General features: G+C 70.0%; 109 protein-coding genes (2 of these 109 running past the window's edge). 75 read left to right on the top strand and 34 right to left on the bottom strand.

Going from position 1 to position 112,539, the window contains the following annotated elements:
- Positions 1-1,747: the 3' portion of a TRAP transporter permease gene (locus tag J3S89_RS06615; protein ID WP_217926673.1), read on the top strand. 284 nt of this gene lie to the left of the window's left edge; only the last 1,747 of its 2,031 coding nucleotides appear in the window; the start codon falls outside the window, past its left edge; the stop codon is at positions 1,745-1,747.
- A gap of 4 nt (positions 1,748-1,751) precedes the next feature.
- Here J3S89_RS06615 and J3S89_RS06620 read toward each other — a convergent pair whose 3' ends face one another.
- Positions 1,752-2,324, bottom strand: coding sequence for a ferritin family protein (locus tag J3S89_RS06620; RefSeq protein ID WP_217926674.1), 573 nt, complete (start codon positions 2,322-2,324; stop codon positions 1,752-1,754).
- Between the two features lie 338 nt (positions 2,325-2,662).
- Here J3S89_RS06620 and J3S89_RS06625 point away from each other — a divergent pair, with 338 nt between their 5' ends.
- The 3 genes from J3S89_RS06625 to J3S89_RS06635 all read left to right on the top strand — a co-directional run bounded on the left by J3S89_RS06625 (position 2,663) and on the right by J3S89_RS06635 (position 8,873).
- Positions 2,663-4,612: an autotransporter assembly complex protein TamA gene (locus J3S89_RS06625; RefSeq protein WP_217926675.1), complete on the top strand. Its 1,950-nt coding sequence runs from the start codon at positions 2,663-2,665 to the stop codon at positions 4,610-4,612.
- Positions 4,612-8,034, top strand: coding sequence for a translocation/assembly module TamB domain-containing protein (locus J3S89_RS06630; protein WP_217926676.1), 3,423 nt, complete (start codon positions 4,612-4,614; stop codon positions 8,032-8,034). Before J3S89_RS06625 ends, J3S89_RS06630 begins: the two co-directional genes overlap by 1 nt.
- Before the next feature lie 101 nt (positions 8,035-8,135).
- On the top strand, positions 8,136-8,873 hold the full coding sequence (locus tag J3S89_RS06635; RefSeq protein WP_217926677.1) for a UTRA domain-containing protein: 738 nt from the start codon (positions 8,136-8,138) through the stop codon (positions 8,871-8,873).
- 225 nt (positions 8,874-9,098) lie between these two features.
- Here J3S89_RS06635 and J3S89_RS06640 read toward each other — a convergent pair whose 3' ends face one another.
- The 6 genes from J3S89_RS06640 to J3S89_RS06665 form a co-directional block, all read right to left on the bottom strand.
- Positions 9,099-10,151, bottom strand: a complete 1,053-nt coding sequence (locus tag J3S89_RS06640; RefSeq protein WP_217926678.1) for an aromatic ring-hydroxylating dioxygenase subunit alpha — start codon at positions 10,149-10,151, stop codon at positions 9,099-9,101.
- 26 nt (positions 10,152-10,177) lie between these two features.
- Complete coding sequence (locus J3S89_RS06645) at positions 10,178-10,972, bottom strand: amino acid ABC transporter ATP-binding protein (protein ID WP_217926679.1); 795 nt, start codon at positions 10,970-10,972, stop codon at positions 10,178-10,180.
- Entirely contained in the window at positions 10,969-11,637 is a 669-nt protein-coding gene (locus tag J3S89_RS06650) for an amino acid ABC transporter permease (protein ID WP_217926680.1), read from the bottom strand. Before J3S89_RS06650 ends, J3S89_RS06645 begins: the two co-directional genes overlap by 4 nt.
- Complete coding sequence (locus J3S89_RS06655) at positions 11,634-12,275, bottom strand: amino acid ABC transporter permease (protein ID WP_217926681.1); 642 nt, start codon at positions 12,273-12,275, stop codon at positions 11,634-11,636. Before J3S89_RS06655 ends, J3S89_RS06650 begins: the two co-directional genes overlap by 4 nt.
- Before the next feature lie 110 nt (positions 12,276-12,385).
- The gene (locus J3S89_RS06660) at positions 12,386-13,222 is read right to left on the bottom strand and encodes a transporter substrate-binding domain-containing protein (RefSeq protein WP_217926682.1); all 837 of its coding nucleotides are present in this window, start codon (positions 13,220-13,222) and stop codon (positions 12,386-12,388) included.
- A 172-nt stretch (positions 13,223-13,394) separates the two neighbouring features.
- On the bottom strand, positions 13,395-14,762 hold the full coding sequence (locus J3S89_RS06665; RefSeq protein WP_217926683.1) for a formimidoylglutamate deiminase: 1,368 nt from the start codon (positions 14,760-14,762) through the stop codon (positions 13,395-13,397).
- Positions 14,763-14,900: 138 nt separating this feature from the next.
- Here J3S89_RS06665 and hutI point away from each other — a divergent pair, with 138 nt between their 5' ends.
- The 7 genes from hutI (at position 14,901) to J3S89_RS06700 (ending at position 23,174) form a co-directional block, all read left to right on the top strand.
- Positions 14,901-16,109: an imidazolonepropionase gene (gene hutI / locus J3S89_RS06670; RefSeq protein ID WP_217926684.1), complete on the top strand. Its 1,209-nt coding sequence runs from the start codon at positions 14,901-14,903 to the stop codon at positions 16,107-16,109.
- A complete protein-coding gene (gene hutH / locus J3S89_RS06675) occupies positions 16,106-17,665 on the top strand; it encodes a histidine ammonia-lyase (protein WP_217926685.1) in 1,560 nt (519 codons plus the stop codon). The genes hutI and hutH overlap by 4 nt, the downstream gene beginning before the upstream one ends.
- The gene (hutG, locus tag J3S89_RS06680) at positions 17,662-18,486 is read left to right on the top strand and encodes an N-formylglutamate deformylase (RefSeq protein ID WP_217926686.1); all 825 of its coding nucleotides are present in this window, start codon (positions 17,662-17,664) and stop codon (positions 18,484-18,486) included. Before hutH ends, hutG begins: the two co-directional genes overlap by 4 nt.
- Before the next feature lie 11 nt (positions 18,487-18,497).
- Complete coding sequence (hutU, locus tag J3S89_RS06685) at positions 18,498-20,165, top strand: urocanate hydratase (protein WP_217926687.1); 1,668 nt, start codon at positions 18,498-18,500, stop codon at positions 20,163-20,165.
- Entirely contained in the window at positions 20,162-21,346 is a 1,185-nt protein-coding gene (locus J3S89_RS06690; protein ID WP_217926688.1) for a CaiB/BaiF CoA transferase family protein, read from the top strand. Before hutU ends, J3S89_RS06690 begins: the two co-directional genes overlap by 4 nt.
- On the top strand, positions 21,343-22,470 hold the full coding sequence (locus J3S89_RS06695; protein WP_217926689.1) for an acyl-CoA dehydrogenase family protein: 1,128 nt from the start codon (positions 21,343-21,345) through the stop codon (positions 22,468-22,470). Before J3S89_RS06690 ends, J3S89_RS06695 begins: the two co-directional genes overlap by 4 nt.
- Positions 22,471-22,583: 113 nt before the next feature.
- Positions 22,584-23,174, top strand: coding sequence for a HutD/Ves family protein (locus J3S89_RS06700; RefSeq protein ID WP_217926690.1), 591 nt, complete (start codon positions 22,584-22,586; stop codon positions 23,172-23,174).
- Between the two features lie 7 nt (positions 23,175-23,181).
- Here J3S89_RS06700 and speB read toward each other — a convergent pair whose 3' ends face one another.
- Positions 23,182-24,243, bottom strand: a complete 1,062-nt coding sequence (gene speB / locus J3S89_RS06705) for an agmatinase (protein WP_217926691.1) — start codon at positions 24,241-24,243, stop codon at positions 23,182-23,184.
- A 224-nt stretch (positions 24,244-24,467) separates the two neighbouring features.
- Here speB and J3S89_RS06710 point away from each other — a divergent pair, with 224 nt between their 5' ends.
- The 12 genes from J3S89_RS06710 to J3S89_RS06765 all read left to right on the top strand — a co-directional run bounded on the left by J3S89_RS06710 (position 24,468) and on the right by J3S89_RS06765 (position 35,974).
- Positions 24,468-24,809, top strand: coding sequence for a hydrogenase maturation nickel metallochaperone HypA/HybF (locus J3S89_RS06710; RefSeq protein WP_217926692.1), 342 nt, complete (start codon positions 24,468-24,470; stop codon positions 24,807-24,809).
- A 454-nt stretch (positions 24,810-25,263) separates the two neighbouring features.
- Positions 25,264-25,746 (top strand): 4Fe-4S dicluster domain-containing protein, encoded by a 483-nt coding sequence (locus J3S89_RS06715; protein ID WP_217926693.1) that lies wholly within the window; start codon positions 25,264-25,266, stop codon positions 25,744-25,746.
- Positions 25,743-27,548: an aldehyde ferredoxin oxidoreductase family protein gene (locus J3S89_RS06720; RefSeq protein WP_217926694.1), complete on the top strand. Its 1,806-nt coding sequence runs from the start codon at positions 25,743-25,745 to the stop codon at positions 27,546-27,548. The genes J3S89_RS06715 and J3S89_RS06720 overlap by 4 nt, the downstream gene beginning before the upstream one ends.
- A gap of 64 nt (positions 27,549-27,612) precedes the next feature.
- Entirely contained in the window at positions 27,613-27,885 is a 273-nt protein-coding gene (locus J3S89_RS06725; RefSeq protein WP_217926695.1) for a MoaD family protein, read from the top strand.
- 13 nt (positions 27,886-27,898) lie between these two features.
- Positions 27,899-29,755 carry an NADH-quinone oxidoreductase subunit 5 family protein gene (locus tag J3S89_RS06730; protein WP_217926696.1) on the top strand — a complete coding sequence of 619 codons (1,857 nt, stop codon included), beginning with the start codon at positions 27,899-27,901 and terminating at the stop codon, positions 29,753-29,755.
- An 18-nt stretch (positions 29,756-29,773) separates the two neighbouring features.
- A complete protein-coding gene (locus tag J3S89_RS06735) occupies positions 29,774-30,976 on the top strand; it encodes a proton-conducting transporter transmembrane domain-containing protein (protein WP_217926697.1) in 1,203 nt (400 codons plus the stop codon).
- A complete protein-coding gene (locus tag J3S89_RS06740) occupies positions 30,973-31,473 on the top strand; it encodes an NADH-quinone oxidoreductase subunit B family protein (RefSeq protein WP_217926698.1) in 501 nt (166 codons plus the stop codon). Before J3S89_RS06735 ends, J3S89_RS06740 begins: the two co-directional genes overlap by 4 nt.
- Complete coding sequence (locus J3S89_RS06745) at positions 31,470-32,378, top strand: respiratory chain complex I subunit 1 family protein (RefSeq protein ID WP_217926699.1); 909 nt, start codon at positions 31,470-31,472, stop codon at positions 32,376-32,378. The genes J3S89_RS06740 and J3S89_RS06745 overlap by 4 nt, the downstream gene beginning before the upstream one ends.
- Positions 32,379-32,388: 10 nt before the next feature.
- The gene (locus J3S89_RS06750; protein ID WP_217926700.1) at positions 32,389-32,940 is read left to right on the top strand and encodes a 4Fe-4S dicluster domain-containing protein; all 552 of its coding nucleotides are present in this window, start codon (positions 32,389-32,391) and stop codon (positions 32,938-32,940) included.
- Positions 32,937-33,386 carry an NADH-quinone oxidoreductase subunit C gene (locus tag J3S89_RS06755; RefSeq protein WP_217926701.1) on the top strand — a complete coding sequence of 150 codons (450 nt, stop codon included), beginning with the start codon at positions 32,937-32,939 and terminating at the stop codon, positions 33,384-33,386. Before J3S89_RS06750 ends, J3S89_RS06755 begins: the two co-directional genes overlap by 4 nt.
- Positions 33,387-33,393: 7 nt before the next feature.
- The gene (locus J3S89_RS06760; protein WP_217926702.1) at positions 33,394-34,473 is read left to right on the top strand and encodes a hydrogenase large subunit; all 1,080 of its coding nucleotides are present in this window, start codon (positions 33,394-33,396) and stop codon (positions 34,471-34,473) included.
- A 286-nt stretch (positions 34,474-34,759) separates the two neighbouring features.
- Positions 34,760-35,974 carry a multidrug effflux MFS transporter gene (locus J3S89_RS06765; RefSeq protein WP_217926703.1) on the top strand — a complete coding sequence of 405 codons (1,215 nt, stop codon included), beginning with the start codon at positions 34,760-34,762 and terminating at the stop codon, positions 35,972-35,974.
- A 59-nt stretch (positions 35,975-36,033) separates the two neighbouring features.
- On the opposite strand, the gene J3S89_RS06770 is transcribed toward J3S89_RS06765, so the two are convergent.
- From J3S89_RS06770 to J3S89_RS06790, 5 genes are all read right to left on the bottom strand, one after another.
- Entirely contained in the window at positions 36,034-37,731 is a 1,698-nt protein-coding gene (locus J3S89_RS06770) for a thiamine pyrophosphate-binding protein (RefSeq protein WP_217926704.1), read from the bottom strand.
- A 242-nt stretch (positions 37,732-37,973) separates the two neighbouring features.
- On the bottom strand, positions 37,974-38,915 hold the full coding sequence (locus J3S89_RS06775; protein WP_217926705.1) for a hypothetical protein: 942 nt from the start codon (positions 38,913-38,915) through the stop codon (positions 37,974-37,976).
- A 5-nt stretch (positions 38,916-38,920) separates the two neighbouring features.
- Entirely contained in the window at positions 38,921-40,231 is a 1,311-nt protein-coding gene (locus J3S89_RS06780) for a TRAP transporter large permease (RefSeq protein ID WP_217926706.1), read from the bottom strand.
- 3 nt (positions 40,232-40,234) lie between these two features.
- Positions 40,235-40,768: a TRAP transporter small permease gene (locus tag J3S89_RS06785; protein ID WP_217926707.1), complete on the bottom strand. Its 534-nt coding sequence runs from the start codon at positions 40,766-40,768 to the stop codon at positions 40,235-40,237.
- Positions 40,769-40,852: 84 nt separating this feature from the next.
- Positions 40,853-41,827 carry a TRAP transporter substrate-binding protein gene (locus J3S89_RS06790; RefSeq protein WP_217926708.1) on the bottom strand — a complete coding sequence of 325 codons (975 nt, stop codon included), beginning with the start codon at positions 41,825-41,827 and terminating at the stop codon, positions 40,853-40,855.
- Positions 41,828-42,153: 326 nt separating this feature from the next.
- On the opposite strand from J3S89_RS06790, the gene J3S89_RS06795 reads away from it, so the two are divergent.
- The 6 genes from J3S89_RS06795 (at position 42,154) to gyrB (ending at position 51,851) form a co-directional block, all read left to right on the top strand.
- On the top strand, positions 42,154-43,428 hold the full coding sequence (locus J3S89_RS06795; protein ID WP_217926709.1) for an NAD(P)/FAD-dependent oxidoreductase: 1,275 nt from the start codon (positions 42,154-42,156) through the stop codon (positions 43,426-43,428).
- Positions 43,428-44,168 carry an aspartate/glutamate racemase family protein gene (locus J3S89_RS06800; protein WP_217926710.1) on the top strand — a complete coding sequence of 247 codons (741 nt, stop codon included), beginning with the start codon at positions 43,428-43,430 and terminating at the stop codon, positions 44,166-44,168. Before J3S89_RS06795 ends, J3S89_RS06800 begins: the two co-directional genes overlap by 1 nt.
- 20 nt (positions 44,169-44,188) lie before the next feature.
- Positions 44,189-44,878: a GntR family transcriptional regulator gene (locus tag J3S89_RS06805; RefSeq protein ID WP_217926711.1), complete on the top strand. Its 690-nt coding sequence runs from the start codon at positions 44,189-44,191 to the stop codon at positions 44,876-44,878.
- A 17-nt stretch (positions 44,879-44,895) separates the two neighbouring features.
- Positions 44,896-48,534: a hydantoinase B/oxoprolinase family protein gene (locus J3S89_RS06810; RefSeq protein WP_217926712.1), complete on the top strand. Its 3,639-nt coding sequence runs from the start codon at positions 44,896-44,898 to the stop codon at positions 48,532-48,534.
- A gap of 78 nt (positions 48,535-48,612) precedes the next feature.
- Positions 48,613-49,230, top strand: a complete 618-nt coding sequence (locus tag J3S89_RS06815) for a LysE family translocator (protein ID WP_217926713.1) — start codon at positions 48,613-48,615, stop codon at positions 49,228-49,230.
- Positions 49,231-49,412: 182 nt separating this feature from the next.
- Positions 49,413-51,851 (top strand): DNA topoisomerase (ATP-hydrolyzing) subunit B, encoded by a 2,439-nt coding sequence (gyrB, locus tag J3S89_RS06820; protein WP_217926714.1) that lies wholly within the window; start codon positions 49,413-49,415, stop codon positions 51,849-51,851.
- Between the two features lie 76 nt (positions 51,852-51,927).
- On the opposite strand, the gene J3S89_RS06825 is transcribed toward gyrB, so the two are convergent.
- Positions 51,928-52,758 (bottom strand): sugar phosphate isomerase/epimerase family protein, encoded by an 831-nt coding sequence (locus tag J3S89_RS06825; protein WP_217926715.1) that lies wholly within the window; start codon positions 52,756-52,758, stop codon positions 51,928-51,930.
- Between the two features lie 239 nt (positions 52,759-52,997).
- Here J3S89_RS06825 and phnC point away from each other — a divergent pair, with 239 nt between their 5' ends.
- From phnC to phnE (J3S89_RS06845), 4 genes are all read left to right on the top strand, one after another.
- Positions 52,998-53,825 carry a phosphonate ABC transporter ATP-binding protein gene (phnC, locus tag J3S89_RS06830; RefSeq protein WP_217926716.1) on the top strand — a complete coding sequence of 276 codons (828 nt, stop codon included), beginning with the start codon at positions 52,998-53,000 and terminating at the stop codon, positions 53,823-53,825.
- A 63-nt stretch (positions 53,826-53,888) separates the two neighbouring features.
- Positions 53,889-54,803, top strand: a complete 915-nt coding sequence (phnD, locus tag J3S89_RS06835; RefSeq protein WP_217926717.1) for a phosphonate ABC transporter substrate-binding protein — start codon at positions 53,889-53,891, stop codon at positions 54,801-54,803.
- Positions 54,804-54,903: 100 nt separating this feature from the next.
- Complete coding sequence (phnE, locus tag J3S89_RS06840) at positions 54,904-55,800, top strand: phosphonate ABC transporter, permease protein PhnE (protein WP_217926718.1); 897 nt, start codon at positions 54,904-54,906, stop codon at positions 55,798-55,800.
- A complete protein-coding gene (phnE, locus tag J3S89_RS06845) occupies positions 55,797-56,714 on the top strand; it encodes a phosphonate ABC transporter, permease protein PhnE (RefSeq protein WP_217926719.1) in 918 nt (305 codons plus the stop codon). The genes phnE (J3S89_RS06840) and phnE (J3S89_RS06845) overlap by 4 nt, the downstream gene beginning before the upstream one ends.
- Here the strand turns inward: phnE (J3S89_RS06845) and phnF are convergent, their stop codons facing one another.
- Positions 56,715-57,509, bottom strand: a complete 795-nt coding sequence (gene phnF, locus J3S89_RS06850) for a phosphonate metabolism transcriptional regulator PhnF (RefSeq protein WP_217926720.1) — start codon at positions 57,507-57,509, stop codon at positions 56,715-56,717. It abuts the gene before it with no gap.
- A gap of 136 nt (positions 57,510-57,645) precedes the next feature.
- On the opposite strand from phnF, the gene phnG reads away from it, so the two are divergent.
- The 24 genes from phnG (at position 57,646) to J3S89_RS06970 (ending at position 78,772) form a co-directional block, all read left to right on the top strand.
- The gene (phnG, locus tag J3S89_RS06855) at positions 57,646-58,110 is read left to right on the top strand and encodes a phosphonate C-P lyase system protein PhnG (protein WP_217926721.1); all 465 of its coding nucleotides are present in this window, start codon (positions 57,646-57,648) and stop codon (positions 58,108-58,110) included.
- Positions 58,110-58,715, top strand: coding sequence for a phosphonate C-P lyase system protein PhnH (gene phnH, locus J3S89_RS06860; protein ID WP_217926722.1), 606 nt, complete (start codon positions 58,110-58,112; stop codon positions 58,713-58,715). The genes phnG and phnH overlap by 1 nt, the downstream gene beginning before the upstream one ends.
- A complete protein-coding gene (locus J3S89_RS06865; protein ID WP_217926723.1) occupies positions 58,715-59,848 on the top strand; it encodes a carbon-phosphorus lyase complex subunit in 1,134 nt (377 codons plus the stop codon). The genes phnH and J3S89_RS06865 overlap by 1 nt, the downstream gene beginning before the upstream one ends.
- Positions 59,845-60,807, top strand: a complete 963-nt coding sequence (locus J3S89_RS06870) for an alpha-D-ribose 1-methylphosphonate 5-phosphate C-P-lyase PhnJ (protein ID WP_217926724.1) — start codon at positions 59,845-59,847, stop codon at positions 60,805-60,807. Before J3S89_RS06865 ends, J3S89_RS06870 begins: the two co-directional genes overlap by 4 nt.
- A gap of 199 nt (positions 60,808-61,006) precedes the next feature.
- The gene (gene phnK / locus J3S89_RS06875) at positions 61,007-61,801 is read left to right on the top strand and encodes a phosphonate C-P lyase system protein PhnK (protein ID WP_420801349.1); all 795 of its coding nucleotides are present in this window, start codon (positions 61,007-61,009) and stop codon (positions 61,799-61,801) included.
- Positions 61,802-61,809: 8 nt separating this feature from the next.
- Positions 61,810-62,526 (top strand): phosphonate C-P lyase system protein PhnL, encoded by a 717-nt coding sequence (gene phnL, locus J3S89_RS06880; protein WP_217926725.1) that lies wholly within the window; start codon positions 61,810-61,812, stop codon positions 62,524-62,526.
- A complete protein-coding gene (locus J3S89_RS06885) occupies positions 62,523-63,152 on the top strand; it encodes a DapH/DapD/GlmU-related protein (RefSeq protein ID WP_217926726.1) in 630 nt (209 codons plus the stop codon). Before phnL ends, J3S89_RS06885 begins: the two co-directional genes overlap by 4 nt.
- Entirely contained in the window at positions 63,149-64,339 is a 1,191-nt protein-coding gene (locus tag J3S89_RS06890) for an alpha-D-ribose 1-methylphosphonate 5-triphosphate diphosphatase (RefSeq protein ID WP_217926727.1), read from the top strand. Before J3S89_RS06885 ends, J3S89_RS06890 begins: the two co-directional genes overlap by 4 nt.
- Positions 64,339-64,941 carry a phosphonate metabolism protein/1,5-bisphosphokinase (PRPP-forming) PhnN gene (phnN, locus tag J3S89_RS06895; protein WP_217926728.1) on the top strand — a complete coding sequence of 201 codons (603 nt, stop codon included), beginning with the start codon at positions 64,339-64,341 and terminating at the stop codon, positions 64,939-64,941. Before J3S89_RS06890 ends, phnN begins: the two co-directional genes overlap by 1 nt.
- 39 nt (positions 64,942-64,980) lie before the next feature.
- Positions 64,981-65,670, top strand: a complete 690-nt coding sequence (locus J3S89_RS06900) for a DUF1045 domain-containing protein (protein ID WP_217926729.1) — start codon at positions 64,981-64,983, stop codon at positions 65,668-65,670.
- Positions 65,671-65,862: 192 nt separating this feature from the next.
- Positions 65,863-66,558: a thioredoxin domain-containing protein gene (locus tag J3S89_RS06905; protein WP_217926730.1), complete on the top strand. Its 696-nt coding sequence runs from the start codon at positions 65,863-65,865 to the stop codon at positions 66,556-66,558.
- Entirely contained in the window at positions 66,549-68,348 is a 1,800-nt protein-coding gene (locus J3S89_RS06910) for a sensor histidine kinase (RefSeq protein ID WP_217926731.1), read from the top strand. The genes J3S89_RS06905 and J3S89_RS06910 overlap by 10 nt, the downstream gene beginning before the upstream one ends.
- Positions 68,341-68,955 (top strand): response regulator transcription factor, encoded by a 615-nt coding sequence (locus J3S89_RS23500; RefSeq protein ID WP_217926732.1) that lies wholly within the window; start codon positions 68,341-68,343, stop codon positions 68,953-68,955. Before J3S89_RS06910 ends, J3S89_RS23500 begins: the two co-directional genes overlap by 8 nt.
- Before the next feature lie 251 nt (positions 68,956-69,206).
- Positions 69,207-70,604: a sulfite dehydrogenase gene (gene soxC / locus J3S89_RS06920; RefSeq protein ID WP_217926733.1), complete on the top strand. Its 1,398-nt coding sequence runs from the start codon at positions 69,207-69,209 to the stop codon at positions 70,602-70,604.
- Complete coding sequence (locus J3S89_RS06925; protein ID WP_217926734.1) at positions 70,588-71,643, top strand: c-type cytochrome; 1,056 nt, start codon at positions 70,588-70,590, stop codon at positions 71,641-71,643. The genes soxC and J3S89_RS06925 overlap by 17 nt, the downstream gene beginning before the upstream one ends.
- Positions 71,644-71,681: 38 nt before the next feature.
- Positions 71,682-72,152 carry a thiosulfate oxidation carrier protein SoxY gene (gene soxY, locus J3S89_RS06930; RefSeq protein WP_217926735.1) on the top strand — a complete coding sequence of 157 codons (471 nt, stop codon included), beginning with the start codon at positions 71,682-71,684 and terminating at the stop codon, positions 72,150-72,152.
- A gap of 26 nt (positions 72,153-72,178) precedes the next feature.
- Entirely contained in the window at positions 72,179-72,490 is a 312-nt protein-coding gene (gene soxZ, locus J3S89_RS06935) for a thiosulfate oxidation carrier complex protein SoxZ (RefSeq protein ID WP_217926736.1), read from the top strand.
- Between the two features lie 57 nt (positions 72,491-72,547).
- Complete coding sequence (gene soxA / locus J3S89_RS06940; protein WP_217926737.1) at positions 72,548-73,363, top strand: sulfur oxidation c-type cytochrome SoxA; 816 nt, start codon at positions 72,548-72,550, stop codon at positions 73,361-73,363.
- Positions 73,364-73,374: 11 nt separating this feature from the next.
- Complete coding sequence (gene soxX, locus J3S89_RS06945) at positions 73,375-74,019, top strand: sulfur oxidation c-type cytochrome SoxX (RefSeq protein ID WP_217926738.1); 645 nt, start codon at positions 73,375-73,377, stop codon at positions 74,017-74,019.
- Between the two features lie 113 nt (positions 74,020-74,132).
- A complete protein-coding gene (soxB, locus tag J3S89_RS06950; protein ID WP_217926739.1) occupies positions 74,133-75,851 on the top strand; it encodes a thiosulfohydrolase SoxB in 1,719 nt (572 codons plus the stop codon).
- A gap of 26 nt (positions 75,852-75,877) precedes the next feature.
- Complete coding sequence (locus J3S89_RS06955) at positions 75,878-76,306, top strand: DsrE family protein (RefSeq protein ID WP_217926740.1); 429 nt, start codon at positions 75,878-75,880, stop codon at positions 76,304-76,306.
- 11 nt (positions 76,307-76,317) lie between these two features.
- On the top strand, positions 76,318-77,391 hold the full coding sequence (locus tag J3S89_RS06960) for a YeeE/YedE family protein (protein WP_217926741.1): 1,074 nt from the start codon (positions 76,318-76,320) through the stop codon (positions 77,389-77,391).
- Positions 77,381-77,725: a hypothetical protein gene (locus J3S89_RS06965; RefSeq protein ID WP_217926742.1), complete on the top strand. Its 345-nt coding sequence runs from the start codon at positions 77,381-77,383 to the stop codon at positions 77,723-77,725. Before J3S89_RS06960 ends, J3S89_RS06965 begins: the two co-directional genes overlap by 11 nt.
- Positions 77,726-77,752: 27 nt before the next feature.
- The gene (locus tag J3S89_RS06970; RefSeq protein WP_217926743.1) at positions 77,753-78,772 is read left to right on the top strand and encodes an MBL fold metallo-hydrolase; all 1,020 of its coding nucleotides are present in this window, start codon (positions 77,753-77,755) and stop codon (positions 78,770-78,772) included.
- Positions 78,773-78,844: 72 nt separating this feature from the next.
- Here J3S89_RS06970 and J3S89_RS06975 read toward each other — a convergent pair whose 3' ends face one another.
- The gene (locus J3S89_RS06975) at positions 78,845-78,991 is read right to left on the bottom strand and encodes a hypothetical protein (protein ID WP_217926744.1); all 147 of its coding nucleotides are present in this window, start codon (positions 78,989-78,991) and stop codon (positions 78,845-78,847) included.
- A gap of 232 nt (positions 78,992-79,223) precedes the next feature.
- Here J3S89_RS06975 and J3S89_RS06980 point away from each other — a divergent pair, with 232 nt between their 5' ends.
- From J3S89_RS06980 to J3S89_RS06995, 4 genes are all read left to right on the top strand, one after another.
- Positions 79,224-79,673, top strand: coding sequence for a PRC-barrel domain-containing protein (locus J3S89_RS06980; protein WP_217926745.1), 450 nt, complete (start codon positions 79,224-79,226; stop codon positions 79,671-79,673).
- A gap of 66 nt (positions 79,674-79,739) precedes the next feature.
- A complete protein-coding gene (locus J3S89_RS06985) occupies positions 79,740-79,931 on the top strand; it encodes a CsbD family protein (protein ID WP_217926746.1) in 192 nt (63 codons plus the stop codon).
- Positions 79,932-80,101: 170 nt separating this feature from the next.
- Positions 80,102-80,980, top strand: coding sequence for a formate/nitrite transporter family protein (locus tag J3S89_RS06990; RefSeq protein WP_217926747.1), 879 nt, complete (start codon positions 80,102-80,104; stop codon positions 80,978-80,980).
- 108 nt (positions 80,981-81,088) lie between these two features.
- Positions 81,089-81,313: a hypothetical protein gene (locus J3S89_RS06995; protein WP_217926748.1), complete on the top strand. Its 225-nt coding sequence runs from the start codon at positions 81,089-81,091 to the stop codon at positions 81,311-81,313.
- Positions 81,314-81,378: 65 nt separating this feature from the next.
- Here J3S89_RS06995 and J3S89_RS07000 read toward each other — a convergent pair whose 3' ends face one another.
- Together J3S89_RS07000 and J3S89_RS07005 are read right to left on the bottom strand one after the other, a co-directional pair.
- Entirely contained in the window at positions 81,379-82,752 is a 1,374-nt protein-coding gene (locus J3S89_RS07000; RefSeq protein WP_217926749.1) for a sensor histidine kinase, read from the bottom strand.
- A 38-nt stretch (positions 82,753-82,790) separates the two neighbouring features.
- Entirely contained in the window at positions 82,791-83,591 is an 801-nt protein-coding gene (locus tag J3S89_RS07005) for a response regulator (RefSeq protein WP_217926750.1), read from the bottom strand.
- Between the two features lie 223 nt (positions 83,592-83,814).
- Between J3S89_RS07005 and J3S89_RS07010 the strand changes: the two genes are divergently transcribed.
- Positions 83,815-84,015, top strand: a complete 201-nt coding sequence (locus J3S89_RS07010) for a NepR family anti-sigma factor (RefSeq protein WP_217926751.1) — start codon at positions 83,815-83,817, stop codon at positions 84,013-84,015.
- Positions 84,012-84,563 carry a sigma-70 family RNA polymerase sigma factor gene (locus tag J3S89_RS07015; protein WP_217926752.1) on the top strand — a complete coding sequence of 184 codons (552 nt, stop codon included), beginning with the start codon at positions 84,012-84,014 and terminating at the stop codon, positions 84,561-84,563. Before J3S89_RS07010 ends, J3S89_RS07015 begins: the two co-directional genes overlap by 4 nt.
- Positions 84,564-84,640: 77 nt before the next feature.
- Here the strand turns inward: J3S89_RS07015 and J3S89_RS07020 are convergent, their stop codons facing one another.
- Positions 84,641-85,684: an AI-2E family transporter gene (locus J3S89_RS07020; RefSeq protein WP_217926753.1), complete on the bottom strand. Its 1,044-nt coding sequence runs from the start codon at positions 85,682-85,684 to the stop codon at positions 84,641-84,643.
- A 343-nt stretch (positions 85,685-86,027) separates the two neighbouring features.
- Between J3S89_RS07020 and J3S89_RS07025 the strand changes: the two genes are divergently transcribed.
- From J3S89_RS07025 to J3S89_RS07035, 3 genes are all read left to right on the top strand, one after another.
- Complete coding sequence (locus J3S89_RS07025) at positions 86,028-86,417, top strand: hypothetical protein (protein ID WP_217926754.1); 390 nt, start codon at positions 86,028-86,030, stop codon at positions 86,415-86,417.
- A complete protein-coding gene (locus J3S89_RS07030) occupies positions 86,414-86,806 on the top strand; it encodes a hypothetical protein (protein WP_217926755.1) in 393 nt (130 codons plus the stop codon). Before J3S89_RS07025 ends, J3S89_RS07030 begins: the two co-directional genes overlap by 4 nt.
- A gap of 98 nt (positions 86,807-86,904) precedes the next feature.
- Positions 86,905-87,168: a hypothetical protein gene (locus tag J3S89_RS07035; RefSeq protein ID WP_217926756.1), complete on the top strand. Its 264-nt coding sequence runs from the start codon at positions 86,905-86,907 to the stop codon at positions 87,166-87,168.
- Between the two features lie 252 nt (positions 87,169-87,420).
- On the opposite strand, the gene J3S89_RS07040 is transcribed toward J3S89_RS07035, so the two are convergent.
- The 6 genes from J3S89_RS07040 to J3S89_RS07065 all read right to left on the bottom strand — a co-directional run bounded on the left by J3S89_RS07040 (position 87,421) and on the right by J3S89_RS07065 (position 91,322).
- Positions 87,421-88,467, bottom strand: a complete 1,047-nt coding sequence (locus J3S89_RS07040) for a sensor histidine kinase (protein WP_217926845.1) — start codon at positions 88,465-88,467, stop codon at positions 87,421-87,423.
- Between the two features lie 31 nt (positions 88,468-88,498).
- Positions 88,499-88,912 carry a response regulator gene (locus J3S89_RS07045; RefSeq protein WP_217926846.1) on the bottom strand — a complete coding sequence of 138 codons (414 nt, stop codon included), beginning with the start codon at positions 88,910-88,912 and terminating at the stop codon, positions 88,499-88,501.
- A 29-nt stretch (positions 88,913-88,941) separates the two neighbouring features.
- Positions 88,942-90,450 (bottom strand): sensor histidine kinase, encoded by a 1,509-nt coding sequence (locus tag J3S89_RS07050; RefSeq protein WP_217926757.1) that lies wholly within the window; start codon positions 90,448-90,450, stop codon positions 88,942-88,944.
- Positions 90,447-90,851, bottom strand: coding sequence for a low affinity iron permease family protein (locus J3S89_RS07055; protein ID WP_217926758.1), 405 nt, complete (start codon positions 90,849-90,851; stop codon positions 90,447-90,449). Before J3S89_RS07055 ends, J3S89_RS07050 begins: the two co-directional genes overlap by 4 nt.
- An 8-nt stretch (positions 90,852-90,859) precedes the next feature.
- A complete protein-coding gene (locus J3S89_RS07060; protein ID WP_217926759.1) occupies positions 90,860-91,042 on the bottom strand; it encodes a hypothetical protein in 183 nt (60 codons plus the stop codon).
- A gap of 115 nt (positions 91,043-91,157) precedes the next feature.
- Positions 91,158-91,322, bottom strand: coding sequence for a DUF1328 domain-containing protein (locus tag J3S89_RS07065; RefSeq protein WP_217926760.1), 165 nt, complete (start codon positions 91,320-91,322; stop codon positions 91,158-91,160).
- Between the two features lie 245 nt (positions 91,323-91,567).
- Between J3S89_RS07065 and J3S89_RS07070 the strand changes: the two genes are divergently transcribed.
- From J3S89_RS07070 to J3S89_RS07080, 3 genes are all read left to right on the top strand, one after another.
- The gene (locus J3S89_RS07070) at positions 91,568-92,065 is read left to right on the top strand and encodes a Dps family protein (protein ID WP_217926761.1); all 498 of its coding nucleotides are present in this window, start codon (positions 91,568-91,570) and stop codon (positions 92,063-92,065) included.
- Positions 92,066-92,308: 243 nt separating this feature from the next.
- Positions 92,309-92,617: a glycine zipper domain-containing protein gene (locus J3S89_RS07075; protein ID WP_230489240.1), complete on the top strand. Its 309-nt coding sequence runs from the start codon at positions 92,309-92,311 to the stop codon at positions 92,615-92,617.
- A gap of 190 nt (positions 92,618-92,807) precedes the next feature.
- On the top strand, positions 92,808-93,866 hold the full coding sequence (locus tag J3S89_RS07080) for a zinc-binding metallopeptidase family protein (RefSeq protein ID WP_217926762.1): 1,059 nt from the start codon (positions 92,808-92,810) through the stop codon (positions 93,864-93,866).
- Between the two features lie 43 nt (positions 93,867-93,909).
- Here J3S89_RS07080 and J3S89_RS07085 read toward each other — a convergent pair whose 3' ends face one another.
- Complete coding sequence (locus J3S89_RS07085; protein WP_217926763.1) at positions 93,910-95,283, bottom strand: sensor histidine kinase; 1,374 nt, start codon at positions 95,281-95,283, stop codon at positions 93,910-93,912.
- Entirely contained in the window at positions 95,283-95,999 is a 717-nt protein-coding gene (locus J3S89_RS07090) for a response regulator (protein ID WP_217926764.1), read from the bottom strand. Before J3S89_RS07090 ends, J3S89_RS07085 begins: the two co-directional genes overlap by 1 nt.
- Before the next feature lie 195 nt (positions 96,000-96,194).
- Between J3S89_RS07090 and J3S89_RS07095 the strand changes: the two genes are divergently transcribed.
- The 5 genes from J3S89_RS07095 to J3S89_RS07115 all read left to right on the top strand — a co-directional run bounded on the left by J3S89_RS07095 (position 96,195) and on the right by J3S89_RS07115 (position 100,447).
- Positions 96,195-96,467, top strand: coding sequence for a cysteine rich repeat-containing protein (locus J3S89_RS07095; protein WP_217926765.1), 273 nt, complete (start codon positions 96,195-96,197; stop codon positions 96,465-96,467).
- 67 nt (positions 96,468-96,534) lie between these two features.
- Entirely contained in the window at positions 96,535-97,758 is a 1,224-nt protein-coding gene (locus J3S89_RS07100; protein WP_217926766.1) for an efflux RND transporter periplasmic adaptor subunit, read from the top strand.
- Positions 97,755-98,918 (top strand): ABC transporter permease, encoded by a 1,164-nt coding sequence (locus J3S89_RS07105; RefSeq protein ID WP_217926767.1) that lies wholly within the window; start codon positions 97,755-97,757, stop codon positions 98,916-98,918. The genes J3S89_RS07100 and J3S89_RS07105 overlap by 4 nt, the downstream gene beginning before the upstream one ends.
- Entirely contained in the window at positions 98,915-99,619 is a 705-nt protein-coding gene (locus J3S89_RS07110; RefSeq protein WP_217926768.1) for an ABC transporter ATP-binding protein, read from the top strand. The genes J3S89_RS07105 and J3S89_RS07110 overlap by 4 nt, the downstream gene beginning before the upstream one ends.
- Before the next feature lie 123 nt (positions 99,620-99,742).
- Positions 99,743-100,447 carry an SH3 domain-containing protein gene (locus J3S89_RS07115; protein ID WP_217926769.1) on the top strand — a complete coding sequence of 235 codons (705 nt, stop codon included), beginning with the start codon at positions 99,743-99,745 and terminating at the stop codon, positions 100,445-100,447.
- A 79-nt stretch (positions 100,448-100,526) separates the two neighbouring features.
- Here J3S89_RS07115 and J3S89_RS07120 read toward each other — a convergent pair whose 3' ends face one another.
- The 7 genes from J3S89_RS07120 to J3S89_RS07150 all read right to left on the bottom strand — a co-directional run bounded on the left by J3S89_RS07120 (position 100,527) and on the right by J3S89_RS07150 (position 112,282).
- A complete protein-coding gene (locus J3S89_RS07120) occupies positions 100,527-102,992 on the bottom strand; it encodes an ATP-binding protein (RefSeq protein ID WP_230489246.1) in 2,466 nt (821 codons plus the stop codon).
- 234 nt (positions 102,993-103,226) lie between these two features.
- The gene (locus J3S89_RS07125; RefSeq protein WP_217926771.1) at positions 103,227-103,778 is read right to left on the bottom strand and encodes a TMEM165/GDT1 family protein; all 552 of its coding nucleotides are present in this window, start codon (positions 103,776-103,778) and stop codon (positions 103,227-103,229) included.
- 124 nt (positions 103,779-103,902) lie between these two features.
- Positions 103,903-104,406 (bottom strand): acetone carboxylase subunit gamma, encoded by a 504-nt coding sequence (locus J3S89_RS07130; protein WP_217926772.1) that lies wholly within the window; start codon positions 104,404-104,406, stop codon positions 103,903-103,905.
- 42 nt (positions 104,407-104,448) lie between these two features.
- Positions 104,449-106,782 (bottom strand): hydantoinase B/oxoprolinase family protein, encoded by a 2,334-nt coding sequence (locus J3S89_RS07135; protein ID WP_217926773.1) that lies wholly within the window; start codon positions 106,780-106,782, stop codon positions 104,449-104,451.
- Between the two features lie 14 nt (positions 106,783-106,796).
- Positions 106,797-108,944 carry a hydantoinase/oxoprolinase family protein gene (locus J3S89_RS07140; protein ID WP_338019816.1) on the bottom strand — a complete coding sequence of 716 codons (2,148 nt, stop codon included), beginning with the start codon at positions 108,942-108,944 and terminating at the stop codon, positions 106,797-106,799.
- Between the two features lie 249 nt (positions 108,945-109,193).
- Positions 109,194-111,167, bottom strand: coding sequence for a sigma-54-dependent Fis family transcriptional regulator (locus J3S89_RS07145; protein ID WP_217926774.1), 1,974 nt, complete (start codon positions 111,165-111,167; stop codon positions 109,194-109,196).
- 347 nt (positions 111,168-111,514) lie between these two features.
- Positions 111,515-112,282: an IclR family transcriptional regulator gene (locus J3S89_RS07150; protein ID WP_217926775.1), complete on the bottom strand. Its 768-nt coding sequence runs from the start codon at positions 112,280-112,282 to the stop codon at positions 111,515-111,517.
- A 130-nt stretch (positions 112,283-112,412) separates the two neighbouring features.
- Between J3S89_RS07150 and J3S89_RS07155 the strand changes: the two genes are divergently transcribed.
- On the top strand, positions 112,413-112,539 hold the beginning of the coding sequence (locus J3S89_RS07155) for an ABC transporter substrate-binding protein (protein ID WP_217926776.1). The gene runs 1,025 nt beyond the window's last position; 127 of the gene's 1,152 nt are visible here — the first part of the coding sequence; the start codon lies at positions 112,413-112,415; its stop codon lies off the right edge, out of view.

Consider the following 112,539-nt stretch of genomic DNA (forward strand, 5'->3'; position numbering starts at 1 on the left):
TCCGCTGTGGGACTGGGCGCTCTTCGCCCTCTCCGTCGTCGCCGTGCTGCACGTGCCGATGATCCCGCTCGACGACCTCGCCTTCCGCGTCGGCAATCCGACCCGCGACGACGTGATCTTCGGCGGCGCCCTGGTGGTGCTGCTGCTCGAGGCGACCCGGCGTACCGTCGGCTGGCCGCTGCCGGTGATCGCCATCACCTTCATGGCCTATGCCCTGTTCGGCCGCTCGATGCCGGGCATCCTGGTCCATCCCGGCGCGACGCCCGCCCAGCTGATCAATCACCTCTATCTCACCACCCAGGGCATCTACGGCATCGCCCTCGGCGTGGTCGCGACCTACGTCTTCCACTTCGTGCTCTTCGGCGTCTTCGCCACCCGGATCGGCCTCGGCCAGCTCTTCCTCGACTGCGCCGCCTGGATCGCCGGCCGCTATGCCGGCGGCCCCGCCAAGGTGTCGATCTTCGGCTCCGCCCTCTTCGGCATGATCTCCGGCTCGTCCGTCGCCAACGCGGTGACCGTCGGCTCGTTGACGATCCCGATGATGGTGCGCCTCGGCTACAAGAAACACTTCGCCGCCGCCGTCGAATCGACCGCCTCCACCGGCGGCCAGATCACCCCGCCGATCATGGGCGCCGCCGCCTTCCTGATGATCGAGTTCCTCGATCTGCCCTATACGACGATCATCCTGGCGGCGATCGTCCCCGCCTTCATGCATTTCCTCGGGGTCTTCATCCAGGTTCATTTCGAGGCCAAGCGCGACGGTCTGCGCGGGCTCGAGCCGCACGAGATGCCCGACCTCAAGGCCGCCTTCGCCCGCGACTGGCCGACGGTGATCCCGCTCGTCGGCCTGCTCTACATGCTGTTCTCCGGCTACACGCCCTATCTCGCCGCCTTCACCGGCATCACGCTCGCGGTGCTGATCGGGCTCTTCAACCCGAAGCGCCGCATGAAGCCGATCGAGATCTTCGAGGGCCTGCGCGACGGCGCCAAATACGCGCTCGCGGTCGGCGTCGCCTCGGCGACCGTCGGCATCGTCGTGGGCGTGGTGACCCTGACCGGCGTCGGCTTCAAGATCTCCTTCATCGTCACCTCCTCGGCGATGGACCTCGCCCAGCACGTCACCACCTGGCTGCCGGTCTGGATCATGTCGGTGAAGACGCTGACGCTGCTCTTCACCCTGGTGCTCACCGCCTTCGTCTGCATCCTGATGGGTTGCGGCATTCCGACCACCGCCACCTACATCATCATGGTGACCGTGGCGGCGCCGGCGCTCGGCCTGCTCGGGGTCGAGCCGATCGTCGCCCATTTCTTCGTGTTCTATTTCGGGGTTCTCGCCGACATCACGCCACCCGTGGCGATCGCCGCCTATGCGGCGGCGGGCATGGCCGGGGCCGATCCGTTCCGCACCGGCAACACCGCCTTCCGCCTCGCCCTCGGCAAGGCGCTGGTGCCCTTCGTCTTCGTGTTCTCGCCGTCGATGCTCCTGGTCACCAAGAGCTTCTCCTGGCCCGACATGATCCTCGGGACCACCGGCTGCATCCTCGGCATCGTGTTCCTGTCGGCCGCCTTCTCGAAATATCTGATCACCCACACCCGCGCCTGGGAGCGGCTCGTCCTGGCCCTCGCGGCCCTGCTCCTGATCGCGCCGGAGGTGTGGTCGTCGCTCGCCGGTCTCGCCCTCGTCGCCCCGGTCGTCGCCGGGCAGTGGCTGCGCCGCGAGACGCCGCCGCCCGCCCTGGCGGTGTGAGCGATCAGGCGCTCGCCCGCGGCTCGTCGCGGTGGGTGCCCCAGCGCCGGAACGCCGGCAGATGGCGGCCGCGCGAGGCCTCCATCAACACCGTGAAGACCGTGACGATCTCGGGGTGATCGGCGACCTTCGGCAACAGATCGTCCTCGTAGAGGGCGACGTTGTCGATCTCGGCGGTCACCGCGACCTCCGCCGCGCAGGCGATCGTAGCGGGAACCATCGCCCGCATCGCCTCCGAGCCGAGATGCGCGTTGGCCGGCACGGGCACGCCGTGCGCGGTCAGGATCGCCGCCGGCGCCGCCGCGTGGCGCCGCTCCGTCTCGACGATGCGGGCGAAGGGCAAGGCGCCCGGAAACCGCTCCGGCACCGCCGCGTAATAGGCCTCGGCACGATGTTCGTCGTCGAGCGCGGCCAGGACCGCCGCGCGCGCCTCCGCCGAGTGCGGCCGTTCGCCGCGAACCGCCAGGGTCGAGAGGCACGCGCCCCCGCCCTCGCCCCCGCGATGTCGATGCCCGCGACCGTGACTACCGCCGCCGCATCCCGGTCCCCGTCCCGCCGTCCGGTTCGTCGCCGCCATGACCTCGCCCTTTCTCCGCGCACCTCGGCCCGCCCCCACGCCCCGCCGACCCGGGGAACCCTGCCCGCGCCGGGGCGTTCACCCCCTCGAAAGAGTAGCGCGCGCACAGTGTCGGCCGATGGGACAGAGGATAGGGACTTAAGTTACATTGTAAATATAACTTGCCAACGAGCCGCCGTGCGCGCTCCCGCCCGCGAGGTCGCGCCGCCGCGTCGGTTCGCGCCCGCGGGCGAGCGATGCTATGATGCCGGTCGGTCGATCCGATCGGCGGGCGTCGAAGCCGCCGAGCGAAGCGTCGGGTCGGTCCATCGAAGAAGAGGGAAGGGAGCTTCGCACGCATGCGGAATCGGTCGACCACCGATCGCGGAAGAGGAAGGATCGCCGCCACGGCCTCCGTCCCGCTCGCGCTGGCGATCGCGCTGATCGTGACCGCCGCGCGTCCGGCCGACGCCTTCGATCTCTTCGGCGTCCATCTCTGGGGCGAGAAGGCCGAGCCCGAGGATCTCTCCGCCGAGAGCCGGCCCTATTCCGTCGCGGTCACCGTCACCGGCGGCGAAAGCGACGTCGACAAGGCCGTGCGCGAGGCCTCCGCCCTCGCCTCCGGCGTCGACGGCCGTCCGCCGCCCTCCTCGGCCGCCTTCCTCGCCAAGGCACGCGGCGACTATGCCCGCATCGTCGCCGGCCTGCGCAATCTCGGCCGCTACGGACCCGAGATCGCGATCGAGGTCCAGGGCCGCCGGGTCGAGGACATCCCACTCGACGCCACCCTGCCGCGCCCGGTCCCGGTGACGATCCGCGTCACCCCCGGCCCGCGCTTCACCTTCGGCCGCATCACGCTCGAGAACCGCCCTCCGCTCGACGCCGCGGCGCTCGACGATCCACGTCTCGTCACGCCCGAGCGCGCCGGCCTGATCGAAGGCGAGACCGCCCGCGCCGACGCCGTCCTCGCCGCCGAGCGCGCCCTGGTCGACGGCTGGAGGCGGCTCGGCCACCCCAAGGCGAAAGCGACCGAACGCCACCTCGTCGCCCATCACGACCGCTCCACCCTCGACGTCGCGCTCGGCGTCGACCCCGGCCCCGAGGCCCGCTTCGGCCCGGTCCGAGTGAGCGGCACCGAGCTGATGGACCCCGACTTCGTCGCCGCCCGCGCCGGCATTCCCGAAGGTGAACGCTGGGATCCGATGGCGGTGAAACGCGCCGAGAAGCGCCTGCGCAAGCTCGACGTCTTCTCCTCGACCCGGCTGGTCGAGGACGAGGCCGTCGCCCCCGACGGCACCCTCGGCCTCGAGGCCAAGGTCGCCGAGCGCCCGCTCCACGTCTTCGGCTTCGGCGCCTCCTATTCGACCGTCGACGGCGCCGGCCTCGAGGGCTGGTGGCAGCATCGCAACCTGTTCGGCCACGGCGACCGCCTGCGCTTCGACGCCCGCGTCTCCGGCATCGACACCACCGATCCGCGCGATCTCACCTGGAAGGGCGGCGTCTCTTTCCTGCGCCCCGGCGTCTTCACCCCGATGACCGACCTGACGGCGGCGCTCGAGGCCTCGCGCGAGGTGCTCGACCCCTATACCCAGGAGACGATCCGCGCCCGCATCGGCCTCGCCCACGAATTCGCGCCCGAACTCACCGCGAAGGTCGCGGCGAACGTCGAGGTCGACCGTGTCGAGGACGGCTGGGGCCGCCGCGACCTCACCCTGATCAGCCTGCCGGCCGAAGTCCTCTGGGATCACACCGACGATGCCCTCGCCCCGACCGAGGGGTTCCGCGTCAAGGGCGCGGCCGAGCCGTTCCACGAATTCCGCCTCGGCGCCTCCGGGGCGATCCTGCGCATCGACACCTCCGCCTATGTGCCGCTCGACGCCGATCGCCGCTTCGTCCTCGCCGGCCGCGCCGCGCTCGCCTCGATCGTCGGCGCCGACGCCGACCGCATGCCGGCCGACCGCCTGTTCTTCGCCGGCGGCGGGTCGTCGGTGCGCGGCTTCGCCTATCGCAGCCTCGGCCCGAGGAACGCGGCCGGCAGTGTGGTCGGCGGCCTGTCGCTCGTCGAGGCCTCGCTCGAGATGCGAATGAAGGTCACCGACACGATCGGTGTCGTCCCCTTCGTCGATATGGGCGCCGCCGGCCGGAACGCCTCGCCGAACTTCGACGAGGCCCCGCGCTTCGGCGCCGGTGTCGGCCTGCGCTACCACACCGGCCTCGGCGCCATCCGCTTCGACGTCGCGACGCCGATCGCGCCGAAGCCGGGCGATCCGAAATTCGCCCTCTACATCGGCCTCGGGGAGAGCTTCTGATGCGTCACCGCCTCCTCGCCGGATGCCTTCTCGTCCTGTTTCTCGCCGCGTCGTTCCTCGCCCTCGGCCCGAACGTGCGCGCCGACGAGACCTCCGATCGCTCCTGGCTCGTCGGTTGGGTCGAGACCACCATCTCCACCCCCGACCGCCAGATCCGCCTCGGCCGCATCGACGGCGCGCTCTCCTCCGACGTCCGCCTCGACGCCATCACCATCGCCGATCGCGGCGGCGTCTGGCTGACCATCCGCGACGTCCATCTGGTCTGGAGCCGCGCCGATCTCCTGCGCGGCAAACTCTCCGTCGCCTCGCTCGAGGCCGCCGCGATCGAAGTCGCCCGCAAGCCCGAGAGCGCCGCCGACACCGAGACCACCGCGACCGAACCGGCCGCCGCCTTCGCGCTCCCCGATCTCCCCGTCGCCGTCGACGTCGGCCGCATCTCCGTCCCCACGGTCCGCCTCTCCGCCGACGTCGCCGGCCGCCCGACGGTCCTCTCGATCGCCGGGCGCGGCCGCCTCGCCGACGGCAATCTCGACGTCGACCTCTCGGCCACCCGGATCGAGCCCCAGGGTGGCGCCTTCACTTTGAAGACCACCTATGGCGCGAGCGATCGCCGCCTCGTCCTCGACCTCTCGCTCGCCGAACCGAAGGGCGGCTTCCTCTCTACCCTGCTGGCGCTGCCGGGCGAGCCGCCGATCGATTTCTCGATCAAGGGCGCCGCGCCGATCGACGCCTTCGCCGCCGACATCGCCCTTTCCGCCGACGGCAAGCCGCTGCTGGCCGGCACCGCCGTGACCCGGCTCGAGGGCGAGGATCGCACCTTCGCCGTCGACGTCGCCGGCTCGCTCGAGGACCTCGTCGGCCGGGGCGGCCGGCTCACCGGCGGCGGCAGCGAGCTTCATCTCTTCGCCCGCCGCGCCGCCGACGGCGCCGTGCGCCTCGACCGCGCGCAGCTGAAGACCGGCGCCGCCGCCTTCGACGCGAGCGGGGCCTGGACGCCGCGCGACACCGGCTCGACCCTCGCTCTCGACCGCCTCGCCGTCGGCTGGAAGACCGCCACCCTCGACCTCGCCCGCCCGACCGTGATCACCCTCGCCGACGGTCGCATCGACATCCCCGCGACCACGTTGCGCCTCGGCCGGAGCGATCGCCGCGCCTTCGGCACCATCGACGTCGCCGGCAGCGCCGCGACCGACCTCGCGCTGAAGGTGACGGCGCGCGATCTCCCGGTCGGCGTGAGCGCGCTCTTCGTCCCCGACCTCGGCGCCGACGGCGCCGTCGCCGTCGACCTCGCCGTCGGCGGCACCCGCAAGGCGCCGAGGATCGACTGGCGCGTCACCGGCCGCGACCTCACCCTCGCCGCCACCCGCACCGCCCGCCTCCCCGCCGCGACGCTGACCGCCTCCGGCCTGCTCGAGGCGAAACGCACCACGCTCGACGCCCGCGTCGGCCTCGGCAGCGGCGCCACGCTCACCGCGCGCGGCGCCCTGCCCTTCGCCGGCACGCGGGCGGAACGCGACGGCCTGCGTCTCGACGTGACGGCCGAGCGCCTGCCGCTCGCCTTCGCCGCCGCCGTCGCCCCCGGCATCGGCGGGCGCGGCACGCTCTCCGGCACCGCCGTCGTGACTGGCGCCCTCGACGCGCCGACCGTCGTGTGGAAACTCGCCGGCGACCGCCTCGGCGTCGCCGCCGTCCCCGGCCTCGCCGCCGGCCTCGCCGCGAACGGCCGCCTCGATCCGACCGGCACCACGCTCGCCGCCACCCTCACCGATCGCGATCGCCTGCGCCTCGTCGCCGAGGGCCGTGTCCCCTTCGGCGACGGCGCGCTGGCGCTCTCGATCGACGGCAGCGCCGCCGCCGCTCTCGCCGAAGCGGCCTCCCCCGGCCTCGGCGCGCGCGGCCGCGTCACGCTCGCCGCCACCGTCGCCGGAACCCTCGCCGCGCCGACCGCGACTTGGAAGGTCACCGGCAGCGGCCTCGGCGTCGCCGCGACGCCCGGCCTCGCCGCGGCGCTCACCGCCGACGGCCGCCTCGATCGCGACGGCACCACGCTGACCGCGAGCCTGACCGATCGCGACCGCCTGCGCCTCGCCGCCGACGGACGCGTTCCCTTCACCGGCGGCGACCTCGCCCTGAAGGTGGTCGGCAACACCTCGCTCGCCCTCGCCGACGCCGCCTTGCGCGAACGCGGCACCCGCGTCGGCGGCCGCGCGACCCTCGACGTCGCGGTCTCCGGCCCCCTCGCCGCGCCGCGCGCCTCCGGCACGGTCTCCGTCGCCGACGGCACCGTCACCGACCCCGAGACCACCCTGCGGCTCACCGCGATCTCCGCCCTCGCCCGTCTCGACGGCGACCGGGTCACGCTGGAGCGGTTCCAGGCGACCACCGGCAAGTCGGGCCGCATCGCCGCGCGCGGCACCGTCGGCCTCGGCGCCGGCCTGCCGGCCGATCTCTCCGTCACCCTCGACGCCGCCCGCCTCGCCGTGGGCGACACCCTGCGCACCGAGATCGGCGGGTCGCTGCGCCTCACTGGTCCCTTGGCGACCGGGCCGACGCTCAGCGGCCGGCTCGCCCTCGGCCGCACCGAGATCACCATCCCCGAACGCTTCGCCGCCAATGCCGCGAGCCTCGGCGTCAAGGACCTCGCCGTCCCGCCCGAGGTGCGCCGCACGCTGGCTCTGGCGAAGCCGAAGGCCCGCAAGACCGGATCGAAGGGCACGGCGGCGTGGCGCGCCGGCCTCGATCTCACCATCGACGCCCCGTCGCGGCTCTTCGTGCGCGGCCGCGGCATCGACGCCGAACTCGGCGGCACCCTGCGCGTCACCGGCACCACCGACGCCGTCGTCCCGGTCGGCGCCTTCGAGCTCCGGCGCGGCGCCCTCGACGTGATCGGCCGTCACATCGCCCTCGACAAGGGCACGGTGACGCTGACCGGCGATCTCGACCCGACCATCGACTTCCGCGCCACCTCGTCGAGCCGCTCGGTGTCGGTGGTCGCCGAGGTCACCGGCCGCGCCTCCGACCCCGCCCTCGTCCTGACCTCGACGCCGCAATTGCCGCAGGACGAGGTCCTGGCGCAATTCCTGTTCGGGCGCGGCGTCGCCGACCTCACCGGCTTCCAGCTGGTGCAACTGGCGAGCGCCGCCGCCCAGCTCGCCGGCGGCCCCTCCGCCCCCGACCTGCTCGGCTCGATCCGCAAATCGACCGGCCTCGACACGCTCGGCACCACCACCGATTCCAAGGGCAACGCCGGCCTCCAGGCGGGCCGTTACATCGGCGACCGCATCTTCCTCGGCGTCACCGCCGGCGCCGCCGGATCGACCGACGCGACCGTCGATCTCGACGTCACCCGCAACCTCAAACTGCGCGGCCAGACCGGCACCGAGGGCTCCAAGGCCGGCTTCGTCTTCGAGAAGGAATATTGAGCCCGACACCCCGGCCGCATCGCCTTTCTCATGTCTAGACAAAAGGCGAAGCGGCGGTCTAGGCTCATCCCGACAGTGGCCGATCGGGAGGGCGCCCCACCATGCTGGACGACCTGGAGCCGCTCGACGGCCAAGGCCCGCTGTGGCAGCAGATCCGTCGCGCCCTGATCAAGCCGATCGCCGACGGCCGCTGGCCGCCCGACACCAAGATTCCCAAGGAGGTCGACCTGATCGAGCGCTGGGGCTCGGCGCGAATGACGGTGCATCGCGCGCTGCGCAGCCTCGCCGCCGAGGGGCTGGTGGTGCGGAAGCGCCGTTTCGGCACGGTGGTGGCGGCGCGCCCGCCGGAGCGCCCGGTGCTGGAGATCTGGGACATCGGCGCCGAGGTCGCCCGGTTCGGCGGGGTCTATTCCTTCGAGGTCCTGGCCCGCGCGCGGATCACCGCCGACGACCCGCGCGCCGCCCCGCTCGAGGCCGAGGACGGCACCGCGATCGAATGGCTGATGGTCCGTCACTTCGCCGACGGCGAGCCGCTGCAGATCGAGGAGCGGGTGATCAGTCTCGCCGTCGCCCCCGAGGCCGCCGACGAGCCCTTCGACGAGGTCCCGCCCGGCACCTGGCTGGTCGCCCACGTGCCCTGGACCGACGCCGAACACGTCATCTCCGCCGAGGGCGCCTCGCCGGAGGTAGCCCGCCTGCTCGACATCGCCCCGGCGACCGCCTGTCTGGTGGTCGAGCGCCGCACCTGGGACCACGGCGCCCCCGTCACCCGCGCCCGCCTCGTCCACCCCGGCGACAAACGGCGCTTGGTCGGACGCTTTCATTCGGGCACGGACTGAGGTCGCTGCAGCGGCACGGTGCCGTGCGGAGGTCCTTCATCCTGAGGTGCGAGCGACGCGAGCCTCGAAGGACGAAGGACCGAGAGGCAGGGCCGGTAACGGCTTCGCGCCTCGAAAGGACCGTACCTCCCGGCCCGTCGTGCTTCGAGGCTCGGCTTCGCCGGGCGCCTCGGCATGAAGCGCCTCCACCCGCGCCGAATGGGTCGGAACTTCGTACGGTGAGTCTCACTCCGCGGCGTCGGACCGCGTGCCTGCCGTCGCGGCCTTCTCCGCCGCGATCAGTTCGGCGAGCTTGCGCCGGAACCTGAGCGGGCCGGCGTCGAGCGGCAGGTTGATGTTGGGCGAATGCATCTCGTCCATGCCGATCTGCACCGCCTCCAGGATCACCTTGTCCTCGAGAAAGGCCGCCTTCACCGACGCCTCGAACATCGCGTCGACGGCGGTGTCGCCCGGCGCGAAATTGCGCATCTGGAACCAGAAATAGCGCGTCCGCTTCTCGTCGATCGGCGTCATGAAGTTGTAGCTGTCCATCAGGAACGCATCGTCGTGCAGCGGCTTGTCCGGCCCCCCGGTGCCGGCCGGCACGAAGATCGCCTTGATGATGGCATGGCTCGGATGGCGCACCTCGTAGTGCTGCTCGCGGTCGCAGAGGCCCGAGAACTTGGTGAAGGGCGCGTAGAACGGCGCGATCTCCACCCCGTACATCCAGCGCGAGGCGATCACCCCGTCCTCGGTCGGGCGGGCGCGCACCGGCACCTCCTCGCAGGCCTCGTTGCCGAAGGAGGTGACGTGGACCCAGGCGACGTGCGAGGGATCGAGCAGGTTGTCGGTGATGAAGCGATAGTCGCAGTCGACCTCCATCGACCCCGGCCGGGTGCAGCCCCATTCCGGGTCTTCCCAGGTCGGGACCGGGAAGATCGTCGCCGGATCGGCCTTGGCCGGATCGCCGGTCCACACCCAGGTCAGCCCCCAGCGATCCTCGACCGGATAGGCCCGGACATGGACGTTGCCGGCGAGATTGGGCGTCGCCGGCACCCGGATGCAGGCGCCGGAACAATCGAACTTGAGGCCGTGATAGCCGCATTCGATGGCGTCGCCGACCACCTTGCCCTTCGACAGCGGCAGCTTGCGATGCGGGCAGGCGTCCTCGAGCGCCACCGGCGACCCGTCTTCACGGCGGAACAGCACGACGTGACGGCCGAGCATGGTCACCCGGCGCGGGGCCCGGTCGATTTCGGAGGCGATGGCGGCGACGTACCAAGCGTTCTCGAGAAACATCGGACCCTCCTTCGCGACGGTCGGGATCACAAGAGTCCCGCCGCGCCCCGATCGAGATAGGTGTCGAGGAACTGATCGATGCGCGGATGGCGCGGCTTGCCGAACACCTCGCCCGGCGTCCCCTCCACCAGGATCTTGCCCTGGTCGAGGAAGACGATCTTGTGGCCGACGGAAGCGGCGAAGCCGATCTCGTGGGTGACCACCACCATGGTCATGCCGCCCTCGGCGAGCTTGCGCATGACGTTGAGCACCTCGCCGGTCAGTTCCGGATCGAGCGAGGACGTCGGTTCGTCGAACAGCATGATCTTCGGCTCGAGCGCCAGGGCGCGGGCGATCGCCACGCGCTGCTGCTGGCCGCCGGAGAGCTCGGAGGGATAGTGGGTCGCCCGTTCGGCGAGGCCGACCTCGGCGAGGCGCGCCCGCGCCCGCTCCTCGGCCTCCGCCTTCGACATCCCACGCGCCGTCACCAGCGCCTCCATGACATTGCCGAGCGCGGTCATGTGCGGCCACAGATTGAACTGCTGGAACACCATGCCGATCTTCGAGCGGACGCCGCGAATGTCGTTCGGCGGCAGCCGCATGCGGTCGCCGTCGGGGCCGAGGGCGAAGCCGAGCGGCGCCCCGTCGATCTCGATGAAGCCGTCGGTCGCCTCCTCCAGGAAGGCGATGCAGCGCAGCAACGTCGACTTGCCCGAGCCCGAGGGGCCGAGCAGGCAGGTGACCTCGCCGCGCGCCGCCTCGAGATCGATGCCGGTCAGAACCTCGGTCTTGCCGAAGCGCTTGACGAGACCCTGGACGCGAATGGCCGGTGCGTTGGTCATGAATGGCTGAACCGATATCTGGAGAAGCGGGCCTCGGCGAGGCGGCCGGCGCGGCCGCACAGATCGGTGAGGCCCCAGTAGAGGAGCGCGACGATGGTGAAGCTCTCCACGAAGGCATAATGCGCGGTGCCGATCGCCGAGACCTCGAGGGTCAGTTCCGGCACCGAGATGATCGAGAGGACCGCGGTCTCCTTCAGCATCAGGATGGTCATGTTGACCATCGCCGGCAACACCAGCATCGTCATCTCCGGCAGCACGATCCGGCGCAGCGTCTGCGCCCGGGTGAAGCCGGCGCAGTCGGCCGCCTCGAGATGGCCCTTGGGGATCGCCTCGAAGCCGGTGCGGAAGATCTCCGAATAATAGGCGGCGGCATAGACCGAGAGGCCGAACAGCCCGGCCGGGATGTTGTCGAGCGAGAGCCCGATGAACGGCCCGCCGTAATAGAGCAGGAAGATCTGCACCAGGAACGGCGTGCCCCGGATCACCTCGACGAAGGCGCGCAGCAGCCAGCCGACCGGCGTCGGCCCCCAGCGCCGGGCGACGGCGATGGCGAAACCGCCGATCGAGCCGAACACCACCGCGCCGGCCCACACCCCGAGCGTCACGCCGAAGGCGCGCGCGATGTTGGGGACGTTCTCGAGGACGAGGGCGAAATCGAAGGTCATGCATGCCCCCGCGCGACGCGCCGCTCGAGCACGGTTCCGACTCCGGCGATCACCGCGTTGATGGCGAGATAGATCACCCCGGCCGAGGCGTAGAGCGGCAACGGCAGGAAGGTCGAGGCGGCGAGATCCTGGGTCATGCGGGTGAGTTCGATCACGCCGACCACCGACACCAGCGACGAGGCCTTGAGGATCATGATGATCTCGGAGACGAGCGACGGCAGCGTCAGCCGCACCGCGATCGGCAGGCGGATCCTCCGGAAGGTGGCGAAGGCGCCGAGCCCGCACATGTCGGCCGCTTCCATCAGCCCCTTCGGCACCGCGCCGAAGCCGCCGCGCAGAATCTCCGCCTGATAGGCGGCCGTGCACAGCGCCATGCCGGCGACCGCCGCCACCTCGCTCGGCACGTCGAGGCCGATCTGCGGCAAGAGGTGATAGATCAGGAGCAGCTGGACCAAGAGCGGCGTGCCGCGAAAGAAGCTGACGAAGAGCCGTCCGGCGCCGCGCGCCAGCGTGTTCGACGACATCGTCCCGGCGCACACCACCGTCGCCAGGAGGAAGCCGAGCACGATCGACACGACGGAGACGACGATCGTCGTCACCGAGGCCTGGAGCAGCAGCAGGAAGAGATCCCAGGACATGGCGGGGGTCGCGTCTCACCGGCCCGATGGCCGCGATGAACTCATGACGAGCGAGGCCGAGCCTCACGAGAGAAGACGCCCGGCGTCGCCGCCGGGCGCCGAACGAGCGATCACAGCGCCGGGTCGGTGACTTCCGCCGGCGTGTCGAAGGTGGTGCCGAACCACTTCTCCTGGATCTTGGCCATGCGGCCGTCGGCCTTGATCTTGGCCATGGCCTCGGCCACCGCCTTGTTCAGGCTGGCGTAGGCGGCGTCCTTGCGCTCCGGGAAGCCGAAATAGGCCTTCACGCCGAAGGCGGGCTTGACCACTTCGAACACGCCCTTCCGCTGCGAGGCGAGGTAGGCGATGTTCGGCAGCGAGTTGGCGACGGCGACGACGCGGCCGGCAGCGAGATCGGCATAGGCCTCGTTGAAGGAGGGATATTCCTTCGCATCGACCGGCTTCGGCAGCGTCGCGCCGAACTTCTGGAGCTGGGCGAGCTGGGCCGTCGCCTTGCCGGAACCGACCGCCTTGCCGGCGATGTCCTCGGGCTTCATGATCGAGGTGTCGCCCGCCTTCTTCAGGAGCGCGACGGTCGCCTCGGCGATCGGCGGCGAGAAGGCGTAGCGCTCGAGGCGCGCCTTGGTGATGGTGGCGGGACCGGCGACGATGTCGAACTTGCCGCTCTCGAGACCCGGCAGCACGCCGTCCCAGGGCAGCGCGATCCACTCGATCTTGACACCCATCTCCTTGCCGATCTCGGCGAAGAGGTCGACGTTGAGGCCGACGTGCTTGCCGGCGTCGATGAAGTCGAACGGCGCGAAGGCGGTCTCGGTGCCGACCTTGAGCACCCCGGCCTTCTTGACGTCGTCGAGGACGTCGGCCGCGGCGATACCGCCGGCGAGCGCCGAGACCGACACGGCGGCGCCGAGCGCCAGGGTCCAGTTGATGAGCGTACGCCTGTTCATGGGAACGACTCTCCCTTCGGGGTTCGGTGTCCTGCGAGACGAGGCCGAGGGCCTTTGTCTATACATAATGCTCGCCACGGCGGGGACGGATGTCAACAGCCCTTTCGAACGGCATCTCTCATCCCTGCATAAAATTCAGGCATAAGCAATTCTTCGTAGAACGGGCAGGCCCTCAACCCGCGATCTTGGCGAGCAGGGCGCGCCACCCGGCCTCGACCCGATCGCGCGCGACGTGACGCCCGTCGACCACCACCCGCCGCCCGCCGGCCCAGACCTCGCGCACCGGGTTTTCGGCGGTGGCGAAGATCCAGGCGTCGAGCAGCGCGTCGTCACCGCGACCGGCGAGCGCGACGTGATCGGGATCGAGCGCCACGAAATCGGCGCGCGCCCCCACCACCAGACCGCTCGCGGCCTCGCCCAGCGCCCGCGCGCCGCCCGCCACCGCCGCGTCGAACAGGCTCCGCCCGGTCGAGCGCGGCGGCCGCGCCATGCGGTTGCGCGCCCGGTCGCGCAGACGCTGCGACTGCTCGAGGAGACGTAATTCCTGCGGCAACGAGATCAGCACGTTGGAATCGCTGCCGACGCCCCAGGCCCCGCCGGCCGCGTCGTGGTCGACCGCCGGAAAGATCCCGTCGCCGAGATCCGCCTCGGTGATCGGACAGAGCCCGACCACCGCGCCCGAGGCCGCCATCGCCGCCACCTCGTTCGGCTCGACGTGAGTCGCGTGGATCAGGCACCAGTCGCGATCGACCGCGACCGTGTCGAAGAGATGCTCGACCGGCCGCCGCCCGGTCGCCACCAGACAGTCCGCGACCTCGGCCACCTGTTCGGCGATGTGGACATGGATCGGCCCGCCGCGATGGCGCTCCGCGAGCGCCCTCAGTTCCACGTCGTTCACCGCGCGCAGCGAATGCGGCGCGATGCCGATCCGCCCGCCCTCGAGGGTCGCGACCGCCCGGCCCGCCGCCTCGTGCAGGCGCGCGTAACTCTCGAGATCGCAGACGAAGCGCCGCTGCCCCTCGCCGGTCGGCCGATCGCCGAAACCGCCATGGGCATAGAACACCGGCAACAACGTCAACCCGATGCCGGTCGTCTCGGCCGCCCGCACCACCGCCGCCGACATCTCCGCCGGGTCGTCGTAAGAGCCGCCGTCGGGACGATGATGGACGTAATGAAACTCGGCGACGCCGGTGAACCCGCTCTCCAGCATCTCGACCTGGGCCAGCGCCGCCAGCACCGCGAGATCGTCCGGCGAGATCGTCCGCGCGAAACGGTACATCTCCTCCCGCCAGGTCCAGAAGTGATCGTCCGCCCCGGCGCCGCGCCGCTCGGTCAGCCCGGCGAAACCGCGCTGGAAGGCGTGACTGTGGAGATTGCCGGTGCCGGGGACCACCGCGCCCGCGATCCGCGTCGCCGGCGCCCGCCGCTCCGGCGCGGTCGAGGCGTCGACGGCGGTGATCCGCCCACGGTCCCACGCGACGAAGACGTCGCGGCGCCACCCCTCCGGCGTCAGCGCCAACTCCAACAGGGCCTCACCCATCGCGCTCCCTCACGTCGTCGATCGAGGTCGTTCAAATATGTATAGGCATATTGACAGGAGCCTCGACCGATCGCAAGCTGAACATGGAACGGGAGCGCCGTCGATCGAAGGCGGCCCCTCCCGCCCGAGGATGCGACCATGACCGCGACGATCGACAGGCTCTGGACCCACGCCCGCCTCGCCACGATGGCGGCGGATCGCCCCGGCATCGGCCGGATCGACGACGGTGTAGTCGCCGCCCGCGACGGCCGCATCGTCTTCGCCGGCCCACGCGCCGATCTGCCCGCCGGGCTCACCGTCGCCGAGACGATCGATTGCGGCGGTCGCTGGATCACCCCCGGCCTGATCGACGCCCACACCCATCTCGTCTTCGCCGGCAATCGCGCCGACGAATTCGAGGCGCGGCTCGCCGGCGCCACTTATGCCGAGATCGCCGCGAAGGGCGGCGGCATCGCCGCGACCGTCCGCGCCACCCGCGCCGCCACCGTGGACGACCTGATCGCCACCGCCCTGCCCCGTCTCGATCGCCTCCTCGCCGACGGCGTCACCACGGTCGAGATCAAATCCGGCTACGGCCTCGACCTCGAATCCGAGGCGCGCATGCTGCGCGCCGCGCGCCGATTGGGAGAGATCCGCGACGTCCGCGTCGTCACCACCTTCCTCGGCGCCCATGCGCTGCCGCCCGAAACCACCGATCGCGACGCCCACATCGACCGCGTCGTGGCGATGATCGCGCCGCTCGCCGCCGAGGGCCTGATCGACGCCGTCGATGCCTTCTGTGAGGGCATCGCCTTCTCGCCCGCCCAAGTCGCCCGCGTCTTCGAGGCCGCCCGCACCCATGGGATCCGGGTCAAGCTCCACGCCGATCAGCTCTCCGACCTCGGCGCCGCCGCGCTCGCCGCCCGGTTCGACGCGCTCTCCGCCGATCATCTCGAATGGACCGACGAAGCCGGCGTCGCCGCCATGGCCGCCTCCGGCACCGTCGCGATGCTGCTGCCCGGCGCCTTCTATTTCCTGCGCGAGACGCGCCGCCCGCCGATCGAGGCCTTCCGCCGCGCGGGCGTCGCCATGGCGGTCTCGACCGACTGCAATCCCGGCACCTCGCCGATGACCTCGCTGCTGCTCGCCATGAACATGGCCGCGACCTGTTTCTCGATGACCGTCGAGGAATGCCTCCTCGGCACCACCCGCCATGCCGCCCGCGCCCTCGGCCGCGAGGCCGAGATCGGCACGCTGGAGGCGGGCAAGGCCTGCGATCTGGCGATCTGGTCGATCGAGACCCCCGCCGAACTCGTCCAGGGCCTCGGCGCCCTGCCCCTTCACGCCCGCATTCGGAGCGCTCGATGACCGACCCCGTGATCCTCACCCCCGGCGCCGTCACGCTCGACCAGTGGGCGGCGATCGCCCGTGGCGCCCCCGCCCGTCTCGACCCGGCCGCCTTCCCGGCGATCGAGCGGGGCGCCGCCGCCGTCGCCGCGATCCTGGCCAAGGGCGCGCCGGTCTACGGCATCAACACCGGCTTCGGCAAACTGGCTTCCGTCCGCATCGACGACGCCGACCTCGCCAAGCTCCAGCACAATCTGGTGATCTCCCACGCCTCCGGCGTCGGCGAGCCGCTGGCGCCCGCGATCACCCGCCTGATGATGGCGCTGAAGCTCGCCAATCTCGGCCAGGGCGCCTCGGGCGTACGCCCCGCCACCGCCCGCCTGCTCGAGGCGATGCTGATGAAGGGCGTGGTGCCGGTCGTGCCGGCTCAGGGCTCGGTCGGCGCGTCGGGCGATCTCGCGCCCCTCGCCCACATGACCGCCGCGATGATCGGCGTCGGCGAAGCGATCGTCGCCGGCGAGCGTCTGCCGGCGACGCAAGCCCTCGCCCGCGCCGGTCTGGCGCCGATCGAACTCGGCCCCAAGGAGGGCCTCGCCCTCCTCAACGGCACCCAGTTCTCGACCGCCAACGCCCTCTACGCCCTCTTCACGGCGGAACGGCTGCTGCGCACCGGCCTCGTCGCCGGCGCGCTGACCACCGACGCCGCCAAGGGCTCCGACGGGCCCTTCGATCCGCGTATCCACGCGCTGCGCCGGCACCCGGGCCAGATCGAGACGGCGGCGGCGCTGCGCGCCCTGATGGCGGGCTCGGCGATCCGCGCCAGCCACACCACCGGCGACGACCGCATCCAGGACCCCTATTGCCTGCGCTGCCAGCCCCAGGTGATGGGCGCCGCCCTCGACATCCTGAGGAACGTCGCGGTGACCCTCGGCCGCGAGGCCGACGGCGTCACCGACAATCCGCTGATCTTCGTCGACCCGGAAGGCGACGCCCACGAGGCGATCTCCGGCGGCAATTTCCACGCCGAGCCGGTCGCCTTCGCCGCCGACATCGTCGCGTTGGCGCTGTGCGAGATCGGCTCGCTCGCCGAGCGCCGCATCTCGCTCCTGGTCGACCCGGTCTTGTCGCGGTTGCCGGCCTTCCTCACCCCGCGCCCCGGCCTCAACTCCGGCTTCATGATCCCGCAGGTGACCGCCGCCGCGCTGGTCTCGGAGAACAAGCAGCAGGCCCATCCGGCCAGCGTCGATTCGATCCCGACCTCGGCCAATCAGGAAGACCACGTCTCCATGGCCGCCCACGGCGCCTACCGGCTCCACCGCATGGCCCGCAACGTCGCCAACGTCCTGGCGATCGAACTCCTCGCCGCCGCGCAGGGCTGCGACTTCCACGGGCCCCTCGCCTCGTCGGAGGCGCTCGAGCGCGTCCGGGCCGCGATCCGCGCGCGCGTGCCCGCCCTCGACGACGATCGCTTCTTCGCCCCCGACATCGCATGCGTCGCCGACATGGTGCTCGCCGGCGCCTTCGAGGAGGCCGTCGCCCCGCTCGCCCTCCCTCGCGTCACGGAGGCCGCCCGATGAACACCCGTCCCGATTGGCTGGTCGTCGAGGAACGCGACGCGCCGTTGATCCTGAGCTTCCCCCACACCGGCACCGGCCTGCCCGGCGAGTATGAGAGCCGCTTCCGCTCGCCCTGGCTCGCCCGCCGCGACGCCGATTGGCACGTCGAGGCGCTCTATGCCTTCGCCGCCGGCCTCGGCGCGAGTTTCGTGCGCACCACCGTCTCGCGCTCGGTGATCGACCCGAACCGCGATCCCTCCGGCGTCTCGCTCTATCCCGGACAGGCGACGACCGGCCTCTGCCCGACCGAAACCTTCGACGGCGAACCGCTCTACCGCGACGGCGAAGACCCCGGCGCCGACGAGATCGCCGCCCGCCGCACGGCCCATTTCGAGCCCTATCACGACGCCCTCGCCGGCCAGATCGCACGCCTGCGGGCGATCCACCCGAAGGTCGTCGTCTACGACTGCCATTCGATCCGCTCGCGCATCCCGCGTCTCTTCGAGGGCGACCTGCCGCAGTTCAACATCGGCACCAACGCCGGCAGGTCCTGCGACCCGGCGTTGACCGCCGCGATCGAGGGCCCCTGCGCCGCCTCGGGTCTCGGCCATGTGGTCGACGGCCGCTTCAAGGGGGGCTGGATCACGAGGCACTACGGCCGTCCCGAGACGGGCGTCCACGCGATCCAGATGGAACTCGCCATGCGCGGCTACCTGCGCGAACCCGCGACGATCGACGCGAGCAACTGGCCCGTCGCCTTCGACCCCTCCTTCGCCGCCCCCGTCACCACCGTTCTCACCCGCGCCCTCGAGGGCGCGCTCCGCTTCGCCCTGACCGCCTGAGGCCACGCCCCATGACCCGCATCGACAACGACCGCATCGTCCGCGCCCCGACCGGCTCCGACATCTCCACCCAGTCGTGGCTGACCGAAGCCGCCATGCGCATGTTGATGAACAATCTCGACCCCGACGTCGCCGAGCGCCCGTCGGAACTGGTCGTCTACGGCGGCATCGGCCGCGCCGCCCGCGATTGGGAGAGCTTCGACAAGATCGTCGCCACCCTGAAGCGGCTGAAGGACGACGAGACCCTGCTGGTCCAGTCCGGCAAGCCGGTCGGCGTCTTCCGCACCCATGCCGACGCCCCGCGCGTGCTCATCGCCAATTCCAACCTCGTCCCCCATTGGGCGACCTGGGACAAGTTCCACGAGCTCGATCGCAAGGGCCTGATGATGTACGGCCAGATGACCGCCGGGTCGTGGATCTACATCGGCGCCCAGGGCATCGTGCAGGGGACCTACGAGACCTTCGTGGAGGCCGGCCGCCGTCACTTCGGCGGTTCGACCAAGGGCAAGTGGATCCTGACCGGCGGCCTCGGCGGCATGGGCGGCGCCCAACCGCTCGCCGCCACCATGGCCGGCTATTCCTGCATCGCCGTCGAGTGCCAGCCGAGCCGGATCGATTTCCGCCTGCGCACCGGCTATGTCGACGTCAAGGCCGACACCATCGACGAGGCGATGGCGCTGCTCGAGACGTCGTTGAAAGAGGGCAAGCCGACCTCGATCGCGCTGCTCGGCAACACCGCCGAGATCCTGCCCGAGATGCGCCGTCGCGGCATCCGCCCCGATCTCGTCACCGACCAGACCTCGGCGCATGATCCGATCAACGGCTATCTCCCCGCCGGCTGGAGCCTCGACACTTGGTTCGACAGGCGCGAGCGCGATCCGAAGGCGGTCGAGAAGGCCGCCCGCGCCTCGATGGCGGTCCATGTCCAGGCCATGCTCGACTGGTGGCACGAGGGCGTGCCGACCGTCGACTACGGCAACAACATCCGCCAGATGGCCTTCGAGGAGGGCGTCACCGACGCCTTCGACTTCCCCGGCTTCGTGCCGGCCTATATCCGCCCGCTGTTCTGCCGTGGCGTCGGCCCGTTCCGCTGGGCGGCGCTCTCCGGCGACCCCGAGGACATCTACAAGACCGACCAGAAGGTGAAGGAGCTGATCCCCAACGATCCCCACCTCCACAACTGGCTCGACATGGCGCGCGAGCGCATCCGCTTCCAGGGCCTGCCCGCCCGCATCTGCTGGGTCGGCCTCGGCGATCGCCATCGTCTCGGCCTCGCCTTCAATGAAATGGTCGCCAAGGGCGAATTGAAGGCGCCGATCGTCATCGGCCGCGATCACCTCGACAGCGGTTCGGTCGCCTCGCCCAACCGCGAGACCGAGGCGATGATGGACGGGTCGGATGCCGTCTCCGACTGGCCGCTCCTCAACGCGCTCTTGAACTGCGCCTCGGGCGCCACCTGGGTCTCGCTCCATCACGGCGGCGGCGTCGGCATGGGCTTCTCCCAGCACGCCGGCATGGTCATCGTCGCCGACGGGACGGAAGCGGCGGCGAAGCGTCTCGGCCGCGTGCTGTGGAACGACCCGGCCACCGGCGTCATGCGCCACGCCGACGCCGGCTACGAGATCGCCCGCGACTGGGCGAAGGAAAAGGGCCTCGACCTGCCGGGCATCCTCGGATGAGCGAGACGACGCCCCTCCTCGGCGGACGTCCGCTCGACGGCGTCCGTGTCCTCGACTTCACCCGCGTCCTGTCGGGGCCCTACGCCACCTCGCTCCTCGCCGATCTCGGCGCGGAGGTGATCAAGGTCGAGAGCCCCGGCGGCGACGACTATCGCCACGTCGGCCCGTTCCACGCCGACGGCTCCTCGGCGATCTTCGAGGCGGTCAACCGCGGCAAACGCGGCCTCGTCCTCGATCTCGCCCGTCCCGACCATCGCGCGATCGCCCGCGATCTCGCCGTCGGCGCCGACGTGGTGGTGGAGAACTTCCGCCCCGGCGTCGCCGACAAGCTCGGCATCGGCTGGGCGGACCTCTCCCTCCTCCAGCCGCGTCTGATCCATGCCTCGATCTCCGGCTTCGGCCAGGAGGGGTCGGACGCCCGCCGCCCCGCCTACGACATCGTCGTCCAGGCGATGAGCGGGCTGATGCACGTCACCGGCGACCCCGAGGGGCCGCCGACGCTGGTCGGCGAATCGATCGCCGACGTCGTCTCCGGCCTCTTCGCCGCGCTCGGCATCGTCGCCGCTCTCGCCGAACGCGACCGCACCGGGCGCGGCCGCCGGATCGACGTCTCCATGTTCGATTCGCTGATGGCGCTGCAGCCGCTCGTCGTCGCGCGTTGCCTCGCCACCGGCATCGCGCCGATGCGGGTCGGCAATCGCCACCCCCTCTCCGCCCCCTTTGGCGCCTATGCGGCGAAGGACGGGAGCTTCGTGGTCGCGGTGCTGAACGAGAAGCTCTTCGCCGCCCTCTGCGCGGTGATGGACCGGCCCGACTGCGCCGCCGATCCGCGCTTCGCGACCGACCCCGACCGTCTCGCGAACGAGCCGCTCCTGCGCGTCGCGATCGAGGATTGGGCCGACGATTTGAGCGCCGCCGAGGCGGTCGCCCGGCTCGTCGCCGCCGGAGTTCCCGCCGCCGAGGTCGCCGACACCGCCACCGCGCTCGACGGCGCCGAGGCGCGCGGCCGCCCGATCACTCAGACCGTCGCCCATCCGAGCCTCGGCTCCCTCACCGTGCCGGAACAGCCGATCCGTTTCTCCGGCGCCCCGCGCGGGGTCTCCGCCCCCGCCCCCCGCCTCGGCGAGCACGGCGCCGCCGTCCTCGAAGACCCCTTCCGCGCCTGGAGCCCCCGCCGATGAGCCGCGCCCATGCCGATGCCGAGATCCTCGCCGGCGTCGAGACCTTCGCCCGCGAGGTGCTCGCCCCCAAGGCCGCCGAGATCGACGAGACCGCCGTCTTCGCCGGCCTCCATCTCCCCGCCCTCGCCGAGATGGGGCTGATGGGCCTCAACCTGCCGGCCGAGCACGGCGGCCTCGGCGTCGACGCCTGGACCCTGTTCGAGGCGATCGCCGCCGTCGCCGGCGCCTGCGGCTCCACCGCCTCGATGGTCACCGCCCATTGGCTGGCGACCGATTCGATCCTCCACGGCGGCTCGCCGGAGCAGAAGGCGGCGTGGCTGCCGCGCGCCGCTTCCGGCGAGATCCTCGGCGCCTTCGGCCTGACCGAACCCGGCGCCGGTTCGAACCCCGCCGACATGACCACCCGCGCCATCCGCGAGGGCGACGGCTGGCGCCTGCGCGGCACCAAGCACTTCATCTCCAATGCCGGCGCCGCCGACTTCATCGTCGTCTACGCCAAGACCGATCCGGCCGCCGGCGCGCGCGGCATCTCCGCCTTCCTGGTCGAACCGTCGCGGGGCGGCGTGATCATCGGTGGGCCGGAGCGCACCATGGGCCTCAAGGGCGGTCACGTCTTCGAGGTGGTGCTCGACTGTTTCGTCCCCGACGACCGGCGCCTCGGTCCGGAGGGCTCCGGCTTCCGCACCGCCCTGAAGACCCTCGACGCCGGCCGGCTCGACATCGCCGCCTGCGCGATCGGCGTCGCCGAGGCCGCCTTCGCCGCCGCCAAGGCCTGGGCCGGAACCCGCATCGTCGACGGCCATCCGATCGCCGAATTCCAGGGCCTCCAGTGGATGATCGCCGACATGGCGGTCGACCTCGCCGCCGCGCGCGGCCTCGCCGATGCCGCCACCGGCAAACGCGCCGCCGGCGCGCGCTATTCGACCGAGGCCGCCATGGCCAAGCTCCATGCCTCGGAAATGGCCGGACGCGTCACCGACGCCGCCCTCCAGATCCACGGCGGCTACGGCTACACCCGCGACTTTCCCCTGGAGCGCTGGGTCCGCGACGTCCGCATCCTGCGCATCTACGAGGGCTCCTCGGAGGTCCAGCGCAACATCGTCGCCCGCTTGGTGCTGGGCTGAGCGCCCCGCCCCTCGCGAAAATCGCCGAGACCCCTCTGGACAAATTCGCGCCATGACGCAGATTTGAGCAGAGGGCGTCACGGCGGCGACCCGGCCGGAGAGGATGATCGCCCATGAACGTGCTGCGCTTCGCCGACCGCGTCGCCTCCCGTTGGAAGAACGGCGGCGGCATCACCTGGGAATATGCGGTGCACCCGCCGGGCGCCGGCCTCGACGACTTCTTCTGGCGCATCAGCCGGGCCCGCGTCGTCGGTCACGGCGCCTTCTCGGTCTTCCCCGGCATCGACCGCAGCCTGACGGTGGTCGACGGCGACGCCATCGACCTCCTGATGACCGATCGCCGCGTCCGCCTCGATCGCACCACTCCGCCCTATCGCTTTCCCGCCGATCAGCCGATCGAATGCCGCGTCCCGACCGGCCCGATCGAGGATCTCAACGTCATGACCCGGCGCGGCCACTGGACCCATCGCGTCGCCCGCCACGCCGTCACCGGCACGACCCGGATCGACCTCGACGGCGACGTCGGCCTCGTCGTCGCCCTCGCCCGCCTGCGGATCGAGACCGAGACCGGCGAGGCCGGCGATCTCGAACCGGGCGACGCCGCCCTGTTCGAGACCGCGACCACGGTCGCGCTCTCGCCGCGCCAGGGCACGGGCGAGGCGATCGGCATCCGGCTCGACCACGTCGCCCACCCCTGGGCCTGACGGATCGTCAGACCGCCGGCTTCGCCCCGATCGAGGGCGAAAAGACCATCAGCGACAGGATCTCGAACAGAACCTGCGCCGCCGCATGGGCGGTGTTGGTGGTGGCGTCGTATTGCGGCGCCACTTCCACCACGTCGCCGCCGACGAGGTTCAGCCCCTTCAGCCCGCGCAGGAACTCGAGCACCTCGCGTGTCGTCAGCCCGCCGACCTCCGGCGTGCCGGTGCCGGGCGCGAACACCGCGTCGAGACAGTCGACGTCGAAGGAGACGTAGACCGGCGCGTCGCCGACCACGTCCCGCGCCTTCTCGATCAGCGCGGGGATGCCGAGCGCCGGCACCTCCTCGGCGTGAACCACGGTCATGCCGCTGTCGTAGGAGAACTCCCAGATGTATTCGGACGCGCCGCGAATACCGATCTGGATGGTCTTGCTCGGATCGACCACGCCCTCGAGCACCGCCTCGCGGAACGGCCCGCCGTGATGGAACTTGGAGAAGTCGAAGGGACCGCCGGTGTCGCAATGAGCGTCGAGATGGATCAGCGCTACCGGCCGATCCTTGCCGAGCGCCTTGAGGATCGGCAGGCTCACCGAATGGTCGCCGCCGACGCCGAGCGGCACCACCCCGGCCGCCACCATCCGGGCGACATAGGCCTCGATGTCCTGGTGGCACATCTCGAGGCTGTAGCGCGACCGGAAGACGATGTCGCCGACGTCGGCGACGCGCAGGTCCTTGGTCGGCATGCACTTCAGAAAATGCTCGTAGGGCCCGATCCGCTCGATCGTGCGCACCGCGCGGGGTCCGAACCGGGCGCCCGGCCGATTGGTGACCCCGAGATCCATCGGCACCCCGTAGAGCGCCACCTGGAGATCGCCGAAGTCGGGCGCGACCTGATCGATCGGCCGATGCGGCGCGGCGAGGAAGGTCGGCACGCCGATATAGGGCGCGGCCCGGGTGCCGTCGGGATCGATGAAGGCGGCGGCGATGCGGGCCCGTTCGGGATCGTGAATGACGCCGCCCGAGGCGTCTCCGTATTTGGCGCGCAGGCGGGCGAGTTCATCGGCATCGAACATGTCGGAGGTCTCCGGTGGCCGGATCGGCGGGACGATGTCGCATCGCACGTCGCGGACGCGCCGCCGTCAAGTCCGCCGGTCGCGCGGGAGCCCTGCACCGAGCCTCCGAGATCGCCCCACCCCGTGACGGCGGCCTCCGCGCCGAGCGCCCACGTGACAGCGGCGCGCGCCGGGAGTAGGTCTCGAACGGCCCCGGCCGCCGCGCCGAACTCCGGACACGCGTGATGCACGAACTCTCGCTCTGCCGTTCCATCGCCGATCTCGTCGTCGACGCCGCCACGCGAGCCGAAGCGGAGAGCGTGACGCGCATCACGCTGGAAATCGGCCTGGGCGCGCCGGTCGAAATCGAAGCGATCCGCTTCTGCATGCCGCTCTGCCTGGAAGATACTGTCGCCGCCGGCGCTGAACTGGTGATCGAACGGCCTCTTCTCGAGATCCGCTGCGGCGCCTGCGGCACGACTCACGCCGCCACGACCGCGCGCGCGCCCTGCCCGAGCTGCGGCGCCCTCGCGGGCACGATCCTCTCCGGTCGCCAAATGCGTGTGGTCTCGATCGAGGCGCGCTGATCCCGGCCAGTTCGGCCTCCTCCCTTCGGAGGAGCGAATACTTCGTGATACTACGTTGTGCTTGGAAGATCATAGAGAAGACTCCCGTCAGGGAACCTCTGCGGCCCGCCCTCACAAGATGTTGAGTGCACGCCGAATTTTTGAAAAAACCTTGTTTTTCGCGGCGGATGCCAACGAGCCATGCCGCCGCAGCGCATCAAAATGCCGCTTGGTGCATTTTCGCATGGCTTGCCTGCAAAACTAATCGCAGAACGAATTCGCCTTTGGAATTAGAATACATCCCAATAAACGAGGATCCGATCACCGAGCAGTCATCTCACTCACCGCCGATTTCTTGTACGAAAGTACAGATTTGAAGCACTGTATGAGATGAAATCCTCAAAAAGAAGAAAATTCGAATTTTCTGCTTGGTGATTACAAAAAGGCAAACCCGGTCACGACGAGAGGTGACACGATGGGCATGATGCTGACGATCCACCCGGAAAAATGCACCGGGTGTCGAAATTGCGAGTTGGCCTGCGCGCTGGAGCACGGAGGCGACTTCCGTATCAAGGCCTCGCGCATCCATGTCTATGCATGGGAGCGCGAGGCGTTTTCGGTCCCGATGATGTGCCAGCAATGCAGCGACGCGTCCTGCGTCACGGTCTGCATGCCCAAGGCCATGCATCGCAACCCGGCGACCGGGCTGGTCGAGTACGACGCCTCCAAGTGCATCGGCTGCAAGATGTGCGTTCAGGCCTGTGCCTTCGGCAATGCCGCCTGGGACGCGCTGACCGCGTCGATCCTCAAATGCGACACCTGTGACGGCGATCCGGCCTGCGCCAAGATCTGCCCGACCGGCGCGCTGGAATGGACCGACGACGATCTCGCCGTGCAGGCGCGCAAGAAATCCTTCGCCACCAAGATCAAGAACGCTTTCTCGGAGGCTCAGTCATGAACGGCTGGATGGGCAAGATCCTCCGGGTCGACCTCGGCTCGGGCAAGATCTCGACGGAACGGTTGGATCCGAAGACGGCACGCGACTATCTCGGTGCGCGAGGTCTCGGCACCAAGATCATGTGGGACGAGGTCGATCCGAACGTCGATCCGCTGTCTCCCGAAAACAAGCTGATCTTCGCGCCGGGTCCCTTCTCCGGCACCTTCGCGCCCTCCTCGGGCCGCTACGACGTCGTCACCAAGGGACCGCTGACCGGCACCATCGCCGCGTCGAATTCCGGCGGCTCCTTCGGCGCCGAGTTGAAGTTCGCCGGCTGGGACGCGGTGATCCTCGAGGGCAAGGCGGCCAAGCCGACCTGGCTGTCGATCGTCGACGACGTCGTCGAGCTGCGCGACGCCTCGCGTCTGTGGGGCAAGGACGTACCCGAGACGACCGAGGCGCTCTACGCCGAGGCGAGCGAGGATTCCAAGGTCGCCTGCATCGGCCCGGCCGGTGAGAGGATGGTGCTCTTCGCCTCGATCATGAACGAGATGCAGCGCGCCGCCGGCCGCACCGGCGTCGGCGCGGTGATGGGCTCGAAGAACCTCAAGGCCATCGTGGTCCGCGGTTCCAAGGGCGTGAAGGTCGCCGACAAGGACGCCTTCGTCGCCGCCTGCGGCGAGGCCTCGCGCAAGATCAAGGAACATCCGGTCGGCGGCACGGGCCTGCGCCTCTACGGCACCAACGTCCTGGTCAACATCCTCAACTCGATCGGCGGCCTGCCCACCAACAACTTCCAGACCGGCCATTTCGCCAATGCCGACATGGTCGGTGGCGAGACCCTCGCCGCCAATCAGCTGCAACGCCCGCGCGGCTGCTTCGCCTGCATCATCTCCTGCGGACGCGGCACCAAGGTCACGAACCCGAAGTACAAGGGCGAGGGCGAAGGTCCCGAATACGAGACCGCCTGGGGCTTCGGCCCGGATTGCGGCATCGACGATCTCGATGCGGTGATCAAGGCCAACTACATCTGCAACGAACTCGGCCTCGACACGATCTCCATGGGCGGCACCGTCGCCTGCGCCGTCGAGATGTTCGACAAGGGCATCATCACCCTCGAGGACACCGAGGGTCTCGACCTGCGCTCCGGCAATGCCGAGGCCATGGTCGAGGCGGTCCGCCTCACCGGCATCGGCGAGGGCTTCGGCAAGAAGCTGGCGCTCGGTTCCTACCGGCTCGCCTCGCTCTACGGCCATCCCGAGATGTCGATGACCGCCAAGAAGCAGGAGATGCCGGCCTACGAACCGCGCGCGGTTCAGGGCATCGGCCTCAACTACGCCACCAACAATCGCGGCGGCTGTCATGTCCGCGGTTACACGATCAGCCCCGAAGTGCTCGGCGTTCCCGTCAAATACGACAAGGACGCGACCGAGGGCAAACCGGAACTGGTCGCCATGTTCCAGAACCTCACCGGCGCGATCGACTCGTCGGGGGCCTGCCTCTTCACCACCTTCGGCATCGGCGCCGACGACTACGCCGCCATGCTGACCGCGCTGACCGGCGTGAAATACACCGGCGACGACTTCGTGAAGTGCGGCGAGCGCGTCTGGAACCTCGAGCGTCTGTGGAACAACCGCTCCGGCTTCACCGCCGCCGACGACGCGATCCCGGAACGGCTCACCACCGTGCCGATGCCGACCGGCCCCTCCAAGGGCGCGGTCAGCCACGTCAAGGAGATGATGCCCCACTACTACGCGGTGCGCGGCTGGGACGCCGAGGGCCGGCCGACGCCCGAAAAGCTCGCCGAGCTCGAACTCGCCTGAGCCCGATCCCTCCGATCGGACGTGGGATCCCCCACGCCCGATCGGCTCATCCCGGGAGAACACGATGAAGGTCCGTTATTTCGCCCTGCTGCGCGAAGCCACGCACAAGCGGGAGGAGGAATGGACCCGCCCCGCTCCCGACGTCCGTACCCTCGTCAACGACCTCGTCGCCCTCTACGGCGAACCCTTCGCCAAATGGGTGATGAAGGACGGCGACCTCTACGGCTTCACCGCGATCCTGCTCGACGGCAAGGACGTGCGCGGCCGCGGAGGTCTCGACTGTTCGCTCGAGGGTGTCGCCGAAGTCGACATCTTCCCTCCGCTCGCCGGAGGTTGAAGGAGCCCGTTCCATGGACCCGGTCACCCTGCCCGTGCTCGCCCTACTCGCCGGCGCCGGCTTGCAACTCGTTCTGGCGCCCTGGCTGTCGCCGCTCGCCAAGGGGCGGCTCGCCGCCCTCGCCGCCGCGCTCGCCTTCGCCGCCGCGCTGGCGCTCCTGCCCGCGACCATGCACGGCGACGTGCTCACGGCCACGCTCACCCCGGTCTGGGACGCCGACACCGCGGTCACTTTCCGCGTCGACGGCCTCGCCGCGCTCTTCACCCTGATGGGCACCGCCGCCGGCACCGCGATCCTGATCTTCTCGATCCGCTACATGGCCGACGAGCCGCAGGGGCTCACCCGTTTCTACACGATCATGCTGGTCTTCGTGGCCGGCCTTCTGGTGCTCGGCTCCGCCGCCGATCTCCTGATCGCCTATGTCGCCTGGGAAGTGATCGGGCTCTGCTCCTACACCCTGGTCGGCTTCTGGTATCGCCAGAAGGCGGCCGTCGACGGCGCCCGCAAGGTGTTGGTCATCACCCATCTCGCCGGCTACGGCTTCCTGGTGGCGATCGTCCTCCTCCAGCTGCGCACCGGCACCCTCGACTGGGCCGATCCGAAGCTCGCGGCCGGCTTCACCACCGGCGTCGCGGCGCTGATGATCGTCTCGGCGATGGCCAAGTCGGTGATGTTCCCGCTCCACACCTGGATCCCCGAGGCGATGAACGCCCCGACCCCGGTCTCGGCGCTGCTGCATTCCGCCTGTTACGTCAAGGCCGGCGTCTATCTGATCGCCCGCATGTATTCGATCGGCCCGTGGACCCCCGAGCTCGGCGGCCCGCTGGCGATCGTCGCGAGCGTGACCATCCTGGTCGGCGTGATCTTCGCCCTCAAGCAGACCGATCTGAAGCGCCTGCTCGCCTTCCACACCGTCAGCCAGCTCGGCTACATCGTCGGCGGTCTCGCCATCGGCACCGCCTGGGGCATCGCCGCCGGCCTCTTCTACACGCTGAGCCACGCCCTCTTCAAAGGCACGCTCTTCATGGTCGCCGGCTCCGTCCAGCACGCCACCGGCACCCGTGACCTGACCCGCCTCGGCGGCCTCTCCTCGGTCATGCCCTGGACCACCAAGATCTGGATCGTCGCCGCCGCGGCCATCGCCGGCGTGCCGCTCACCAACGGCTTCGTCGCCAAGTGGCTGCTGTTCGGCGCCGCGCTCGACAAGGGCTGGCTGTTCCTGCTCGCCGCCGGCTGGATCGGCTCGATCCTCACCGCCTTCTCCTTCCTCAAGGCCACAGTCAACGTCTTCTACGGCGCCATGCCGGTCGAACTGGCCCGCGCCCAGGCCCGTCACGAGCTGCACGAGGCCTCGCCCAGCATGCTGATCGGCATGGGTCTCATGGCCGCCGGCTGCGTCGTCTTCGGTCTCGCCCCGCAGCTGATGATGGACGCGATCGTCGCCCCCGCCGTCGCCGGCCTCGGCTTCACCCCCGACGTCGCCACCTCCTGGGGCGGCATCGCCACCGGACGCGGCGCCATCGGCCTCACCGTCGGCGCCACCCTGGTCGCCGCCGCGCTGGCCATGGGCTGGATCGTCTGGCGGCTCGCCGACGCCCCGACGCGCGCCACCGTCGCGGTCTTCACCGGCGGCGAACCGCTGCCGGCCGGCGACCGCCCCGGCGCCGTCGACTTCGCCGGCATGGCCGAGGACGCCTTCCATCCGGTCTACGGCGTCGACCCCGATCCGCTCTGGCTCGGCATCTGGTCGCGCGCCGGCCGGGTCGCGACGGGAACGCGGAACGCGTTCGCTCCTCTCCTCGAACGTCGTCCCGCGCTCCTGATCCTCCTCGCCACCCTGGCCGTGGCCGCAACGCTCGCGCTCGGTTGAGCCTCGAAGGACACCGTCATGGTCTCGCCCACGCTCACCCTTCCCCCCTTCGCCCTGCCGCTCGCGGTGGGCCTCGCCGGCGCCCTTCTCGCCGTCGCCCTCGGCGGCCGGAACAAGGCATGGTGGGGGGCGGCGATCCTCCTGGTCGCCACCGCCGTCGCCGCCCGTCTCGTCGGTCATTCCGCGCTCGGCGCCACCCTCGGCGCGGCGAGTGAACTCGCCGCCCTCGCCCTCGTCGCCGCCTCCGGCACGAGGGACGCCCCCGCCGCCACCCGCACCTTCGCCCTCGCCCTGGTGCCGGCGATCGTCGCCGTCGGCGCCGGCCTGACCCTGATCCGGCTCGGCCATCTCCGCCCGGCCGCGCCTTGGGACACCATCGCCGTCGGCCTCCTGATGCTCGGCTTCGCGCTCAAGTTGGCGCTGGTGCCGCTCTATTTCTGGCTGCCGGTCGTCGCCCGCGCGGTTCCCGCCGTCTCGCTGGTGCTGATCGTCGGCGTCGTCGACACCGGCGTCCTCGCCGATCTCGCCGAACTCGCGCAGGTCGCGCCCTGGATCCTCGCCGATCACCTCGCGCCCTGGACGGTGCTGGCGGCGGCCTCGCTCCTCGGCGGCGTCGCCCTGGCGATCGCCGAGACCGACCTCAAGACCATCCTCGTCTTCACCGGCGTCGCCGATGCCGGGCTGATCCTGCTCGGTCTCCTCACCGTCGATCCGGTCTCCCAGACCGGCGCGAGCCTCGGCCTCGTCGGCAAGGCGCTGGCCGACACCGCGCTCTTCGGCGCCGTCGCCTGTGGCGAGGCCGCCCTCGGCCGGCCGCTCTCGATCGCCACGACCCGCGGCCTCGCCGGTCGCCTGCCGGTGGCGAGCGCGGTCTTCATGGTCGGCGCCGGCGCCCTCGTCGGCCTGCCCCCCTCGCTCGGCTTCTCCGCCCATTGGCGCCTCTTCCGCACCGCCGAGGTGGTCGGTGGGCCGGTGATGGTCACCCTGGTCTTCGTCGCCGTCGCCGCTCTCCTTCTGGTGATGGTGCGCGCCCTCCACCGCGTCTGGCTCGGCCCCGCCGAGACCGAGACGCCCGCCCCGCCCGCGCCCGTCGCCGCCCGCGTCGTGCTGATCGTCACCGCGCTCGCGATCGTCGCTTCCGGCCTCGTTCCGCGGATCTTCGAGGTGCCCACCGAAATGCCGTCCCACGCTCTCGCTCTCGTCGAAGGAACCGCGCCATGAGCCTTCTCGATCGCGTCCTGTCGATCGCGCGTCGCAAGTCGCCTTGGGTCTGCCGGATCAACGCCGGGTCCTGCAACGGTTGCGACATCGAGGTGACGCCGCTGCTCACCCCGCGCTACGACGCCGAGCAGATCGGCGTCCAGGTCCACGGAACCCCGAAACACTGCGACATCCTGCTGGTCTCCGGCACGCTCACCGTGCGCTCCCGCGCCGCCGTCCTGTCGATGTGGGATCAGATGCCCTCGCCGAAGGCGGTCGTGGCGATCGGCTCGTGCCCGTCGAGCGGCAACGTCTTCGCCGAGAGCCCGATGGTGCTCGGCTGCTCGCTCGACACGATCGTGCCGGTCGACGTCTGGGTGCCCGGCTGCCCGCCGCGCCCCCAGCAGATCCTCGACGGAATCGTCGAGGCCGCCCGCCTCCTCGGCGAGGGCGCGACCCGTGACCAGCTCGCCGCCCGCGACGCCGCGCGGCCCGAACTCGAGAAGGTGGCGTCATGACCCCGTTTCTCGCCTACGCCCTCGCCTTCCTGGTCTGGCCGGGCCTCCTCGTCGCCGCCCCGCTCGCTTGGTTCGAACTGTGGCTGATGCGCAAGGCGTTGGCCAAACTCCAGGGCCGCAGGGGTCCGCCCCTGTTCCAGCCCTTCTTCGACTGGGTCAAGCTGATGGGCAAGCGCACCGTCATCCCCGAGGGCGTGCCGCGCGCCGCCTTCGTCGCTCTGCCGGTGATCGCGCTCGCCTCGATCGCCGCCGCGCTCGTCGTGATGCCGGTGCCCGGCAATCCGGCGCCTCGGCTCCCCGGCGACGTCGTGCTGCTGCTCTATCTGCTCGAGGTCCCGGTGCTGTGCGAGGTGCTCGCCGGCTACGTCGGCCGCTCGGTCTACGGCGAGGTCGGCGCCATGCGCGAAGCGCTGATGTCGCTCGCCTACAATCTGCCCTTCCTCGCCTCGGTCATCGCCATGGCGGAATGGGCCGGCAGTTTCGATCTGCGCACCCTCGCCGCCGCCCCCTTCGGCCTCGTCCACGTCGTCGCCGGTGCCGCCTTCCTGCTCGCCCTGCCGGCGCGGCTGAAGTCGAACCCTTTCTCCATCGCCAACGCCGAGCACGAGATCGTCGCCGGCGGCCTGATCGAATATTCCGGCCCGCTGCTCGGCCTGTTCGAACTCGCCCACGCGCTGGAGATCGTCGTCCTGACCGAACTCTTCGTGATCTTGTTCGTGCCGATGCCGGCCGCCCCGCTCGCCGCCCTGGTGGTGTGGGTCGCCGTCGGTCTGGCGCTGTTGATGGGCCTCACCCTGCTCGCCGCCACCACGGCGCGGCTGCGGCTCGCCCAGGCCTTCCGGTTCTACTGGGTGTGGGGCGGCGCGATGTCGGTCGCCGCGCTCGCCGCCGGCCTCGCCCGCTGAGGAGGATGCCATGAGCATGTTGCAGACCGTCCTCGCCAATCTCTTCGCCCCGTCGCGCACCCGCGCGCCGGGCGACCAACCCCCCGTCCCCGCCGGCTTGCGCGGCTTCCTCGCCCATGACGCGGCGCTGTGCACCGGCTGCGGCACCTGCGCCCACGTCTGCGCGCCCGCCGCCATCGCGGTCACCCGCGAGAACGAGCGCACCCTCGCCTGGACCTGGGGCTCCGGCTCCTGCTCCTTCTGCGGCCTGTGCGAGATCTGGTGTCCGACCCATGCCATCACCATGAAGGACGAGGTCGCCGGCGCCGCCCTGAACGGCCGTCAGGTCGGCCTGCGCGACGAGATCGCGCTGATCCCCTGCCCGCGTTGCGGCCGGCCGCATGTTCCGCTCCCCGCCTCGGTCCAGTCGGACATGTTGGGCGGCGCCCTGTCCGGCACCGCGCTCGCGGAGAAGGATCTCTGCGAGGATTGCCGCCGCCGCATGACCAGCGAACGCATCCGCGACGGGTTCCTCGGACCGAAGGTCTGCGGCACCCCCGCGATCGAGGAGGCCAAGCCGTGACCCACACCGACCTCCTCGCCCGCCTCGCCGATCTGCCCGGCGTCGAACGGGTCGCCGACGGCGCCAACGGCATCCGCGCCGACGCCCCCTTCCTCGACGTCGACGCGCTCGCCGACGCCTTGCCGGCGCTCGGTCTGCGCCTCGGCACCATCACCGGCATTCCGCTCGGCCCCGACGGCGAGACGGCGATCATCTACCATTTCGTCGCCCACGACCGGATCGTCGACGTCGCCACCGTCACCCGCAACAACGCCATCGCCTCGCTGGCACCGCGCCTGCGCCCCGCCTCCTGGGCCGAACGCGAGATCCACGATCTCTTCGACGTGGATTTCCTCGGCCACCCGAACCTCGCCCCCCTGATGCGACCCGAGGGCTACGCCACCGGCATGATGCGCGCGCCGATGTGCGCCGCGCGCCGCCCGGCGCCGCCGTCCAATCCGGAGTGAACCCGCCATGGCCTTCACCATTCCCGTCGGTCCCTACCATCCCGCCCTCGAGGAGCCGTTCAAGGTCAGCGCGACCTGCGACGGCGAGATCATGCGTTCCGCCGAGATCCAGGTCGGCTTCTCCTTCCGCGGCATCGAGCTGCTCGCCCAGAAGCGCAACTGGACCGAGGCGATCACCCTGGTCGAGCGGGTCTGCGGCATCTGCTCCAACACCCACGCCATGACCTTCTGCATGGCGGCCGAGAAGATCGCCGGCATCACCGTGCCGAAGCGGGCGCAATACGTCCGCACCATCGTCGCCGAACTCGAACGCCTCCATTCCCACCTCCTGTGGGCCGGCGTCGGCGCCGAGGACATCGGCTTCCACTCGCTGTTCATGGAGGTCTATCAGGCCCGCGAGAAGGTCATGGACCTGCTCGAGGCGATCACCGGCAACCGCGTCAACTACGGCATGAACCGCATCGGCGGCATCAATCGCGACATCCCCGACCCGGCGATCCATCGCGGCGCCCTCGATGCGCTGAAGGGCGCGCTGACCGACGTCGTCGTCCCCGCCTTCACCCAGAACCCGACCGCCCGCGCCCGCCTGATCGGCATCGGCCCGCTCTCCCGCGAACAGGCGATCGAATGGGCCGTGGTCGGCCCGGTGGCGCGGGCCTCCGGTGTCGACATGGACGTCCGTCGCGACGAGCCCTATCTCGTCTACGACGAACTCGACTTCCGCCCGTCGCTGCGCAACGACTGCGACGTCTTCGCCCGCGTCGTCGTCCGCGTCGAGGAGATGCTGGAGAGCATCCGCCTGATCGAGGCGGCGCTCGAGAAGATGCCGGCGGGACCGATCGCCGCGACCGAGGGCTGGGCCGAGATCCCGCCCGGCGAGACCACGGTGCGCATCGAGGCGCCGCGCGGCGAGGTGCTCTATCACGTCGTCTCCGACGGCGGCGAGACCCCCGCCCGCGTCAAGATCCGCACACCCTCCTTCGTCAACATCCCGGCGATCGAGGCGATGGTGCCGGGCCAGCAGCTCGCCGACCTCGCCATCATCCAGGCCTCGGTCGATCCCTGCATCTCCTGCACCGATCGCTGATATCGAGTTCACGACGTTTCGATCTCTTCGAAACGTCGTGAACGAAGGCGAGCCCGACCGGGTGTCGGCCGGTCAGGCCGTGGCGCTCAAGAAGTTCGGACGAGTCCGAATTTCATGAGCCGAGTATGAGAGTGATCCGTGGACGGCCGGCGCCCTCGCCCCGCGCCCCGTCGCGAAGCGCCCGCCCGCGCATGCGCCCCATGCGTGGACGGGCGTTGACCCCGAGGGCGCTCCGGGGTCCATGGTCCGACCGCTCGGCCTTCCGGCCCGCGCCTCGGAGACCGCCATGGAACGCCCCGCCCCGGCCGCGAAGCCGTCGATCTCGCGCCTGCGCCTCGCTCTGGTGCTGGGCTCGCTCGCCGCCTTCGGCCCCTTCTCGATCGACATGTATCTGTCGGGCTTTCCCGCCATCGCGACCGATCTCGGCACCGATGTCGGCTCGGTCCAGTTCACCCTGTCGATCTTCTTCTTCGGCATGGCCGCCGGGCAGTTGATCTATGGGCCCCTCGCCGACCGGCTCGGCCGCCGTGGCCCCCTTCTCTTCGGCGCGGCGCTCTTCACGCTTTCGTCGGCGCTGATCGCCTTCGCCCCCGACGTCGCCACCATGACGGTGCTGCGCCTCGCCCAGGCGCTCGGCGGCTGCGCCGGCATGATCATCGGCCGCGCCGTGGTCCGCGATCTCTTCGATCTGAAGGACGCCGCCTCCTTCATCACCCAGTTGATGCTGGTGCAGGGCCTCGCCCCGGTGATCGCGCCTCTGCTCGGCGCCTGGATCCTGACCGCCTTCGGCTGGCGCGCGGTCTTCGTCGTGCTGGCGGTGATGGGCGCCGGATCGTTCCTCGCCGTCCGCTTCGGCCTGCCCGAGACGCTGCCGGCCGAGCATCGCCGCCGCGAGCCGATCGCCGATCTCGGCCGGGTCTTCGTCGATCTCTTGCGCAATCGCGCCTTCCTGGCGCCGACGCTGGCCGTCGCCACCGCCTTCTCGGCCCTCTTCTCCTATCTGAGTGCCTCGCCGCACGTGTTGATGACCGTCCACGGCGTCTCGCAACAGACCTACGGCTGGCTGTTCGGCCTCACTGCCTCGGGCATGATCGTCGTCGCCCAGGCGAACCGCGTGTTCCTGCGCCTCGCCACGCCGAAGACGGTGTTTCGCCTCACCATCGCCGTCGCCTTCGCCGAGGCGCTCTGGCTGAACCTCGTCGCCGACACGAGCTCGCTGGTGGTCTTCATGATCCCGTTGGCGCTCGGCCTGACCCTGATCCCGCTGATCGGCGCCAACGGCACCGCGCTCGCCATGGCGGCGAGCGGCCGCCACGCCGGATCCGCTTCCTCGATCCTCGGCGCCCTGCAATTCGGCCTCGGCACCGCCGTCAGCGCCGCGCTCGGCCTCTTCCACGACGCCACCGCCCGGCCGCTGACGCTGGCGATCCTCGCCGCCACCGGCCTCGCCGCCGTTGTGATGACCCTCGACGCTCTCGCCGAACGCCCGCGGCCCCGGTGACATGCTCGGAGTGACCCTCGGACCCGACGGGAATCACCGGCCGGAATCCGGGCCTCCCGTCACCCCATCCACTGGCTGACCGGCGCCGCCGCGTCCTGCAGCGGCTGGCTGATCACGTCGATCACCACCGGCCCGTCGTGGGCGATCGCCGCGCGCAGGGTCTCGCCCAGCGCCGCCGGATCCTCGACCCGGTGGGCGGTGACCCCATAGGCCCGCGCGATCGCGGCATGATCGGTGCGGGTGAAGTCGACCGAGAAATAGCGCGCGTCGTAGCCCGCCTTCTGGCTCGCCTTGATCCAGCCGAACACCGCGTTGGAGACGACGATCATCACGATCGGCACCTTCAGCCGGGCGATCGTCTCGAGTTCGCCGACGGTGAAGCCGAAGCTGCCGTCGCCCATGATCGCCACCACCTTGGCCTCGGGACGGCCGATCGCCGCCCCCGTCGCCGCCGACATCGACCAGCCGAGCGCGCCGTGGGCACGGTTGGTGAGGAAGTGCCGGCCGGCGCGCGGCAGTTCGAAATAGGCCGAGACATAGGGACACGGCGTGCCCGGATCGGCGACCACGATCGCATCCGCCGGCAGCGCGGCGCGCAACTCGCGGATCAGGCGCTCCGGCCGGATCGGCCGTTCGTCGCCGTCGGCGATCGCGTGGAACGCCGACCACTTCGCCTCCTTCGCGAGGGCGACCGAGGCGCGCCCCTCCCCGGAGCGCTCGCCGCGCCCCTTCAGCCGATCCGCGACCGCGACCCCGAGCGCCTCGAGCCCGAGCCGGGCGTCGCCGACCAGCGCCACGTCGGTGCGGTAGTTGACCGCGATCACGGCGGGGTCGACGTCGAGATGGACGACGATCGCTCCCGGCCCGGGATGGCGCCAATGTTCCGTCGAGGTCGAGCCGGCCCGGCAGCCGACGATCACCACCAGATCGGCCGCGTCGATCACCGCGCGCGTGGCGAGCACGCCGCCGTTGGAGCCGACCACGCCGGCGGCGAGCGGATGGGTCTCCGCGATCGCGCCCTTGCCCGAGACGGTGGTCGCCACCGGCGCGTCGAGCGCCTCCGCCAACGCGGCGAGCGCATCCATGGCCCCGGCCGCGAGCACGCCGCCGCCGACCAGGAACACCGGCCGCCGCGCCGCGACCATCAACGCCGCCGCCCGTTCCACCTCGTCCGGCGCCGGCACCGAGCGCCAGGCCGGCCAGGTCCCGTGTTCGGGCTGGCCCCAGATCTCCGCCTCCGGCACCGCTCCGGTCTGGACGTCGAAGGGAAGGCCGATGTGCGCCGAGCCCGGCTTGCCCGTGGTCATCGCGCGAAACGCCGCCCTGAGCGCCTTGGGCACGTCGGCGGAGCGATCGAGCACCGTGTTCCACTTGGTCAGCGGCCGATAGAGGCTCTGCTGGTCGAGCTCGGTCAGCGGGAAGCGACCGCGCGAGGCGACCGACACGTCCGAGGTGATGCCGAGGATCGGCACCGAGGATTCGTTCGCCTCGACGATGCCCGGCAGGAGATAGGTCGCGCCACCGCCGCTCGGCCCCTCGCACACGCCGACCTTGCCGGTGACCCGGGCGTAACCATCGGCCATGTAGGCGGCGGAACGCTCGTCGCGGGTGAGCACGTGGCGGATGCCGCGCCCGTCGCGATACATCGCGTCGTAGAGCGGCAGACTGGTGTCGCCGCACAGACCGAAGACGGTGCGAACCCCGTGGAGTTCGAGCATCCGCAACAGCGCTTCGGCCCCGCTCGCCTCGTTGCTCATGATGTGCCCCTCGCCCTTCGTCGGTTGTTATTCAGACCTGTATTCAGGCTAGGACGCGCCGCCGCCGCTGTCAACGAGGCCGGCGGAAACCCGTCCTCGACGACACGGTCGCTCGAAGAGAGCTTTCGAAAGGAACGCGTCTTCCCTTCTCCCCATGCGGGAAAAGGTGCCCGAAGGGCGGACGAGGGGTTCGCCGGGCGTCCACGCCCGGCGCGGCCGGCATCGCCGAACGGCCCACGCCCTCAGCCGTCGCTCTCCTGCCCCGCCCAGCGGTGAAACCCGGCGAGAAGCAGCGGCGTCAGATACATCGGCAGCTGATAGCAACCGACGAACAACATGATCGGATCGGTCACCGCCGCCGGCAGCGCGGTCAGGAGCAGCACGAAGTTGCGGTTGCCGGTGGCGATGCCGATCGCCGGGGCGGCACTCCGCCGGCCGAGCCGGCGACAGACCAGCCCACCGGCGATCTGGAAGCCGAAATTGGCGAGGAAGGCGGCGACCGCGCTCGCGCCCGCCGCCCGAGGATCGACCCGGATCGCCGTCCCGACCGCCTCCATCAGGCCGATCACCAGAACCGTCATCACCAGCGCCGACGCGCCGTCGATCGCCGCCACCCGCTCGCGCGTCGGATGGGGCGCGACGAAGGCGCGGATCGAGAAGCCGACCACCGCCGCCACCGCGATCAGACCGGCGAGCCGGAGCGCCGCCGGCACCACCGCGAGTGGATCGCCGAGCGCGCCGGAGGCGAGGAACACCGGCACCACGGTGAGCGGCAGGAGACCCGTCGCCACCACCAGCAGGCGGAGCGCCGGCGCCGGATCGCCGCCGACGAGAATGGTGAGATTGGGCACGCCGGCGACCGGCGCCGTCGCCGTCATGATCACCAGCGCCAGGGCGAGCGGCCCGGAGAGCCCGAACCCGTGCTCGATCCCGATCACCACGAGCGGCATCCCCACCTGCAGGATCGCCACCACCAGGAGGGTCCGAGCGAGGGCGTCGAACGCGCCCCAGGCGGCGCGCACGCCGATGCGATAGGCCGAGAAGGCGAGCAGGATCGCCACCAGCCAGCCGATGTGCGGCCGGATCGCCCCTGCCGCCGCCGGCGAGGCGAGACCGATCACCAGCCCCGCCACCAGCACCAGCCGGCCGTGACGGGCGATCGCTCCGAGCGCGGACCCGATCACGCCGATCAACCCGGCGCCAGGGTCAGATGATCGGGCAGCCAGGTCGCGAGATCCGGCACCAGGATCATCACGAAGACCATGGCGACCATGATCAGGAACATCGGGAAGGCGGCCTTGGCGACGAAGCCCATCTGATGGCCGGTCATACCCTGCATGACGAAGAGGTTGAACCCGACCGGCGGAGTGATCTGCGCCATCTCGACGACGAGCACGATGAAGACGCCGAACCAGATCACGTCGATACCGACCGAGCGGATCATCGGCTCGATGATCGAGATCGTCAGCACCACCGAGGAGATCCCGTCGAGGAAGCAGCCGAGGACGATGTAGAAGACCAGCAGCGCCATCAGCAGCTGGAACTTGCTGAGGCCGAGCGAGCCGATCCATTCCGCGAGCAGGCGCGGCAGGCCGGTGAAGCCCATCGCCATCGACAGGAAGGCGGCGCCGCACAGAATGAGCGCGATCATCGCCGAGGTCCGCGTCGCCCCCATCAGGCTGGCGAGGAAGGACTTGGCGTCGAGCGAGCCCTGGAGGGCGGCGAGCGTCAGGGACCCGAGCACACCGATCGCCGCCGCCTCCGTCGCCGTGGCGAGACCGGCGTACATCGACCCGATCACCGCGATGATCAGCAGGATCACCGGCACGAGGAAGCGCGAGGCCGCGACCTTCTCGGCGAAGGAGATCTTCGGCTCCGGCGTCGGCGCGTAGTCCTTCGCGAGCTTCGCCCAGATCACCAGATAGGCCATGAACATCGCCGCCAGGACGAGGCCCGGCAGAATGCCGGCCATGAACAGCTTGGTGATCGATTCGTTGATGGTGACGCCGTAGACGATCAGCGTCAGCGACGGCGGGATCATCAGCCCCAGCGTCGCCGCGCCGGCGAGCGTGCCGATCACCATGCGCTCGGGATAGCCGCGCTTCTTCAGCTCCGGCACGGTCATCTTGCCGACCGTGGTCAGCGTCGCCGCCGAGGAGCCGGAGACCGCCGCGAAGATGGTGCAGCCGACGATGTTGGTGTGGAGGAGCCCGCCCGGCAGCCGCGCCATCCACGGCGCCAGCCCCTTGAACATGTCCTCCGACAGCCGCGTCCGGAACAGGATCTCGCCCATCCAGATGAAGAGCGGCAAGGCGGTGAGCGACCACGACGAGGCCGACGACCACATCGCGGTGATCATCGCGTCGCCGACCGGCCGCGCCGTGAAGAGCGCCATCCCGACGAAGGCGACGCCGACCAGCGCCAACCCGACCCACACCCCCGTGCCGAGCAGGAAGAACAGGACGACGAGGAACAGTCCGGCGAATTCGACCTGTTCCATGCCTCACTCCAGCGGGATCTGGTCGGAGGTCTCGGCCCGCACGCCGTGACGGCCGGTGGCGACGAGACGCACCCAATTGTCGAGGAAGGCGAGCGCCAGCAGGATCGCCCCGGCCGCCATCGCGGTCTGCGGGATCCACAGGGGCGTCGCGTCGAGCCCCTGGCTGAGATCGCCGAGCTTGCGCGACCACCACACCGTCTTGCAGGCGTACCAGGCGATGTAGGTCGCGATCACCGAACCGACGCCGAAGGCCCAGATCTCCGCCCAGCGCCCGCCGCGACGCCCGAGCAGCGAATGCAGCATGGTCACGCGGATGTGGTAGCCGTGGTTGAGCGCCGCCGCGAAGGCGAGGAACGACGAGGCCGCCATCAGATAGCCGGCATAGTCGGTCGAGCCGCGCAGCGACTGCCCCGACCAGCGGGCGATCATCTGCGCGACGATGATCGCGAAGACCCCGAACAACGACAGCGCCGCGAGCGCCGCCGCCGTCTTGTAGAGTCCGTCGAGGACGAAACGAAACACCCGGGCGATCGCCATCCGGTGCCTTTCACGCAAACGAGACGACGGGACCCGCGCGGAGCGAGAGACGCCCCGCCCGCGCGATGCCCGATCGCGTCGCGATCACTTCGAATAAGCGTCGACGATCGCCTTGCCGGCGGCGCCGGCCTTGGCTTCCCATTCGCCGGTCATGGTCTTGCCGTAGCCGTCGAGCTCGCTCTTGAGCTGGGCGCCGGGGGCGGAGACCGTCATCTTGTTGGCGGCGAGGGCGTCGATGTACTTCTGCGTCAGCGCCTTGGCCTGGGCGAGGCCGGAGGCCGCCGCCGTGTCGCCGCAGGTCTTCACCGCCGCCTTCTCGCTCGCGGAGAGCTTGTCGAAGGAATCCTTGTTGGCGAAGATCACGTTGCGCGGCAGCCACGCGTCGACGGTGTAGAAGTGGGTCATGTATTCCCACGCCTTGACGTCGAAGCCGGTCGAACCCGACGAGATGAAGCTGTCGGCGACGCCGGTCGCCAGCGCCTGGGAGAGGTCGGCCGCCTCGATCTGCACCGGGATCATGCCCGAGAGCTCGGCGATGCGCGCCGTCGCGACCGAATAGGAGCGGAACTTCACGCCCTTCAGATCGGCGACCGAATTGACCGCCTTCTTGGTGTAGAGCCCCTGCGGCGGCCACGGCACGGCATAGACGTAGACGAGGTTCTGGCTGGCGAGCAGCTTCTCCAGCTCCGGCAGCGCCGCCTTCCAGAGCTTCTCGGACGCCTCGAAGCTCGACGCCAGGAAGGGGATGGAATCGACACCGAAGAGCGGGTTCTCGTTGGCATGCGCCGAGATCAGGCGCTCGCCGATCGGCGCCTGTCCGGTCTGGACCGCGCGCTTGATGTCGTTGCCCTTGAAGAGGGCGCCGTTGGGGTGGACGGTGATGTCGAACTTGCCCGCGGTCGCGCCCTTGACGCAGGCGGCGAAGGCGACCGCCGTCTCGGTGTGGTAGTTCGACGCCGGATAGGCGGTCGGCATGTCCCACCCCTCGGCGCGCGCGGCGCCCGCCGCCAGGACCTGAGCCGCGGCCACCACCGCGAAACCGACCGTCGATGCCTTCATCACGACCACTCCTTCGAAACCAGGGGACGTCTCATGCGGGCGCGTTCGATCTCGCGCCGAAGGCTGCCCGCGTCGAATGCTTCGTTTCACCGCGATTTCGAGAAAAAGACTTTCCCGATCGGCTGTATACCGATCATGATGCAAATGGACCGACCGTCAAGACGAATTATCGCTCTCCCCTGCCTCGATCCTGCGCAAGGCCTGGGCACGCCTCTTCTCGCCGCACGCGGCATCCCCGATCCGCCCGCGGCGGGGATTGCATCGCCGCGAGAATGGATGTCATCTGATGGGAATGCAGGTCTGAATACGAAGTGGAGAACGCCGTCATGGCGGAACGGGTCGTCGTCGTCGGAGCCGGAGCGGTGGGCGCCGCGATCGCCCTCGAGGCGCAGGCGCGCGGCCTCGCGGTCACGCTGGTGGAGCCCGGCCCGCCCGGCGGCGATCAGGCCGCGAGTTTCGGCAACGCCGCCTGGATCTCGCTGCAGTCGGTGATCCCGCCGTCCGAACCCGGCGTCTGGAAGAAGATCCCCGGCTATCTCCTCGACCCGCTCGGTCCCCTGGCGATCCGCCCGCTGCACATGCCCGGCATCGCGCCCTGGCTCCTGCGCTACATGGCCGCCGGCTGGACGCCGGCGCGGATCGCCGCGATCGCCCGCATCCTGCGCCCGCTCCTCGCCGAGGCGCCCGACCTCCACCGCGCCCTGGCGCGGGACGCCGGCGTCCCCGAACTGATCGCCGGGGGCGGCCTGATGCACGTCTGGAAGGATCGCGCCGGCTTCGAGGCCGAGGCGACCACCTGGGGCGTGCGCCGCGCCGTCGGCATCGAATGGGACGAAGTCGAAGGTGAGGCCCTGCGCGCCCTCCAGCCCGATCTTTCGCCCGACTATCGCTTCGCCGTCCGGGTCGGCGACAGCGCCCATTGCCGCGATCCCGGCGGCTACGTCGCCGCCCTCGTCGCCCACGCCGAACGGCGCGGCGCCGGTGTGGTGAAGGCCCGCGCCGTCGACTTCACCTTCTCCGGCGGACGCTTGACCGGCGTCGTCACCGAGGCCGGCACCATCCCGGCCGAACGCGCGGTGATCGCCGCCGGCATCCGCTCCACCGATCTCGCCGTCCGGCTCGGCCTGCGCGTGCCGATGGAGAGCGAGCGCGGCTATCACGTTCAGTTCGAGGGGCTCGACCTCGGCCCGGTCCCGCCGGTGATGATCCAGGACCGCAAGGTCGCGATCACCCGCCTCGCCACCGGCCTGCGCGTCGCCGGTCAGGTCGAGCTCGCCGGCGTCGACGCGCGCGCGAACTGGCGCCGCGCCGAGGTCCTGAAGACCCATCTCCTCGCCGTCTTCCCCGGCCTCGCCGAGGCGATCCGCTCCGCCCGCGCCGTGCCCTGGCTCGGCCATCGCCCGAGCACCCCGGACGGGCGCCCGGTGATCGGCCGCTCGCCCCACCCCGACGTGCTCGTCGCCTATGGCCACGGCCACATCGGTCTCGCCAGCGCTCCGAGGACCGGCCGCATCGTCGCCGATCTCCTCGTCGGACGCGCGCCGGAGATCGCGCTCGACGGCTTCTCGCCCGCCCGCTTCGACGGTTTCGGAGGCATCTGATGACCACCCCCGCACCCGTCGGCCCGATCGCCCGCGGCGGCAAGGCGCTCTACGGCGCCCCCCTCGGCATCCTCATGCTCGAGGCGCGCTTTCCGCGCATCTTCGGCGACATGGGCAATGCCGCGACCTGGCCCTTCCCGGTGCTCTACCGGGTGGTGCGCGGCGCGAGCCCGGAGAAGGTGGTGCTGAAGGGCGCGGCCGGCCTCTTGCCCGATTTCGTCGAGGCGGCGCGCGATCTCGTCTCGCTCGGCGCCGAGGCGATCACCACCAATTGCGGCTTCCTCGCCCTGTTCCAGAAGGAGCTGGCCGAAGCCGTCGGCGTTCCGGTCGCCACCTCCTCGCTCATGCAGATCCCCTGGGTCCAGGCGACCCTGCCGCCGGGCAGGCGCGTCGGCGTCGTCACCGTCTCGGCGGCGACCCTGACGCCCGCCCATCTCGAGGCCGTCGGCGTGCCGCTCGACACGCCGGTCGCCGGCACCGAGGGCGGCTGCGAGTTCTTCCGCGTGCTCATCACCGCCGAGAAGGACGACATGGACGTCGGTCTGGCCGAAGCCGACATTCTCGCCGCCGGGCGCGATCTCGTCGCCCGCCACCCGGAGGTCGGCGCGATCGTGCTCGAATGCACCAACATGCCACCCTATGCGGCGGCGCTGGCCGCCGAGCTGGGCCTTCCCGTCTACGACGTCTATTCGATGATCACCTGGTTTCACGCAGGACTGCGGCCGCGCGTGTTCCGATGAACCGGCCTCGGGAGGGGACGATGGACGAGACACCCGACAGCATCGTCGACCGCGTCTACGAAGAGCTCAAGGCGATGACCGTCGCCTACGGCTTCCGCCCCGGCGAGCGCATCAACGAGGGCCGCATCGCCACCCGGCTCGGGGTCTCGCGCACGCCGCTGCGCGAGGCGCTCAACCGCCTGAAGACGGAAGGGTTCCTGCGCTTCACCCCCGGCAAGGGCTTCTTCTGCCGCGAGCTCGACCCGCGCGAGATCTTCCAGCTCTACGAACTGCGCAAGGCGCTCGAACTCGCCGCCGTCCCGCTCGCCGTCGCCCGCGCCCGCGACGAGGAGATCGCCGATCTCGCCGCCTTTCTCGACGCCACCGGCCCGGAGGACGGCGACCGCAGCATGGCCGAACTGACCGATCTCGACGAGACGTTCCACCATCGCCTGATCGCGCTCGCCCGCAACGACGAGATGGCCCGCGTCCTCGACAACGTCAACGCCCGCATCCGCTTCGTGCGCTGGATCGACATGGGCGCCGGCGGCCGCCCGGCGACGCAGGGCGAACACCGCGCCGTGGTCGCCGCGCTCGCCGCCCGCGACGCCGCCGCCGCCATCGCCGTGCTCGAGACCCACATCGATCGCCGGCTCGACCAGATCACCGCCGCGATCCGCGAAGGCCTCGCCCAGATCTATCTGCAACCCCATCTCGACGCCGCCCCGTGAGACGATCCGAGGACGCCATGACCGAGCCGACGACACCGACCGCCTGGGATTTCTGGATCGACCGCGGCGGCACCTTCACCGACGTGATCGGCCGTGCCCCCGATCGTACCCTCCACGCCCGCAAGGTGCTGTCGGAAAATCCCGGCGCCTATGCCGACGCCGCCACCCACGGCATTCGCCTGATCCTCGGCCTCGAGGCCGGCGCCCCGATCCCGGCCGGCCTCGTCCGCGAGGTGCGCATGGGCACCACCGTCGCCACCAACGCGCTGCTCGAGCGCAAGGGCGAGCGCCTGGCGCTGGTCACCACGCGCGGCTTCCGCGACGCCCTGGCGATCGGCTACCAGGAACGCAAGAAGATCTTCGCCACCGAGATCGTCAAACCCGAGGCGCTCTACGAGACCGTCGTCGAGATCGACGAGCGGGTGCTCGCCGACGGCACGCTCGAGACCGCCCTCGACGAGACCGCCACCCGCGCCGCCCTCGAGCGTCTCCGCGCCGAGGGCTACGACGCGATCGCCATCGTCTTCCTCCACGCCTGGCGCTTCGACGCCCACGAGAAGACCGCCGCGCGGATCGCCCGCGAGATCGGCTTTTCCCAGGTCTCGGTCTCGCACGAGGTCTCGCCGCTGATCAAACTGGTCGGGCGTGGCGACACCACCGTGGTCGACGCCTATCTCTCGCCGGTGCTCGCGGCCTACGTCGCCCGCGTCGCCGCCGACCTCGACGCCGAGCGCGCCGGGGTCCGGCTGATGTTCATGATGTCCTCCGGCGGCCTCACCGCCGCCGACCTCTTCCAGGGCAAGGACGCGATCCTCTCCGGTCCCGCCGGCGGCGTGGTGGGTCTCGCCGCGACCGGCGCCTCGGCCGGCTTCGAGCGCGTCATCGGCTTCGACATGGGCGGCACCTCCACCGACGTCGCCCATTTCGACGGCGAATACGAACGCGCCTTCGAGACGGAAGTCGCCGGCGTCCGCGTCCGCGCGCCGATGATGCGGATCCACACCGTCGCCGCCGGCGGTGGCTCGATCCTCCATTTCGACGGCGAGCGCTTCCGCGTCGGCCCCGATTCCGCCGGCGCCGATCCCGGCCCCGCCTGCTATCGACGCGGCGGGCCGCTCGCCGTCACCGACGCCAACGTCATGGTCGGCAAGCTCTCGCCGGAGTTCTTCCCCGCGATCTTCGGCCCTGCCCAGAACCAGCCCCTCGACGTCGAGGTGGTCACCCGGAAATTCACCGCGATGGCCGAGGCGATCGGCGACGGGCGCACCGCCGCCGACGTCGCCGACGGTTTCATCCGCATCGCCGTCGCCAACATGGTCGAGGCGATCAAGAAGATCTCGGTCCAGCGCGGCCACGACGTCACCCGCTACGCGCTCAACTGTTTCGGCGGCGCCGGCGGCCAGCACGCCTGCCTCGTCGCCGACGCGCTCGGCATGACCTCGATCCTGATCCACCCCCTCTCGGGCCTGCTCTCCGCCTACGGCATGGGCCTCGCCGACATCCGCTCGACCCGGCAGAAGACCCTGTCGATCCCGCTCGACGCCGCCGCGCCCACGGCGGTGACGGCGCTCGCCGAGGCGCTGCGCCGCGACGCCCTCGCCGACCTCCTCGGCCAGGGCATCCCCGAGGCGGCGATCGAGACCCGCGTCCGCGCCCATCTCCGCCTCGCCGGCACCGACACGACCATCGCCGTCGACACCCGCGTCCCCGGCCCCGACGATCCCGCGCGCCTGCGCGAGGCCTTCGAGAGCGCCCATCGCCGCCGCTTCGGCTTCGTCGCCGAGGGCCGCGACGTGGTGGTGGAATCGGTCGAGGTCGAAGTGATCGGTGGCGGCGCCGGGTCGACCGAGCCGAGCTTCGCGACCGAACCCGCCGCCGAGGCCGAGGCCGCCCGCCGCACCACCTTCCACTCCGGCGGCCGCGCCCACGACGCCCGCGTGGTGATGCGCGCCGCACTCCGTCCCGGTCTCGTCGTCACCGGCCCGGCGATCGTCGTCGAGCCCAACCAGACCATCGTCGTCGAACCCGGCTGGCGCGCCGAGGCGACCGCCCGCGACCACGTCGTCCTGACCCGCGTCACGCCGCTCGAACGCCGCGAGGCGGTCGGAACCGCCGCCGATCCGGTCATGCTGGAGATCTTCAACAATCTCTTCATGTCGATCGCCGAGCAGATGGGCGTGACGCTCCAGAACACCGCCTCCTCGGTCAACATCAAGGAACGGCTCGACTTCTCCTGCGCCATCTTCGACGCGAGCGGCAATCTCGTCGCCAACGCGCCGCACATGCCGGTCCACCTCGGTTCGATGGACGCCTCGGTCGCCACCGTCATCCGCGAGACCGCCGAGATCCGGCCCGGCGACGTCTTCCTCCTGAACGCCCCCTACAACGGCGGCACCCACCTGCCCGATCTCACCGTCTGCACCCCCGTCTTCGACGAGGCCGGCGCGGCGATCCGCTTCTGGGTGGCGAGCCGAGGCCATCACGCCGACGTCGGCGGCGTCTCGCCCGGCTCTATGTCGCCCGAGGCGACCACCATCGAGGAGGAGGGCGTCTATATCGACGACTTCCTGCTGGTCGATCGCGGCCGCTTCCGCGAGGCGGAACTCGAGGCCCTCTTCACCGGCGCCACCTGGCCGGCGCGCAACGTTCCCCAGAACGTCGCCGACCTGAAGGCCCAGGTCGCCGCCAACGAGAAGGGCGTGATCGAGCTCGCCCGCATGATCGACATGTTCGGCGTCGACGTGGTCGAGGCCTACATGGGCCACGTCCAGGACAACGCGGCCGAGAGCGTGCGCCGCGCCCTCGACCGCCTCGCCGACGGCGCCTTCGTCCACGAGATGGACCAGGGCTGCCGCATCGCCGTCAAGGTGACGGTCGACCGCGCCGCCCGCGAGGTCACCGTCGACTTCACCGGCACCTCGCCGCAGCGGCCCGACAACTTCAACGCCCCCGCCCCGGTCACCCGCGCCGCCGTGCTCTACGCCTTCCGCGTGCTGGTCGATCAGGACATCCCGATGAACGCCGGCTGCCTCAGACCCATCCACATCGTCGTGCCCGAAGGCACGATGCTGTCGCCGCAATGGCCGGCGGCGGTGGTCGCCGGCAACGTCGAGGTGAGCCAAGTGGTCACCGACTGCCTCTTCGCCGCCCTCGGCGCCATGGGCTCGGCGCAAGGAACGATGAACAACCTGACCTTCGGCAACGCGCGCCACCAATATTACGAGACCATCGCCTCCGGCGCGCCGGCCGGACCGGGCTGGAACGGCGCCCCCGCCGTCCAGACCCACATGACCAATTCGCGCCTGACCGATCCGGAAATCCTCGAGACCCGCTTCCCGGTGATCCTCGAGGATTTCCACATTCGCCGAGGCTCGGGCGGACGCGGTCGCTGGTCGGCCGGCGACGGAACCTCGCGCACGCTGCGCGCCCGCGAGCGGCTCGACTTCGCGATCCTCTCCGGCCATCGTCGGGTCCCGCCCTTCGGCCTGCGCGGCGGCGAGCCAGGCAGCCTCGGCATCAACCGGGTCCGCCGCAACGACGGCTCGATCGAGACGCTCCCCGGCGCCGCCCACACCGTCCTCGAGGCGGGCGAGGCCTTCACCGTGATCACCCCGACCGGCGGCGGCTGGGGCCGGCCCGACGACCCACCCGCGTGAGGCGCGGGGCCGCGCCTCGCCGCCCTTGCCAAAACCGTCCGCTCCGAGCAGGATCCCGCTCCCATTCCGGAGCGTCCCATGGAACCGACCACCCTTCTCGCCTTCACCGTCGCCCTCACCATCGCCGCGATGGTGCCGGGACCGGGGATGACGGCGCTCGTCGCCCGCGCGCTGGCGGTCGGCTTCTGGGGCACCGTGCCGATGATCTTCGGCATGATCGCCGGCGATCTGGTGTTCCTCAGCTGTGCCGCCCTCGGCATGGCAGCCCTCGCCGCGACCTTCGCCACCGTCTTCACCGTGGTGAAGTTCGCCGGCGCCGCCTATCTCCTGTGGCTCGGTTGGCAGCTCTGGACCGCGCCGGCCCACACGGACGCCGTTGCCGCCACACGTGCGCCGTCGCACTCGCCCGGACGGGTCTTCCTCGGCGGACTGACGCTGACGCTCGGCAATCCCAAGACGATCATCTTCTACATGGCGCTGCTGCCGACCGTGGTCGACCTCACCTCGCTCACCCCTCTCGGCTTCGTCGAGCTGGTGGCGATCGTCTTCGTCGACCTCACCGTGGTCGGCGCGGCCTATGCCGCCCTCGCCGCCCGCGCCCGCGACTTCTTCCGCGACGCCTCCGCCCGTCGCATCCTCGACCGCACCGCCGGCGCGATGATGGCCGGGGCCGCGGTCGCCGTCGCCACCCGCTGAGATCGCCCACGGCGGAAGATGCGCCGAATCGCCCGCCCGCCACGCCGCCGACGCGAATTCGCCCACATCTCATGTCTTTGTATTTCAATCGGTTTCGATCGCCGCTTCGGCGCGTTTGAACCCGGCGTGACGACCCTGTATGAAGACGGCGCGAAACGTCGACCGAAAGTGACCCCGAACCCATGAGCGACATCCACGACGACGGCCGGTCGAAGACCGGCGCGGACGAATACGGCGCCGACAGCATCAAGGTGCTGAAGGGCCTGGATGCGGTGCGCAAGCGCCCGGGCATGTACATCGGCGACACCGACGACGGCTCGGGTCTGCACCACATGGTCTACGAGGTGGTCGACAACGCCATCGACGAGACGCTCGCCGGCTGGGCGACCGAAGTCTACGTCTGCCTCAACGGCGACGGTTCGGTGACGGTGCGCGACGACGGCCGCGGCATCCCCACCGCCATCCACACCGAGGAAGGCGTCTCGGCGGCACAGGTCATCATGACCCAGCTCCATGCCGGCGGTAAGTTCGACCAGAATTCCTACAAGGTCTCCGGCGGCCTGCACGGCGTCGGCGTCTCGGTGGTCAACGCGCTCTCGGTGACCCTCGACCTGCGCATCTGGCGCGAGGACAAGGAACACTTCATGCGCTTCCGCCACGGCGTCCCCGACGAGGACCTCGTCGTGGTCGGCCCGGCGCCCGGACGGCGCGGCACCGAGGTGACCTTCACCCCGAGCGCCGAGACCTTCACCCACATCGAGTTCGATTTCGCCACGCTCGAGCATCGCCTGCGCGAGCTCGCCTTCCTCAACTCCGGCGTCAACATCACCCTCGAGGATCGTCGCGGCGTCGAGGCGCGCGTCGAGAAGCTGCATTACGAGGGCGGCCTGATCGAGTTCGTGCGCTATCTCGACCGCGCCAAGAAGCCGGTCCTGCCCGCGCCGCTCTACATGAAGTCGGAGCGCGACGGGATCACGGTGGAATGCGCGCTGTGGTGGAACGACAGCTACCACGAGCAGACGCTCTGCTTCACCAACAACATCCCTCAGCGCGACGGCGGCACCCATCTCGCCGGCTTCCGCGCCGCCCTGACCCGTCAGGTCACCGGCTATGCGGACTCCTCCGGCCTGATGAAGAAGGAGAAGGTGTCGCTCTCCGGCGAGGACTGCCGCGAGGGCCTCACCTGCGTCCTCTCGGTCAAGGTGCCCGATCCGAAGTTCTCGTCGCAGACCAAGGACAAGCTGGTCTCCTCGGAGGTCCGACCCGTGGTCGAGAACCTGATCAACGAGGCGCTCTCCACCTGGTTCGAGGAGAACCCGACCGAGGCCCGCACCGTGGTCGGCAAGGTGATCGAGGCCGCCGCCGCCCGCGACGCCGCCCGCCGCGCCCGCGAACTGACCCGCCGCAAGGGCGTCCTCGACGTCGCCTCGCTGCCCGGCAAGCTCGCCGACTGCGCCGAGAAGGATCCCGCCAAGTCGGAACTCTTCATCGTCGAGGGTGACTCGGCCGGTGGTTCCGCCAAGCAGGGCCGCAACCGCGAGACCCAGGCGGTGTTGCCGCTGCGCGGCAAGATCCTCAACGTCGAACGCGCCCGTTTCGACAAGATGCTGTCGTCGGAGATGATCGGCACGTTGATCACCGCCCTCGGCACCGGCATCGGCGCCGACGAGTTCAACGTCGACAAGATCCGCTATCACAAGATCATCATCATGACCGACGCCGACGTCGACGGCGCGCATATCCGCACGCTTCTGTTGACGTTCTTCTATCGGCAGATGCCGCAGCTGATCGAGCGCGGCTATCTCTACATCGCCCAGCCACCGCTCTACAAGGTGACGCGCGGCAAGTCGGAACAGTACCTCAAGGACCAGAAGACCTTCGAGGACTATCTGATCGATCAGGGCCTCGACGAGACCCGTCTGGTGCTGGCCAACGGCGAGGAACTCGCCGGTCTCGACCTGCGCGCCCTGGTCGAGGAGGCCCGCCAGATCCGCATCCTCGTCGACAATCTCCACCATCGCTACACGCCGACCGTGATCGAACAGGCCGCCATCTGCGGCGCCCTCTCCAAGACCCTGCTCGACGAACCCGAGCGGGCCGCGGCCGCCGCGCAGGCGCTGGCCGCCCGTCTGAACGTGCTCGCCGACGCCTATGAACAGGGCTGGGTCGGCTCGCTCGGCGAGGACGGCGGCATCGTCGTCGCCCGTACCCTGCGCGGCGTGCTCGAGACCCGCACCCTCGACGCCGGCCTGATCGCCTCGCTCGACGCCCGCAAGCTCGACGCCCATTCGCCGCGCCTCAACGAGATCTTCTCGTCGTCCGCCCATCTGCGCCGCAAGGACACGACCACCATCGTCCACGGCCCCGGCGAACTGCTCGACGCGATCTTCGCGCAGGGCCGCAAGGGCATCGCCATGCAGCGCTACAAGGGCCTCGGCGAGATGAACCCCGAGCAGTTGTGGGAGACCACCCTCGACCCCAACATCCGCTCGCTGCTCCAGGTGAAGGTGCGCGAGGCTGACGACGCCGACGGCATCTTCAACCGCCTGATGGGCGACGAGGTCGAGCCGCGCCGCGACTTCATCACCGAGAACGCGCTCACCGCGAATCTCGACGCCTGACGGCGACGATCGTTTGCGACGAAGAGGGCGGCCGATCCTCCGATCGGCCGCCCTCTTCGTTTCGGTGCCCCGTCGCTCACTCGGCCAGTCCGAGCCCGACCAGATGGTCGACGCCCTTCATCAGGTTCGCCTGATCCTTGACCTCGACCAGAAGACGCGGCGTGTCGCACCAGTCGGCGAAGGCCTTGAACACCGACGGCCAGCGGATCGTCCCCTCGCCCGGCAGCCAATGACGATCGGCATGGCCGTCGGCGTCCTGGACGTGGACATGGGCGAGCATCTCGCCCGCCGCGCGGACGTAATAGTCGACCGGCGGCGCGCCGGTGGAATGATGGGCGTAATGGGCGTGGCCGACGTCGATCGACACCCGCACCGCCGCGCTGTCGAAGGATCGCGCCAGCGCGACCCGATCATGCGGATCCTTGTCCTCGATGTTCTCGATCACCAGGACGCAGCCGATCTCTTCCGCCCGCGTCACCACCGGAGCGAGGGTCGCGTGAGCGCGCTCGACGATGCCCTCGCGGCCGCGCCTGTTGTAGTCGAGATTGTTGGCGTCCCAGGTCGTGTAGGGCGAATGGATCACCATCTGCGTCGCCCCGATCGCCTCGACCGCGTCGAGCCCCTGCATCAGCCGCCGGGTCACCACCGCGCGGACGTCGGGATCCTCGCTGTCGATGGAGAAGCCCCAGAACGGTCCGTGGATGCCGAGCCGGCCGGTGTAGCCGTCGAGCACCCGCCGCGTCCGCGCCGCCCGATCGCGCCAGTCGCCGTCGAGCACCGAGGCCTCGAAGAATTCCTGGAGCTCCAAGTCGCGCTGACGCTCGAACAGCCAGTCGCGATGCCGTTCGACCATGTCGAGCGAGAGCGCCGCGCCGATGAGCGGCAGCGGGCGGGAGGGAAGAGTCATGGGCGCGGAACCTTTCCGGAGAGAGCGTCGAAGCCTCTCCCTTCCCTCTTTTCCGTCTCGAGACGATGACGCGCCGCGCCGAGAGCGACGGCCCTCGCCGCCGCGATCACGGCCTTCGCGGCATCGTCATAAAACCGTAGCCCCCGCCCGCTAAGCCCTCGTCATCGACTTCTTCCCTCGGACCCGTCGGCGCGAGCCGATGACCCGGGCACGTGACGCGTGCCCGGCAGGAGACGGCCATGCTCACGATCGAGCGCCTGACCCGCCGCTTCGGTGACTTCGTCGCCGTCGACGGCGTCGACCTCGAGATCCCCACCGGCCAGATGGTCGGTGTCATCGGCCGTTCCGGCGCCGGCAAATCGACCCTGCTGCGCATGATCGACCGCCTGATCGAACCGAGCGCCGGCTCGATCCGTTTCGAGGGCCGCGACGTCACCGCGCTGAAGGGCGCGTCGCTGCGTCATTGGCGCCGCGACTGCGCCATGGTGTTCCAACAGTTCGCCCTGGTCGACCGCCTCGACGTGCTCACCAACGTGATGATGGGCCGGCTCGACCACATGCCGGAATGGCGCTCGCTGATGAAACTGTGGTCGGGCGACGACAAGGCGATCGCACTGTCCGCGCTCGAGCTCTTCGACATCGGCGACCTCGCCGCCAATCGCGCAGGCAGCCTCTCCGGCGGCCAGCAGCAGCGCGTGGCGATCGCCCGCGCCCTGGTGCAGGAGCCGCGCGTGATTCTCGCCGACGAACCGATCGCCTCGCTCGATCCGCGCAACACCCGCCTCGTCATGGACGCGCTGCTTCGGGTGAACCGCGATTTCGGCATCACCGTCCTGACCAATCTTCACTCGATCGATCTCGCCAAACGCTACTGCGACCGGCTGATCGGCATGAAGGCGGGCCGCGTCGTCTTCGACGGCACGCCCCGCGACCTCACCGACGCCGCGGTGCGCGAACTCTACGGGCTCGAGGCCGCCGACGTCGTCGAGATCCCGGCGGCCGGCGACCCCACGCCCGACCAGATCAAGGCGGCCTGGGACGCCGCCCATGCCCGCGAGCCGGTCTGAGGACGCCATCCAGACATCCGGGCGGCCGGGCGGCCGCCGGACCATCCCAAGAGGAGCACTCCCATGTTCGACCGTCGTTCCGTCCTCGGCCTGATGGCCGGCGCCGCCGCCTTCTCCATCCCCGGCGCCCGCGCCGCCGACGACTGGAAGGCCAAGTATCCCGAGCTGATCTTCGGCAAGATCCCGGACGAGAACGCCTCCGGCGTCACCGACCGCTATCAGCCTCTGATGGACTTCCTCTCCAAGGAACTGGGCGTGAAGGTCACGCTCCGCATCGCCCAGGACTATGCGGCGGTCATCGAGGGCCAGCGCGCCGGTCAGATCCACATCGGCTATTACGGCCCGGCTTCCTATGCCCGCGCCACCATGGTCGGCGCCAAGATCGAGCCCGTCGCCATCGAGGTGAACTCGGACGGCACCAAGGGCTACTACTCCGTCTTCTACGTGAAGAAGGACAGCCCCTATCAGAAGATCGAGGACCTCAAGGGCAAGAACCTCGGCCTCGTCGATCCGAACTCGACCTCCGGCTTCAACGTGCCGCGCTACTCGCTCGACAAGATGGGCATCAACCCGGAGGAGTTCTTCGCCAAGGTGGTCAACACCGGCAGCCATGAGAACGCGATCATCGCGCTCCAGCAGGGCACCGTCGACGTCGCCGCCAACTGGTGGAACGACGAGAACGAGTCGAACCTGATGCGCATGCAGCGCAAGAACATGGCGAAGTACGACGACTTCCGCATCATCTTCAAGTCCGAGCAGATCGTGAACTCGCCGATCGCCATGCTCTCCGACATGCCGGCCGACGCCAAGAAGGCGATCGCCGCCGCGATCCTCGCCTTCCCGGTCAAGGAGCCGGAAGCCTTCAAGAAGCAGACCGACGGCAAGCAGCTGCCCTGGCAGCCGATCACCCACGAGGCCTATCTGCCGATCGTGGCGCTGAACAAGTTCGTCGACAACCTGCGCAAGAAGAAGAGCTGATCCCGACCCGTCCGACGGTCCGCCGCCTCGCGCGGACCGTCGGGCGCCCCTTCGCGGACCCGCGCCCCTCGGCGCGGGCCCTCCGATCCGGACGAGAGAGATGCCGACGACCATCCCCCGCCTCGCCGACGACCGGCTCGAGCCGCTCGCGCGCGCCTATGCCGACGCCGAGCAGGACCGCCGCCGCAAGACCCTGACCGGGTTCGCCGTGCTCCTCGTCCTCGTCGTCCTCGCCGCCCTCGTCGCCGACGTCGATCTGCCGAAGTTCTTCGGCCATCTCGACGCGATCGGCAGCTACGTCGACCGTCTCGCCCGTTTCGACAGCGGCGACCACATCGGCGAGATCGTCCTCACTCATCCAGGCGAATGGATGTGGGGCCTGAAGCGCTGGTTCCGGCTGCTCTTCGAGACCCTGCTGATGGCCTATGCCGGGACGCTCCTCGGCGCCGTCGGCGGCTTCGTCCTGTGCTTCTTCGCCGCGCGCAATCTCGCCCGCTCCGAGACGACGCGTTGGCTCGCCGCGCGCTGGCTCGAGTTCTGCCGCACGGTTCCCGACCTCGTCTTCGCGCTGATCTTCGTCTACGCCTTCGGCCTCGGCGCCATGCCGGGCGTGCTCGCCATCGCCGTCCATACGACCGGCGCGCTCGGCAAGCTCTTCACCGAGGTCGTCGAGAACGTCGACATGAAGCCGGTCGAGGGCACCACCGCCGCCGGCGGATCCTGGGTCCAGACCATCCGCTTCGCGGTGCTGCCGCAGATCCTGTCGAATTTCGCCAGCTACGCCCTGCTGCGCTTCGAGGTCAACGTGCGCGGCGCCGCGGTGATGGGCTTCGTCGGCGCCGGCGGCATCGGCCTCGATCTGATGGAGGCGATCCGCAAGTTCTATTACGCCGACGTCTCGGCCATGCTGGTCCTGATCATCGCCGCCGTCATGCTGATCGACTACGGCACCGAGGCGCTCCGCCATCGCCTGATCGGCCGGGAGACCGCACGATGACCGAAACGACCCTCGGCGCCGGGGCGCTCGCCGGCACCCGCCGCATCCGCTCCGCGCTCGGCCCCGCCGCGCTCGCCAATCGCCCCGCGCTCGAGAAACGCCACCCCGAGATCTTCGCGGGATCTCGCGCCCGCCGCTTCGGCGCGGTGGCGATCGCGGTCGCGCTGGTGGGTCTCCTGCTCCTCGCCTTCTGGCGGCTCGACTTCTCCCTCGGGCGCATCGGCACCGGCATCGGCCAGCTGATCCACTTCACGACGCTGATGGTGCCGCCCTCGCCGGGCACGGTCGGTCGCTTCTGGCTGTTCATGAACGGCCTCGGCGAAACGCTTGCGATCGCGCTTCTCGGCACGCTCGGCGCCGCCGTTCTCGCCTTCCCCTTCGGCTTCCTCGCCGCCCGCAACGTCGTGCCGGTGCGCGTCTTCCAATTGCTGACGCGCCGCTTCCTCGACACGGTGCGCGGCGTCGATACGCTGATCTGGGCACTGATCTGGATCAACGTCGTCGGCCTCGGCCCCTTCGCCGGCGTGCTCGCCATCATGACCTCGGATTTCGGCTCCTTCGGCAAGCTCTTCTCCGAGGCGATCGAGACCGTCGACGCCAAGCCCGTCGAGGGCGTCACCTCCGCCGGCGGCTCGCCGCTCGCGCGTCTGCGCTTCGGCATTCTGCCGCAGATCCTGCCGGTCATCGCCGGGCAGGTGCTCTATTACTTCGAGAGCAACACCCGCTCGGCGACCATCATCGGCATCGTCGGCGCCGGCGGCATCGGCCTGCATCTCTCCGAGGCGATCCGCACCCTCGAATGGCAGCAGGTCTCGCTCCTGGTGCTGATGATCCTGGCGACGGTCGCGGTGATCGACCAGATCTCGGCGCGGATCCGCTTCGCCGTCATCGGCGAGCGCCGGCTCGAGACCTGATCACGCGCCGACCGTGACCCGGACCCGGTCGCCGGCGAAGCGCGCCCGCGCCCATTGGATCGGCCGCCCCGCGAGATCGGCGTTGACGCAGTCGATCTCGATCACCGGGCGCCCGATCGCGATCTCGAGGCGGGCAGCGTCGACCTCGTCGGCGATCCGCGCCCCGATCCGCGTCTCCGCCCGCACATAGTCCTCGACCCCGCCGGCGCGAAAGGCGGCGGTGAAGGAGGCGGTGGCGCGATAGATCTCGGCGACGTCGGGAAAACGCTCCGCCGGCACCGCCGACGCCGCCCATGAGATCGGCACCCCGTCGGCGCGCCGCACCGTCTCGAGCCGCACGATCTCCGCGCCGGGATCGAGCCGCAGCGCCTCGGCGATGCCGGGACCGGCGGTCTCGCGCCACGCCCCCAGGAGATCGCCCGAGGGCTCGCGTGCCTGCGCCACCACGATGTCGGAAAAGCGGGTGCGCGTGCCGATCGGATAGGTCAGCGGCGCCCGCTCCACATAGGTGCCCGAGCCCTGGACCGCCCGCACCAGCCCGCGCTCGGCGAGATCGCGCAGCGCCTGACGCACCGTGTGGCGATTGACCGCGAAACGCAGCGCCAGCTCCGCCTCGGTCGGCAGACGCGATCCCGCCGGCCATTCGCCGGAGGCGATCGTCCCCTCGACGATCTCCGCCACCTGCCGCCACATCGCGACCCCGCGCCCACGCGCCAGAACCGCGCCGGATTGTACCGCGCCGGCCTGCACCGCACCGGCCTGCACCGCCCCCGTCGGGGCTTCGTCCGCCGTCATCGCGTCCTCTCCCTGTCCGACCCGTCATCGCATGTTCGCGCGGATCGGCGAAGCCGAATTTCACTGGACACCGTCACAGAAGTATAATCATCTAGATCTATATACAAATCAGACCGACGAAACAGAGAGGCCCCCGATGACCGGGACGTCCGCCGAGACCGATCCGCACAAGGCCGCGCGCCGCGACGTGATGACCGTGGTCGCCGCCGCGACCGCCCAGGAACTGAGCCGCGTCCGCGCCCTCGCGCCCGCCGAGGCCGTCGACCTGCGCGCCCCCGAGACCGGGCTCGTCATGGTGCGCGGCCGCATGGGCGGCACCGGCGCCCCCTTCAATCTCGGCGAGGCGACGGTGACCCGTGCCGCCGTGCGGCTGCCCTCCGGCGCCGTCGGCTTCGGCCATCTGCTCGGTCGCGACCGCCACCGCGCCCGCGACGCCGCCCTGGTCGACGCGCTCTGGGTCGAGGGCACCCGCCGCGACGCCCTCGAAGCCGAGATCCTGGCGCCGATCCGCCGCCGGCTCGAGGGCGACCACGCCCGGCTCGAGGCGGAAACCGCCGCGACCCGCGTCGACTTCTTCACCCTGGTGCGCGGAGACGATTGATGAACGCCCACTCCCCGACGCTCGCCGCCGGCTTCGTCGACCCCGTCCACGAGGCCCAGACCTGTTTCCGCGCCGTGCTCGACGCCCTCGCCGAGCCCGGCACGGCGCGCGCCGTCGCCGGCATCACCGAGCCGCCCGCCCCCCTCTCGGCCGTCGCGGCGAGCGTGATCGCCACGCTCGCCGACTTCGAGACGACGATCTGGCGCGACGCCGCGCTCGCCACCCCCGCCGTCGACGCCTGGATCGCCTTCCACACCGGCGCCCGGCTGGTCGAGGACCCGCGCGAGGCGACCTTCGCGCTGATCGCCGACGCCGCGAACGCCCCCGCCTGGGACGCCTTCGCACTCGGGACCGATCTCGATCCCTCGACCTCGACCACCGTAATCCTCCAGGTCGACGGCTTCGACGCCGGTGCCCGCTACCACCTCGCCGGCCCGGGCATCGAGACGACCCGCGACGTCGCCGTCGCCGGCGCTCCCGCCGATCTCGCCGCGCGCGGCCGCGCCAACCGCGACCTCTTCCCGCGTGGCGTCGACCTCGTCCTCGCCGGACCGACGGCGATCGTCGGCCTTCCCCGCACCACCCGTCTCGAGGAGATCGGCTGATGTATGTCTCCGTGAAGGGCGGCGAAGCGGCGATCCGCCGTGCCCACCGCCTCCTCGCCGACCGCCGTCGCGGCGCCCGCGACGTCGCCGAGATCGTTCCCGACCAGATCCGCGAGCAACTCTCCCTCGCCGTCGACCGGGTGATGAACGAGGGCGCGCTGCACGACCGCGACCTCGCCGCCCTCGCCGTCAAACAGGCGCGCGGCGATCTGATCGAGGCCGCGTTCCTGGTCCGCGCCTATCGCACCACCCTGCCGCGCTTCGGCGCGTCGCGCCCGATCGACACCGGCGCCATGGCGGTCGAACGCCGCATCTCCGCCACCTACAAGGACCTGCCCGGCGGCCAGATCCTGGGCCCGACCTTCGACTACACCCACCGCCTGATCGACTTCGCGCTGGCGAGCGAGGGCGAGACGCCGGCCCCCGAACGGCTCGACGCCCCCTCCGGCGACGGTCCCGCCGCCGAGATCCCGCGCGTCACCGAGCTGCTGGCGATGGAAGGCCTGATCGAGGCGGAGCCCGAGAGCGACGACGAGACCGCCGTCGGCGACCTCACCCGCGCGCCGCTGCGCATCCCCGCCGGCCGCGACCTGCGCCTCCAGCAACTGGCGCGCGGCGACGAGGGCTTCCTGCTGGCGCTCGGCTATTCGACCCAGCGCGGCTACGGCTCGACCCATCCCTTCGCCGGCGAGATCCGCATCGGCGCGGTCGAGGTCGACTTCGAGGCCCCGGAACTCGGTTTCGCCGTGCCGCTCGGCGCGATCACCGTCTCCGAATGCCAGATGATCAACCAGTTCGCCGGTTCCTCCAAGGTCGCCCCGACCTTCACCCGGGGCTACGGTCTCGCCTTCGGCCAGGTCGAGCGCAAGGTGATGGCGATGGCGCTGGTCGATCGGGCGCTCCGCACCGAGGAACTCGGCGGCGCCGTCACCGCCCCGGCCCAGGATCAGGAATTCGTCCTCTCCCACGCCGACAACGTCCAGGCGACCGGCTTCGTCGAACACCTGAAACTGCCCCATTACGTCGACTTCCAGGCCGAACTCGCCCTGGTGCGCGCCATGCGCGCCGAGCACGAGGCCCGCATCGAGGCCGAGTTCCTGGACGAAGACGGGCTTGAGGAGGCCGCCGAATGAACGCCCCGCTTTCTCCGCAGACCGCACCGGCCGCGACCGGCTACAATTTCGCCTATCTCGACGAACAGACCAAGCGGATGATCCGCCGCGCCCTTCTGAAGGCGGTGGCGATCCCCGGTCATCAGGTCCCGTTCGCCGCCCGCGACATGCCGATGCCCTATGGGTGGGGCACCGGCGGCATCCAGGTGACGGCGGCGATCCTGGGATCCGGCGACGTCCTCAAGGTGATCGACCAGGGCGCCGACGACACCACCAACGCGGTCTCGATCCGCGCCTTCTTCCAGAAGACCGCGAATGTCGCCGTGACCACACGGACCGCCGAGGCGACGGTGATCCAGACCCGTCACCGCATCCCGGAAAAGCCCCTGAAGGCCGGTCAGACCCTGGTCTTCCAGGTGCCGATCCCCGAGCCCTTGCGCTTCCTCGAGCCGCGCGAGACCGAGACCCGGGTGATGCACGCGCTCGCCGACTACGGCCTGATGCACGTCAAGCTCTACGAGGACATCGCCAAACACGGCCACATCGCCAAGACCTATGCCTATCCGGTCGAGGTCGAGGGCCGCTACGTGATGGATCCCTCGCCGATCCCCAAGTTCGACAATCCGAAACTCTCGATGAGCCCGGCGCTGCAGCTCTTCGGCGCCGGCCGCGAGAAGCGGATCTACGCGCTGCCGCCCTTCACCCGGGTGAAGAGCCTCGACTTCGAGGATCATCCCTTCGAACCGACCCGTTTCGAGGCGCCCTGCGCGCTCTGCGGCGCCACCGACAGCTATCTCGACGAGGTCGTGACCGACGACCGGGGCACCCGCATGTTCGTCTGTTCCGACACCGACCATTGCGAGGAACGCCGCGCCGACGGCCATCGCGGCCTCCTCGCCGGCGACGACCTCGTCGACACGATCACGCGCGAGGCGGATGTGGAGCGCGACGACGGCGCCCCGATCGTCCCCCTCCCCTGAGGGGAGGGGACAGGGGTGGGGTCGTGAGCCCGACCGAACCTCCGGCGCCCGAGAGGCGTCGTGAGGATCGCTCGATGCCCCATCCGATCCTCTGAACCCCACCCCGGCCCTCCCCTCGGGGGAGGGTGCGGTCCCGAGCCGGCGGCGGTCCGTCCGACCGACGTCTCGCAATCCGATCGACGAACACCGAGGCCGTCCGATGCCGATGCCGATCCCCATCTCCACCCCCCCGCTGCTCGAGGCCCGCGGCCTGACCAAGTTCTACGGCGACCGCCTCGGCTGCCGCGACGTCTCCTTCGACATCCGCGAGGGCGAGGTCCTGGCGATCGTCGGCGAGAGCGGTTCCGGCAAATCGACCCTGCTGTCGCTCCTCTCCGGCCAATTGCCCGCCTCCGCCGGCGAGGTTCTCTACCGCACCCGCGCCGGCGAGATCCGCGACCTCGCCGCGCTCTCCGAGGCCGAACGCCGCTTCCTCTTCCGCACCGACTGGGGCTTCGTCCATCAGGACGCCGCGCGCGGTCTGCGCATGGGGGTCTCGGCCGGCGGCAACGTCGGCGAACGGCTGATGGCGGTCGGCGCCCGCAGCTACGGCGCCATCCGCGCGAAGGCCGAGGACTGGCTCGACCGCGTCGAGATCGACCCGACCCGCATCGACGAACCCCCGACCGCCTATTCCGGCGGCATGCGCCAGCGTCTCCAGATCGCCCGCAATCTCGTCACCGCGCCGCGCCTCGTCTTCATGGACGAACCGACCGGCGGCCTCGACGTCTCGGTCCAGGCGCGCCTCCTCGATCTCGTCCGCCGCCTCGTCGCCGACATGGGCCTCGCGGTGATCGTCGTCACCCACGACCTCGCCGTCGCCCGCCTGCTGTCGCACCGGATCATGGTGATGAAACAGGGCCGGGTGATCGAGGAGGGTCTGACCGACCGCGTCCTCGACGACCCGCGCGCCGCCTACACCCAGCTCCTCGTCTCCTCGATCCTGCAACCGTGAGGCCCGCCATGACCCACTCCGATCCGGTCCTCTCGGTCGAAGGCGTCGCCAAGTCCTTCGTCATGCACCTGCGCGGCGGCCTGACCATTCCGGTGGTCGGCGACGTCGCCTTCACCGTCGCGGCCGGCGAATGCGTCGTCCTCGGCGGCCCCTCCGGCGCCGGCAAGTCGTCGATCCTCAAGATGGTCTGGGGCAATTACGGCATCGATCGCGGCGCCATCCGCGTCCGCTCGGCCGACCGCCTCGTCGATGTCGCCACCGCCACCCCGCGCGAGATCTTGGGCCTGCGCCGCACCACCATGGGCTACGTCAGCCAGTTCCTGCGCGCCGTCCCGCGCGTCGCGACCCTCGACGTGGTGATGGAACCCGCCCTCGCCCAGGGCCTCGCCGAGACGGAGGCGCGCGCCCGAGCGCAAGGGTTGCTCACCCGCCTCAACGTGCCGGAACGACTGTGGACCCTGCCGCCGGCGACCTTCTCCGGCGGCGAGCAGCAGCGCGTCAACATCGCCCGCGGCCTGATCGCCGACGTCGACCTCCTCCTCCTCGACGAGCCGACCGCCTCGCTCGACGCCGCCAACCGCGCCGTGGTGGTCGATCTGATCGAGGCCAAGAAGGCGGCCGGCGTCGCCATGCTCGGCATCTTCCACGACGGCGACGTCCGCGACCGGGTCGCGACCCGCATCGTCGACGTCTCCGCCTTCGCCGTTCGGGAGATCGCCGCATGACCACGCCCCAGCCGAAGATCCCGCGCGAGGGAAAGAACGGCGTCGACGTCGCCTTGCGCGAGGCCGAGATCGGCACGCACGTGGAGCTGGGAGACCGCGTCTATGTCGAATATTCGACCATCGGCGACTATTCCTACGTGATGCACGACAGCTCGATCGCCGACTCCACCATCGGCCGCTTCACCGCCATCGCCGCGAGCGCCCGCATCGGCCCGCCGAACCATCCGCTCGACCGCGCCACCATCCACCGGCTCAGCTACACGCCGGAATATTATTGGCCCGCTCAGGAACGTGACCACGCCTTCTTCGCCGCCCGCCGCGCCGCCCGCGTGACGATCGGCAACGACGTCTGGATCGGCCACGGCGTCACCGTGCTCGCCGGCGTCACGGTCGGCGACGGCGCCGTGATCGCCGCCGGCGCGGTCGTCGCCAAGGACGTCGCCCCCTATGAGATCGTCGGTGGCGTCCCGGCCCGCTTCATCAAGCGGCGGATGTCCGAGGATGCCGCCGCCCGCATGATCCGCGTCGCCTGGTGGGACTGGTCACACGACCGTCTCGAAGCCGCCGTAAACAACTTCCGCGACCTTTCGATCGACGCCTTCCTCGAGAGATACGAGCAGCCATGAACGCCCTCGAAACGCCCACCACCGCTCTGGTCGCCCAGGAGGCCGTCGCCTCGATCGCGCTCGCCTCGCGCCGCGTCGTCCTCGCCGACCGTGTCGTCCCCGGCACCGTCGTCGTCGAGAACGGCCTGATCGTCGCGATCGAAGAGGATCGGATCCTCCCCGAGGCGCTCGACTGCGGCGACGATCTCCTCGTCCCCGGCTTGGTCGAACTCCACACCGACCACATCGAACCCCATTACAGCCCCCGCCCGAAGGTGTTCTGGGAACCCTTCTCCGCCGTTTTCGCCTATGACGCGCAGATCGCCGGCGCCGGCATCACCACCGTCTTCGACAGCCTGCGCGCCGGCACCGACGGCGACCGCCATTCGCTCGGCGCCGGCCTCTTCCGGCTCGGCGACGCCATCGAGAAGGCCAAGGGCACCGGGCTCCTGCGCGCCGATCACCACACCCATCTCCGATGCGAGATCTGCTCGGTCGACGTCATCGAGCAGGCGCAGGACTATCTCGCCCGCTTCGACGTGCGCCTGATGTCGCTGATGGACCACACCCCCGGTCAGCGCCAGTTCCGCAACGAGGAGAAACTGCGCGACTATTATCGCGGCAAGTCGCCGGGCAAGTCCGACGCCGATCTCGACGCCTTCTTCGAGCACCGCAAGGATCTCCACCGCCGCTTCGCCGCCGGCTATCGCCGCACCCTGGTCGACCTCGCCCACGAGCGCGCCATCGCGCTGGCGAGCCACGACGACACGCTCGAGGTCCACGTCGCCGAATCCCTCGCCGACGGCGTCACCGTGGCCGAGTTCCCGACGACGGTGGAGGCCGCCGCCGCCAGCCACGCCGCCGGTCTCGCCGTGCTGATGGGCGCCCCCAACGTCGTGCGCGGCGGCTCGCATTCCGGCAACGTCTCGGCGATCGAACTGGCCGAGGCCGGGGTCCTCGACATCCTCTCCTCGGACTACGTGCCGGTGAGCCTGATCGAGGGCGCCTTCGCCATCGCCGACGTCGCCGCCGTCGGCGGTCTCGCCGGCGCGATCCGCACCGTCACCAAGAACCCCGCCGAGGCGACCGGCCTCGGCGATCGCGGCGAGATCGTCGTCGGCAAGCGCGCCGACCTCGTCCGCATCGCCCAGGTCGAGGGCCATCCGGTGGTGCGCGAGGTGTTCCGGCTGGGGCGGCGGGTGTCGTGATGACCGATCGCTCCGAAGGCACCCTGCTGACGCGCGGCGCCGATCCGACCACCGAAGACCTGCCCGGCCGGGTGGTTCTGGTGGTCGGGCCGTCCGGCTCCGGCAAGGACACGCTGATCGAGGCGGCGCGCGTCACCCTCGCCTGGGACGCCCGCTACGTCTTCCCGCGCCGCATCGTCACCCGCCCCGCCTCCGAGGCCGAGGACAACGTCGAGGCCGACGAACGCGCCTTCCTCGACGTGCGTGCGCGCGGCGGCTTCTCGCTGTCGTGGAACGCCCACGGCCACTGGTACGGCATCCCCGCCACCATCGAGGCCGACCTCGCCCGAGGCGCCACCGTGGTGATCAACGTCTCGCGCACGGTGCTCGCCGAGGCGCGGCGGCGCTGGCCCGACGTCACCGTGGTCGAGATCGTCGCCCCGCGCGAGGTGCTCGCCCGCCGCATCGCCGCGCGGGCGCGCCCGAGCGACGGCGCCGGCGACACCCGTCTCGCCCGCCGTTTCGAACCCGGCGACGGCCCCTCGGCCGACCGCACCATCGACAACGGCAGCGATCTCGACACCGCCGTCTCCGCCTTCCTCGACGCCGTCGTCGTCGCCTGAACGCGCTCGGCCGCCGGGCCGGAGCCACCGTGAGCCGCCATGAGCCGTCCCCGTTACGCCGTCTATTTCCTGCCCGCGCCCGAAACCGCCCTGTGGCGCGCCGCGAGCGCGATCATCGGCCGCGATGCCGTCACCGGCGCGCGCCCACCCTTTCCCGAAGGCGCCCCCTGCGACGCGGCGGATTGGGAGGCGCTGACCGAGGACCCGCGCCGTTACGGCTTCCACGCCACCCTGAAGGCGCCGTTCGAACTCGCCGACGGCACCGACGAGGCCGGCCTCCGCGCCGCCGCCGACGCCTTCGCCGAAGCGCGATCCCCCTTCGCCGCGACGCTCGCCGTCGCCCTCCTCGGCGATTTCGTCGCCCTGCGCCCGCGCGCCGAGGCCACCGCGATCGATCGTCTCGCCGCCGATTGCGTCACCGCCTTCGAACCGTTCCGCGCGCCCCTCGATGCCGCCGAGCGCCGCCGCCGCCTCGGATCGACCCCGAGCGAGGCGCGGATCGAGAAGGTCGATCGCTGGGGCTACGCCCATGTCTTCGACGACTTCCGCTTCCACATGACCCTGACCGGCCCCGTGCCCGCGCCGCGCCGCGACGCCGTCCGCGACGCTCTCGCCGCGCGTCTCGACGCCCTCGCCGAGACCGTCGCGGTCGACGCGATCACCCTCGCCGTCCAGCCGAGCCGCGGCGAGCCGTTCCGCGTCCTGTCGCGCCACCCCTTCCAGAAATGACGCCCGCATACATCTTGTGACCCTTGCGGACGGCTCTCCCACCCCCGTTCCGGGCCCTGTCCACGTGGGCGATGGCGACGGGCGAGACCCGATCGGAGACCGCCTTTCGCCGCCCCTTCTTTCGAACCGATTGAAAGAAATCGGCGGAAGAACGATAGTCCCAGCCGTTTTCGACCGCTGCGGGACATCGCCTTGGGGACCACCTTTCATCGACGCGCGCTGATCGCCCATCTGGCCGCCGGAGGATTGCTCGCCGCGACGGCGCGCGCCTTCGCGGCCGCGCCGCCGCCCGCGGTGCCGGGGCTCGCCGCGTCGGACGGTTCGCCGATCCGCAACTTCGCGCTGCCCTCGCGCGCGCCCTTCGCCGACGTGCCCGGCCTGCAGCGCTTCGGCGCCGCCGAGGCCGACGTCGTCGTCCACGAGATCTTCGACTACAACTGTGCCTTCTGCCGCACGGCGGCGCCGGCCCTCGACGAGGTGCTGGCGGGCGACGATCGTCTCGCCCTGGTGCTCGTCCACGATCCGATCCTGTCGCCGGCCTCCGCCGCCGTCGCCGCCCTGCAACAGACCGCCTTCCGCCGTTTCGGCGCGGACGCGGCGCATGGGTTCCATCGCGCGCTCCTCGGCTCGCGCGGCTTCGTCGACGCCCCCCGGGCGAAGCAGGTCGCCGCCGCGCTCGGCCTCGATCTCGACGGCCCCGACGACGGCCACCCCGCCCGCGCCGAGACCGATCTCGCCGCGCAACGCCGCCGCACCGCCGATCTCGGCCTGAAGATCACGCCCTCCTTCGTCGTCGGCGACACCGCCTTCATCGGCTGGCCGGGCCCGGTCACCCTGCGCGCCATGATCGCCGCCGAACGGTCCTGCGGACGGCTGCGATGCGATTGATCGAAACGGCTCGATCGGCGCGCCGGACCGTCGTGGTCCTCGCGGCGATGCTCGCTCTCCTCCTCGCCGCGATCGGTTTCGGCCCGTCCGCCGGGGCGGCCGAGGACACGCGCCCGGTCGTGCGCGTCGGCGTCCTCGCCTATCGCGGCGCCGAGGTGGCAGCCGCCAACTGGGCGCCGACCTTCGCGCATCTCTCCAAGACGCTGCCGCAATACCGATTCGAGATGGTGACGGGGAGCACCGCCTTTCTGACGGCGGCCGTCGCCGCCAATCGGCTGAACTTCCTCATCACCAATCCCGGCCATTTCCTCGAGCTGCGCATCGATTACGCCGCGACCGCGCTGGCGACCGAGCAGGACATGAACGGCAGCTATTCCGACGAATCGGTCGGCGCCACCATCCTCGTCCCGGCCGATCTCGCCGACGTCCAGATCGTCACCGACCTGCGCAAACGCCGCATCGCCGCCGTCGCGCGCGACGCCTTCGGCTTCCGCGCCGCCTGGCTCGAACTGCTGGAGCGCGGCGTCGACCCGTTCAGGCAGACCGATCTCCTCTTCGTCGGCTATCCCGTCGAGGGCGTGATCGACGCGCTGCGCTCCGGCCGCGCCGAGGCCGGCATCGTCCGCTCCTGCCTCCTCGAGCAGTTGATCGCCGACGGCACCGCCCGGCCCGACGAATTCCGGGTGATCGGCCGCAAGCCCTCGGGCACCCTGCCCTGTCAGGTCTCCACCCGCCTCTATCCCGGCTGGCCCTTCGTCAAGGTCGCCCAGACGGCGCCCGCCCTCGCCGCCGAGATCGCCCGCGCGCTCCTCGTCATGCAGCCCGCCGGTGGCGAGGTGGTGTGGACCGATCCGGTCGATTATCGCCTCGTCCAGGACCTCTATCGCGGGCTCAAGGTCGGGCCCTATGCCCTCTTCACGCCTCTGGGCCTGCGCGACTTCCTTTGGGAACACCGCTGGTGGGGCATGGTCGCCGCGACGATCGCGGCGTGGTGGATCTTCCACGTCTTCCGCGTCGCCCATCTCCTGCGCCGCCGCACCCGCGAGCTGCAACGCGCCCACGAACAGGCGCGCGTCAAGGGCGAGCGCATGGAACACACCGTCCGCCTGTCGCTGATGGGCGAAATGGCGAGCTCCCTCGCCCACGAGATCAACCAGCCGCTCGCCGCGATCCTCAGCTACGCGCGCGGCTGCGAGCGCCGCCTCGACGCCGGCATCGACCCCGAGGGCGTGCTCGAAGGCGTGCGCCGCATCGCCGTCCAGGCCGAACGCGCCGGGTCGATCGTCAAACGGATGCGCGACTTCGTCCGCAAGCATCCCTCGCAGCAATTGCCCCTCGATCCCTCCCGCGTCTTCGCCGACGCCATCGATCTCTTCGAGCCGACCGCGCGCGGCCGCGACGTCCGCCTCGAGGTCGACATCCCCTCGACCTTGCCCCGGGTCATGGCCGATCGCCTGCAGATCGAGGAAGTGGTGTTGAACCTCCTCCAGAACGCCACCGAGGCCGTGTCCGGGGTCGCCGACGCGCGCATCGCCGTGAAGGCCGAGGCGATGGATCACGTCGTCCGCCTGAGCGTCACCGACAACGGCTCGGGCGTCGCGCCGGGGGCGATCGACCTCCTGTTCGAGGCCTTCTTCACCACCAAACCGGAGGGACTCGGTCTCGGCCTGTCGCTCAGCCGCACCATCGTCGAGGCCCACGGCGGCCGTCTCGACGTCGACATCGACACCCCCGGCGCGACCACGTTCTGGTTCCAACTGCCGCTCATCGAGGAGATCGCGCGTGTCTGAAACCGCCCCGACGATCTACATCGTCGACGACGACCCCGCCGTCCGCGATTCGGTCGCCTTCCTCGTCTCCTCGGTCGGCTATCGTTGGGTCGCCTGCACCTCGGCGCAGGCCTTCCTCGACGTGCTCGACGACGAGACCCCGGCCTGCGTCGTCCTCGACGTGCGCCTGCCCGGCCTCTCCGGTCTCGAACTGCAGACCGAGCTGCTGCGGCGCGGTTCCAGCGTCGGCGTGATCTTCGTCTCCGGCCACGGCGACATCCCGAAGGCGGTCCGGGCGATGCGCCACGGCGCCCTCGATTTCCTCGAGAAGCCCTTCGACGATCAGGTCCTGCTCGACCGCATCGGCGAGGCGCTCGCCGCCAGCGCCGAGACGATCCGGCGGCGCTCGCGCCAGACCACGCTCGAACGCCGCCTCTCCTGCCTGACCGAACGCGAGCGCGAGGTACTCGCCCTGGTCATCGCCGGCAAGACCAGCAAGGCCATCGCCCTCGATCTCGACATCTCCGTGAAGACCGTCGAGAACCATCGCCACAACCTGATGACCAAGGCCGGCGCCACTTCGGTCGCCCAACTCATCGCCTGGGCTTCGGAGCCGCCGCCCGGCTGACCGCCCTCGGGGCGACATGGGTGAAAACCCCCAGTCACCCCCGGCACCGTCCCCGATAGGATCTTCCGCCCATCGCCTTAACCTGAACGACGACGAAGATCCGGGCGACCGAACAGCCTGGACGCGTGAGGGGAAGGAAACGAACGATCGAGGGCGCGTGGTCCATGCCGGACCGCGTGACCGTCGTCGCATGCCGCCCCCTCACGCCGAGCCTCGGACATCCGAGGCGAAAGAGCGATCGAGGAGGGGCGATGACGAGACCGACGCGGACCATCGAGGAATCCACATTCGAAGGAGGCGGCGCGCGTCTCAGGCGGGCGCCGGAGGATTTCCTGTCGCCCGGCGAGATCGCCGAGGTCTCCAGCGGACGCCGTGGCTTCCTGCGCGGATCGTTCCTCGCCGCAGCCGCGGCCATGGCGGGCGGAAGCGTGGCCGGGGCCGGACGCGCCCTCGCCGCCGATGCCGCCGCCGGCGACGACGCCATTCTGAAATTGCCGCCGTGGTCGACCTCGCTCGGCCAGCCTGTCGCCGCCACCCCCTACGGGATGCCGTCGAAATACGAGACGGCGATGCAGCGCCGCCAGAGCCCGGGCCTGACCCAGGTCGCCGGCTCCAGCGTCTCCTTCATGCCGCTCCAGGGCATGTTCGGCATCATCACGCCCTCGGGCCTCCATTTCGAGCGCCATCACCAGGGCTGGCACGACATCGACCCGTCGCGCCATCGCTTCATGGTCAACGGCTCGACCCCCGACTTCGTGAAGAAGCCCAAGGTCTACACGCTCGACGATCTGATGCGGATGCCGTCGGTGTCGCGCATGCACTTCATCGAATGCGGCGCCAACACCGGCATGGAATGGGGCAACGTCGCGGTTCCGACCGTCCAGTACACCCACGGCATGCTGTCCTGCTCGGAGTTCACCGGCGTTCCGCTGATCACCCTGCTCGAGGACTGCGGCGCCGACCTGAAGAAGGGCAAGTTCGTCCTCGCCGAGGGCGCCGACGGCTCGTCGATGACCCGCACCATCCCGATGGAACTGGTCCTCTCCGGCGAGGTGATCGTCGCCTACGGCCAGAACGGCGAGATGCTGCGCCCCGAGAACGGCTATCCGTTGCGCCTCGTGGTCCCCGGCGTCCAGGGCGTCTCCTGGGTCAAATGGCTGCGCCGCGTCGAAGTCGGCGATGCGCCTTGGGCCACCAAGGACGAGGCCGACCACTACATCGACCTGATGCCCGACGGCCAGCACCGCCAGTATTCCTCGATCCAGGAGGCGAAGTCGGTCATCACCTCGCCCTCGGGCGGCCAGACCCTGCTCGACAAGGGCCATTACAACGTCACCGGCCTCGCCTGGTCGGGACGCGGCAAGATCAAGCGCGTCGACGTCTCCTTCGACGGCGGCATGAATTGGGTCGAGGCCCAGTTGCAGACCCCGGTTCTCTCCAAGTGCCTGACCCGCTTCAACGTCGGTTGGAACTGGGACGGCCGCCCGGCGATCCTGCAGTCGCGCGCCATCGACGAGACCGGCTTCGTCCAGCCCGGCTACCGCCAGCTGCGCGAGGTGCGCGGCACCCGCTCGATCTATCACAACAACGCCATCCAGTCCTGGAAGGTCGCGATGAACGGGGACGTGAGCAATGTTCAAGTTCTCTGACCGCCCCCGCCTGTTCTTCACCGCGCTCGCCTTCGCCGTCGTCGGCGGCGCCGGCGCGAGCTTCGCCCTCGACGACTTCTCCGGCGTCGGCCGTACCGCCACCCCGGCCGAGCTGAAGGCCTGGGACATCGACGTCCGCCCCGACTTCCTCGGCCTGCCCAAGGGCTCCGGCAGCGTCGATCAGGGCATGGACATCTGGGAGGGCAAGTGCGCCGTCTGCCACGGCACCTTCGGCGAGAGCAACAAGGTGTTCACGCCGTTGGTCGGCGGCGTCGAGAAGGAAGACCTGAAGACCGGCCACGTCGCCGCTCTCATGCGCAAGGACTTCCCGGCCCGCACCACCTTCATGAAGGTGCCGACCGTCTCGACGCTCTTCGACTACATCCGCCGCGCCATGCCGTGGAACGCGCCGAAATCGCTCGGCGACGACGAGGTCTACGCAGTGCTGGCCTATCTGCTCAATCTCTCGGACATCGTGCCGAGCGACTTCGTGCTGAACGATCAGACCATCCGCGACGTCCAGAAGATCATGCCCAATCGCAACGGCATGACCTTCGACCACGCCATGTGGCCGGGCAAGGCGCTCTCCGGCAAGGACGTCAAGCCGGACACGCACGCCGTCGCCTGCATGAAGGACTGCAAGACGGCGCCCGAGATCGCCTCGTCGCTGCCCGACTACGCGCTCGCCTCGCACGGCAACCTCGCCGACCAGAACCGCCGCGTCGGTCAGGTCCGCGGTCAGGTCACCGCCGCCTCCGAGGCCGCGGCGACGAGCGGCAAGCCGTCCGCGGCGGCGCTCGCCGAAGCGTCGGGCTGCCTCGGCTGCCATGCGGTGTCGAGCCGGCTGGTCGGCCCGAGCTATCTCGAGGTCGCCGACAAGTACAAGGGCAAGGACGTCTCCGCCCAGATCTTCGCCAAGGTTCGCGCCGGCGGCGAAGGGGTCTGGGGCGACATCGCCATGCCCCCTCAGGAAGAGATCAAGGACGAGGACCTGAAGACCCTCGTCGCCTGGATCCTCGACGGAGCTCCCACCAAGTGACGCGCCGAAGCGCGCAACCAAGCGGAGGAATGAAAGACATGACGTTCGAACCCCTGAGCCGACGGCGGCTCCTCACCCGCGCCGGAGCCCTCGGGCTCCTGGCGACGATCGGCACCCTGGTGACGCCGCGCCTCGTGCTGGCGGCCTGGAACAAGGCCGCCTTCGAGAGCAAGACCCTGCCCGAGACCTACAAGCTGATGGGTGCCGAGGGCGCGACCGAGAGCGGCGACGTCCAGATCCTCGCCTCCGACATCGCCGAGAACGGCGCGGTGGTGCCGGTCCAGGCGGTCAGCAAGCTTCCCGACACGACGCAGATCTCGTTCCTCGTCGAGAAGAACCCGAACATGCTCGCCGCCCTCTTCGACATCGGCCCCGACATGGTCCCCGACGTCACCACCCGCATCAAGATGGGCCAGACCTCGAACGTCGTCGTTCTGGTCAAGGCCGGCGGCAAGTACTTCACCGCGACCAAGGAAATCAAGGTCACGCTCGGCGGCTGCGGCGGCTGAGCCCCTCGCGATTTCAGGAGGAACACATGGGCAATCCGATGAAGATCCGCGCCGCGAGCAAGGACGGGATCACCGAAGTCAAGGTTCTGATGAGCCACGAGATGGAGACCGGCTTCCGCAAGGATGCCTCCGGCGCGCCGATCCCGGCGTGGTTCATCTCCGAGGTGACCGCCAAGCTCGGCGACAAGGTGGTGATGGAAGCGCAGTGGGGACCCTCGGTCTCCAAGAACCCCTTCCTCGCCTTCAAGATCAAGGGCGGCAAGGCCGGCGACAAGGTCACCATCACCTGGGTCGACAGCAAGGGCGACACCCGCACCGACACGGCGACGGTGACCTGATCACCGCCGCCGATCCGACGTCCATGACCAAGAAGAAGACCGGGGGGAGATGAGACCATGAAACGATGGCATGCCATCGGCATCGCGACCGCGTTGGCGGTCGTCGGTGCGTCGACCGGCGTCGTGTCGGCCGAAACCGACAAGTCGATCGAGAGCATCGAGCAGTACCGCGAGGCCCTGCGCGACGGCAATCCGGCGGAATTGTTCGAGGCGCAGGGCGAGGAGCTCTGGAAGACGCCGGCCGGCCCGAAGAACGTGTCGCTCGAGGGCTGCGATCTCGGCCTCGGCGCCGGCGTGGTGCAGGGGGCCTACGCCCATCTGCCGCGCTTCTTCAAGGACACCGGCAAGGTCCAGGACGTCGAATCCCGCGTCCTCACCTGCATGTCGACGCTCCAGGGCATCGACGTGAAGCCCTTGATCGACGCCAAGTTCAACACCCCCGAGAAGGACAGACTCGAGGCGATCGCGACCTACGTCTCGGGCCAGTCCAAGGGCGTGAAGGTCGAGGTCTCCCTGGTGCATCCGGAAGAGCGCAAGGCCTTCGAGCTCGGCAAGCGGATGTTCTACTACCAGGGCGGCCCGCACGACTTCTCCTGCTCGACCTGTCACGGGCAGGAAGGCGTGCGCATCCGTCTCCAGGAACTGCCGAACATCCCGACCCACAAGGGAGCCGCCGCCGGCTGGACCTCCTGGCCGGCCTATCGCGTCTCCGCCGGGCAGATGTGGGGCATGCAGTGGCGCCTCGCCGACTGCTTCCGCCAGCAGCGCTTCCCCGAGCCGATCTACGGGTCCGACGTCACCGTCGCCCTCTCCATGTACATGGCCGCCACCGCCAACGGCGCGACCATGGACACCCCCGGCATCAAGCGTTGAGGAGGCGGGACATGTCGACCACCGTGAAATCCCTGTCCGCCGTCGCGCTTCTCCTCGTCCTCGGCACGGCCTCGGCCGGCGCCGGCGAAGGCCCGTGGGGACCGGGCGCCGACGACGCGTCCTTCAAGGCGATGTTGAAGAGCGGCTTCCGCTCCAAGGGCATCGCCACGCTCGCCCGTCTCGACCAGGACGAGACCCAGGCCTTCTGCTCCGATCCCGACAACGTCTCGGGCAAGACCGGGGAGAAGAAGCGCGCCGAGATCGAGGCCGCCAATCTGGCGACCGTCAAGTGGCCGAGCGACGGCGTCTGGCTCGGCGACTACAAGGAAGGCGAGAAGGTCGCCCAGAGCGGGCGCGGCCTCACCTCGACCGACAAGGCCGACATGGTCAACGGCGGCAATTGCTACAATTGCCATCAGCTCTCGCCGAAGGAGATCTCCTACGGCACCATCGGCCCGAGCCTCTATCAGTATGGCAAGCTGCGCGGCGACACCGACGAGGTGAAGCGCACCACCTGGGCCAAGATCTGGAACTCCAAGGCCTCCAACGCCTGTTCCAACATGCCCCGGGCCGGCCACATGGGGATCGTCACCGAGAAGCAGATCAAGGACCTGATGGCCCTCCTGCTCGATCCCGCCTCGCCGGTCAATCAATGAGGCCGAACCCGACCGGACACCCTCCGGTCGGGTCCCGTTCGGCGCGACGATCGGCCGGGCCGATCCCGTCGACCGCACCAGAGTCCAGATCCGCAACATCGAGGCGAAGCGCCATGAATCGTCGTGACTTTCTCCAGCTTCTCGCGGCGGCGGGCGCCTCGGGCATGGCGCTTCCCACCGACATCGCGCGCGCCGAAAAGGCCGCCGACCGTCTCTACGACGCCCCCGCCTTCGGCAACGTGTCGCTCCTCCACATCACCGACTGCCACGCCCAGCTGAAGCCGATCTGGTTCCGCGAGCCGAGCGTCAATCTCGGCGTCGGCGCGATGAAGGGCCGCGCCCCCCACGTCGTCGGCAAGGCCTTCCTCGCCGAATTCGGCATCGCCGCCGACACGCCCGAGGCCCATGCGCTGACCTGTCTCGACTTCGAGCGCTTCGCGCCGATCTACGGCAAGGTCGGCGGCTTCGCTCATCTCGCCACCCTGGTGAAGCGGATCCGCGCGACCCGTCCCGGCGCGCTCCTCCTCGACGGCGGCGACACCTGGCAGGGCTCCGGCACCGCGCTCTGGACCAAGGGCCAGGACATGGTCGACGCCGCCAAGCTCCTCGGCATCGACATCATGACGCTCCATTGGGAGTGCACCTACGGTCAGGACCGCGTCAAGGAGGTCGCCGAGGGCGACTTCGCCGGTCACATCGAGATCGTGGCGCAGAACATCAAGACCGCCGACTTCGGCGATCCGGTCTTCAAGCCCTACACGATGCGCGACGTCAACGGGGTCAAGGTGGCCGTGGTCGGTCAGGCCTTCCCCTACACGCCGATCGCCAATCCCCGTTGGATGGTGGCCGACTGGACCTTCGGGATCCAGGAGGAGAACATGCAGAAGACGGTCGACGACGCCCGCGCCGAGGGCGCCAAGGTCGTGATCGTCATCTCCCACAACGGCATGGACGTCGACCTGAAGATGGCCTCGCGGGTCTCCGGCATCGATGCCATTCTCGGCGGCCACACCCACGACGGCATGCCCAAGCCCACCATCGTCTCGAACCCGGGCGGCAAGACGCTGGTCACCAACGCCGGCTCCAACGGCAAGTTCCTCGGCGTGCTCGATCTCGACGTCAAGGACGGCAAGGTCTCCGACTTCCGCTATCGCCTGCTGCCGGTCTTCGCCAATCTGCTCACCGCCGACGCCGACATGGACGTGCTCATCACCAAGGTGCGGGCGCCCTACGAGGCCAAGCTCGCCGAGAAGCTGGCGGTGAGCGAGGGTCTCCTCTATCGCCGCGGCAACTTCAACGGCTCCTTCGATCAGGTCATCGTCGACGCGCTGATCGCCGAGAAGGACGCCGAGATCGCCTTCTCGCCCGGCTTCCGCTGGGGCACGACGGTGCTTCCCGGCGAGGCGATCACCATGGAGAACGTGCTCGATCAGACCGCGATCACCTATCCGACGACCACGCTGACCAACATGACCGGCGCGCAGATCAAGGAAGTGCTCGAGGACGTCTGCGACAACCTCTTCAACGCCGACCCCTATTATCAACAGGGCGGCGACATGGTCCGCGTCGGTGGCATGAGCTACGTCTGCGACCCGACCGCGACCATCGGCAAGCGCATCGACGACATGCGCCTCGGCGGCGAGCCGATCGAGGCCGGCAAGACCTACAAGGTGGCGGGCTGGGCGCCGGTGTCGGAGGCCGCCCGCGACGCCGGCGGCGAGCCGATCTGGGATCTCGTCGCCCGCCATCTGAGATCGCAGAAGACGGTGAAGCCGCCCCATCTCGATCTGCCGACGCTGCGCAACATGGACGGCAATCCCGGCGCGCTCTGAACGACGCCGACAAGGGGAGGAAATCGATGACCAGGCTCGCTTCGCTGCGGCATCTCCTGATGCTGATCTTCCTGTGCTTCGCCGCGCCCGCCTTCGCCGGCGACGCGGTCGTCTATCACATCGACGACGCCCAGGTTCAGGGCCTCAAGGGCCTGCGCAACATCCGCAACCACCTCGACGTCGCCCCCGACACCAAGATCGTCGTGGTCACCCACGCCGACGGCGTCGATCTGCTGATGGAAGGCGCCAAGGACCTGAAGAACAACGTCGAATATGCCCCGCTCATCGCCGCGCTGAAGGCCAGCGGCGTGACCTTCGAGGTCTGTGAGATCACCATGAAGCGGCGCAAGCTGACCAAGAACCAGTTCGTCATGGACGCCGACTTCACGCCTTCCGGCGTGGTCCGCCTGACCCAACTCCAGTTCCGCGACCACTACGCCTACATCAAGCCCTAGAAGGCATCGCCATGCTCGAGCGCCTGATAGACCTCCTCGGCGATCAATGGGCGCTCGCGCTCGGCGGCGGCGTGATCGGCGTGCTGTTCGGCGCGCTCGCCCAACGCTCCCGCTTCTGCCTGCGCGCGGCGACCCTCGAGGTGGCCCACGGTTACCTCGGCGGACGTCTGGCGATCTGGCTCTTCACCTTTTCGACCGCCCTGATCGTCACCCAGTTGCTCATCGTCGGCGGTCTCTTCGACACCGGCACCGTCCGCCAGCTGAACAACACCGGCTCGCTCTCCGGGGCGATCATCGGCGGTCTGATGTTCGGGTGCGGCATGACGCTGACGCGCGCCTGCGCCAGCCGCATGCTGGTCCTCTCCGCGACCGGCAATCTGCGCGCCCTCCTCTCCGGCCTCGTCTTCGCCGTGGTCGCCCAAGCGGCGCGCGACGGCGCCCTGTCGCCGTTCAGGAGCTGGGTCAACGCCTTGTGGACGATCGACGGCAACTCGCGCGATCTCCTCGGCCTGACCGGCGTCGGCCATGTCGGCGGCGCCCTGTTCGGTGCCCTGTGGCTCGCCCTCGGCCTCACCATCGCGATCCGCAACCGGGTGCCGTGGTTCTATTGGGTCGGCGCGGCGGGGGTCGGGGGAACCGTCGCACTGGCGTGGTGGTTCAACTTCACCATGGCGGCCACCTCCTTCGAACTGGTGCCGGTGCATGCGCTGAGCTTCACCTCGCCCTCGGCCGACGTGCTGATGTACACGCTGACCCCGCCCGGCTCGAAGCTGAGTTTCGATCTCGGCCTCATCCCCGGCGTGGTGATCGGCGCCTTCCTGGCCGGCGCCCTCGGTCGCGATCTGAAGCTCGAGGGCTTCGACAGCGGCACGGCCATGCGCCGCTACATCGCCGGCGGTTGCCTGATGGGCTTCGGCGGCGTGCTCGCCGGGGGCTGCGCGGTCGGCGCCGGCGTCTCCGGCGCTTCGGTCTTCGCGCTGACCTCCTGGATCGTCCTGTGGTCGATGTGGATCGGCGCCGTCCTCACCGACAGGATCGTCGACGGCCGCCCGGCGCCACGGGAGGGCATGATCCATGCGCTCTGAGATCGCCCTGTCGCTCGCCCTCGGGCTCGCCGGCCTCGCCTGGGCGGCATCCCTCGCCGGCTCGCGTGCCGGCGAGACCGCCGATCCGGCCACGCTCGAAACGGGCCGCCGCCTCCTCGCCGAGAACGACTGCAACGGCGCCTGCCACGCGAGGCGCGCGACCGACGGCGAGGCGCTCTCGCTCTACACGCCCTTCGAACGGCGCATTCAGACGCGCGCCGATCTGCGTCGGCAGGTCGAGAGCTGCGTCTCGCACCTCGGCTCGATGATCTTCCCCGAAGAGATCGAGTCGGTCGCCGCCGCCCTCGACCACGACCATTACCATTTCGAGTGAGGCCCTCGGGCCTCTGGGAGACCGTCCATGGCCTTGACCCGCCGCAGCCTGCTCGCCGGAAGCGCCGCGACCGCCGCCGTCGTCGGCACCGGCACCGTCTTCTTCGAGGAGATCGCCGAAGCCGCGACCGAGGTCGCCGCCTTCGTCAAGGGACCGCCGGTGCCCGACCGGCCGCTCGAGCGGATCAGCCCGCACGTCTTCATGATCAAGGCGCCCGACGGCTTCCCGACGCCGGAGAACCAGGGGCTGATGTCGAACGTCACCTTCGTGGTCGGCGATCGCGGTGTCGTCGTGGTCGACAGCGGCGCCTCGCTGCAGATCGCCGAAATGTCGATCCGCCAGTTGAAGAAACTGACGGAAAAGCCGGTGATCGGCATCGTCAACACCCATTATCACGGCGATCACTGGCTCGGAAATCAGGGCTTCCTCGCCGCCTACGGCAAGGACGTGCCGATCCACGCCCATCCCGGCACCCGCGCCGCGATCGAGGGCACGACCGGCTCCTTCTGGCACGAGGCCATGGTCAAATGGACCAACGAGGCGACGCTCGGCACCGAGATCGTGCCGCCGAACCATGACATCGGCCACGGTTTCGAGATCTCGCTCGGCGACGTCGCCCTGCGCATGCATCACTACGGCACCGCTCACACGCCGTCCGACATCCTCGTCGAGGTGCTCGACGACGGCGTCTGCTGCGTCGGCGACGTGCTGATGGATCGCCGCATCGCCAACATGGACGACGGCTCCTATCCCGGCACCTTCGAGACGCTCGACAAGGTGGTCGAAACGAGCAAGACGACGATCTGGCTGCCCGCCCACGGCGACGCCGGCCCCGGCGTCCTCGCCTGGCATCGCGACCTCTTCATGGGCATCTGGGAATCCTGCGTCGAGGCGGTGAAGCAGAACATCCCGCTCGAGGGCGCGCTCGCCTTCGCCCTGAAGGACCCGCGCGTCTCCTCCCGCGCCGCCGAGACCAAGGGCTGGGACCGCAACATCGGCAAATACGTGAGCCTCGCCTATCTCGAGGCCGAACAGGCGCAGTTCTGACGCCGAACCCTCCGAGACCGACGCCCCGCGGGGGCGGAGGGCGACGCTCCTCCGCCCCCTCGGCCCATCGCCTCACTTCTTCTCGATCGACACCCCGTGATCGCCGATGGAGATCTCGACACCGTCCGCCGGCTTGCGCTCCTCGTGCAACTGCCAGGCGAGAACGCCGACGCCGGCGGCGAGAACGACCACCAGGGCGATGAGAACACTGCGTGTCATGAGGCGCTCCTTTCGCGTGAAAATGCTCATGCGCGAAAGCAACGCCCTCGCACCGCCTCCGGTTCCCACACCTCCGCGAATTCCGGTCTTGGCATTTTTCGACCGATCCGTGGAACCGGACCGGCCTCTCGCGTGTTGTTCGGACAGTCGCTCGACGATGAGCTTCTATCGCTCGTCGAAGATCAGCGACGTCAAAAGACGAAAAGTCGACGACACTCGAAAGGACTTTCGAATGAACAAGACTGTTCTGCTCGCCGCCACGCTCGCCACCGTCACCTTCGGCGCCGCCCAGGCCGCCGGCACCATGTCGACCGACGTGCCGAAGACCACCACCGTCGGCACCCCCTCGACCGTGGCGCCGATGGTGACCGCCGCGACGACGCCGATCGCCACCACCCGACCCGGCGACCACCTGACCTCCGAGATCGTCGGCCGGAACGTCTATGCGAGGACCGGCGAGAAGATCGGCGACGTGAACGATCTCCTGGTCGACGGATCCGGCAAGGTCACCGGCGTGGTGATCGGCGTCGGCGGCTTCCTCGGTGTCGGCGAGAAGGCGGTCGCCCTGCCCTACGCCGCCCTGACCACCACCCTCGACGACAAGGGCGAGCGACGCCTGACCGTCGACGTCACCAAGGACACCCTCCAGAAGGCCCCGACCTTCGAACGGGCCGAGGGCTGATCCCGCGCCCTCCGCACGCTCGGACCGATCCGAGACCCCTTCCCATCGAACCGAAAGGAACCCGCCATGAGCGCCACCACCGACAAGATCGAAGGTTACGCCGACGAAGTCGCCGGCAAGGCCAAGCAAGCCGCCGGCAAGATGCTCGACGACCCGAAGCTGCGCGCCGAGGGCCTCGCCCAGGAGGCCGCCGGCGACGCCAAGAAGGCGATCGGCAAGGGCAAGGACGCCCTGAAGAAGGCGATCGACGACATGTGACGATCGATCGCTCCGCAGATCCCCCGGCCCGCTCGAAGCGACCCTTCGGGCGGGCCGTCTCGTCCGTCGACACCGGCACGACGCCGATGACGATCCCACGAAGAGCGGAACCGATCCCCGCGCCCCCGCGTTTTCCCCGCCATCGACGACCGACGAACGAGGAGCCGCCCATGGCCGCCGACGACGTCCCCCCGCGCGACACCCGCCCCGCCGCCCGCCGCGCCGACCACATCGCCGCCGAGGAGCGGATCGTCCGCCTGACGGAGGAGGAGGCCGCCGCCGTCGACGGCGCCCGCATTCCCTCCGCCGCCGTCTCCCACGAGATCATCCGCCGGCACGGGCTCGTCGAGCTCAATCGCTCGAGCCTCGCCCTGATGTGGTCGGGCCTCACCGCCGGCCTCGTCATCGGCGTCTCGGTGCTCGCCAAGGCGGTGCTGCACCAGCCGCCGATCGACGGCGCCGCCAAACTGCTGCTCGGCGGGCTCGGCTATTCGCTCGGCTTCGTGCTGGTCGTCCTCGGCCGCATGCAGCTCTTCACCGAGAGCACGATCACCGCCGTGCTGCCGGTCGCCACCCACCCGAGCCGCAAGAACCTGCGCGATCTCGCCCGTCTCTGGGCGATCGTCTTCGCCGCCAACATGGTCGGCACTTTCCTCTTCGCCCTCGGCGCGACTCATGGCGGGCTTTCCGAGGAGCTGCGCGCCGGCATGGTCGAGGTGTCGCGCTCGATCCTCCACTTCTCCTTCTCCGGCGCGGTGGCGGCGGGGGTGCCGGCCGGCTTCCTGATCGCCGCGCTGGTGTGGATCCAATCCCGCCTCGACGGCGAGCGGCTGGTCGCCGTGGTGCTGTTGACCGGGCTGATCGACGTCGGACACTTCGCCCATGTCGTCGCCGGCTCGGCGGAGGCCTGGATCCTCGCGCTGACCGGCGAGGCGAGCCTCGGACGATCGGTCTCCTTCGTCGCCGCGGCCTTCCTCGGCAACGTCGCCGGCGGCAGCCTGCTCTTCTCCCTCCTCGCTCATGCCCAGGTCCGGTCCGACCAGGACTGAGACCCGCGGGCCTCCGCCCGCGATTTCCCCGAGCCCGTTCGGGAACGAAATCGGCCGTGCCGCGTTGACGTCGTGAAGTCCAGACGGAAACCGCTTCGGGAGATCGAGATGACGCACTCCGCGAGACCCGGCCTGCGCCTCTTGTCCATCGCGACCTATCTGTCGCTCGTCGGCCTGTTCTCGACCGCCGGCTCGCTGTGGGTTCTGACCCACGGCGTCGACGGTCGCGCCCTGCTCTGGGTGAGCTGGCTCTCCGTGCTCGGCGCCTTCGTCGCCCTGCCGGCGTCGTTCCTCACCGTCCGCCGTCTCGGCCGGACCGCCACCCCGCTCTGACCCCGATGCCTCGACCGACGCATCCGCGACGGCCCTTCGACACGCCCGTCGAGGGCCGCGCGGGATCAGGTCGGCTCGAGCGCGGCGAGCGGCCCGTCGAGGCGATAGCGCGTCGCGTCCGCCTCGATCGCGAGCGTGGCGACGCCGCCGACGGCGCGCGGCAGGTGCCGCTCGAGGAACACCCGCCCGAACCCCTCGCGCAGCGCCTCGCCCGGCGGGCCCGACCGTTCCCAGGTGAAGACGAAGCGCCCTTCGCCCTCCCGCCACGCGATCTCGTCGCGCTCCTCGGCGTCGCCGGCGCCCCGGGCCTCGACGAAGAGCTCGTGCAGGGCCAGAGCGAAATTCTGCGCCGCCTCGGGCGACAGGCGCCGGTCGGGCACGTCGGCGCGGAACGATCGGTGCGTGCCGACACCGACGCAGTCGCGTTCCCGCGCGATCAGCTCGCGCAGCCCCACCCCACGCCACAGCTCCTCCACCAGGATCTCGTGGACGCGTGAGAGCGCCTGAAGACGGCCGTTGAAGAGGTCGAGGAACTCCGCCTCCCCCGGCCGACCGACCCGGCTCTGCCGGGCGATGCCCTGGACGACGGCGAGGAGGTTCTTGGAACGGTGGGTCAGTTCCCGGAGCACCTCGCGCATCTGGCGCTCGTGCTCCTTGTGCCGGGTGATGTCGACCGAGACCGTGATCACCCCGACGACCTCGCCGGCCTGCGTCAACGGTTCGATCCGGCCCTCGTACCACGCGTCGGCAGCGCCGGGCATCGCCACCTCGAAACGCTCCGCCTGCCCCGTCGCCATGACGCGCCGCTTCACCACGCCTTGCGCGGCGGCGGTCGAGGCCGGAAGAACCTCCTCCGGCGAGCGGCCGACGGGATCGACCCCGCCGAGGGTCGCGGGCGCGTTGTACATCCAGGTGTAGCGGAGATCGCGGTCCTGTTCGGCCACCGCGATGGTGCTGCCGGAGAGCGCGATCTCGAAGCGGCGCCGTTCCAGTTCGAGTTCGCGGGTGCGCTCGACCACGCGGCGTTCGAGCTCCGCGTTGAGCCGGCGCGTCTCCTCGACGAGCGCCTGGCGCGCCTCCCGCTCCTCCTCGAGCCGCCGGTTGACCTCGACCAGTTCGCGCCGCGTCGGCATCGTCAGGAGACGCGGCACCAGCGGCCACATGGCGAAGGCGGCGACGAGCGCGATGCCCGCCGCGAAGGCCTCCAGCACGTGGAGCGCCGCCGCCCCGGGGATCCGGGCGACTAGGAAGCCGACGACTCGCGTCGCCGCCAGCGCCAGCACGAAGACGGCGATCACCGCCGTCACGCCCGCGAAGCCGCCGGCCCGCCCTCGCATGCGCGTCATGTACCAGCCGACCGCCGCCATCGCCGACAGCGACGACACCACGGTGACGACGTCGACGATCGCGTGAAGGTTGGCGAGATCCTCCGAGGTCAACGGCCCTCGTCTCCGATCGGGGGGTTCGTGGGAAGGCCTCAGGCGGACCGCGCGAGGCCCGACGACGCGGCGGTGTCGAAGAACAGCGCCTGCGAGACGATCGCCTTCACCGTGTCCTCGCGGAACGGCTTGGCGATCAGGAAGGTCGGCTCCGGCCGTGTGCCCGTCAGCAACATCTCGGGATAGGCGGTGATGAAGATCACCGGCACCTCGAAGTCGGCGAGAATGTCGTTGACCGCGTCGAGACCGGACGACCCGTCGGCGAGGCGAATGTCGGCGAGCACCAGCCCCGGACGGGTGCGCCGCGCCATCTCCACCGCTTCCGCGCGGGTGCGGGCATTGCCGACCACGGTGTGGCCGAGCGATTCCACCAGCGCCTCGAGATCCATCGCGATGATCGGCTCGTCCTCGATGACGAGCACGCGCGAGGAGACCTGTTCGCCGATCTGGCGCGAGGCCTCGCCGAGAAGTTCGCCGAGGACGTCGTCGCCGACCCCGAGGATGGTCGCGGCGTCCGCGGTCGAGAAACCCTCGACCGCGGCGAGGAGAAAGGCTTGGCGCGGCAGCGGCGTGAGCGCCTCGATCCGGCGATCGGCGACGGTCTCGGGTCCCACCTCCTCGGCCAGACGGTTCATCGGATTGGCGTTCCAGACCGAGGAGAAGAGGCGGTAGACCGCGACGCGCGGCTCGAGCGACCGATCGAACCCGCTCGGATCGGCGACCAGCGTCTCGAGCATCGCCACGACGTGGTTGTCGCCGCTCGCCTGCGAGCCGGAGAGCGCGCGAGCGTAGCGGCGGAGCAGAGGAAGCTGCGGAGAGATGAGTGCGGTGATGGACATGAGCCGTCTTTCCGTATGAACGAGCGCGAGAGCCGAAACCATGCGACCCTCCTCGACGTCCTCAACGCCCGTCGCGCCGATCGGTTCCACCCTCCTCGAAAGTTTTTTCCGCGCGCCATGGGAACCGTCGGCTCGCTCGCGCGTTCGACTATGGAGAGCCCAGACCTTTCCATCCCCGGGACCGCCGCACCGGCGCGACGGCTCCCAGCGAAGAGCGCCCCGCATGTCCGACCACGAGCACCCCACCCGCCGCCCGACAGGCACCCGTGATCCGATCCAGACCCATCTCGGATCGAAACTCCGCGAATTCTACGGATCGATCCTCGCCGAACCCGTTCCCGACCGCCTGACCTCGCTTCTCGACCAGCTCGAGAAACAGGAACGCGCGACCGCGATCGCGCCGGCGGAGAAGGAGGAGAAATGACGGAGATCACCGCTCTGAAGACGGCGCTCCTCGCCGAGTTGCCATCGTTGCGCGCCTTCGCCATCTCCCTGACCGGAAGCCCCGATCGCGCCGACGATCTGGTGCAGGAGACGGTCATGAAGGCCTGGGCCGCGCGCGCCTCCTTCACCGAGGGGACGAGCCTGCGCGCCTGGCTCTTCACCATCATGCGCAACACCTGTTTCAGCCAGTATCGCAAGGCGCGCCGCGAGGTCCAGGACACCGACGGCGAGGCCGCCGCGCGGCTCGTCTCGACCCCGGCCCAGCACGGCCATCTCGACCTCGCCGATTTCCGCACCGCCCTCGACGAACTGGTCCCCGACCAGCGCGAGGCGCTGATCCTGGTCGGCGCGTCGGGCTTCTCCTACGAGGAGGCGGCCGAGATCTGCGGCTGCGCGGTCGGCACCATCAAGAGCCGGGTCAACCGCGCCCGCCAGCGGCTGATGCAGCTGATGTCGATCGACGGGCTCGACGACATCGGCGCGAGCACCGGCCCGATCGCCGCCGACCGTCCCGCCGTCGCACTCTGATCCCGCCGCCCTCCGGCCGACGCGAACGAAACCCCGCCGCTCCACTCCGGAGCGGTGGGGTTCTTCTTTCGCCGCCGTCAGTCGGGCAGCGCGCCCGGCGCCGCGCCGCTCGACGCCTCGCGCAGAGTTCGCGCCACGAGCAGGATCGGCACGGCGAGTACCGCCCCCATCGCCCCCCACATCCACGACCAGAACACGATCGCGACGAAGACGAGGAACGGATTGATCTCGAACTTCCGCCCGAGGATCGAGGGAATGACGGCGTTCTCGCAGGCGAGATGGACGACGAGAAAGCCGAGCGCCGGCCACAGCGCCGCGACGAGGCTCTCCTGCGCGAGAAATCCCGCCGAGGCGAGCGCGAAGGCGACGATCGCCGGCCCGAGGAACGGCACGAAGCTGAGCAGCATCGTCACCACTCCCCACAGCGGCGGATTGGCCAAGCCCCCGCTCCAGGCGAGGAGCGCCGTCATCAGGCCGACGCCGAGATAGATCACCGCCGTCGTGCCGAAGAAGGTGGCGAGCGCCGTCTCGGCCGAATTGAAGACGCGGATCATCGCCAGCCGCCGATCGCGATCGCCGAAGGAGAGGATCGCCCGCCGCCGCAACGACGCCCGCCCGGCGACGAAGAAGACCAGCGTGGCGAGGAAGATCAGCACCTCGCCGAGCGCCGGCGTCAGCCCGCCGAGAAAGCTCGTGACCGCGTTCATGTCGACCGAGGAGGCGATCCGCCCCAGCCGCCCGGCGATCGGCGACCCGTCGACGAGACCGCCGCTCCCGACGAGCCGCGCGTCGACCGCGATGAACAGACGATCGGCGAGACGGTCCAGGCGCGCGACCATCTCCGGCGCGCGGTCGGCGATGCCGCCGATCGCCTCGGCGACCGCCGTGCCCAGGAAGAACAGGCCGACCCCGGTCACGCCGACGAGGCCCATCGCCGCGACCAGGGGCGGCACGCCGATGCGCTGGCCGCGATCGCCGACATGGGCGAGCACCGAACCGAGGATCACCGCCGCCGTCATCGGCACGACCAGCGCCGCCGCCGCATGGAGCGCGACGAGGAGTGCCAGGACGAAGAGACCGACCGAGGCCGGCCCGCTCCACTCGGAGAGCGTGGGAAACATCCCTCGGGCGCCTCCCGGCGCGGCGCCCTCGGCGGACGAGGACGGGAGCGGGGGGAAACGTTCGGGTCGGTTCAAGGCGGAGATCTCCCGGCTGATCCCGGCCGCCCGAAATTCGGGTGGCCTCGAATGAGATGCGGCACCCGACGGTGCCCCGCCGGTCAATGCGCCGAGCCGGGAAAAGTTCCGCGTCTCCCGGCCGTCGGCGGCGAGGGAACCGGACGCCGTCTCGGCGGTTGTCCTCTCGAACCACGCGCTCGGTCGCGGCGCGATCGCCCCGCCCCGAGCGCCCACGGCCCCGGCCGTCTTCCCCTCCCCCGATCCGAGACCCGAGAAAGGACGCACCATGACCCGCACCCTCCGTGACGCGACCGCCGCCGACCTCCGCGAGACGACCGACGCGGCCATCTCCGGCGCCGGCGCGAAAGTCGCCGACGAGGCCGAGGCGATCGTCGGCTCCGCCCGCGACGCGCTCGCCGAGATGCGCCGCATCGTCGACGCCTTCGCCGCCGCGACCGGCGAGAAGGTCGAGATCGCCGCGCAGGCCGTCGGCGAGACCGGAACCGAGACCGCGCGCCGCGTCGGCGCCCTCGTCGAGGACGCCCGCGACCTCGGCCGCGACGGTCTCGAGCGCGTCGCCGAACGGGTCGCCGAGCGTCCCTTCGCCGCGCTCGCCGTGGCGGCCGGCGTCGGCCTCGCCCTCGGCTTCCTGACCCGGCCGGGCAGCGATCGATGAGCGCCGGCCGCCTCCTCGGGCTCGACGGCGCGCTCCTGCGCCATCGCGGCCTCCTCGCCGCCGTCGCTGCGGCGACGGCCACGCTGGCGATCGCGGTCGCGATCGGCGCGCTCGCCTGCGCCGCCCAGATCGTGCTCGCCCGCCATGTCGCGCCGGAGATCGCCGCGCTGATCGTCGCCGCCGCCGCCTTCGTGATCGCGGTCCTGGCGAGCCTCGGCTTCTTCTCGGTAGTGACGCGCACCCGGCGCGACGTGCACCGCGCGGTCGCCACCAGCGCCGTGGCGACGCTCGCCCCGACGGCTCTCTCCCTCGCCCTGCGCCACACCCGCCTCGCCGGGGTCGCCGCCGCCGCCGGCATCGGCTTCTGGCTGGCGCGCCGCGCGCGCTGAAGAAATCCGCCGCCGGCGCGGAACTCTCCCGCGATCGCGGCGTTGTTCCTCGGTGGCCACCGAAGTTTGAAGCACTTCCCATCGACAAGGAGGTACCCATGACCGCCAAATCGACCGTGATCGCGCTTCTGAGCGCCGCTCTCTTCCTCGGAACTTCCGCCGCCACGGCCACCTTCGCCGTCGACGCCGACCACGCCGCCCCGCGCTCCGCCTCCGATCCCGCATCCTGCCCGCCCGAGGCCTGCAGCGTGGTGATCAAGACCGCCGCCGGCGGCGAGCCGAGCCGCATCCTCGCCCCGGCCGTCGCGCCGAAGACCGATCCCGCAACCGGCCTCGTCCTGGTGGCCGACGCCCTCGACTGAGGCCTGAGCCGAGACCGGGCACGGCCCGCCCGTCTCGCGACCATGTCTCGCCCATCTCACGTCTACGTCTCGCCGACGTCTCGCAGATCACGGAGCCGCCGCGTCCCCCCCTGGCGGCGGCTCGACCAGAGAGGCGAACGCCCCCGCGCCTCGCGATCCGCGGTGTCCCCGACCCGCCGATCGCGCCCGAGGGCCTTCGCCTCTCCCGCTCTCTCCTCACGAACCACCGCCCCGGCGTCGTGCTGCCGTCCGTCAGGGCGACGGCGAAGGCGAAGGCGAAGGCGCGGGAAAGCGGATGACGGCGGCGGTGCCGACCGGGCGTCGCCGCCAATCGAGCGTCGCCTCGAGCGTGCGGCACATGGCGCCGACGATCTTCGAGCCGAGCCCGGTGCCCTTGACCGGCCCGTCTCCCGACCAGCCGACCCCGTCGTCCTCGACCGAGACCGTGACCGTGTCGCCCTCCACCGCGACGCCGACGCGGATCTCCCCGTCCACCCCCTCGGGATAGGCATATTTGAAGGCGTTGGTGACGAGCTCGCCGACGACGATGCCGAGCGAGACGGCGAGATCGGTCTTCAGGACCAGTGGCCGGAGATCGCGGACGACGCGATGCGCGGTCCCCGCCCCGGAGAGCGAGGTCTGCAACTCCTCGAGCAGATGGCCGAGATACTCGGAGATCTCGACCGCGCCGACGCCGGCCGACGAATAGAGATGGCGATGCACCCCGGCGACCGCCGAGATCCGGCTCTGCGTCTCCTGCAGCGCGCGCTTGGCCTCGTCGTCGTCGACGAGCGAGGCCTGCATCCGCACCATCGCCGCGACCAGGCCGAGCGAATTGGCGACCCGGTGGTTGACCTCGCGCAGCAACAGCTCGGCCCGATCGCGCGCCTCGCGCACCAGCCGCTGATCTTCCGCCCGCGCCTTCTTCAGCCGCCACCGTTCGAACGCCTGTTCGAGCGCGGCCACCAGCAGGTCGTAGAATTCGCCGGAGACGTCCTTGATGACGTAGTCGTCGGCGCCGCTCTTCAGCGCGTCGACCGCCAGCCGCGCGTCGGCCGAGCCGGTGACGTAGACGATCGGCGGCCGCCGGTCGCGCGGCCCGGCCCGCGCCAGGATGTCGAGCCCGGTCTCGGCGGCGAGCGAATGGTCGAGCGCGACGATGTCGATGCCGCCGGCCTCGATCCGGTCGAGCGCCTCCGCGCCGGTCGCCACGTGCACCGCCGCATGGCCGCGCCGCGCCAGCGCCTTGCGCACCAGGGTCGCCAGCGCCGGGTCGTCGTCGACGTGCAGGACCGTCATCGGCCCCACGAGATCCGCGCCATAGGGCAAGTCAGTCGACCTCCGGGATCTGCATCACCGCGAGGAACAGACCGAGCTGTCGGATCGCGTTGGCGAAACTCTCGTAGTTGAGCGGCTTGGTGATGTAGACGTTGGCGCCGAGATCGTAGCAGCGCTGGATCTCGCTCTGGTCGTCGGTGGTGGTGAGCACGATCACCGGCGAGCGCCTGAGGTGCTCGTTCGCCTTGATGCGCGCGAGAATGTCGATCCCGGTCATGTCCGGCAGGTTGAGATCGAGGAGGATGAGGTGCGACCGCCCGGCCGACGACGCACCCGATCCGTCCGCGCCGAAGAGATGGGCGAGCGCCGAGGTGCCGTCGGCGAAGGAGAGGATCTCGTTGGTCACCCCGGCGCGGCGAATGTTCTTCTCGATGAGACGGGCATGGCCTTCGTCGTCCTCGATCATCACGATCACGACGGGTTTGGGGTCTCTCTTCACGTCTCACCTCTCCGGATACGCAACGCCAGATCCTTGGCGACCACCACGCGGAACACGGTACCACCGACACCGTCGCTCGAGACCGTGACGTCTCCGCCCAACCGCCGCGCCATGGCGCGAGTATGGGCGAGACCGATCCCCTCGCCGGGCCGATCCTGCGGACCGGCCCGGCGGAACAACTCGAAGATACGCTCCCGGTCCGCCTCCGCCACGCCGCGCCCGTTGTCCTCGACCTCGAAGATCGCGTCGGCCCGTTCGATCCGGCCGCGCACCACGATACGCCCCGGCCGTTCGGCGACGAGGTATTTCGCCGCGTTGTCGAGGAGGTTGGTGAAGATCTGTTCGAGCCCGGCCCGATCGGAGACGATCGCCGGCAGCCGCCCCTCGATCGTCACCTCCGCCTCGACCTCGTCGAAGCGCTGGCGGATCGCGGCGATGCACTCCTCGACCAGGGCCTGGACGTCGAGGCTCTCCGGCTCCAACAGGCGTCGTCCGGCGCGCGAGAGCTTCAGGATCTCGTTGATGAGCGCGTCCATCCGGTGCATCGACGAGCGGATGAAGCCGAGGGCTTCGGGAATGTCCTCCTCGGCCGCCAGGAAGGCCTGCGCGACGACGGGATCGGAGCGATCGCCGCCGACCTGTTCGAGATGGGCGCGAAGCGCCGCCGTCGCGGTCTCGAGTTCGGCGGTGAAGCCCATGATGTTCACGAGCGGCGCGCGCAGATCGTGGCTGACGATGTAGGCGTAGCGCTGCAATTCGTCGTTGGCGCGCAGCACGCCCTTCGTGCGTTCACCGACCCGCGCCTCCAGATCCTCGTTGGCCTCGATCAGATCGCGCCGCGTCGCCTCGAGTTCACGCACGTGACGCCGCAGAAACGCGGCCGCGCCGATGGCGAGGACGACGATCATCGCCACGCCGAGCGTGATCAGCGTGGTGAGCGTCGCCGAGGCCTCGCGCATGCGCGCCGCGCTGCGGATCCGGTGCGCCGTGGCGATGTCGCGGATCGCGGCGCCCTTGGTGCGCACCGCGTCCATGATCGCCTTGCCGCGGTCGGAGGCGATGACGAGGCGGGTGTCGTCGAGACGCCCCGCCCGCACCTCGGCGAGATTGGACTTCACCAGATCCATCTTGCGGCGCCCCTCGCCGAGCATCTCCTCGACCGCCGCCGCCGGGATCGCCCGGCCCTCGTCGATCTCGGAGGCTCTGAGGCGCAGCTCGGCCGCGTCGCGCTCGAAGTCGACGAGCGCCGAGGCATAGGGTTCGAGATAGCTCTCGGTGTTGGTGATGATGAAGCCGCGCTGCGCCGTCTCCGCGTCGAGAAGATCGGCGATCACCTCGAGCACCAGCCGGTCGACGCGCGCGGCGCGCAGGGCCTCGTCCGCCTCCCGCTGGGCGCGGCCGGAATAGACGAAGGCGGCCGACACGATGGTGAACAGGGCCACCGCGCCGACCGACAGGAGAAGGGCGTTGTAACCGGCGAAGGACCGCCAGAAGGCTCTCGTCACGCGGGCACCCCCGGGGATCGCGTCTCGCCGGACGCCGACGCGGTCCGTTCGATTTCGCGTTTCAAGCGCTCGACCACCGTGTCGTCGAGATCCTCGATGCCGACCAGACGATCGCGCGCCTCGCGCGTCGCGTGGATGAGTTCGTCGAGTTTCACCTGGATCGCCATCCCATCGCGGTTCTGCGCGTTCTGAATGACGAACACCATCAGGAAGGTGACGATGGTGGTGCCGGTGTTGACGACGAGCTGCCAGGTGTCCGACCAGCCGAAGAGCGGCCCGGTGAACGCCCAGACGACGATCACCGCGCAGGCGGCGACGAAGGCCGCGGGGCGCCCGGAAAGCGTCGCCATCCGGCCGGCGAAGCGGCCGAAGAGCGAGGTGGGTTTCGTATCCTTCGCCATGGCGGACCTCACATGCGCGCCGGTTCGAGCGGATCGGCCGGCCGGCGCGCGGCGGCGAGCGACGGGTTCCCGAAGGTCCTTGCGTAGAGACTACCCCAGAAGACGCCGCCGATCGCCCCGCCGGAGACGAGATCGATCGTGCGACGCGCCGCATCGGGGCCGGCGTCGACGATGGCGAAGAATAGGCTCATGGCGGACCTCCCGAGGTCGAGACCGCCGAAGCGGTTTCGGATCGAACGCGCGACCGGCGTTTCGGTTCCCGCGTTCGGACGGATGTCACGACGAAGGCGGCGGCGGAACGCCGCCTCACATGCCGGCCAGCACCTGCGACACGAACGAGATCAGGAACAGGATCAGGAACACGCCGAAGAGAATGCGGGCGATGCCGGCAGAGGTCGCGGCGATGCCGGTGAAGCCGAACACGGCGGCGATCAGCGCGACCACCAGGAAGACGAGGGACCAGTGCAACATGGGAGGTTCTCCTTTCGAATTTCCCATGCAACGCGCCGCCCCCTCGTCGGTTCCGATCCGGACGACAAATCGTCTCGCGTGAAAAAGCGCGATCCGGCCGGAACCACACCGGCGAGAGAAGCGTTGTCGCTCCAGGATGAGGAGGAAGCGCTCTTCCGGCGCGGTCCTCATCGGCAATCGAACACCTTCCAGGAACGAAGAACCGCGCGCGACGGCGTCCGCGCGGCTCGGGAAAGGACGACATCATGGCCAACGTTTCCGCTGTTCGACGCTCGAAGCCCAGAAGCGAGCCGATCGGCACGGGTCTCGACCCCGAAGCCTGCGCGCGCACCGCCACCGCGCTGCAGTCGATCCTCGGCGCGACCTATCGTCTGCTGGTCAAGACCCAGATCCATCACTGGAACGTGGTCGGCCCGCTGTTCCATCCGATCCACGTGACGACCGAGGCGCACTACGAGAACCTCTTCGCCGCCGTCGACACGCTCGCCGAGCGCATCCGCGCCCTCGGCCATCCGACCGAGCCGCCGGTGATCGGCACCGAGAAGCCGAAGGTGGCCGAGATGAGCGCGGCCGATCTGCTCGCCGACCTCGTCGCCGACCACGAGGCGCTCTGCCGCGAGATGCGCGAGGCCGCCGCCACCGCCGAGGAGGCCGGCGACATCGTCACCAACGACATGTTGGTCGAGCGCCTGACCTTCCACGAGAAGGCAGTGTGGATGTTGCGAGCGATGCTCGCGAACTGACCGACCTTCCCCTCGCGACGACCCCGACGCCGCGCGCCCCGGGCCGCGCGGCAAGGCCCCCCTCTCGCCGAAAAGGTAGACGCCCATGGCTCGCGGTCTCCTCCTCTGGCTCCTCGGCGTGCCGATCCCGATCATCATCCTGATCGCGCTCCTCTATCGCTGACCCGAGACGCGCGGCGGCGGGCCTCGCCCCCGCCCGCTCTCCACGTCCCTCCGATCGATCCTCCGAGAAAGGCTCCCTCCATGTCCCTGCCGTCCGTGATCACCCCCCGGCGCCTCGCCGTCGCCTCCACCTTCGCGCTCGCCCTCACGCTCGGCGCCTGCGCCAGCCCGCGTGACCAGCGCATGCTCGACGGCGCCCTGATCGGCGGCGCCGGCGGCGCGGCGGTCGGCGCCATCGCCACCGGCACCGGCGGCGGCGCGGTGGTCGGCGGCGTCGCCGGTGCCGCCGCCGGCGCCGTCATCGCCGACGCGACCCGCCCCCGCCACGCGCGCGGCAAGACCTGCTGGTGGTCCGACACCCTCCATCGCCGCGTCTGCCGCTGGCGCTGACCGTCCCTCCCGGGGCCGCCCTCGGCGCGACCGCAGGCGCCCCGCCTCGCCGTCCCCGGTGAAACGGCGATCTCGTCCCGCGCGCAGGCGTGGTACTGATCCGACCGCCGTCTCTCGAACGACGCGGACGTCGCCACCGATCGGAGGCGGCGTCCGTGTCGTTCGGCCGTCGTCTCGAGGAGGATCGACGATGCGTCTCTTTCGGTGCGACGCCTGCGACAACACCGTCCATTTCGACAATGCCGCCTGCGTCGTCTGCCACCGGCACCTCGGCTGGCGCCCCGACGCCTTCGCCATGACCGCGCTGGAACCCTCGGGCGAGGCCTTCCATTTCCCCACGCTCGGCCGCGATTTCGCCTATTGCGCCAATGCCGCGCACGACGCCTGCAACTGGCTTCTGCCAATCGAGCGGGCCGGCGAGCTCTGCCCGGCCTGCCGCCACAACCGCACCATCCCCGCCCTCGACGTGCCGGAGAACCTCGCCGCCTTTCGCCGCATCACCCGCGACGAACGCCACCTCTTCTATTCGCTCCTGCGCTGGCGGCTCGCCGCCCCGACCCGGCTCGAGGATCCGGTCTCGGGCCTCGCCTTCGATTTTCTCGCCGACGAGATCGCCGCCGACGGCACCGTCGTGCCGGTCCTGACCGGCCACGCCGAGGGCGTGATCACGATCGCGGTCAAGGAGGCCGACGACGCCGAACGCGAGCGCCGACGCACCGACCTCGGCGAGCCCTATCGCACGCTGCTCGGCCATTTCCGTCACGAGATCGGGCACTTCTGGTGGGATCGCCTCGTCCGCGACGGCGGTCGTCTCGAGGCCTTTCGCGCCGTCTTCGGCGACGAGCGTCTCGACTACGGCACCGCGCTCGCCCGCCATTACGACCAGGGCCCGCCGCCCGATTGGGCCCAGCGCTTCGTCAGCGCCTATGCCTCGAGCCACCCCTGGGAGGACTTCGCCGAGACCTGGGCCCATCACATGCACATGGTCGACACGCTGGAGACCGCCGGCGCCTTCGGCCTGGCGCTCGCCCCACACGGTTCGGTGCGCGGGGAATTGGCGCTCGAGCTCGACTTCGATCCTTACGCCGTCGCCGACTTCCGCCCGCTGGCGGCGGCCTGGCCGCCTCTGACGGTCGCCCTCAACGCCATCAACCGCTCCCTCGGTCAGCGCGACGTCTACCCCTTCGTCTCCACCCCGACGATCGAGGCGAAGCTCGCCTTCGTCCACGGCCTGATCCCGTTCGGGTGAGGCGCCGCTCCCCGGTCTCCCGCCGGTCGCCGGCGAGACGCCCTCACGCGGCGAAGAGCGGAAAGCTCAGGACGACGCGCGCGCCACCGGCCTCGGATCGGCCGATCTCGATGGTCCCGTCCTGGGCCTCGACCAGCGTGCGCACCACCGCGAGGCCGAGCCCGGCGCCGCCGGTGCGACGCGCCCGTGAGGGTTCGCCGCGCACGAAGGGCTCGAACAGGAGAGCGGCGGCCTCCGGCGCGATGCCGCTGCCGGCGTCGCTCACCGAGACGATCGCCCGGCCCTGGCGCTCCTCGAGATCCACCGTCGCCTCTCGGCCGAACTTCACCGCGTTGTCGACCAGATTGGCGACGATGCGGCGGAAGGCGGTGCGATCGAGGAGGACCGGCAGCTCCCGCGACGCGGGCGGCGCGACGCCGAGGCGGATCGGCCCGCCGGAGGCGCCGAGATCGGCCACCTCCTGGCGGATCAGCGCGGCGAGATCGACGAGTTCCTGGTCGAGCCGGCCGACCCCGGCGCGGGCGGTGAGGAGCGCATTGTCGAGAAGGCCGATCATGTCGTCGATGTCGGCGATCGCCTTGTCGCGCTCGCTCGGATCGGCGATGTGCTCGACGCGCAGCCGCAGCCGCGTGGCGAAGGAGCGGACGTCGTGCTGAACCCCTCCGATCAGGGCGAAACGGCCGGCGATCAGCGCCTGGAGGCGCGTCTGCATGCGCTCGAAGGCGGTCAGGAGGGTGACGGTCTCGGGCGCGCGCACCGAGATCGCCGGCAGCGCGACCGGAGTGCCGGTCGGATCGATACGGTCGACGGCGGCGGCGAGCGCCGTCAACGGCCGGATCTCGCGATGCAGGAGCACCAGGGCGGCCAGCGCGAAGATCGTCCCGAAGAGCCCGGCGCCGACGCCGGCCGGCAGGCCGAAGAGGGTGACGACGAAGGGCGTGCGCGTGTCGAGACGCAGGATCGCGCCGTCGGCGAGGCGCAGACGAAACCGCAGCGCACCGATCGCCGAGGCGAACAACGACGACGGCCCGAAGGTCTGACGCGGCCGGCCGAGCCGATGGATCGACAAGAGACGATCCCCGATCAGCGCGGTGTATTCGACGAAATCCGCCGCGTCGCGCAGGTCGTCCCCGATCTCCGGCTCGTCGGTCTCCGGCACGGTGGCGGCGGCCCGCGGCGGCTCGAGCGTCGCGCTCAGGATCGACGAGGAGATCGCCTCGAGGAGCTCGTCGCGGGTGCCCGGCGCCGCCGCCGAGAGAGCATCGGCGATGGCGCGGATCTGGGTCACCGGCGGGCGCGTGGCGGCGCGGTCGAGCCCGTTCGAGCGATAATAGGCGGCGACCAGCGCGATCCACAGCGTCAGCAGGAGGGCGACGCCGATGGCCACGAGGCGGGTGGTGAGGCCGAGACGCACCATCACGGCACCATGCGGACGGGGGCGGTCAGGAGATAACCGCCGTTACGGATCGTGCCGATCAGCCGATTGTCGGGATCGAGCGTCTCGAACTTCTTGCGCAGCCGCGACACGGTGATGTCGACGGTCCGGTCGAAGGGATCGGCGCTGCGGCCATGGGTCCAGTCGAGGATCTGGTCGCGCGACAGCACCCGGCGGGGATGGAGGACGAAACAGGCGAGGAGATCGAACTCCGCGCTGGTCAGCGCGACATGCTCGCCGGTGTCGTCGGTGACCAGACGCGCGTCGAGATCGACCACGAAACGGTCGAACGCGTAGCGGCGCGACACCGGACGGGACGGCCGGACCTCGGCGCGGCGCAGCAGGGCACGAATGCGGGCGACCAGGACGCGCGGTGAGAAGGGCTTGGCGAGATAGTCGTCCGCCCCGATCTCGAGGCCGACGACGCAGTCGGTCTCGTCGCTCTTGGCGGTCAGCATCAGGATCGGGATCGTCGCCTCGGCGCGGAGGCGGCGACAGATCGACAGCCCGTCCTCGCCCGGCAGCATCAGATCGAGCACGATCAGATCGGGCCGGGCGCGGTGCAGCGCGTCGTCGAGCTCACGGCCGTCCTGCACGGTCTCGACCGTCCACCCCTCGCGCGCCAGGAGCGCGCCGACGAGCCGCGCGATCTCGGGATCGTCGTCGACGACGAGGATTTTGCGTGGGTTCGTGTTCATGGAGCGAAGGGTCGTTCAGCGCGCCGGCCGTTTCAAGGCCGGAGTCCGCCTCGTTACAAATCGCTACATTGGGCGACGAAATCCAACATTTCGAAGGATCTCGTCCATCCTGGCGATACGCGGCGCCCCCAGTCTGAGGCCTCCCGTCGACCTCCCCCCTGTCGACGCCCCTCCGACCGAAGGAAAGGTCTTCCCATGGCCCCGATCCGCCGCCCTCCCATCGCCGCGACCGCCGTCGCTCTCGCCGTCGCCGGTCTCCTCGCCACCGGCCCCGCGCGCGCTCAGACGCTCTCGCCGGAGATGCAGCGCCAGATCCGGGCCGTCGGCGCCGCGTGCCGTACCGACATTCGCAAATATTGCGAGGGCGTGCAGCCCGGCGGCGGGCGCATCGCCGCCTGTCTCGACACCCGGCGGGAGGCGTTGAGCGCCGACTGTCGCGCCGCCTTCGACGCGATCCGCCGGCAGTGACGGGATGAGTGTTCTCTCGTCGCCGCTCGCGGGGCCGGCCGGCTCGGGGACGTCGAACGACCCCTCGATGCGCCGGACGGACGCCCCGGCCCAGCGTCCGGCCGAGGAGACGCCGACCTTCGTACCGCGCCCCCCTTCGCGGCCGAACCGTGGCGCGTCTCGGATCGTCCTCCTCCCCCTGATGGCCGGCCTCCTCGCGCTGGCCTGGGCGGGCGATCGATGGCTGGTGCCGCGAGCGGCGGCGCGCGTGGTGGTGATGCCGGGCGATCTCGCGATCGATCTCTCCGGACCGGCGACCCTCGACGCCACCCGCCGCAGTTCGATCGCCTCGCGTCTGACCGGCGTCGTCGCGACGATGGCGGTCGACCGCGACGACGTGGTGACCCGGGGCCGCGTGATCGCCACCCTCGACGCCGACGATCTGAGGCGGGACCTGGACTCGGCGCGGGCCACCGGCCGGTCCGCCCGCGAGGCGGTCTCCGTCGCCCGCGCCGAGGAAGCCCGGTCGGAGGCGGCCCTCGCCAATGCCCTCGCCACTCTCGACCGGCAGGACGCCCTGTTCGTGAAGGGCGTCACCACCGAGGCGGCCCGGGACGCGGCTTCCTCGACCCATCGACAGGCCGCCGCCGATCTCGCCCGGGCGAAGGCGGCGGTCGATCAGGCGATCGCTCAGGCCGCCGCCGCCGACGCCGCCGCCGAACAGCGGAGCGTCAGGCTCGGCGAGGCGATCATCCGCGCGCCCATGGACGGGGTCGTGATCTCGCGCGGCCGTTGGATCGGCGACACCGTCGGTCCGAGCACCGAGATCGTCGAGATCGTCGACCCCGCCTCGATCGTCTTCACCGCCCGTCTCGACGAGAGCGCGATCGCCCGCCTCGCCCCGGGCCAGACGGCGACGATCCGACCCGCCGGCGGGCGGGCGATCGCGGCCGAGGTCTTGCGCGTCGCCCGCCGGGTCGACACCGAGACGCGAGAGTTCACCGCCGATCTGAGACCCGTCGCTCTCCCGCCCGATTGGGCGATCGGCCGACGCGCCGTCGCCACGATCACGGTCGAGATCCGGCGCGACGTGCTCGCGGTTCCGATCGGCGCGATCGATCGGCGCGACGGCGCGCCCGTCGTCTGGGTCGACGTCGACGGCCGGGCGTGGCGCCGGGCGGTCGAGATCGGCGCGATCGGCGGCGATCGGATCGAAGTCGTGAAGGGGCTCGCCGCCGGCGACGTGGTGCTGACCGAGCCGCGGTCGCTCCACCCGGGCATGCGCGTCACGGCCGGGGACGAGCGCCGATGAACCTCGCCCTCGCCGACGTCCGCCACGGTTTCCTGCGCTTCTTCCTGACGATGATCGGGGTCGGCTTCCTGGTCATGGCGGCGACCGGCATGATCGGCCTCTATCGCGGCATCGTCGGCGACGCGCTCCTGATCGTCGACCGCATCGGCGCCGATCTCTGGGTCGTCCAGGGCGGCCGCGCCGGTCCCTTCTCGGAGAGTTCGGCGATCTCCGCCGATGTCGACCGGCGCTGCGCGGGCGTCCCCGGCGTCGGCTCGGTGCGCCGGTTCGCTCAGATCAGCCGGCAATTCTCGTTCGAGGGCCGCGAGCTGCGCGCCGCGATCACCGGGCTCGACGCCCCGACCGATCGCGGCGACTGGTTGACGCTCGCCTCGGGGCGCACGCTCGCCGCCGGCCATTTCGAGGCGATCGCCGACGAGAGCATCGGTCTGCGGCTCGGCGATCGGTTCGCCCTCGCCCACGACGACTACACGGTGGTCGGCACCACGCGCGGCATGGTCGACGCGAGCGGCGACGGATTGATGTTCCTCACCGTGGCCGACGTCTCGGCCATCGCCCGGACGCGCAGCGCCGAGGAGATCCTGCTCGCCCGCGCCGCGGCCGGCGCGACCACGGCGGCGGCGCCGACCGGCAGCTCGGTTCCGCAGGACGGCAAGATCTCGGCGATTCTCCTCACCCTCTCCCCGGGCGCCGACGAGACCGAGGTCCGATCGCGTCTTCTCGCCTGGGGCGACGTCGCCGTGCTGTCGCGCGCCGACCAGCGCTCGCTGCTGCTCGATCAACGGCTGTGGCGTCTGCGCCTGCAGATCCTCGCCTTCACGGGGGTCCTCATGGTGGTGATGTCGATCGTGATCTCGCTGATCATCTACATGCTGACCCTGGAGAAGCTGCATCAGATCGCCATGCTGAAGCTGATCGGCGCGCGCAATCGGGTGATCGTCGCGATGATCCTCGAGCAGTCCTATCTGATCGGCGCCGGCGCCCTCGGTCTCGGCCTCCTCATGTCGATGCTGGTGTTTCCGCATTTTCCACGCCGGGTGATCATCGCTCCGCTCGACTTCACGCTGCTGTCGCTGGTGGTCGGCGTGGTGTGCGGTCTCGCCGGGCTGCTCGGCATCTCGCGCGCCCTGCGGGTCCGCGCGCAGGAGGTGCTGTCGTGAACGGCGGGCCGGTCCTCGCGGTGCGAGACGCGACGCGCCGCTACGCGAGCGGCGACACGGTGGTGACGGCGCTCGACGGCGTCTCCTTCGAGGTCCACGCCGGCGAACTGGTCGCCGTCGTCGGGCCGAGCGGTTCGGGCAAGAGCACGCTCCTGCTGATCGCCGGTCTGCTCGAGCCGCCCTCGGCCGGCGACGTGCGGTTTCACGGCGCGCGCGTCTCCGACCCCGGCGCCGATCTCGATCGGCTGCGCGACTTCCGTCGCCGCAACATCGGCTTCGTCTTTCAGAAGGCCAATCTCATCCCGTTCCTGACGGCGGGCGAGAACGTCGCCCTGGCGATGGAGATCGACGACGTGCCGCCCCGCGACGCCCGGCGCCATGCCGAACGTCTCCTCGACGGGCTGGGGCTCGGTTCGCGCGTCGGCAATCTGCCGACGCGGCTCTCCGGCGGCGAGCAACAACGGGTCGCGATCGCCCGCGCGCTCGCCAACGATCCGGCGCTGCTCCTCGTCGACGAGCCGACCGCCGCCCTCGATGGACGCCGAGGCCGCCAGGTGATCGGCCTCTTCCGCCGCATCGCCGACGAGCGCGGCGCGGCGATCGTCGTGGTCACCCACGATCTGCGGGCGGCCGACCATTTCGATCGGACCATCGAGCTGATCGACGGCCGCATCGTCGACGAACGCGGACGCGGCGGCTGAAACGCACCGACACGGATCGAAACGAAATGCCACGGAGCCGAGATCCTCGCGCAAAGCACGCGACGCAGGATCGGCGCCAGGACCGGCCGTTCCCGCGCCGGTCACAAGACGAGGAACCAACTCATGATAAGACGCCTTCTCGCGGCCGGCGCGCTCGTTCTCGCCCTCGCCCTCCCCACCGCGACGCTCGCCGCCGCGCCCGCCGTCACCGTCGGCACGGTCAATCTGCGCGCCGGCCCGTCGACCGGCTATCCCGTGGTCACCGTGGTGCCGGCCGGGACGGCGATCGTCACCCACGGCTGTCTCGCCGACTACGGTTGGTGCGACGTCGGGATCGGGCCGGTGCGCGGCTGGATGTCGGCGCGCTGGATCCTCGTCTCGCGGGCGGGCGCGACGGTGGTGCTGACGCCGGCCGTCGCCACCACCGTCGGCATCGGCGTGGTGACCTTCGGCAAGGTCTATTGGGACAGCCATTACGCGACCTACCCCTGGTATCGCCGCTGGGCGACCTACGCGCCGGGGCCGATCCCGGGACCCGTGCCGGGGCCGGTCTACGGCGGCCGGGTGACCTCGCACACGCGCGCCGTCGAATGCGCCGACGGAAGCTGCACCGGCACCAGCGCCGCCACCGGCTGGCGCGGCGGTTCGACCGCCCAGACCCGCACCTGCGCCGACGGAAGCTGCACCGCCACCCGCGAGACCACCGGCCCGCGCGGCGGCACCCTCGACCGGACGCGGACCTGCAGCGGCCCGGATCGGTCCTGTTCGGTGATGCGCACGGGGCCGCACGGCGGCACGATGGAACGCTCGCGCGCCTTCCGCCACTGAGGCTGCCGGTAGCCCCGACGATCGCGGACGGGCGCCGCCCCTCGGGGGGCGCGCCCGCCCGGCGCCACCCGCGAGACCGTCAGCCGGAGGCTTCGACCGGATGCGGATGCGCCGTCGAACCGACGGCGCCGGCATCGGCATGCGCCGACGTCCTCATCGCCGCGACGAGCGCGGAGAGGAGCTTTTCGACCGTCACCGGCTTGGTGACGAACGCATCCGCGCCGGCGGCGAGCGCCGCGTCGCGGTCCTCCGCCAAGGCGTTCGCGGTCAAGGCGACGATCGGGATCTCCGCCGTCGCGCGATCGCCGGACCGGATGAGCCGCGTCGCCGTCAATCCGTCCATCACCGGCATCATCATGTCCATCAGGACGAGGTCGAAGCGACCGACCGCGAGAGCCTCGACCGCCGCGCGGCCATCCGCGACGGCGACCACGCGATGTCCCATCTTCTCGAGCAACCGGGTCGCGACGAGCGTGTTGGTCGGATTGTCCTCGGCGAGGAGAACGTCGAGCCCGATCCCCCCGACCGGCGACGCCTCGGCGGCCGGTACCGAGACGACTGCGCCCTCCGGCGCGTCCGCCGCCGCGATCTCCAGGGGGACGACGACGGTGAACGTCGAACCTTCCCCGAGACGGCTGGCGACGTCGATGCGTCCGCCCATCTTCTCGACGAGCTCCCGCGAGATCGCCAGACCGAGGCCGGTGCCGCCGAAGCGGCGCGTGATCGACCCGTCGAGCTGCGAGAATTTCACGAAGAGATGGCCGAGATCCTCCTCGGCGATCCCGATGCCGGTGTCCTCGACGCGGATCCGCAGAGCGGCGACGTCGGAGAAGAGACACTCGCTCTCGAGATCGACACGGACGGCGACGGTGCCCGCTTCCGTGAACTTCACCGCGTTGCCGAGGAGATTGACCAGGACCTGACGCAGACGTCCGGCGTCGCCCGACAGAACCGCCGGCACCGCCGCGTCGAGATCGACCTCGATCGTCAGCCCCTTCTCCTGCGCCCGCGGCGCGACCAGATCGGTCGCGGTTCGAACCAGCGCCGCGACCTCGAACGGCCGCCGCTCGAACCCGACCCGGTCGGCCTCGAGCTTGGTGATGTCGAGGATGTCGTCGATGATCTGCAGGAGATGTTCCGCGGATCGGCGCATCGTCCGCAGATAGAGGGCCCGCTCTTCGGCGTCGTCCTCCTGCTCGAGCAGGCCGATCGTTCCGACGACGCCGTTGAGCGGCGTCCGCAATTCGTGGCTCATCGTCGCCAGGAACGCCGTGCGGGCGCGCGTGGCGGCCTCCGCCCGATCGCGCGCCTCGGCGAGAACCGCCGCGTTGCGCCGATGGATGGAAATGTCGGTCAGGGTGACGAGCATCCCGCCGTCGGGCATCTCCGTGGTGGAGATTTCGACGTCGCGCCCGGCGATCTGGTCGTCGCGCGTGTCGTCCTCGCGAATGTCGAGCGCGAAGAGGCGGACGAGGTGATCGGGAAACGGCTCGCCGACCTGCGGCGCCGTCGCCAGATCCAGAAGGACCACCGCGCGCCGGTTGATCACCCGCAGCCGCCCGTCGCCGTCGTACATGACGATCCCCTGGCCGACCCGAGCGAGCGTCGCCTCGAGTTCCTGAGACTTGCGCGCGATCCGCCGTCCGTCGGCGAGCCGCCCGCGCGTCGCCCGGATCAACCGCACTTCGTGGCCGATGCCGATGACCATCAGCGCGGCCACGGCGATGCTCACGCCCAGGGCCGACCAGACGAGCCAGCGCCGCTTCTCGAGATGCGGCGCGAGCACTTCCGCCTCGTCCTCGGCCACGCTCACGAACAGCGGAAAATCCTTCAAGTGGCGGAAGGCGATCATCCGTTCGCCGGCGCCGACCGGCCCCTCCCCGCGATAGAGACCTTCCACCGAACCCTGCATGGCGCGATGCAGCGGCGTCCCGACGATCGACCGGCCGAGAGTCTCGCGATCGAGCCCGCCGCGCGCGCGGATGACGCCGTCGTCGCCGATCAGCGTGATGGCGCCGTTCTTGCCGAGATCGATGCGGTCGAAGAAGTTGGAGAGGTTGTAGGGATCGAGCGAAGCGACCAGCACGCCCCCGAACGACCCGTCGGGATTGGAGACGCGCCGGGTGAGCTGGATCGTCCATTTCCCGGTGGCGCGGCCCAGAACCGGCTTGGAGACGAAGAGTTCGTCGCCGGCGCGCTCGGCATGGACGCGGAAATGCTCTCGGTCGGACAGGTCCATGTGCGTGGCGCGGCGGTCGACGTTGGTCGAGACGAGGACCCCGTCGGCGCCGATCAGAGCCATCTGGACGGTCGTGTCGCGCAGGAAATACGAATTCGTCGTCCACGCCGGCAGATCGAAGTCCGTCGGTTCGCTCTCGCGCGCGTGGCGCAGAAAGATGAGGTTCTTGTCGATGCTCTTGATCGTGTTCGAGACGTATTCGTCGAAGACGCGAGCGATGTTGGTCGTCTTCGCGATCGCCGCGTCGACCGTCCACTTCCGATCCATGTCGAGATAGGCGTAGACGCCACCCCACACCAGAACCACTACGAGCAACGTGAGAAACGTCGAAAGACGAAGCACCGCCTTGGAGAAATCTCCAGGCGCCCGAGCGTCATCAGTCTCGGTCTCGACGGAACGCATCGACGGCATCCTCTTCCATCGAGGCGGAAGAATGCCGGACCGGAATGGATTTATTTCGAAAAGAGAATTTAAAAGTTTAAGCACCCCGCTTTTTCCGCCCCGCTCGACGACGACGGACCGCCCCGGCTCTGCGCCGCCTCAGACGAGCGTCGCGACGGCGAGGCCGACGAAGACGGCGGCGGTGAGCGGCCGCACGTGGCGTCCGTCGAGACGGCGCATCAGGGCCCCGCCGAGAAGAACCGCCGGCACGTTCGCCAGCATCATGCCGATCGTCGTCCCGGCGGTGACACCGGCCACGTCGCCGAAGCGCGAGCCGAGCGCGACGGTGGCCAACTGCGTCTTGTCGCCCATCTCGGCGAGAAAGAAGGCGAGCACGGTCGCCACGAAGACGCCGCCCCTCGGCGGCCGATCGTCGTCGGCGTCCAGCCGGTCGGGGATCAGGATCCAGACGGCCATGACCAGGAACGAGGCCGCCGTCACCCGGCGAAAGATCTCCGGAGAAAAGGCCGAGGCGATCTCGACGCCGACCAGCGCGGCCGGCAGGTGATTGGCGAGCGTCGCCACCAGAATCCCGAGGAGGATCGGCCCCGGCCGGCGCCAACGCCCGGCGAGAACCATCGAGAGGATTTGCGTCTTGTCGCCGGTCTCGGCGAGCGCCACCACGGCGGCGGATGTGATCGTCGCATCCATCGGCGTCTTCCAAGGCTCCACATCGGGCCGTCACGGTCGCGGCGGGAACGTCGCCCGGGGGGGTGAACCGGCGCGGCATCGCCGCCGGCGGGAGGAGCCGGCGGCGACGTCGCGAGGGCGCGGATCAGGCCCGTTCAGGGACGGGCAGGTTCACCCAGTCGCGATAGAAGGCCTCGATGTCCGGTTCGAAGTCGTGGATCACCGGGTACCACGGCGTCGGCGCTTCGACGTCGTGCATCGCGCCGCACTTCGGGCAGTAGTATTCGCGATAGACCTGCCAGTTGGTGTCCGGCGCCATCAGCTTGGGATAGACGTCGACCATCGCTTCCTCGGTGTCGCGAACGTAGACCACCGCGTTCAGCTTCCAGTTCTCGCGGTAGTCGCCGAAGTCGTGACCGCAGTCGCACATGGTCACCCACGCCTTCGTATCGGCCTTCTGGACGATGTGGAGATGGGGGCCGAGCGGCAGGACGATCTTGTCCTTGAACTTCACCTTGCTCTGCAGGGCGGCGACGTATTGCGCGAAGCGATCGTGGTCCTTCGGCATGGAGAGCATGCGGAACATGGTCTCCCAGTCGAGAGTGCCGTCGATCAGATGAGAGACTTGCTCGTTGGTGTAGGACGACATGGGATTTCCTCCTGACGTTTGGTTCGTGCGTGTCGGTCGGCGTCACTCTTCGACCTGAACGACGGTCCTGACGTCGGGCATGAGCGACAGGTCCATGCGGTGCTTCGAGCCGTAGGTCGGCACGTCGAGTTCGTCCTCGGTGAGCGTCCAGTCCGCCGGCAGATCCCAGAAGGTCTTGAATTCGGCGGTGAACTTCTCCGAGAGGGCGAAGGAGGTGGCGAACATGTGCTTGACCTGCACCGAGGCGTGCTTGTCGAGGATGCGGGCCCGTTCCTCCTTCATCCAGTTGCGGGTCGGCACCGCGCGGGCGAGACGTTCCTTGCGGATCTCGGCCCGACGCAGGGCGGTCGCGGCCGCGTCGACGGTGAAGACGCCGTCGGTCTCGGTGAAGACCGCGCCGTAGACCTTGGCGGCATAGCCGGGCAGCAGGAACTTGCCGTTGAGGTCGGCTTCGATCGCCTTCGGGTCGCGATCGATCGGATCGCCGAAGCCGGGGCCGCCCCGCAGGTAGTTCAGATAGAGATCGTAGTTGTCGTAGCAGTCCTCCGTGGTGATGCACTGCTTGTCGCGCTTGATGCGGGCGGTGGCGTCGAGATGACGCTCGTAGTCCGGATGCGTCGGATCGAGATCGCCGCCGAGCGGCAGGCTGTCGCCGATGGCGATGCGTTCCTTCAGCCCCGTGTCGTGGGCCTCGAAACGATAGCCGGTCGCCGAGGGGTAACCGCCCATCATGCCCCAGTCGGAGTTCATGAAGCCGTTGCCCATGAAGAACATGGTCCAGTCCTGGGCGTTCCAGACCATGCGCAGCGTCTCGAACCCGCAACCGCCGCGATACTTGCCGTAGCCGCCGGAGTTGGTCTTGACGTTGCGCCCGAGATAGAGGAGCGGCTCGGCCATCTCCCAGATCTCGATGTCGCCCATGTCGCCTTCCGGGTTCCAGATGGCGGCGGCATGGTTGAGCCCGTCCTTGACGGCGCAGGCGCCGGTGCCGCACGACGAGGCCTCGAACGAATTGACGGCGTGGATCTCGCCGTCCTGGTTGATGCCACCGCCCTGCAGCCAGTTGGAGGTGTTGGCGTTGCCGGCGTTGACCTCCTCCAGATAGCCGCGGCTGAAATAGGCTTGGCCGAGACCACGCCACAGCGCCGCCCAACCGGACACCAGGAAGTGCCAGGCATAGGCATGGCCGGTGCGCCGGTCGTCCGGATTGCACCAGGTGCCCTTGGGCAGACGGAAGTCGGTGGCGAAATAGGCGCCGTCGTTGATGCGCTGGGTCGGAACCAGCGTCTGGCACATCATCACCCAGATGCCCGAGGTGAAGGCCACCTGATGGGCGTTGAACGTGTGCCAGCCCCAACGGCTCGCGCCCTCGAAGTCGAGCTTCCAGCTGCCGTCCTTGCGGATCGTCATCTCGCACGGCGAGTGCATGATGCTGTCGAGCTTGGCGAAGGCGGAGGAGACCTGGACGTCGTCGTGCTTGTAGGGCACGTCGACGAAGGAGACCTTGCGGTACTTGCCGGGCAGGGTCATCGCCTTGATGCGGCTCATCAGACCCCGGCGGCCCTCCTCGATGACCTCGAAGGCGAACTTCTCGTAGGCCTCGATGCCGTCGGCGCGGATCACCTCCTCGACGAGATCACGGATCATGTGGCAGCCGGCGATGCGCGTGCGCTCGTCGAGGATCCAGTACTTGGGCGTGCGCACCGAGCGCTGGCTCTCGTGCAGCCAGTCGCGCAGCGGCGTGTCGTTCACGCCGGTCTTGCGGCAGGTGATCATGTAGCCGTCGCCGAAGCGCTGCACCTGGCCGGTCGACATCGAGCCGGGCGTCACCGCGCCGGTGTCGATGACGTGGGTGACGCCGCCCACCCAGCCGATCAGCCGACCCTCCCAGAAGATCGGCACGATCGTGGCGATGTCGCAGGGGTGGACGTTGCCGATGGCGCAGTCGTTGGTGGTGAACATGTCGCCCGGATTGATGCCCGGGTTGGTCTCCCAGTCGTTCTCGATCATGTATTTGATCGCCGCACCCATGGTGCCGACGTGGATGATGATGCCGGTCGAGGTCAGGACGCAGTCGCCGGCGGCGTTGTAGAGGGTGAAGCAGAGCTCGCCCTCCTGCTCGACGATCGGGCTCGCGGCGATCTTCTTCGCCGTCTCGCGGGCGTGGACGAGGCCGCCGCGCAGCTTGGAGAACAGCTTCTCGTAGCCGATCGGGTCGCTGTCGCGCAGCTCCAGCGTCTCGCGGCCGTCGTAGAAGCCGGTCTTCTTGGTCCGCTCGATGATGCCGTCGCGGAATTCCTTCAGCGTCTGGCCGTTCTTCAACAGATCGGCGAAGGGCGCGCCACCGATCCCCTTGTGCATGGTGCTCTGGTTCATGGGTCGGGCTCCCTTCACTTCACTTCTTTGAGGTGGAACAGGCGATGCTTGTCGACGAAGGTCTCAAAACCGTCGGGAACGACGAAGGTCGTCGCGTCGGATTCGATGATCGCCGGGCCGACGATGTGGTTGCCGGCCTTGAGCGCCTCCATCTTCCAGAGGGTGGCGTCGACCCATTTCTTGTGGCGGTAGAACGGCCGATGACCGAGGCGCGCCCCCTCCGGCGGGATCGGACCGGCGTCGACGTCCTCCGGCAGAACCGGCTTCTGAGTGACGACGGTGCCGCGCAGGATCGCGCCGGTGATCGAGAAGCCGAGCTCGGGCGAGCGGGCCGAGGAGGCGTAGACGCGGCCGTAGGTGGTCTCGAAGGCCTCGACGATCGCGTTCCAATCGGCGGCGGTGGCGGCGGTGGCGACCGGCGAGACGATCTCGAGATCGTTGAGCTGGCCCATGTACTGCATCTTGTAGCCGGGGATCAGCAGCACGTCCTCGGGCCGGAAGCCGTTGATGACGAACTCGTCGATCACCTTCAGCGCCAGTTCCGACCATGCGTCCTGCAGCGTCGCGCAGGCCGCCGCCTTGGCCTCCTCGGTGGCGACCTGCGCCACACCGAGGTCGACCGACTTGTCGTAGCGATATTCGAAGTCGGCGCAGGCGCAGCCGAAGGCCGAGAAGCCGGCAGCCCAGGCGGGCACCACCACGTCCTTGAAGCCGACGCCTTCCGTGTATCCATAGGTGTGGACCGGACCGGCGCCACCATAGGAGAAGCAGGTGAAGTCGGCCGGGTTGTAGCCCTTGGCGGAGATGTTGGCGCGCAGATATTCCGACAGCGTCAGATCGAGCAGCTCGATGACGCCGGCGGCCGCGTCCTCGACCGAGAGGCCGAGCGGATCGGCGATCTGCTCCTTGATGTGTCGGCGCGCCCGGTCGACGTCGAGCTTGATCGCCCCGCCGAGGAAGTTGTCGGGGTTGAGATAGCCGAGCACGACGTGGCAGTCGGAGACCGAGACCGTGTCGAGACCGCTCTCCGGCCAGCAGGTGCCGACCCGGTAGCCGGCCGAATCCGGACCGAGCTTGATCGACTTCGAATAGGGGTCGAGACGCACGAAGGAGCCGGCGCCGGCGCCGACCGAGTCCATCGCCACCAGCGGCAGCGACAGGACGAGGCGGGCCATGTCGGGATCCGACTTGATGGCGAAGCTGCCCTTGGTGATCAGCGCCACGTCGAAGGAGGTGCCGCCGATGTCGGAACAGGCGACGTTCTCGTGACCGAGCGCCTCACCGAGCAGTTTCGAGCCGATGACGCCGCCGATCGGACCGGAGACGATGGTGCGGGCGAGTTCCTTGGCCTTCCAGGAGATGGTGCCGCCATGGGTCGCCATGACGCGCAGATCGAACTTGGCGCCATGGTCCTTGAAGCGATCGGACACCTTCTTCAGCGTCTGACGCGACGGTTCGGCGCCGTAGGCCTCCAGGATGGTGGTGTTCATCCGGTGGCTTTCCTTGCGCGACGGGTAGTAGTCGACCGAGGCGAAGACCGGGATGTCGCTGCCGAGGGCGGCGAGTTCCTCGCGCGCGACGTCGCGGGCGCGCTGCTCGTTGGTCTCGTTCTTGTGCGACTGGAGCAGGCAGATCACGATCGCCTGCGAGCCCAGGGCGACGAGATCGCGGACGGCCTGGCGCACCTCCTCCTCGCGCAGGGGGATCGCGATCTTGCCCTGCACGTCGGTGCGCTCGGTGACGCCGCGCGTGCGGGAGACCGGCACCAGCGGTTCGTCGTAGCGGTGGGTGTTGAGGTGGATGCGGTCCTCGAGCGCGTAGCCGAGATAGCTCTGCAGCGCCCGGCCCATCGAATGGATCTGCTCGAAGCCCTTGTTGCAGATCAGACCGACGTCGAGCCCCTTGCGCATCAGGATGCGGTTGAGCATCGCGGTGCCGGAATAGACGCAGGTGACGAGCTCCGGATAGACGTCGTCGACGCCACGGTTCCAGTGGGCGAGAGCGTCCACCGAGGAGTTGAAGATGGCGAGCGACTCGTCGCCCGGGTTCGACTGCGCCTTGCCGACGACGAAACGTCCGTCGGCCCGCACGAAGAAGGTGTCGGTCATCGTGCCGCCGGCGTCGATGCCCATCACCTGGACGGGGATGTGCTGGTGTCCCACTGTTTCCTCCGTTCGTCTTTTTTCGTCGACGGAGGCGGTCCCCCCGTCGCCGAAGAGATCCGCAAGGGCCGTACCAACTTCACCTGGGGCGTGCCGCCTCTGGCGAATAAGGGTTTTTCGGGATGGGGCGGGATCGCCTTCGCGTCCGAGGAACGTCCGGTTCGCGTCCGCAACAGACGCCGCCGGACGGTCGGCCGGACGCCCGCCGAACGGCGCGACGAAGGCGGATGAGACGGAGGCGGGGGAGGATCAGTCGGCCGAGCCGAGCGTCTCGATGGCGCCGCGATCGATGCCGTGCCGCTTGAGCTTCTCGTAGAGCGTGCTCTTGGCGATGCCGAGCCGGCGGGCGGTGCGGGTGAGGTTGCCGTCCTCGGCCGCGATCGCGGCGAAGAGCACGGCGCGTTCGTCGGCCGGCCGGCGCGAGGGGGCCGGCGCGGCGGCGGCGGCCGGGCGCGCCGCCGGCACGACGAAGTCGGGCGGCAGATCGGCGCGGGTGAGTGTGTCGCTCTGCGACAGCAGCAGCATGCCCTCGACCACGTTGCGCAACTCGCGAACGTTGCCGGGCCAGGGGTGGGCCGTCAGCAGATCCATCAGATCATGCGTCGGGAGTTTGCGCGCGGTGCCGAAGCGGCGCATGCCCTGGTCGAGGAAATGCTGCACCAGCAGGGGGATGTCCTCGCGCCGCTCGTCCAGCCGCGGCAGCCGCAGCACCGTGACGGCGAGCCGGTAGTAGAGGTCCATGCGGAAGCGGCCCTCGGCGACCTCGGCGCGCAGATCGCGATTGGTCGCCGCGACGACCCGGACCCGGACCTTGCGCGGCCGGTTCTCGCCGAGCCGATAGACGGCGCCGTCCTCCAACACGCGCAGCAGATGGGCCTGGAGATCGAGCGGCATCTCCCCGATTTCGTCGAGGAACAGCGTGCCGCCGTCGGCGGCCTCGAACTTGCCGACCATGCCGCCGCGCCGCGCCCCGGTGAAGGCGCCCTCGGCATAGCCGAAGAGTTCGCTCGCCAGGAGGTCGCGGGTCATGCAGCCGCAGTTGAGCGGCACGAAGGGGCCCTTCGCCTGCGGTCCGGCATCGTGCAGCGCCCGCGCCAGCACCTCCTTGCCCGACCCGGTCGGCCCGAGCAGAAGGGTCGGCACGGTGAGCTTGGCCAGTTGCAGCGCCCGCGACTTCACCTGTTCCATCACCGCGCTGTGGCCGACGATGTTGGCGGTCTCCTTCGCCGTCTCGCGCGGAGCGACGGCGACGCGGACGGAGGGTCCGGACATCGGCAGCGCCAGCACCGTGCCGAGCCGTTCGTCGCGATCGATCACCGGCTCGATCCAGTCGGGCCGCAGCCAATCCGGCAGCGTCCGCCCGTCGAGGCCGGCCGCCCCGCCGTCCGGCGGCAGCCGCAACGCGCCGCAGACGCCGAGATCGAGCCCGATCGTCTCGAGGAACAGGCTGGCGCCCTCGTTGGCGCGCACCATCCGGCCGCGCCGATCGAAGACCACCAGGCCGCCGTCCCCCCACCGTCGCGGACCGCTCAGCGTGACGTCGAGGAGGCGCGTGCGCTTCTCCATCTCGAGCGCCGCCAGCCGGGTCTCGATCCGCCCGGCGCCGGTGACGACCAGGGCGAGACAGTGGGAATTGTGGTGACCGGAGAGGCCGGAGACGTCGAGGACGCCCACCACCGTCCCGTCGTAGGGATCACGGATGATGCTCGCCGAGCAGGTCCACTGCTTGATGCCCTCGCAGAAATGCTCGGCGGCGCAGATCTGCGCCGGCTTGCCCGAGGCGAGCGCGGTGCCGATGGCGTTGGTGCCGCTCACTCCCTCGGTCCACAGCGCGCCCGGCATCAGATGCACCGAGCGTCCGTGATCCTTGGCGGCGGGATCGCCCTCGACCGACAGGATCACCCCCTGCGGGTCGGTCAGGATCATCATGGTTCCGGATTCGGAGAGGAATTCCCGGGCCTGCGCCATCACCGGCCGCGCCGCCTCGACGAGGTCCGCCTGCCGGTTCAAGAGGCCGTGGATCTCCTCGTCGGAAACCGCCAGCGGCGCCGCGCGGCGGATCGGGTCGACGCCGTGGTCGAGGCATCGCCGCCAGGAATCCTCGACCATCCGGCGGACGGCATCGCGCGGAACACCGTCGCCGGACAGGAAGCGTTCCCAGGCACGCCGCACCACTCCCTCGCCACCGGCGGAGAGCGGCTGCGTCCTCGGCAGCCGTGCCATGCCTTCCTCCCCGAACATCCTTGGTGGATGTTTCGTCGCCGCTTCCTCGACGACGGGTGTCGAACCCCTCGTGCGATGCGCGGCACTCTTCTTGTCGTCGATCGTTCGGGCGACTGTCATGTCACCTCGCGAAGGCCTCCGGGAAGTCTTCGAGCGATCTCTTCCTCAGCGATACTTTGAGATCCTTCGAATTGTCAATGGCGGCGGCCGGCCGAGGGGATCCCGACGCCCCCGTCCCCACCGCGAAAGGCGCGCGGGATCGCCACGGCCGAGCGCCGAGACGCCCCCGCCACCACATGGATCTTCGGACGGGCGGGCCCCCTCTGCGGCGCCCGCGTCCCTCGCCCTCACGACTTGGAGGAGATCGTGCGCGCCGAGGAAATCGCCAGCGGCGCGTGGATCTTGCGGAACGCCTCCGGCTCCCATTCCGACAGCGAGCCGGCGATGTGGACCGCGCCGATCGGCACGTTCTTCTCGTCGAAGATCGGGCTCGCGAGCACGATCTCGCCCAGCATCATCTGCTCGATGCACAGGGCGTAGCCGAGCTCGCGCGATTCCCGGATCGCCGCCAGGATCTCCGGCTTGGAGGTGACCGTCTTCGGGGTGATGGCGATCCGGTTCGATCGATCGAGGATGTCGTCGACGACGTCCTCCGGCAGGTGCCCCATCACCGCTCGCCCGCCCGAGGAGGCGAAGGAGGGCACGCGCCGCCCGGTGAGGGTCGCGAAGAAGGTCTGCCGCTTGGTCTGACGTCTCAGCGCATAGACGATCTCCAGATCCTCGAAGAGACTGAGGTCGATGCGCTCGCCGGTCTCCTCCTGGAGATCCATGAGGATCGGGCTCGCCCGCTGAATCGTCGTCGAATGGCGCAGATACTCGAAAGTGAAGTGCAGAAACTTCTTGCCGAGCATGTAGGTGCGGTTCTGCCCCCGCTCCAGATAGCCGAGCTGCACCAGAGTATAGGACATGCGCTGGACGGTGCTGGCGTCCATGCCGGTCAATTCACGCATCTCCGTATGCGACAGGCGCCCACCGTCGCCGCTCTTCTCGAAGGCTTCCAGAAGCTGAAAGGCCTTCTCCAGCGACTTCACGAACAGCGTGCTCTCTTTGCCCATCCCAGGCGTCCCCCAAAGAGAAAGTGCGCCGTCATACTTGACGACCTCTTCACTGCACAATATAATTTTCTTTATCGTAATACAATATAAAAAATCGAAAATCGATATCCCACGGACGTGAGAGGTGAACATGGCGACTCTATTCGAGACCGCGAAGGCGGTCGCTCTCGGGCTGTCGTTGACGGCCCTCTCCGCCCCGGCCGTCCACGCCGAACAGCTCAAGCTCGGCGTGTTGCTGCCCCTGTCCGGGTCCGCCT

This window comes from Pinisolibacter aquiterrae (assembly GCF_019160155.1).
GTDB lineage: Bacteria > Pseudomonadota > Alphaproteobacteria > Rhizobiales > Ancalomicrobiaceae > Pinisolibacter > Pinisolibacter aquiterrae.

Bases quoted from the DNA above. Each gene is read 5' to 3' on its own strand.
- J3S89_RS06620 (WP_217926674.1), bottom strand. From the start codon at position 2,324: ATGGCGGCGACGAACCGGACGGCGGGACGGGGACCGGGATGCGGCGGC.
- J3S89_RS06625 (WP_217926675.1), top strand. From the start codon at position 2,663: ATGCGGAATCGGTCGACCACCGATCGCGGAAGAGGAAGGATCGCCGCC.
- J3S89_RS06630 (WP_217926676.1), top strand. From the start codon at position 4,612: ATGCGTCACCGCCTCCTCGCCGGATGCCTTCTCGTCCTGTTTCTCGCC.
- J3S89_RS06635 (WP_217926677.1), top strand. From the start codon at position 8,136: ATGCTGGACGACCTGGAGCCGCTCGACGGCCAAGGCCCGCTGTGGCAG.
- J3S89_RS06640 (WP_217926678.1), bottom strand. From the start codon at position 10,151: ATGTTTCTCGAGAACGCTTGGTACGTCGCCGCCATCGCCTCCGAAATC.
- J3S89_RS06645 (WP_217926679.1), bottom strand. From the start codon at position 10,972: ATGACCAACGCACCGGCCATTCGCGTCCAGGGTCTCGTCAAGCGCTTC.
- J3S89_RS06650 (WP_217926680.1), bottom strand. From the start codon at position 11,637: ATGACCTTCGATTTCGCCCTCGTCCTCGAGAACGTCCCCAACATCGCG.
- J3S89_RS06655 (WP_217926681.1), bottom strand. From the start codon at position 12,275: ATGTCCTGGGATCTCTTCCTGCTGCTGCTCCAGGCCTCGGTGACGACG.
- J3S89_RS06660 (WP_217926682.1), bottom strand. From the start codon at position 13,222: ATGAACAGGCGTACGCTCATCAACTGGACCCTGGCGCTCGGCGCCGCC.
- J3S89_RS06665 (WP_217926683.1), bottom strand. From the start codon at position 14,762: ATGGGTGAGGCCCTGTTGGAGTTGGCGCTGACGCCGGAGGGGTGGCGC.
- hutI (WP_217926684.1), top strand. From the start codon at position 14,901: ATGACCGCGACGATCGACAGGCTCTGGACCCACGCCCGCCTCGCCACG.
- hutH (WP_217926685.1), top strand. From the start codon at position 16,106: ATGACCGACCCCGTGATCCTCACCCCCGGCGCCGTCACGCTCGACCAG.
- hutG (WP_217926686.1), top strand. From the start codon at position 17,662: ATGAACACCCGTCCCGATTGGCTGGTCGTCGAGGAACGCGACGCGCCG.
- hutU (WP_217926687.1), top strand. From the start codon at position 18,498: ATGACCCGCATCGACAACGACCGCATCGTCCGCGCCCCGACCGGCTCC.
- J3S89_RS06690 (WP_217926688.1), top strand. From the start codon at position 20,162: ATGAGCGAGACGACGCCCCTCCTCGGCGGACGTCCGCTCGACGGCGTC.
- J3S89_RS06695 (WP_217926689.1), top strand. From the start codon at position 21,343: ATGAGCCGCGCCCATGCCGATGCCGAGATCCTCGCCGGCGTCGAGACC.
- J3S89_RS06700 (WP_217926690.1), top strand. From the start codon at position 22,584: ATGAACGTGCTGCGCTTCGCCGACCGCGTCGCCTCCCGTTGGAAGAAC.
- speB (WP_217926691.1), bottom strand. From the start codon at position 24,243: ATGTTCGATGCCGATGAACTCGCCCGCCTGCGCGCCAAATACGGAGAC.
- J3S89_RS06710 (WP_217926692.1), top strand. From the start codon at position 24,468: ATGCACGAACTCTCGCTCTGCCGTTCCATCGCCGATCTCGTCGTCGAC.
- J3S89_RS06715 (WP_217926693.1), top strand. From the start codon at position 25,264: ATGGGCATGATGCTGACGATCCACCCGGAAAAATGCACCGGGTGTCGA.
- J3S89_RS06720 (WP_217926694.1), top strand. From the start codon at position 25,743: ATGAACGGCTGGATGGGCAAGATCCTCCGGGTCGACCTCGGCTCGGGC.
- J3S89_RS06725 (WP_217926695.1), top strand. From the start codon at position 27,613: ATGAAGGTCCGTTATTTCGCCCTGCTGCGCGAAGCCACGCACAAGCGG.
- J3S89_RS06730 (WP_217926696.1), top strand. From the start codon at position 27,899: ATGGACCCGGTCACCCTGCCCGTGCTCGCCCTACTCGCCGGCGCCGGC.
- J3S89_RS06735 (WP_217926697.1), top strand. From the start codon at position 29,774: ATGGTCTCGCCCACGCTCACCCTTCCCCCCTTCGCCCTGCCGCTCGCG.
- J3S89_RS06740 (WP_217926698.1), top strand. From the start codon at position 30,973: ATGAGCCTTCTCGATCGCGTCCTGTCGATCGCGCGTCGCAAGTCGCCT.
- J3S89_RS06745 (WP_217926699.1), top strand. From the start codon at position 31,470: ATGACCCCGTTTCTCGCCTACGCCCTCGCCTTCCTGGTCTGGCCGGGC.
- J3S89_RS06750 (WP_217926700.1), top strand. From the start codon at position 32,389: ATGAGCATGTTGCAGACCGTCCTCGCCAATCTCTTCGCCCCGTCGCGC.
- J3S89_RS06760 (WP_217926702.1), top strand. From the start codon at position 33,394: ATGGCCTTCACCATTCCCGTCGGTCCCTACCATCCCGCCCTCGAGGAG.
- J3S89_RS06765 (WP_217926703.1), top strand. From the start codon at position 34,760: ATGGAACGCCCCGCCCCGGCCGCGAAGCCGTCGATCTCGCGCCTGCGC.
- J3S89_RS06770 (WP_217926704.1), bottom strand. From the start codon at position 37,731: ATGAGCAACGAGGCGAGCGGGGCCGAAGCGCTGTTGCGGATGCTCGAA.
- J3S89_RS06780 (WP_217926706.1), bottom strand. From the start codon at position 40,231: ATGGAACAGGTCGAATTCGCCGGACTGTTCCTCGTCGTCCTGTTCTTC.
- J3S89_RS06785 (WP_217926707.1), bottom strand. From the start codon at position 40,768: ATGGCGATCGCCCGGGTGTTTCGTTTCGTCCTCGACGGACTCTACAAG.
- J3S89_RS06790 (WP_217926708.1), bottom strand. From the start codon at position 41,827: ATGAAGGCATCGACGGTCGGTTTCGCGGTGGTGGCCGCGGCTCAGGTC.
- J3S89_RS06795 (WP_217926709.1), top strand. From the start codon at position 42,154: ATGGCGGAACGGGTCGTCGTCGTCGGAGCCGGAGCGGTGGGCGCCGCG.
- J3S89_RS06800 (WP_217926710.1), top strand. From the start codon at position 43,428: ATGACCACCCCCGCACCCGTCGGCCCGATCGCCCGCGGCGGCAAGGCG.
- J3S89_RS06805 (WP_217926711.1), top strand. From the start codon at position 44,189: ATGGACGAGACACCCGACAGCATCGTCGACCGCGTCTACGAAGAGCTC.
- J3S89_RS06810 (WP_217926712.1), top strand. From the start codon at position 44,896: ATGACCGAGCCGACGACACCGACCGCCTGGGATTTCTGGATCGACCGC.
- J3S89_RS06815 (WP_217926713.1), top strand. From the start codon at position 48,613: ATGGAACCGACCACCCTTCTCGCCTTCACCGTCGCCCTCACCATCGCC.
- gyrB (WP_217926714.1), top strand. From the start codon at position 49,413: ATGAGCGACATCCACGACGACGGCCGGTCGAAGACCGGCGCGGACGAA.
- J3S89_RS06825 (WP_217926715.1), bottom strand. From the start codon at position 52,758: ATGACTCTTCCCTCCCGCCCGCTGCCGCTCATCGGCGCGGCGCTCTCG.
- phnC (WP_217926716.1), top strand. From the start codon at position 52,998: ATGCTCACGATCGAGCGCCTGACCCGCCGCTTCGGTGACTTCGTCGCC.
- phnD (WP_217926717.1), top strand. From the start codon at position 53,889: ATGTTCGACCGTCGTTCCGTCCTCGGCCTGATGGCCGGCGCCGCCGCC.
- phnE (WP_217926718.1), top strand. From the start codon at position 54,904: ATGCCGACGACCATCCCCCGCCTCGCCGACGACCGGCTCGAGCCGCTC.
- phnE (WP_217926719.1), top strand. From the start codon at position 55,797: ATGACCGAAACGACCCTCGGCGCCGGGGCGCTCGCCGGCACCCGCCGC.
- phnF (WP_217926720.1), bottom strand. From the start codon at position 57,509: ATGACGGCGGACGAAGCCCCGACGGGGGCGGTGCAGGCCGGTGCGGTG.
- phnG (WP_217926721.1), top strand. From the start codon at position 57,646: ATGACCGGGACGTCCGCCGAGACCGATCCGCACAAGGCCGCGCGCCGC.
- phnH (WP_217926722.1), top strand. From the start codon at position 58,110: ATGAACGCCCACTCCCCGACGCTCGCCGCCGGCTTCGTCGACCCCGTC.
- J3S89_RS06865 (WP_217926723.1), top strand. From the start codon at position 58,715: ATGTATGTCTCCGTGAAGGGCGGCGAAGCGGCGATCCGCCGTGCCCAC.
- J3S89_RS06870 (WP_217926724.1), top strand. From the start codon at position 59,845: ATGAACGCCCCGCTTTCTCCGCAGACCGCACCGGCCGCGACCGGCTAC.
- phnK (WP_420801349.1), top strand. From the start codon at position 61,007: ATGCCGATGCCGATCCCCATCTCCACCCCCCCGCTGCTCGAGGCCCGC.
- phnL (WP_217926725.1), top strand. From the start codon at position 61,810: ATGACCCACTCCGATCCGGTCCTCTCGGTCGAAGGCGTCGCCAAGTCC.
- J3S89_RS06885 (WP_217926726.1), top strand. From the start codon at position 62,523: ATGACCACGCCCCAGCCGAAGATCCCGCGCGAGGGAAAGAACGGCGTC.
- J3S89_RS06890 (WP_217926727.1), top strand. From the start codon at position 63,149: ATGAACGCCCTCGAAACGCCCACCACCGCTCTGGTCGCCCAGGAGGCC.
- phnN (WP_217926728.1), top strand. From the start codon at position 64,339: ATGACCGATCGCTCCGAAGGCACCCTGCTGACGCGCGGCGCCGATCCG.
- J3S89_RS06900 (WP_217926729.1), top strand. From the start codon at position 64,981: ATGAGCCGTCCCCGTTACGCCGTCTATTTCCTGCCCGCGCCCGAAACC.
- J3S89_RS06910 (WP_217926731.1), top strand. From the start codon at position 66,549: ATGCGATTGATCGAAACGGCTCGATCGGCGCGCCGGACCGTCGTGGTC.
- soxC (WP_217926733.1), top strand. From the start codon at position 69,207: ATGACGAGACCGACGCGGACCATCGAGGAATCCACATTCGAAGGAGGC.
- J3S89_RS06925 (WP_217926734.1), top strand. From the start codon at position 70,588: ATGTTCAAGTTCTCTGACCGCCCCCGCCTGTTCTTCACCGCGCTCGCC.
- soxY (WP_217926735.1), top strand. From the start codon at position 71,682: ATGACGTTCGAACCCCTGAGCCGACGGCGGCTCCTCACCCGCGCCGGA.
- soxZ (WP_217926736.1), top strand. From the start codon at position 72,179: ATGGGCAATCCGATGAAGATCCGCGCCGCGAGCAAGGACGGGATCACC.
- soxA (WP_217926737.1), top strand. From the start codon at position 72,548: ATGAAACGATGGCATGCCATCGGCATCGCGACCGCGTTGGCGGTCGTC.
- soxX (WP_217926738.1), top strand. From the start codon at position 73,375: ATGTCGACCACCGTGAAATCCCTGTCCGCCGTCGCGCTTCTCCTCGTC.
- soxB (WP_217926739.1), top strand. From the start codon at position 74,133: ATGAATCGTCGTGACTTTCTCCAGCTTCTCGCGGCGGCGGGCGCCTCG.
- J3S89_RS06955 (WP_217926740.1), top strand. From the start codon at position 75,878: ATGACCAGGCTCGCTTCGCTGCGGCATCTCCTGATGCTGATCTTCCTG.
- J3S89_RS06960 (WP_217926741.1), top strand. From the start codon at position 76,318: ATGCTCGAGCGCCTGATAGACCTCCTCGGCGATCAATGGGCGCTCGCG.
- J3S89_RS06965 (WP_217926742.1), top strand. From the start codon at position 77,381: ATGCGCTCTGAGATCGCCCTGTCGCTCGCCCTCGGGCTCGCCGGCCTC.
- J3S89_RS06970 (WP_217926743.1), top strand. From the start codon at position 77,753: ATGGCCTTGACCCGCCGCAGCCTGCTCGCCGGAAGCGCCGCGACCGCC.
- J3S89_RS06975 (WP_217926744.1), bottom strand. From the start codon at position 78,991: ATGACACGCAGTGTTCTCATCGCCCTGGTGGTCGTTCTCGCCGCCGGC.
- J3S89_RS06980 (WP_217926745.1), top strand. From the start codon at position 79,224: ATGAACAAGACTGTTCTGCTCGCCGCCACGCTCGCCACCGTCACCTTC.
- J3S89_RS06985 (WP_217926746.1), top strand. From the start codon at position 79,740: ATGAGCGCCACCACCGACAAGATCGAAGGTTACGCCGACGAAGTCGCC.
- J3S89_RS06990 (WP_217926747.1), top strand. From the start codon at position 80,102: ATGGCCGCCGACGACGTCCCCCCGCGCGACACCCGCCCCGCCGCCCGC.
- J3S89_RS06995 (WP_217926748.1), top strand. From the start codon at position 81,089: ATGACGCACTCCGCGAGACCCGGCCTGCGCCTCTTGTCCATCGCGACC.
- J3S89_RS07005 (WP_217926750.1), bottom strand. From the start codon at position 83,591: ATGTCCATCACCGCACTCATCTCTCCGCAGCTTCCTCTGCTCCGCCGC.
- J3S89_RS07010 (WP_217926751.1), top strand. From the start codon at position 83,815: ATGTCCGACCACGAGCACCCCACCCGCCGCCCGACAGGCACCCGTGAT.
- J3S89_RS07015 (WP_217926752.1), top strand. From the start codon at position 84,012: ATGACGGAGATCACCGCTCTGAAGACGGCGCTCCTCGCCGAGTTGCCA.
- J3S89_RS07020 (WP_217926753.1), bottom strand. From the start codon at position 85,684: ATGTTTCCCACGCTCTCCGAGTGGAGCGGGCCGGCCTCGGTCGGTCTC.
- J3S89_RS07025 (WP_217926754.1), top strand. From the start codon at position 86,028: ATGACCCGCACCCTCCGTGACGCGACCGCCGCCGACCTCCGCGAGACG.
- J3S89_RS07030 (WP_217926755.1), top strand. From the start codon at position 86,414: ATGAGCGCCGGCCGCCTCCTCGGGCTCGACGGCGCGCTCCTGCGCCAT.
- J3S89_RS07035 (WP_217926756.1), top strand. From the start codon at position 86,905: ATGACCGCCAAATCGACCGTGATCGCGCTTCTGAGCGCCGCTCTCTTC.
- J3S89_RS07040 (WP_217926845.1), bottom strand. From the start codon at position 88,467: ATGACGGTCCTGCACGTCGACGACGACCCGGCGCTGGCGACCCTGGTG.
- J3S89_RS07045 (WP_217926846.1), bottom strand. From the start codon at position 88,912: ATGATCGAGGACGACGAAGGCCATGCCCGTCTCATCGAGAAGAACATT.
- J3S89_RS07055 (WP_217926758.1), bottom strand. From the start codon at position 90,851: ATGGCGAAGGATACGAAACCCACCTCGCTCTTCGGCCGCTTCGCCGGC.
- J3S89_RS07060 (WP_217926759.1), bottom strand. From the start codon at position 91,042: ATGAGCCTATTCTTCGCCATCGTCGACGCCGGCCCCGATGCGGCGCGT.
- J3S89_RS07065 (WP_217926760.1), bottom strand. From the start codon at position 91,322: ATGTTGCACTGGTCCCTCGTCTTCCTGGTGGTCGCGCTGATCGCCGCC.
- J3S89_RS07070 (WP_217926761.1), top strand. From the start codon at position 91,568: ATGGCCAACGTTTCCGCTGTTCGACGCTCGAAGCCCAGAAGCGAGCCG.
- J3S89_RS07075 (WP_230489240.1), top strand. From the start codon at position 92,309: ATGTCCCTGCCGTCCGTGATCACCCCCCGGCGCCTCGCCGTCGCCTCC.
- J3S89_RS07080 (WP_217926762.1), top strand. From the start codon at position 92,808: ATGCGTCTCTTTCGGTGCGACGCCTGCGACAACACCGTCCATTTCGAC.
- J3S89_RS07085 (WP_217926763.1), bottom strand. From the start codon at position 95,283: ATGGTGCGTCTCGGCCTCACCACCCGCCTCGTGGCCATCGGCGTCGCC.
- J3S89_RS07090 (WP_217926764.1), bottom strand. From the start codon at position 95,999: ATGAACACGAACCCACGCAAAATCCTCGTCGTCGACGACGATCCCGAG.
- J3S89_RS07095 (WP_217926765.1), top strand. From the start codon at position 96,195: ATGGCCCCGATCCGCCGCCCTCCCATCGCCGCGACCGCCGTCGCTCTC.
- J3S89_RS07100 (WP_217926766.1), top strand. From the start codon at position 96,535: ATGCGCCGGACGGACGCCCCGGCCCAGCGTCCGGCCGAGGAGACGCCG.
- J3S89_RS07105 (WP_217926767.1), top strand. From the start codon at position 97,755: ATGAACCTCGCCCTCGCCGACGTCCGCCACGGTTTCCTGCGCTTCTTC.
- J3S89_RS07115 (WP_217926769.1), top strand. From the start codon at position 99,743: ATGATAAGACGCCTTCTCGCGGCCGGCGCGCTCGTTCTCGCCCTCGCC.
- J3S89_RS07125 (WP_217926771.1), bottom strand. From the start codon at position 103,778: ATGGATGCGACGATCACATCCGCCGCCGTGGTGGCGCTCGCCGAGACC.
- J3S89_RS07130 (WP_217926772.1), bottom strand. From the start codon at position 104,406: ATGTCGTCCTACACCAACGAGCAAGTCTCTCATCTGATCGACGGCACT.
- J3S89_RS07135 (WP_217926773.1), bottom strand. From the start codon at position 106,782: ATGAACCAGAGCACCATGCACAAGGGGATCGGTGGCGCGCCCTTCGCC.
- J3S89_RS07145 (WP_217926774.1), bottom strand. From the start codon at position 111,167: ATGGCACGGCTGCCGAGGACGCAGCCGCTCTCCGCCGGTGGCGAGGGA.
- J3S89_RS07150 (WP_217926775.1), bottom strand. From the start codon at position 112,282: ATGGGCAAAGAGAGCACGCTGTTCGTGAAGTCGCTGGAGAAGGCCTTT.